This is a genomic window from Kineosporiaceae bacterium, assembly GCA_016713225.1.
In the GTDB taxonomy this organism is placed as follows: domain Bacteria; phylum Actinomycetota; class Actinomycetes; order Actinomycetales; family Kineosporiaceae; genus JADJPO01.
This window is the reverse complement of sequence record JADJPO010000003.1, coordinates 1-115,343: the sequence shown is the minus strand read 5'-3', so window position 1 is coordinate 115,343 and position 115,343 is coordinate 1. Positions and strand designations below refer to the sequence as shown.

At 70.2% G+C, this 115,343-nt stretch carries 95 protein-coding genes and 6 pseudogenes; 46 read left to right on the top strand and 55 right to left on the bottom strand.

The genetic code is table 11. The features are described from left to right. The first annotated feature begins 160 nt into the window (after window positions 1–160). Window positions 161–1,408 carry an FIST C-terminal domain-containing protein gene (locus IPK24_11575; GenBank protein MBK8076179.1) on the top strand — a complete coding sequence of 416 codons (1,248 nt, stop codon included), beginning with the start codon at window positions 161–163 and terminating at the stop codon, window positions 1,406–1,408. Further along, entirely contained in the window at window positions 1,405–3,042 is a 1,638-nt protein-coding gene (locus IPK24_11570) for a sensor domain-containing diguanylate cyclase (GenBank protein ID MBK8076178.1), read from the top strand. The genes IPK24_11575 and IPK24_11570 overlap by 4 nt, the downstream gene beginning before the upstream one ends. A 19-nt stretch (window positions 3,043–3,061) precedes the next feature. Here the strand turns inward: IPK24_11570 and gatB are convergent, their stop codons facing one another. The 7 genes from gatB to IPK24_11535 all read right to left on the bottom strand — a co-directional run bounded on the left by gatB (window position 3,062) and on the right by IPK24_11535 (window position 10,839). Further along, complete coding sequence (gatB, locus tag IPK24_11565) at window positions 3,062–4,597, bottom strand: Asp-tRNA(Asn)/Glu-tRNA(Gln) amidotransferase subunit GatB (protein MBK8076177.1); 1,536 nt, start codon at window positions 4,595–4,597, stop codon at window positions 3,062–3,064. A gap of 29 nt (window positions 4,598–4,626) precedes the next feature. Beyond that, window positions 4,627–6,153 (bottom strand): Asp-tRNA(Asn)/Glu-tRNA(Gln) amidotransferase subunit GatA, encoded by a 1,527-nt coding sequence (gene gatA, locus IPK24_11560; GenBank protein ID MBK8076176.1) that lies wholly within the window; start codon window positions 6,151–6,153, stop codon window positions 4,627–4,629. Window positions 6,154–6,155: 2 nt separating this feature from the next. Then, window positions 6,156–6,452, bottom strand: a complete 297-nt coding sequence (gene gatC / locus IPK24_11555) for an Asp-tRNA(Asn)/Glu-tRNA(Gln) amidotransferase subunit GatC (GenBank protein MBK8076175.1) — start codon at window positions 6,450–6,452, stop codon at window positions 6,156–6,158. Window positions 6,453–6,602: 150 nt separating this feature from the next. Beyond that, window positions 6,603–7,520, bottom strand: a complete 918-nt coding sequence (locus IPK24_11550; protein ID MBK8076174.1) for a carbohydrate ABC transporter permease — start codon at window positions 7,518–7,520, stop codon at window positions 6,603–6,605. After that, a complete protein-coding gene (locus IPK24_11545; protein ID MBK8076173.1) occupies window positions 7,520–8,395 on the bottom strand; it encodes a sugar ABC transporter permease in 876 nt (291 codons plus the stop codon). Before IPK24_11545 ends, IPK24_11550 begins: the two co-directional genes overlap by 1 nt. 18 nt (window positions 8,396–8,413) lie before the next feature. Beyond that, window positions 8,414–9,742: an ABC transporter substrate-binding protein gene (locus IPK24_11540; protein MBK8076172.1), complete on the bottom strand. Its 1,329-nt coding sequence runs from the start codon at window positions 9,740–9,742 to the stop codon at window positions 8,414–8,416. Window positions 9,743–9,855: 113 nt separating this feature from the next. After that, window positions 9,856–10,839 carry an SIS domain-containing protein gene (locus IPK24_11535; GenBank protein MBK8076171.1) on the bottom strand — a complete coding sequence of 328 codons (984 nt, stop codon included), beginning with the start codon at window positions 10,837–10,839 and terminating at the stop codon, window positions 9,856–9,858. 120 nt (window positions 10,840–10,959) lie between these two features. Here IPK24_11535 and IPK24_11530 point away from each other — a divergent pair, with 120 nt between their 5' ends. Further along, window positions 10,960–12,033, top strand: a complete 1,074-nt coding sequence (locus IPK24_11530; GenBank protein MBK8076170.1) for an amidohydrolase family protein — start codon at window positions 10,960–10,962, stop codon at window positions 12,031–12,033. 122 nt (window positions 12,034–12,155) lie between these two features. Here IPK24_11530 and IPK24_11525 read toward each other — a convergent pair whose 3' ends face one another. Then, window positions 12,156–13,481, bottom strand: coding sequence for an alpha-glucosidase/alpha-galactosidase (locus IPK24_11525; protein ID MBK8076169.1), 1,326 nt, complete (start codon window positions 13,479–13,481; stop codon window positions 12,156–12,158). A gap of 63 nt (window positions 13,482–13,544) precedes the next feature. On the opposite strand from IPK24_11525, the gene IPK24_11520 reads away from it, so the two are divergent. The 3 genes from IPK24_11520 to IPK24_11510 all read left to right on the top strand — a co-directional run bounded on the left by IPK24_11520 (window position 13,545) and on the right by IPK24_11510 (window position 16,833). Then, window positions 13,545–14,429 carry a DeoR/GlpR transcriptional regulator gene (locus IPK24_11520; GenBank protein MBK8076168.1) on the top strand — a complete coding sequence of 295 codons (885 nt, stop codon included), beginning with the start codon at window positions 13,545–13,547 and terminating at the stop codon, window positions 14,427–14,429. Window position 14,430: 1 nt separating this feature from the next. Next, entirely contained in the window at window positions 14,431–15,384 is a 954-nt protein-coding gene (locus IPK24_11515; GenBank protein MBK8076167.1) for a carbohydrate kinase family protein, read from the top strand. 231 nt (window positions 15,385–15,615) lie between these two features. Continuing rightward, window positions 15,616–16,833: a hypothetical protein gene (locus tag IPK24_11510; protein MBK8076166.1), complete on the top strand. Its 1,218-nt coding sequence runs from the start codon at window positions 15,616–15,618 to the stop codon at window positions 16,831–16,833. A 45-nt stretch (window positions 16,834–16,878) separates the two neighbouring features. Here the strand turns inward: IPK24_11510 and IPK24_11505 are convergent, their stop codons facing one another. Further along, window positions 16,879–18,651 carry a hypothetical protein gene (locus IPK24_11505; GenBank protein ID MBK8076165.1) on the bottom strand — a complete coding sequence of 591 codons (1,773 nt, stop codon included), beginning with the start codon at window positions 18,649–18,651 and terminating at the stop codon, window positions 16,879–16,881. A gap of 291 nt (window positions 18,652–18,942) precedes the next feature. Between IPK24_11505 and IPK24_11500 the strand changes: the two genes are divergently transcribed. The 3 genes from IPK24_11500 to IPK24_11490 are packed head-to-tail and all read left to right on the top strand — an operon-like array spanning window position 18,943 to window position 22,548. Beyond that, entirely contained in the window at window positions 18,943–20,964 is a 2,022-nt protein-coding gene (locus IPK24_11500) for a polysaccharide deacetylase family protein (GenBank protein ID MBK8076164.1), read from the top strand. A 55-nt stretch (window positions 20,965–21,019) separates the two neighbouring features. Next, window positions 21,020–21,259 carry a hypothetical protein gene (locus IPK24_11495; protein MBK8076163.1) on the top strand — a complete coding sequence of 80 codons (240 nt, stop codon included), beginning with the start codon at window positions 21,020–21,022 and terminating at the stop codon, window positions 21,257–21,259. After that, the gene (locus tag IPK24_11490; protein MBK8076162.1) at window positions 21,256–22,548 is read left to right on the top strand and encodes a glycosyltransferase; all 1,293 of its coding nucleotides are present in this window, start codon (window positions 21,256–21,258) and stop codon (window positions 22,546–22,548) included. Before IPK24_11495 ends, IPK24_11490 begins: the two co-directional genes overlap by 4 nt. Here the strand turns inward: IPK24_11490 and ligA are convergent. Continuing rightward, on the bottom strand, window positions 22,514–24,595 hold the full coding sequence (ligA, locus tag IPK24_11485; GenBank protein ID MBK8076161.1) for an NAD-dependent DNA ligase LigA: 2,082 nt from the start codon (window positions 24,593–24,595) through the stop codon (window positions 22,514–22,516). The two genes, IPK24_11490 and ligA, sit on opposite strands and share 35 nt — an antisense overlap. Window positions 24,596–24,760: 165 nt before the next feature. On the opposite strand from ligA, the gene IPK24_11480 reads away from it, so the two are divergent. From IPK24_11480 to IPK24_11470, 3 genes are all read left to right on the top strand, one after another. After that, window positions 24,761–25,741, top strand: coding sequence for a DUF559 domain-containing protein (locus IPK24_11480; GenBank protein MBK8076160.1), 981 nt, complete (start codon window positions 24,761–24,763; stop codon window positions 25,739–25,741). Window positions 25,742–25,873: 132 nt separating this feature from the next. Then, window positions 25,874–26,494 (top strand): DUF2975 domain-containing protein, encoded by a 621-nt coding sequence (locus IPK24_11475; GenBank protein ID MBK8076159.1) that lies wholly within the window; start codon window positions 25,874–25,876, stop codon window positions 26,492–26,494. After that, entirely contained in the window at window positions 26,494–26,730 is a 237-nt protein-coding gene (locus IPK24_11470) for a helix-turn-helix transcriptional regulator (protein ID MBK8076158.1), read from the top strand. Before IPK24_11475 ends, IPK24_11470 begins: the two co-directional genes overlap by 1 nt. A gap of 41 nt (window positions 26,731–26,771) precedes the next feature. Here IPK24_11470 and IPK24_11465 read toward each other — a convergent pair whose 3' ends face one another. Together IPK24_11465 and IPK24_11460 are read right to left on the bottom strand one after the other, a co-directional pair. Continuing rightward, window positions 26,772–27,212, bottom strand: a complete 441-nt coding sequence (locus tag IPK24_11465; GenBank protein MBK8076157.1) for a VOC family protein — start codon at window positions 27,210–27,212, stop codon at window positions 26,772–26,774. Continuing rightward, on the bottom strand, window positions 27,199–28,119 hold the full coding sequence (locus IPK24_11460) for an AraC family transcriptional regulator (protein MBK8076156.1): 921 nt from the start codon (window positions 28,117–28,119) through the stop codon (window positions 27,199–27,201). The genes IPK24_11465 and IPK24_11460 overlap by 14 nt, the downstream gene beginning before the upstream one ends. Before the next feature lie 144 nt (window positions 28,120–28,263). Here IPK24_11460 and IPK24_11455 point away from each other — a divergent pair, with 144 nt between their 5' ends. The 5 genes from IPK24_11455 (at window position 28,264) to rocF (ending at window position 33,611) form a co-directional block, all read left to right on the top strand. Next, window positions 28,264–29,736 carry a sensor histidine kinase gene (locus IPK24_11455; GenBank protein ID MBK8076155.1) on the top strand — a complete coding sequence of 491 codons (1,473 nt, stop codon included), beginning with the start codon at window positions 28,264–28,266 and terminating at the stop codon, window positions 29,734–29,736. A gap of 50 nt (window positions 29,737–29,786) precedes the next feature. Next, complete coding sequence (locus IPK24_11450; GenBank protein MBK8076154.1) at window positions 29,787–30,476, top strand: response regulator transcription factor; 690 nt, start codon at window positions 29,787–29,789, stop codon at window positions 30,474–30,476. Window positions 30,477–30,544: 68 nt separating this feature from the next. After that, window positions 30,545–31,426, top strand: coding sequence for an ATP-binding cassette domain-containing protein (locus IPK24_11445; GenBank protein MBK8076153.1), 882 nt, complete (start codon window positions 30,545–30,547; stop codon window positions 31,424–31,426). Then, window positions 31,423–32,616: an ABC transporter permease gene (locus tag IPK24_11440; protein MBK8076152.1), complete on the top strand. Its 1,194-nt coding sequence runs from the start codon at window positions 31,423–31,425 to the stop codon at window positions 32,614–32,616. The genes IPK24_11445 and IPK24_11440 overlap by 4 nt, the downstream gene beginning before the upstream one ends. 56 nt (window positions 32,617–32,672) lie before the next feature. Next, window positions 32,673–33,611 (top strand): arginase, encoded by a 939-nt coding sequence (gene rocF / locus IPK24_11435; GenBank protein ID MBK8076151.1) that lies wholly within the window; start codon window positions 32,673–32,675, stop codon window positions 33,609–33,611. A 43-nt stretch (window positions 33,612–33,654) separates the two neighbouring features. Here the strand turns inward: rocF and IPK24_11430 are convergent, their stop codons facing one another. The 8 genes from IPK24_11430 to IPK24_11395 form a co-directional block, all read right to left on the bottom strand. Next, window positions 33,655–34,662, bottom strand: a complete 1,008-nt coding sequence (locus IPK24_11430; protein MBK8076150.1) for a methionine synthase — start codon at window positions 34,660–34,662, stop codon at window positions 33,655–33,657. 122 nt (window positions 34,663–34,784) lie between these two features. Then, on the bottom strand, window positions 34,785–36,020 hold the full coding sequence (locus IPK24_11425; GenBank protein MBK8076149.1) for a fibronectin type III domain-containing protein: 1,236 nt from the start codon (window positions 36,018–36,020) through the stop codon (window positions 34,785–34,787). Window positions 36,021–36,212: 192 nt separating this feature from the next. Next, the gene (mnmA, locus tag IPK24_11420) at window positions 36,213–37,289 is read right to left on the bottom strand and encodes a tRNA 2-thiouridine(34) synthase MnmA (protein MBK8076148.1); all 1,077 of its coding nucleotides are present in this window, start codon (window positions 37,287–37,289) and stop codon (window positions 36,213–36,215) included. A 20-nt stretch (window positions 37,290–37,309) separates the two neighbouring features. Further along, entirely contained in the window at window positions 37,310–38,644 is a 1,335-nt protein-coding gene (locus IPK24_11415; GenBank protein ID MBK8076147.1) for a cysteine desulfurase, read from the bottom strand. Between the two features lie 43 nt (window positions 38,645–38,687). Further along, complete coding sequence (locus IPK24_11410; protein MBK8076146.1) at window positions 38,688–39,653, bottom strand: electron transfer flavoprotein subunit alpha/FixB family protein; 966 nt, start codon at window positions 39,651–39,653, stop codon at window positions 38,688–38,690. A 36-nt stretch (window positions 39,654–39,689) separates the two neighbouring features. Continuing rightward, the gene (locus IPK24_11405) at window positions 39,690–40,466 is read right to left on the bottom strand and encodes an electron transfer flavoprotein subunit beta/FixA family protein (GenBank protein MBK8076145.1); all 777 of its coding nucleotides are present in this window, start codon (window positions 40,464–40,466) and stop codon (window positions 39,690–39,692) included. 318 nt (window positions 40,467–40,784) lie between these two features. Next, complete coding sequence (locus IPK24_11400) at window positions 40,785–41,564, bottom strand: enoyl-CoA hydratase/isomerase family protein (protein MBK8076144.1); 780 nt, start codon at window positions 41,562–41,564, stop codon at window positions 40,785–40,787. A gap of 133 nt (window positions 41,565–41,697) precedes the next feature. Then, window positions 41,698–42,225 (bottom strand): hypothetical protein, encoded by a 528-nt coding sequence (locus IPK24_11395; GenBank protein ID MBK8076143.1) that lies wholly within the window; start codon window positions 42,223–42,225, stop codon window positions 41,698–41,700. An 87-nt stretch (window positions 42,226–42,312) separates the two neighbouring features. Between IPK24_11395 and glgX the strand changes: the two are divergent. Further along, window positions 42,313–44,497, top strand: a pseudogene (glgX, locus tag IPK24_11390) (glycogen debranching protein GlgX). 425 nt (window positions 44,498–44,922) lie between these two features. Here the strand turns inward: glgX and glgP are convergent. Next, window positions 44,923–47,502 (bottom strand): alpha-glucan family phosphorylase, encoded by a 2,580-nt coding sequence (gene glgP, locus IPK24_11385; GenBank protein ID MBK8076142.1) that lies wholly within the window; start codon window positions 47,500–47,502, stop codon window positions 44,923–44,925. 270 nt (window positions 47,503–47,772) lie between these two features. On the opposite strand from glgP, the gene IPK24_11380 reads away from it, so the two are divergent. The 5 genes from IPK24_11380 to IPK24_11360 all read left to right on the top strand — a co-directional run bounded on the left by IPK24_11380 (window position 47,773) and on the right by IPK24_11360 (window position 57,442). Then, window positions 47,773–49,959, top strand: coding sequence for an alpha-1,4-glucan--maltose-1-phosphate maltosyltransferase (locus tag IPK24_11380; GenBank protein MBK8076141.1), 2,187 nt, complete (start codon window positions 47,773–47,775; stop codon window positions 49,957–49,959). A gap of 28 nt (window positions 49,960–49,987) precedes the next feature. Next, complete coding sequence (gene treS / locus IPK24_11375; protein ID MBK8076140.1) at window positions 49,988–51,748, top strand: maltose alpha-D-glucosyltransferase; 1,761 nt, start codon at window positions 49,988–49,990, stop codon at window positions 51,746–51,748. Window position 51,749: 1 nt separating this feature from the next. Further along, window positions 51,750–53,171: a phosphotransferase gene (locus IPK24_11370; protein MBK8076139.1), complete on the top strand. Its 1,422-nt coding sequence runs from the start codon at window positions 51,750–51,752 to the stop codon at window positions 53,169–53,171. A gap of 222 nt (window positions 53,172–53,393) precedes the next feature. Further along, window positions 53,394–54,794, top strand: a complete 1,401-nt coding sequence (locus tag IPK24_11365; protein ID MBK8076138.1) for a glycosyltransferase — start codon at window positions 53,394–53,396, stop codon at window positions 54,792–54,794. A 209-nt stretch (window positions 54,795–55,003) separates the two neighbouring features. Continuing rightward, window positions 55,004–57,442 (top strand): glycosyltransferase, encoded by a 2,439-nt coding sequence (locus IPK24_11360; GenBank protein MBK8076137.1) that lies wholly within the window; start codon window positions 55,004–55,006, stop codon window positions 57,440–57,442. 41 nt (window positions 57,443–57,483) lie between these two features. Here IPK24_11360 and IPK24_11355 read toward each other — a convergent pair whose 3' ends face one another. The 4 genes from IPK24_11355 to IPK24_11340 form a co-directional block, all read right to left on the bottom strand. Then, window positions 57,484–58,194: a hypothetical protein gene (locus IPK24_11355; GenBank protein MBK8076136.1), complete on the bottom strand. Its 711-nt coding sequence runs from the start codon at window positions 58,192–58,194 to the stop codon at window positions 57,484–57,486. 241 nt (window positions 58,195–58,435) lie between these two features. Beyond that, the gene (locus IPK24_11350; GenBank protein ID MBK8076135.1) at window positions 58,436–59,224 is read right to left on the bottom strand and encodes a matrixin family metalloprotease; all 789 of its coding nucleotides are present in this window, start codon (window positions 59,222–59,224) and stop codon (window positions 58,436–58,438) included. Between the two features lie 1,042 nt (window positions 59,225–60,266). Then, window positions 60,267–61,295 (bottom strand): hypothetical protein, encoded by a 1,029-nt coding sequence (locus IPK24_11345; protein MBK8076134.1) that lies wholly within the window; start codon window positions 61,293–61,295, stop codon window positions 60,267–60,269. 155 nt (window positions 61,296–61,450) lie between these two features. Further along, window positions 61,451–62,155 (bottom strand): FMN-binding negative transcriptional regulator, encoded by a 705-nt coding sequence (locus IPK24_11340; protein MBK8076133.1) that lies wholly within the window; start codon window positions 62,153–62,155, stop codon window positions 61,451–61,453. Window positions 62,156–62,229: 74 nt separating this feature from the next. Here IPK24_11340 and IPK24_11335 point away from each other — a divergent pair, with 74 nt between their 5' ends. From IPK24_11335 to IPK24_11315, 5 genes are all read left to right on the top strand, one after another. Next, complete coding sequence (locus IPK24_11335; GenBank protein ID MBK8076132.1) at window positions 62,230–62,853, top strand: helix-turn-helix transcriptional regulator; 624 nt, start codon at window positions 62,230–62,232, stop codon at window positions 62,851–62,853. Between the two features lie 4 nt (window positions 62,854–62,857). After that, window positions 62,858–63,679, top strand: a complete 822-nt coding sequence (locus tag IPK24_11330; GenBank protein MBK8076131.1) for an SRPBCC domain-containing protein — start codon at window positions 62,858–62,860, stop codon at window positions 63,677–63,679. 181 nt (window positions 63,680–63,860) lie between these two features. Then, entirely contained in the window at window positions 63,861–65,408 is a 1,548-nt protein-coding gene (locus IPK24_11325) for a CapA family protein (GenBank protein MBK8076130.1), read from the top strand. Continuing rightward, window positions 65,405–67,627, top strand: a complete 2,223-nt coding sequence (locus tag IPK24_11320; GenBank protein ID MBK8076129.1) for a DUF3160 domain-containing protein — start codon at window positions 65,405–65,407, stop codon at window positions 67,625–67,627. Before IPK24_11325 ends, IPK24_11320 begins: the two co-directional genes overlap by 4 nt. Before the next feature lie 37 nt (window positions 67,628–67,664). Next, entirely contained in the window at window positions 67,665–68,129 is a 465-nt protein-coding gene (locus IPK24_11315; protein ID MBK8076128.1) for a hypothetical protein, read from the top strand. 32 nt (window positions 68,130–68,161) lie between these two features. Here IPK24_11315 and IPK24_11310 read toward each other — a convergent pair whose 3' ends face one another. The 3 genes from IPK24_11310 to IPK24_11300 form a co-directional block, all read right to left on the bottom strand. Then, window positions 68,162–69,964: an ABC transporter ATP-binding protein gene (locus IPK24_11310; GenBank protein MBK8076127.1), complete on the bottom strand. Its 1,803-nt coding sequence runs from the start codon at window positions 69,962–69,964 to the stop codon at window positions 68,162–68,164. 115 nt (window positions 69,965–70,079) lie between these two features. Continuing rightward, complete coding sequence (locus tag IPK24_11305; GenBank protein ID MBK8076126.1) at window positions 70,080–70,493, bottom strand: type II toxin-antitoxin system VapC family toxin; 414 nt, start codon at window positions 70,491–70,493, stop codon at window positions 70,080–70,082. After that, window positions 70,490–70,750 (bottom strand): type II toxin-antitoxin system prevent-host-death family antitoxin, encoded by a 261-nt coding sequence (locus tag IPK24_11300; protein MBK8076125.1) that lies wholly within the window; start codon window positions 70,748–70,750, stop codon window positions 70,490–70,492. Before IPK24_11300 ends, IPK24_11305 begins: the two co-directional genes overlap by 4 nt. Window positions 70,751–70,857: 107 nt before the next feature. Here IPK24_11300 and IPK24_11295 point away from each other — a divergent pair, with 107 nt between their 5' ends. Continuing rightward, window positions 70,858–71,232 carry a MarR family transcriptional regulator gene (locus tag IPK24_11295; protein ID MBK8076124.1) on the top strand — a complete coding sequence of 125 codons (375 nt, stop codon included), beginning with the start codon at window positions 70,858–70,860 and terminating at the stop codon, window positions 71,230–71,232. A gap of 53 nt (window positions 71,233–71,285) precedes the next feature. After that, window positions 71,286–71,969 (top strand): ankyrin repeat domain-containing protein, encoded by a 684-nt coding sequence (locus IPK24_11290; protein ID MBK8076123.1) that lies wholly within the window; start codon window positions 71,286–71,288, stop codon window positions 71,967–71,969. Window positions 71,970–71,973: 4 nt separating this feature from the next. Here the strand turns inward: IPK24_11290 and IPK24_11285 are convergent, their stop codons facing one another. Both IPK24_11285 and IPK24_11280 read right to left on the bottom strand, forming a co-directional pair. Continuing rightward, complete coding sequence (locus tag IPK24_11285; GenBank protein ID MBK8076122.1) at window positions 71,974–73,095, bottom strand: epoxide hydrolase; 1,122 nt, start codon at window positions 73,093–73,095, stop codon at window positions 71,974–71,976. A gap of 40 nt (window positions 73,096–73,135) precedes the next feature. Next, window positions 73,136–73,717, bottom strand: coding sequence for a hypothetical protein (locus tag IPK24_11280; protein MBK8076121.1), 582 nt, complete (start codon window positions 73,715–73,717; stop codon window positions 73,136–73,138). 335 nt (window positions 73,718–74,052) lie between these two features. On the opposite strand from IPK24_11280, the gene IPK24_11275 reads away from it, so the two are divergent. The 5 genes and pseudogenes from IPK24_11275 (at window position 74,053) to IPK24_11255 (ending at window position 78,710) form a co-directional block, all read left to right on the top strand. Further along, window positions 74,053–74,415 carry a hypothetical protein gene (locus IPK24_11275; protein ID MBK8076120.1) on the top strand — a complete coding sequence of 121 codons (363 nt, stop codon included), beginning with the start codon at window positions 74,053–74,055 and terminating at the stop codon, window positions 74,413–74,415. A gap of 54 nt (window positions 74,416–74,469) precedes the next feature. Next, window positions 74,470–76,227 (top strand): hypothetical protein, encoded by a 1,758-nt coding sequence (locus tag IPK24_11270; GenBank protein ID MBK8076119.1) that lies wholly within the window; start codon window positions 74,470–74,472, stop codon window positions 76,225–76,227. A gap of 34 nt (window positions 76,228–76,261) precedes the next feature. After that, window positions 76,262–76,509: pseudogene (locus tag IPK24_11265) on the top strand (hypothetical protein). Between the two features lie 4 nt (window positions 76,510–76,513). Further along, the gene (locus tag IPK24_11260) at window positions 76,514–77,101 is read left to right on the top strand and encodes a hypothetical protein (GenBank protein MBK8076118.1); all 588 of its coding nucleotides are present in this window, start codon (window positions 76,514–76,516) and stop codon (window positions 77,099–77,101) included. Window positions 77,102–77,144: 43 nt separating this feature from the next. Beyond that, a pseudogene (locus IPK24_11255) lies at window positions 77,145–78,710 on the top strand (AAA family ATPase). 27 nt (window positions 78,711–78,737) lie between these two features. Here IPK24_11255 and IPK24_11250 read toward each other — a convergent pair. The 8 genes from IPK24_11250 to IPK24_11215 all read right to left on the bottom strand — a co-directional run bounded on the left by IPK24_11250 (window position 78,738) and on the right by IPK24_11215 (window position 86,896). Then, on the bottom strand, window positions 78,738–79,634 hold the full coding sequence (locus tag IPK24_11250) for a CHAT domain-containing protein (protein ID MBK8076117.1): 897 nt from the start codon (window positions 79,632–79,634) through the stop codon (window positions 78,738–78,740). Window positions 79,635–81,007: 1,373 nt separating this feature from the next. After that, window positions 81,008–81,298, bottom strand: a complete 291-nt coding sequence (locus tag IPK24_11245) for a hypothetical protein (protein ID MBK8076116.1) — start codon at window positions 81,296–81,298, stop codon at window positions 81,008–81,010. Window positions 81,299–81,584: 286 nt separating this feature from the next. Further along, complete coding sequence (locus IPK24_11240; protein MBK8076115.1) at window positions 81,585–81,896, bottom strand: hypothetical protein; 312 nt, start codon at window positions 81,894–81,896, stop codon at window positions 81,585–81,587. Next, complete coding sequence (locus tag IPK24_11235; GenBank protein MBK8076114.1) at window positions 81,854–83,017, bottom strand: hypothetical protein; 1,164 nt, start codon at window positions 83,015–83,017, stop codon at window positions 81,854–81,856. Before IPK24_11235 ends, IPK24_11240 begins: the two co-directional genes overlap by 43 nt. A 3-nt stretch (window positions 83,018–83,020) precedes the next feature. Continuing rightward, window positions 83,021–83,755 carry an RES family NAD+ phosphorylase gene (locus IPK24_11230; GenBank protein MBK8076113.1) on the bottom strand — a complete coding sequence of 245 codons (735 nt, stop codon included), beginning with the start codon at window positions 83,753–83,755 and terminating at the stop codon, window positions 83,021–83,023. 100 nt (window positions 83,756–83,855) lie between these two features. Continuing rightward, a complete protein-coding gene (locus IPK24_11225; protein ID MBK8076112.1) occupies window positions 83,856–84,452 on the bottom strand; it encodes a hypothetical protein in 597 nt (198 codons plus the stop codon). A gap of 289 nt (window positions 84,453–84,741) precedes the next feature. After that, entirely contained in the window at window positions 84,742–85,560 is an 819-nt protein-coding gene (locus tag IPK24_11220; GenBank protein MBK8076111.1) for a hypothetical protein, read from the bottom strand. Between the two features lie 328 nt (window positions 85,561–85,888). Further along, complete coding sequence (locus IPK24_11215; GenBank protein MBK8076110.1) at window positions 85,889–86,896, bottom strand: hypothetical protein; 1,008 nt, start codon at window positions 86,894–86,896, stop codon at window positions 85,889–85,891. A gap of 496 nt (window positions 86,897–87,392) precedes the next feature. Between IPK24_11215 and IPK24_11210 the strand changes: the two are divergent. Continuing rightward, window positions 87,393–89,378, top strand: a pseudogene (locus tag IPK24_11210) (FAD-dependent oxidoreductase). Between the two features lie 42 nt (window positions 89,379–89,420). On the opposite strand, the gene IPK24_11205 reads toward IPK24_11210, so the two are convergent. From IPK24_11205 to IPK24_11195, 3 genes are all read right to left on the bottom strand, one after another. Continuing rightward, window positions 89,421–89,942 (bottom strand): DUF4143 domain-containing protein, encoded by a 522-nt coding sequence (locus IPK24_11205; protein MBK8076109.1) that lies wholly within the window; start codon window positions 89,940–89,942, stop codon window positions 89,421–89,423. A gap of 619 nt (window positions 89,943–90,561) precedes the next feature. After that, complete coding sequence (locus IPK24_11200) at window positions 90,562–90,747, bottom strand: hypothetical protein (protein MBK8076108.1); 186 nt, start codon at window positions 90,745–90,747, stop codon at window positions 90,562–90,564. An 823-nt stretch (window positions 90,748–91,570) separates the two neighbouring features. Beyond that, on the bottom strand, window positions 91,571–91,816 hold the full coding sequence (locus tag IPK24_11195; GenBank protein MBK8076107.1) for a hypothetical protein: 246 nt from the start codon (window positions 91,814–91,816) through the stop codon (window positions 91,571–91,573). Between the two features lie 760 nt (window positions 91,817–92,576). Between IPK24_11195 and IPK24_11190 the strand changes: the two genes are divergently transcribed. Continuing rightward, the gene (locus IPK24_11190) at window positions 92,577–92,828 is read left to right on the top strand and encodes a hypothetical protein (GenBank protein ID MBK8076106.1); all 252 of its coding nucleotides are present in this window, start codon (window positions 92,577–92,579) and stop codon (window positions 92,826–92,828) included. Window positions 92,829–93,554: 726 nt separating this feature from the next. Here IPK24_11190 and IPK24_11185 read toward each other — a convergent pair. Then, entirely contained in the window at window positions 93,555–94,448 is an 894-nt protein-coding gene (locus IPK24_11185; protein ID MBK8076105.1) for a hypothetical protein, read from the bottom strand. 357 nt (window positions 94,449–94,805) lie between these two features. Then, on the bottom strand, window positions 94,806–95,600 hold the full coding sequence (locus IPK24_11180; GenBank protein ID MBK8076104.1) for a hypothetical protein: 795 nt from the start codon (window positions 95,598–95,600) through the stop codon (window positions 94,806–94,808). Between the two features lie 1,323 nt (window positions 95,601–96,923). Here IPK24_11180 and gmd point away from each other — a divergent pair. Next, window positions 96,924–97,948: pseudogene (gene gmd, locus IPK24_11175) on the top strand (GDP-mannose 4,6-dehydratase). 1,078 nt (window positions 97,949–99,026) lie between these two features. On the opposite strand, the gene IPK24_11170 reads toward gmd, so the two are convergent. From IPK24_11170 to IPK24_11155, 4 genes and pseudogenes are all read right to left on the bottom strand, one after another. After that, window positions 99,027–99,470, bottom strand: coding sequence for an EpsG family protein (locus tag IPK24_11170; protein MBK8076103.1), 444 nt, complete (start codon window positions 99,468–99,470; stop codon window positions 99,027–99,029). Beyond that, window positions 99,382–99,768 (bottom strand): EpsG family protein, encoded by a 387-nt coding sequence (locus IPK24_11165; GenBank protein MBK8076102.1) that lies wholly within the window; start codon window positions 99,766–99,768, stop codon window positions 99,382–99,384. Before IPK24_11165 ends, IPK24_11170 begins: the two co-directional genes overlap by 89 nt. Window positions 99,769–100,153: 385 nt before the next feature. Next, window positions 100,154–100,696 carry a polysaccharide biosynthesis C-terminal domain-containing protein gene (locus IPK24_11160; protein MBK8076101.1) on the bottom strand — a complete coding sequence of 181 codons (543 nt, stop codon included), beginning with the start codon at window positions 100,694–100,696 and terminating at the stop codon, window positions 100,154–100,156. An 88-nt stretch (window positions 100,697–100,784) separates the two neighbouring features. Beyond that, window positions 100,785–101,561 (bottom strand): annotated as a pseudogene (locus IPK24_11155) (oligosaccharide flippase family protein). A 649-nt stretch (window positions 101,562–102,210) separates the two neighbouring features. Between IPK24_11155 and IPK24_11150 the strand changes: the two are divergent. Further along, on the top strand, window positions 102,211–102,627 hold the full coding sequence (locus tag IPK24_11150) for a hypothetical protein (protein ID MBK8076100.1): 417 nt from the start codon (window positions 102,211–102,213) through the stop codon (window positions 102,625–102,627). A gap of 51 nt (window positions 102,628–102,678) precedes the next feature. Here the strand turns inward: IPK24_11150 and IPK24_11145 are convergent, their stop codons facing one another. Both IPK24_11145 and IPK24_11140 read right to left on the bottom strand, forming a co-directional pair. Next, on the bottom strand, window positions 102,679–103,269 hold the full coding sequence (locus tag IPK24_11145; protein ID MBK8076099.1) for a glycosyltransferase: 591 nt from the start codon (window positions 103,267–103,269) through the stop codon (window positions 102,679–102,681). Between the two features lie 52 nt (window positions 103,270–103,321). Next, entirely contained in the window at window positions 103,322–103,831 is a 510-nt protein-coding gene (locus IPK24_11140) for a glycosyltransferase (GenBank protein ID MBK8076098.1), read from the bottom strand. Window positions 103,832–104,386: 555 nt separating this feature from the next. On the opposite strand from IPK24_11140, the gene IPK24_11135 reads away from it, so the two are divergent. The 3 genes from IPK24_11135 (at window position 104,387) to IPK24_11125 (ending at window position 106,639) form a co-directional block, all read left to right on the top strand. Further along, window positions 104,387–104,758, top strand: a complete 372-nt coding sequence (locus IPK24_11135; protein ID MBK8076097.1) for a hypothetical protein — start codon at window positions 104,387–104,389, stop codon at window positions 104,756–104,758. Between the two features lie 587 nt (window positions 104,759–105,345). Next, entirely contained in the window at window positions 105,346–106,017 is a 672-nt protein-coding gene (locus IPK24_11130; GenBank protein MBK8076096.1) for a hypothetical protein, read from the top strand. Further along, on the top strand, window positions 105,923–106,639 hold the full coding sequence (locus IPK24_11125; protein MBK8076095.1) for a hypothetical protein: 717 nt from the start codon (window positions 105,923–105,925) through the stop codon (window positions 106,637–106,639). The genes IPK24_11130 and IPK24_11125 overlap by 95 nt, the downstream gene beginning before the upstream one ends. Window positions 106,640–106,857: 218 nt before the next feature. Here the strand turns inward: IPK24_11125 and IPK24_11120 are convergent, their stop codons facing one another. From IPK24_11120 to IPK24_11095, 6 genes are all read right to left on the bottom strand, one after another. Next, a complete protein-coding gene (locus tag IPK24_11120) occupies window positions 106,858–107,565 on the bottom strand; it encodes a DUF2306 domain-containing protein (GenBank protein MBK8076094.1) in 708 nt (235 codons plus the stop codon). After that, on the bottom strand, window positions 107,565–108,116 hold the full coding sequence (locus tag IPK24_11115) for a hypothetical protein (protein ID MBK8076093.1): 552 nt from the start codon (window positions 108,114–108,116) through the stop codon (window positions 107,565–107,567). Before IPK24_11115 ends, IPK24_11120 begins: the two co-directional genes overlap by 1 nt. Further along, complete coding sequence (locus IPK24_11110) at window positions 108,101–108,247, bottom strand: hypothetical protein (GenBank protein MBK8076092.1); 147 nt, start codon at window positions 108,245–108,247, stop codon at window positions 108,101–108,103. Before IPK24_11110 ends, IPK24_11115 begins: the two co-directional genes overlap by 16 nt. A gap of 137 nt (window positions 108,248–108,384) precedes the next feature. Beyond that, on the bottom strand, window positions 108,385–108,699 hold the full coding sequence (locus IPK24_11105; protein ID MBK8076091.1) for a response regulator transcription factor: 315 nt from the start codon (window positions 108,697–108,699) through the stop codon (window positions 108,385–108,387). A gap of 136 nt (window positions 108,700–108,835) precedes the next feature. Beyond that, window positions 108,836–109,675 carry a tetratricopeptide repeat protein gene (locus IPK24_11100; GenBank protein MBK8076090.1) on the bottom strand — a complete coding sequence of 280 codons (840 nt, stop codon included), beginning with the start codon at window positions 109,673–109,675 and terminating at the stop codon, window positions 108,836–108,838. 844 nt (window positions 109,676–110,519) lie between these two features. Continuing rightward, window positions 110,520–111,263: an AAA family ATPase gene (locus IPK24_11095; protein ID MBK8076089.1), complete on the bottom strand. Its 744-nt coding sequence runs from the start codon at window positions 111,261–111,263 to the stop codon at window positions 110,520–110,522. Between the two features lie 243 nt (window positions 111,264–111,506). Between IPK24_11095 and IPK24_11090 the strand changes: the two genes are divergently transcribed. The 4 genes from IPK24_11090 to IPK24_11075 all read left to right on the top strand — a co-directional run. Next, window positions 111,507–112,571, top strand: coding sequence for an AAA family ATPase (locus IPK24_11090; protein MBK8076088.1), 1,065 nt, complete (start codon window positions 111,507–111,509; stop codon window positions 112,569–112,571). A gap of 13 nt (window positions 112,572–112,584) precedes the next feature. Further along, window positions 112,585–113,016 (top strand): hypothetical protein, encoded by a 432-nt coding sequence (locus IPK24_11085; GenBank protein MBK8076087.1) that lies wholly within the window; start codon window positions 112,585–112,587, stop codon window positions 113,014–113,016. Continuing rightward, complete coding sequence (locus IPK24_11080) at window positions 113,013–114,770, top strand: hypothetical protein (GenBank protein MBK8076086.1); 1,758 nt, start codon at window positions 113,013–113,015, stop codon at window positions 114,768–114,770. The genes IPK24_11085 and IPK24_11080 overlap by 4 nt, the downstream gene beginning before the upstream one ends. Beyond that, window positions 114,755–115,343: hypothetical protein (locus IPK24_11075; GenBank protein ID MBK8076085.1), on the top strand; the 589-nt coding region annotated here is incomplete at its 3' end. The genes IPK24_11080 and IPK24_11075, both read left to right, overlap by 16 nt.

Genomic DNA, 115,343 nt, shown 5'->3' with positions numbered 1-115,343 from the left:
ACAGGTCGAGCCACCGTTCGTCCGGCACGGTGACGACCGGCCTCGCCGTGGCGGGCCAAACCTCGGGAACCACGACGAAACGGTCCAGATCGGGAGGCTGATTCATGCCAAGACCTTAGGCGTCATCAAGATCGAATGCTGGGAAGCCGAAGCAGACCTCGTGACGACCTCCACCTCGCGTCGATGGTGCACGATCGGCCATTCCAGCCTGTCCGGCGCCGCCGAGGCCACGCGCAGGGCGGCTCACCAGGCACTGTCCGGTCGGACACCATCGGACGACGACCCAGCCCTGGTGATCGTCTTCGCCACGGCCGCGCACGACCTGACCACGGTGGCCGAGGTCCTGCGTGAGCTGCTACCGCCCGCCACCCGGCTGGCCGGCTGCACCACGGCTGGTGAGATCACGGCCGAGGGCAGCCACAACGCCACCGTGGCTCTCATGATGCTCGGTGGCAACGGATTCGCGATCGACCTCGCCTATGCCCAGGGCTTGAGCGCGGACTCCGCCGGCACCGGCCAGGCCGTTGCCGAGCACCTGTTCCCCCTCGCGCCGGAGGCCTCCGAGACGGCAGAGTCGGCGGCGCCCGAGGACGCAGACGCGCGCGCACACGAGATCGTGATCTTGCTCTCCGACGGTCTGTCGGGCGACCAGCAGGCCATGGTCACCGGTGTCTATCGGGTCACCGGCGCCGCGATCCGGCTCGTCGGCGGCTGCGCCGGCGACGACCTGGCCATGCAGTCGACCACTCAGCTGGTCTCGACCCCGCAGGGCGACCTCGTGCTCACCGACAGCGTGGTCGGCGTCCGACTGCGCAGCGACGCGCCGCTCGGGGTCGGGGTACGCCATGGCTGGACGCGCACCGGCGAGGCGCTCGTGGTCACCGGCTCGAGCGGTCCCACCGTGCACACCCTGGACGACGAACCAGCCCTGGACGCCTATCTGCGCGCGATCAACGCCCCGGCAGAGGTCCGCGAGTCACCTGCCGCCTTCACCCGATTCGCGCTGCACCATCCGCTCGGCATCCCCGGACGAGGTCACGACCTGGTGCGGTTCGTGACCGGCGCCGACTTCGAGACCCGATGCCTCAACCTGGTCGCCCCGGTGCCCCAGGGTGGGCTGACCTGGATCATGGAAGGCGGTACCCACGAGGTGCTCGATGCCTCCGGCGAGGCCTGCCGGATTGCCGTCGAGCAGTTGGACGGCCAGCCGGCCAAGGGAGTGATCGCCTTCGACTGCATCGCTCGTCGTGCGGCCCTCGGCGAGGCCGTGACCGACGAGGTCGACGAGATCGTGCGACACACCGATGCAGCTCCGATGATCGGCTTCTACACCTACGGCGAGATCGCCCGAACCCACGGGCTCAACGGGTTCCACAACCAGACCCTCGTCGTCCTGGCGTTCGCATGACCGGCCCGCTCACCCAGACCCGCATCCCCCAGGCGCGCCGTCCGGGGCAGGGGAGTTCACACCTCTCCCCGACGTCCTGGACCACCCAGCACCTGGTGGCCTTCCTCGGCACGGTCTCGGCCTGCCGCGACGAGGCCACAGCCCTGCAGACCGCCGCCGAGGCCGCGGCCGCGGCCACCGACTCGGAGGTCGGCGCCGTCGTGATCGGCGGCCGGGTGCGCAGCTGCATCGGCTTCGGCCGCCGACCAGTCCCGATGGCGCAACTGCTGGCCGCGTGCACCGACCCCACCACGCGGATCGACATCCCGGGTTGCGGCCCGGGCGACGTGGCCTGCGCCGAGATGGGCCGGATCGACGGTGCCCATCTGCTGGTGGCCCGCGGCAGCGGCTCGTTCGGTCCCGGGGAACGGGGCATGATCGCCGCCATGGCCAACGTGCTGGGCTTGACGCTCGACGTGCTGTCGACCCTCGAGGCCGAGCGCACGGCTCGCGAGAGCAGCGAACTGACCACCCGACAGGTGACCGACCTGTTGATCCGAGTACGGGAGCAACGGCAGCTCACCCTCGAGCGGTTCTCACGCATCCAGCGGGCCATCGCCGCCCGCAGCCACCTCACCCAGGTACTCGACGCGATCACGACCACCGCGTGCGAACTGCTGGAGTGCGACGTCGCCCTGCTGCGCGTGCAGGCGGACGTCGACTCTCAGTCCCACGCCCCCGCCTCGCTGGTGTCCGCCTCGGGGCTCGACCCCGCCTCGCGCGATCGCATGACCCCTTCACACGACCCCCTGGGCATCGGACGACATGCCGAGGAGGCCGGTGAACCGCTGGTGGACAACGCTTTCGGGGATCGGCCCGAGGCTGCCCAGCTCGGCGAGCCCAGAGTGTGCGCCGTGGTCGCCGTCCCCGTACGCCAGGGCGCCCTGACGATCGGCCACCTGGTGCTCGGGTCACGTACCCCGGGGCATCGCTTCGCCGAGCTCGACACGGCCCTGGCCGTCACGCTGGCCGAGCACGCCGGCCTGGCCGTGCAGGACGCACGCACCGTGAACAGGCTGCATGCCGCCTTGGCCCAGGCCCGGCATCAGGCCTCCCACGATGCCCTCACCGGCCTGGCGAACCGAGCGGCCTTCCTGACCGCCTTGGACCACAACCTGGCCGTGGCCGCACTGCACGGGTACGACCGCACCCACGAGCATGCCCATGACGCGTCGGCCGGCTACGGCTGCCTGCTCTACGTCGATCTCGACCACTTCAAGTCGACGAACGACACTCATGGGCACCTGGCCGGCGATGACCTGCTGGTGGCCACCGCCGCCCGACTGCGGGAGGCCGCAGGCAGCGAGAGCCTGGTGGCCCGCCTGGGTGGCGACGAGTTCGTCGTCCTGGCCGTGCCGTCGGACCACGACCAGATCGTCGATGTCGCCACCCGGGTGCTGAACGCGATCCGACGCCCGATCCGCCTCGCCGGCACCTCGATCACGCCTTCGGCGAGCATCGGCGTGACCAGGATCCGGCCCGGCGAGAGCACGACAGAGGCGCTCACCCATGCCGATCTGGCCCTCTACGAGGCCAAACGACTCGGGCGAGGACAGTTCGTGCTCTACCGACCCGACCTGGCGGCCCAGGGCTGACCGACCAGACTGACAGACGTCAGCTCGTCAGCCGCTCCACCAGCAACTCCCGCACCCGAGCCGCATCGGCCTGGCCGCGCATCTGCTTCATGACCGCACCCACCAGCGCCCCGACCGCGGCCACCTTGCCGCCGCGCACCTTGTCGGCGACCTCGGCGTTGGCCGCGATGGCCGCCTCGACCGCAGCGATCAGCGCACCCTCGTCCGAGACCATCTCGAGCCCACGGGCGGCGACCACCTCGGCCGGCGAACCCTCGCCGGCCAGGACGCCGTCCAGCACCTGCCGGGCGAGCGCGTCGTTGAGCGTGCCGGCGTCCACCAACCCCTGCAGCTCGCCGACCTGGGCCGGCGTGATCGCCAACTCACTCAGCTCGACGCCCCGGGTGTTGGCCTGGCGGGCCAGCTCACCCATCCACCACTTGCGCGCCGCCACGGCGCTCGCGCCCGCCGCCACCGTGGCCTCGATGGCCTCGGTCGCCCCGGCATTGACCACATCGCGCATCTCGAGGTCGCTGAAGCCCCAGTCGGCCTGCAGCCGGCGCCGGCGCTGCACGGGGGGCTCGGGCAACGTGGCCCGAAGCCGCTCGATCCACGCGGCATCCGGCGCGATCGGCACCAGATCGGGCTCGGGGAAGTAGCGGTAGTCCTCGGCGTCGGACTTCTCCCGCCCCGAGGTGGTCACCCCGGTGTCCTCGTGCCAGTGACGGGTCTCCTGGACGACGCGCTCCCCCGCCGTCAGCCGCGCCGCCTGCCGCGTGATCTCGTAGCGCACCGCCCGCTCGACGCTGCGCAGCGAGTTGACGTTCTTGGTCTCGCTGCGGGTGCCGAACGGCACCGCGTTCTGCTCGGCGCTCCTCGGGTCGTCTCCGACGCGTGGACGCAGCGACAGGTTGGCGTCACACCGCAGCGACCCCTGCTCCATCTTGACGTCGCTGACGCCCAATGCGCGCAACAGGTCCCGCAGCGCCGCCACGTAGGCCCGCGCCACCTCGGGCGCCCGAACCCCCGCCCCCACCAGGGGCTTGGTGACGATCTCGATCAGCGGGATACCGGCCCGGTTGTAGTCGACCAGCGAGTACTCGGCGCCGTGGATCCGCCCGGTCGCGCCGCCGACGTGCGAGGACTTGCCGGTGTCCTCCTCCATGTGAGCGCGCTCGATGTCGACCCGGAACGTCGATCCATCGTCCAGTTCGACGTCCAGATACCCGTTGAACGCGATCGGCTCGTCGTACTGGGACGTCTGGAAGTTCTTCGGCATGTCCGGGTAGAAGTAGTTCTTGCGCGCGAACCGGCACCAGCTCGCGATCGAGCAGTTCAGCGCCAGCCCGATCCGGATCGCGCTCTCGAGCCCCTGGGCGTTGAGCACCGGCAACGCGCCGGGTAACCCGAGACAGACCGGGCACACCTGACTGTTCGGCTCGGCACCGAACCCGGTCGGACAGCCGCAGAACATCTTGGTCGCGGTGTTCAGCTCGACGTGCACCTCGAGGCCCATCACGGGGTCGAAGGCCGCCATCGCCTCGTCGTAGGACAGCACGGCCTCGGCGCCGGACATCGCGTTGGTGGTCGTCACGCTCACCGGGCTCACACACCCTCTCGGTCGAGGGACGGCGCGCGGTCGAGCAGCGACCCGCCCCAGCGGGCGGTCAGGGCGGCCTCCACGGCGGCACCGACCAGGTAGAGCCGGTCATCGCAGGTGGCGGGCGCCAGGATCTGCAACCCCACGGGCAGCCCGTCCTCGGCGGCCAACCCGGCCGGCACCGACATGCCCGGCACCCCGGCCAGGTTCGCCGGGATCGTCGCGACGTCCTGCAGGTACATCGACAGCGGGTCGTCGAGCTTGTCGCCCAACGGGAACGCCGTGGTCGGCGAGGTCGGCGACACCAGCACATCGGCCACCTCGAACGCCGCCGCGAAGTCGCGCTGGATCAGCGTGCGCACCTTCTGGGCGCTGCCGTAGTAGGCGTCGTAGTACCCCGACGACAGGGCATAGGTGCCCAGGATGATCCGGCGCTTGACCTCGTCGCCGAACCCGACCTCACGGGTGGCGGCCATGACCTGCTCGGCGGTCGGGTCGTCGACACCCTGGGGGTAGACCCGCAGGCCGTACCGCATGGCGTCGAACTTGGCCAGGTTGCTGCTCGCCTCGCTCGGCAGGATCAGGTAGTACGCCCCGAGGGCGGCGGTGAAGCTCGGGCAGCTCACCTCGACCACCTTGGCCCCGGCGGCGGTCAGCAGCTCGACCGCCTCGTCGAAGCGCTGCCGCACCCCGGCCTGGTAGCCCTCACCACCCAGTTCGCGGACGACGCCGACGGTGACCCCGCCCAGATCGCCCAGCGCCCCGCGCCGGGCCGCGGCCACGACGTCCGGGTACTCGCCGGTCAGGCTGGTGGAGTCCATCGGGTCGTGCCCGGCCATCACCTCGTGCAGCAGCGCGGCGTCCAGCACGGTGCGGGCGCACGGGCCCGCCTGGTCGAGGCTGGAGGCCAGCGCCACCAGGCCGTAGCGGCTGACCGCACCGTAGGTGGGCTTCACCCCGACGGTGCCGGTGACGGCGGCCGGCTGACGGATCGACCCACCGGTGTCGGTGCCGGTGGCCAGCGGCGCGGTGAACGCGGCCAGCGAGGCCGCCGAGCCGCCGCCCGACCCGCCCGGGATGCGGGAGAGATCCCACGGGTTGTGCGTCGGGCCGTACGCGGAGTGCTCGGTGCTCGACCCCATGGCGAATTCGTCCATGTTGGTCTTGCCCAGGATCGGCATCCGGGCGTCCTTGATCCGCCGGACGACGGTCGCGTCGTACGGCGGTACCCAGCCCTTCAGGATCGCGCTGCCGCAGGTCGTGGGTACCCCCTGGGTGGCCATCACGTCCTTGACCGCGATCGGCACCCCGGCGAGGGCCGGCAGCTGCTCGCCGGCGGCCAGCGCGGCGTCCACCTCACGAGCGGTGGCCAGCGCCGTGTTGCCGGCGATGTGCAGAAAGGCGTGGACGTCGCCGTCCACGTCGGCGATCCGGTTCAGGTGGGCCTTGGTGACCTCGACGGCGCTGTACTGCTTGGTGCGCAGACCCTCGGCGAGCTGTGCAGCGGTGTGGTGGGTGAGCTCGGTGGCCATGGTCAGTCCTCCTCCAGGATCCGCGGCACCCGGAAGCGCTGCTGTTCCGCCTCCGGCGCGCCGGCGAGCGCCTGCTCGGGCGTCAGGCTCGGGCGCACCTCGTCGGGGCGGGTCACGTTGGTCAGCGGCATCGGGTGGCTGGTCGCCGGGACGTCCTCGCCGGCCACCTCGCGCACGGTGGCCACCGCGTCGAGGATGACGTCGAGCTGACCGGCCATGCGGTCGAGCTCGTCGGGGGTGAGGTCGATCCGGGCGAGCATCGCGAGGTGGGAGACCTCCTCGCGGGAGATCGCGGACATGCACCGACTCCTGAATGGTTGGTAACGGGTCGTAACGGGCGGTAACGGGTGGTTCGAGACGACGTGATGCCCGAGTGTCACGGGGGCACGCGCGCCGACTCTGTCCGGAGTCTAGGCCGACCGGGTGACAAGGGTGTTACCCGGCGGCGATCAGCCCTTCAGCCCACTGAACGTCATGGTCGCGATGAAGTGCTTCTGGGCCACCAGGAAGAACGTGATCAACGGCAGCGTCGCCACCACGTTGCCGGCCATCAGCATCTGCCACTCGGTGCGCCGGGTGCCCTGGAAATTGGCCAGCCCGAGCTGCAACGTGAACCAGCGGTCGTCCGAGATCGAGATCAGCGGCCAGATCAGGTCGTTCCACGACCCGAGCAACGTGAAGATCGCCAGTGTCGCGAGCGCAGGCCGGGCCAACGGCAGGATGATCCGCCAGAACACCCCCAGGGCGCTGCAGCCGTCGAGCCGGGCGGCCTCCTCGAGTTCGACCGGTAGCGACAGGAAGAACTGGCGCATCAGGAACACCCCGAACGCCGACGACAGCCACGGCACGATGATCGAGGGCAGCGTGTTCACGATGCCGATCTTGCTGAACATGATGTACGTCGGGATCATCAGCAGCTGGGTCGGGATCATGATCGTGGCGATCACCAGGACGAAGGCGGCGTTACGCCCGGCGAACCGCATCCGCGAGAACCCGTACCCGGCCAACGAGCAGAGCACCATGTGGGCCAGCACCGCGCTGGATGCCACGATCACGGAGTTGGCGATCCAGCGCAGCACGTCGGAATCGGTGAACAGGGCGATGAACCCGTGCAGCGTGGGGTGGTGCGGCAGCAGACTCGGTGGGAACCGGCGGATCTCGGCGTCCGTCTTCAGCGCCGTCAGCACCATCTGCACCAGGGGCGTGGCGAACAACAGCGCCAGCGGCATCAGGAACAGGTGCCACGGGCTGAACGGCAGCCATCCTCGCCGCCGGGGCTGACCGAGAACCGGTGCGCCGGACGAGGCGGCAGCGGTCGATCCGGTCGATCCGGTGGATTCGGCGGATGCGCTCTCGGAGCTGCTCATCAGAAGGCCCGCACCTTCGCGAAGCGCGAGTAGACCACCATCATCAGCGTGATCACCAGGGTCAGCGCGAACAGGCCGTAGGCCACGGCCGAGCCGTAGCCGAAGCGCAGCTGGATGAACGCCTGGTCCCACAGGAAGTAGACGATGGTCTGGGTCGCATCCAGCGGCCCGCCGCGGGTGGTCGTGTAGACGACGTCGAACAGCTGCAGCGCCCCGATCAGTTGCCAGATGCCGGTGAACACCGTCACCGGCGTCAGCTCGGGCCAGACCACGAAGCGGAACACCTGCAGCTTCGACGCGCCGTCGACCACCGCCGCCTCGATCAGGTCCTTCTGAATGTCCTGCAGCGCAGCCAGATACACCACGACGGTGAACCCGAGCCCGGACCACAGCGTCATCGCCGCGATCACCAACATCGCCTGGCGGGGATCCTCGAGGAACTTCTGCACCGGCAGCCCCAGGCTGCGGATCACCGTGTTCGCGAAGCCGAACTGCGGGTCGAAGATGTAGTTCGCCAGGATGCCGATCGCCGTCGAGGACGCCACGAACGGCACGAACACACAGGTGCGGTAGAAGCCGATGAACCGGATCTGCCGGTTCAGCGCGATGGCGATGAACAACCCGGCCAGCACCGAGGCGGGCACGAACAGTGCGGTGTAGAAGGCGGTGTGCAGGACGGCGGCGCGCAGCGACTCGTCGTCCAGCATCGCCTGGTAGTTGCGCCAGCCGATGTTGCGGGGCTTGCTGAACCCGTTCCACCGTTGCTGGGACAGGATCCAGGCCCAGCCCGCCGGGAAGATCGACAGCCCGAGGATGACCAGCGTCGACGGCCCGATGAAGGCCCACCCGGTACCGGCTCTGCGCAGCCCGCTCACCGTCCGATCACAGCCCGCTCAGGAGTCGGCGAGCGCCGTGTCGGCGGCTGCCGCGGCCTTGTCGAGTTCGGCCTTCACCTCGCCCTGCCCCTGCAGCAGCCGCGAGACCGCCGTTCCGAAGGCGTCGGACAACCCGATGTACCCCGGCACGGTCGGGCGCTTGTTGGTGGCGTTGGCCAGGTTCTCGGCGAACACCTCGTATCCCGGGTACTCGGCGACGGCCTTGGCGAAGGCCGGGGTGGTCTTGGCGGCCGAGCGCAGCGGCAGGTTGCCGATCGCCATGCTCCACCGCTCGTCCTGCTCGGCAGCGGTGAGCCAGAGCAGGAACTGGTAGGACCAGTAGGCGCGGTTGGCGTCCTGGTGATCGAACAGCACCCACAGGTCCGGCCCCGAGACGGTCTGGTGGTCACCATTGGTCCCGGGCAACCGGACGACGCCGTACTTGGTCTTACCGGTCACCACGTCGTAGAGATGCCAGGGCCCGCTGATCATCATGCCGATGTTGTTCGAGGCGAACAGTGGGGCGTACTTCTCACCGGTCTGGTCGAGGTAGACCGACTTGTCGACCTGCGCCAGGTCACGCCAGAAGCTCACCGTCTTCACGCCGGCCTCGGAGTTGAACGCCGACTTCTTCTCGTCCGCCGACAGGATCTGGCCGCCGTTCTGCCACAGCTGCGGCCACATGTGCCAGGTGATGTCCTCCCCCGGGTTGACCGCCATGGCGGTGCCGTAGACGTTCTTCGCCGGGTTGGTCAGCTTCTTCGCCGCCGCCCGGAAGTCGTCCCAGCTCCAGTCCGCGGTGGGGTAGGCGACCCCGGCGGCGTCGAAGACGGTCTTGTTGTAGAACAGGCCCAGGTTGTCGACCACCGCCGGGAACCCGATGGTGTGGCCCTCGGGCGAAGCGGTCTTGCGGGCCGACTCGGGGAACTCGTCCCACTTCGCGGCCGGCTGCGCGACGTCCGCGGTGATGTCGAGGGTCTTGCCCGAGCGGCCGAGCTGGCTGGCCCACGACCCGAAGGCGTACGAGATGTCGGGCTGGGTGTCGGCCGCGAACGCGGACAGCATCTTCGGCAGCAACGCGTCGGTGGTCGAGGCCCCCGGCGAGGTCTTGATGGTCACGTTGGGGTGAGCCTTGGTGAAGTCGGCGGCCAGGCCGTCGAGGATCTTCTGCGCCTCGGCCTCCTGCCCGGTCCACCAGGTCAACGTCACCGGTGCCGCGGCGTCGGACGGCGCGAGCGTGGCGGCCGCTGCCCCGGACGACGCAGCGCCCGATCCGGACGCCGCCGACGAACCCGGCTCGGGATCGGCCGAGACGCACGCGGTGAGCAGGAGTGGCAACGCGGCCATCAGAACGAGAACACGGCGCACCCTGCGGCTGCCGGCCGAGATCGTGGTCATCGGGACTCCTTCACGAGGGGCCAGACGCGCGGGCCTGGTACAGCTGGTGTGCAGTGATCGGTTCAGTGACTCCCCGGCCCCGCTGAGCCGACGCCCAGCACCACGGAGCGGGTCAGGTTGCGGGGACGATCCGGGTCGAGCCCGCGGGCCCGAGCCAGGTCCAGGGCCAACCGATGGATCGAGACCAGGTCGACCAGGGGGTCGGCTCCGGTCGAGATCGTGGTGGCGCCGGTGGCCTCGATCTGGTTGATCAGCCCGGGCGGCGGTGTCCCCAGGATCCAGACCAGGCTGTGCGGCGAGGCGATCGCGATCGGGCCGTGACGGTAGTCCAGCGCCGGGTAGGCCTCCGACCACGCCTGCGCTGATTCCCGGATCTTCAGCGCCGCCTCGTCGGCCAGTCCGACGGCCCAGCCCCGCCCGAGGAAGGCGAACTGCTGGTAGCGGCTCGGATCGGCCACCACAACCGGAGCGGCCAGCGCTGCGGCGGCCGCCGCGATCACAGGCTGAGCGTCCTCGCCGAGTGCCGCCCGAACCAGCAGCAGCGTCGTGGTCGGGAACCGGGTCTGCACCACCGAGGTCTCGTCGGCCACGTCGATCACCAGCGTGTCGTCCACCAGCGGTTCGACGGGAGAGCCGTGGACGGCGCACAGCGCCACCCGCCGGGTCGCCGACGGCACGGCGGCCAGGGCCTCGAGCACCTCGGTGGTGGTGCCCGATCGGGTCAGGGCCACGACGCGGTCGTAGTCTCGTGCGCCGGCGCCGGTCAGCACCGGCAGCTCCGAGGCGTAGGCCCAGTGACTCTCGCCCGCCCCGGTTTGTTCACGCAGCACGGCCACTGCCCGAGCGACGAACGCCGACGTGCCACAGCCGAGGAACAACACCCGCTCGCCCGGCGCGACCACCAGGCGCCGGACGTCGTCCCGGTGAGCCGTGAGGGCCTGCTGCCACACCTGCGGTTGGCTGCGGATCTCGGCCTCGGTCAACGCGCCGAGCACGACACCGGGGACAACTCCGGGCGGGCCGGGAGGCTCGGGGATCACAGACATGCAGCGAAGGTCGCGCGAAACCTGCACGCCTGACAAGACAATCGCGCGAAACGCTCAATCCAGCTGCGCAGATGGCCGACAGCCGCACGGCGACCAGCCGGGTCGGCCACGATCGGTGCCATGGCAGCTGACCCCTGGCAGCGGGTGCGTGACCTGCCGCTGCGCTCCTACCGGCCCCGGCCCCGCGTCGTCCTGCCCGAGCACGTGCCGCAGCGGGCCTGCGTGCCGGTGGTGGATGCCCACAACCACCTCGGCCGCTGGCTGAGCCCCGACTGGATGACGCCGGATCTGCCGGCCCTGCTCACCCTGCTGGACGACTGCGGGGTCGAGCACGTGGTCAACCTCGACGGCCTGTGGGGTGAGCAGCTCGAGGCCAACCTGGCCCGCTACGACCGGGCCCACCCGCGGCGGTTCACCACCTTCTGCCACGTCGAATGGCCCCGCCTCGGCCAGGGGGACGCCGGCGAGTCGGTACCGGCGCTGATCGCCCAGCTCGAGGACTCCGCCCGACGCGGCGCCCGCGGCGTGAAGGTCTGGAAGGACCTGGGCCTGCACGTGCGCGACGAGCGGGGCGAACTGGTGCTGCCGGACGACGAGCGCGTCGCCGCGGTGCTGCGCCGCGCGGGCGAACTCGGGCTGGTGGTGCTGATCCACACCGCCGACCCGGTCGCGTTCTTCGACCCGCTGGACGAGACCAACGAACGACTCGACGAACTCGCCGGCATGCCGGAGTGGTGGTTCGGCGACGCGGAGCGTTACCCCCGTTTCGAGACGCTGATGGGCTCGCTCGATCGGCTGCTGGCCCAGATCCCCCGGACCACGGTGATCGGGGCCCACGTCGGCTGCCACGCCGAGAACCTGGCGGCGGTGTCCGCGATGCTGCACCGCCACCCGCACTTCCACGTCGATCTGGGCGGCCGCTTCGCCGAGATCGGCCGCCAGCCGCGGGCTTTCGCCGACCTGGTGGCCGAGCACCCGACCCGGGTGCTGTTCGGCACCGACGCCTTCCCGGCGACCGAGTCGGCCTACCGCACCGCCTACCGGTTCCTCGAGACCACCGACGAGCACTTCGCCTACTCCCCCGAGGACGACATCCCGCCGCAGGGCCGCTGGGCGATCAGTGGTGCCGGCCTGCCCCCAGACCTGCTGCGTGCCATCTACCGAGACAACGCCACCCGCCTCCTCACCCTCTAGCCCCTCGGTGATCATGTAATCCGTGCACATTTGCCCCGTGATCATGCAATTCGTGCACGCTCGTGAATTGCTTCACGAGCGTGCACGGATTGCATGATCACGGCGGGTGGGGGCGCTGGGGGTCAGTGGACCCAGGCGGGCAGCAGGTCACCGTGCGCGACGGCCAGCTCGTCGCACATCGCGGCGATCTGCGGCAACGTGAGGGTGGCCGCGGCGTTCGGGTCGAGCATCACGGCCTGGCGCACCAGGTCGCGGTTCTCGGTCAGCGCCGCACGCACGGTCAGCTCGGCCACGTTGAGGAAGCTGCGGTTCAGCGCGGCGCACTGCGGTGGCAAGGCCCCCATGGCCTGCGGGTGCAGCCCCAGTCGATCGACGGTGGCGGGCACCTCGACCCCCGCGCCGTCCGGCAGGTTGGTGATCAGGCCACGGTTGGCCACGTTGGCGTGCACCGTGACCGGGCGGCCTGTGGTCATCGCGTGGATGATCTGCGGCGCGTACTCGGCGACCTCCTCGTCCTCGCCCAGGTCGAGCAGGGTGCCCGCAGCGAGGTCGGCACGCGCCTGCTCGTACTCGGCGACATTCTGCTCGCTGATCCCGACGTAGTCGCCCACCGGGATCCGCAGCCGCTCGATCTCGCTGTCGTGGTGCAGGAAGTAGGGCACGTACTCACTCGAGTGCTCACTGGTCTCGGTCGGGTAGTACCCGAACCGGGTGAACAGCTCCACCCGCACCCGCCGCTGCAGGTCGGGATCGGCCGCGATCCGTTGCCGCAGTAAGGGATACAGATCCTCGCCGCGATGGCGCCACTGCAACAGCCAGGCCTGGTGGTTGACCCCGGCGGCGCGGTAGTCGACCTCAGCCAACGGCACCCCGACGATCTCGCACAGGTCGTGCACGGTCCAGAACACGCTGTGGCACAACCCGACCGACCGGACGGCGGGCGCCACCTCGGCCAGCCACCAGACGTTCATCGCCATCGGGTTGGTGTAGTTCAACAGCCAGGCGTCCGGGGCCAGCTCGGCGATGTCGCCGGCCAGATCGCGCAGCAGCCCGAACGTCCGCAAGGCCCGGAACACCCCGCCCACGCCCAGAGTGTCGGCAATCGTCTGGCGCAACCCGTAGCGGGCCGGGATGTCGAAGTCCCGCCGGGTGGCCTCGAGGCCGCCGACCTGCACCATGTTGACCACGAAGTCCGAGCCCGCCACGGCGGTACGCCGATCGGGTGAATCGCTGATCCGCACCCGGCCGGACGCCGCGGCGGCCGGGGCCAGCCGGGCGACGACCTGATCGGCGGTGGCCCGGGCCACCGCCAGCCGCTGCGGATCGATGTCGTGCAGCGCGATCTCGAGCACACCGGCGTCCAGCAGATCGGGCATCCGCATCAGGTCGCGCAGTAGTTGGCGGGTGAACACGACGCTGCCGGCACCGACGAAGCAGATCCTGGGCATGCGCGTCATCCTGCGCAGATGATCGGCTCGCGGCAAGAACTGCCCGCCAAGCACGCAGTTCAGATGCGCGATCACGCGACAACTCGCGCAGGCTGCGGGCACCATCGGAGGGTGCACCTGGACTCAGCCGCCCCACGCACCTCCTCGCGCCGCACCGTGCGGCTGAGCGCGATCCTCGACCTGCTGTCCGAGGGTGGCCAGGTGAGCGTGGCGGGCCTGGCCGAGCGACTGGGGGTTTCGCAGGCCACGCTGCGGCGTGATCTGGCGCTGCTCGAGGCCCAGAACCTGCTCGCCCGCACGCACGGCGGCGCCCACCTGGCCGATTCCTCCCCCGAACTCCCGGTACACCTGCGCGAGCTGCCGGTGCGGTTCCGCGACGCCCGGCACCGGCAGGCCAAGCGCCGCATCGCGCTCGCGGCCGCCGCGACGATCGCCCGCCGACCCCAGGCGATCGCGCTCAGCGGGGGGAGCACGACCACCGAGGTCGCCCGCTATCTGGCCGACCGATCCGAACTGACGATCATCACCAATGCGATCAACATCGCCATGGAGCTCACCATGCGGCCCCGGCTGCGGGTGTTCGTCACCGGCGGCGTGATGCGTTCGGAGTCCTACGAACTGGTCGGCGCCTGGAGCGAACGGTTCCTGGAATCGCTCAACATCGGGGTGGCCATCATGGGCGTCGACGGCATCTCGGCGCAGGGCGGGCTGACCACCCACGACGCGATCGAGGCCCGCACCAACCAGCGCATGATCGAGCGGGCACAACGAGTGGTGGTGGTGGCCGATGCCAGCAAACTCGGTCAGGTGAACCTGGCCAAGATCGCCGATCTGCGCGACGTCCACCTGTTGATCACCGACTCGGAGGCCCCGCCCGATCAGGTGCAGGCTCTGCGGGCGGCCGGGCTCGACGTCCAGCTGGTGCAGGTCACGGGAAAGGCGCCCTGAGATGACCCTCGACGTCCTGGTGCTGGGTGACCTCAATCCCGACCTGCTGCTGACCGGCGATGTGGTGCCGCGGTTCGGTCAGGCCGAGCAACTGCTCACCGGCGCCGACCTGCTGATCGGTGGGTCGGGCGCCATCGCCGCGCACGGCTTGGCTCGGCTCGGGGTGTCCGTGGCGCTGATCGCCGAGGTCGGTGAGGACGGCTTCGGCCGCGAGATGCTCGCGCGCATCGCGGCCGCGGGGGTCGAGGTCAGCCGAGTGCGGCGCCGTCCGGATCGGGGCACCGGGCTGTCGGTGGTGCTGTCCGACGGACCTGCCCGCAGCACGATGACCTATCTGGGCACCATCGACGCCGATCCGCCCGACTGGCGGCACCCGGACGACGTGCCCGCGGCGCAGTGGCTGCACGTCAGTTCGGTCTACCTGCAGCGACGCCTGGCACCTGAGCTACCACGGCTGCTCACCCTGGCCCGCAGCGCGGGGCTGCGGGTGTCGATGGACACCAACCTCGATCCGTCGGGCCGCTTCGCCGGCCTGGCCGAGCTGCTGCCGTTGGTCGACCTGGTACTGCCCAACGCGAGTGAAGCGCTGGCGATGGCCGCCGCGCTGGGTGCCCTGACCGACGACCCGGCGCAGGCGGCGCTCGGGCTGGCGGCGCACGGCCCGGTGGCGGTGGTCAAGAACGGGGCGGACGGCGCGCTGTTGGCTCGCCCCGACGGGTCGGTGGTGACCCGGACCGGGCGGGCGATCCACCCGGTCGACACCACCGGCGCCGGGGACACCTTCGACGCCGCCTTCCTGGCCGCGCTGCTGGCCGGTCAGGACGACGCGACCGCCCTGGCCTGGGGGGACGCCGCCGGCCGACTCGCCACGCGCGCACTCGGTGGGACGGCGGCCCAGCCCACCCGCGCCGAGTTGCTCGCCGAACTGGCCGATCACGCCGCTCGCGGCGGCTGACCGGCCGACGCTTGTGCTGCTCGCGGAATCTGATCCCATCAGCGCGGCGCTGGAGGTGACCAGAGAACCCGGCGAGCTCTTTCGCGCGAGAGATCGGCGAACCGCAGTCACGACACCCGATCAGCGTTCAGTCGCGACCCACCCCACACATTCCTCCCAACCACCGAGCGAATGATCCTCGACGAACAAGGTCCCGCGTGCACTTCGGGCCTCCGGTGCTACCGTCCCGCCATGTCTTCGGCGCGAGAAGGCCCCACGAGTGAGTGCTTTGTGGTGTCACCCATAGGCGAGGATGGCTCGGATACACGCCGCACCGCTGACACGGTATTCGCGCAACTCATTTCGCCAATTGCAGACAATCACGAACTCAGCTGCGTGCGCGCCGACCACATCCGCTCCCCCGGCCTCATCACCGCCCAGGTATTGAAACATCTCAATGAGGCTGCGCTGGTGATAGCCGATCTCACCGGCCTGAACGCCAACGTCTTCTACGAGCTGGCATTCCGTCACACCACGGGGAAGCCGGTCATCATCCTGAGTCCCAGGGGGCAGCGTCTGCCGTTCGACCTCGCAGACTCGCGCGCTGTCATCTACGACCTGGCGGATTGGACCTCCCTCGAAGCGGCGCGTCGTGAACTCGGCGAGCAGATCTCCGTTGCGCTCGGTGGTAGCCCTGAAGGCACCCAAAACCCCATCGCTGCCTTCCTGTCGCTCGAGAACATCGCTGCCGATACCGACCCGATGGCGCAACTGGTCGTGAGGGTGAACACCTTTCTCGAACGCCTGGACGCTCGGCTCGAGGCGATGGAGGTACTCCCCGATGCCGAGTGGCGAACCAATGCCGAGTACATCGACGGACAGGACGACGCATTCGAGGAGCTCACGAGGGCCACTCACCAGGCGAAGTTCTCGATTCGCTCATCCCGCTATTTTCCCGCGTCCATCATGCGTCGCCCCGAATATCTCCAGGCGATAGAAGAGAGGGTGAGGGGATCATCTCATCAGCCTCCGGTACAGGAATACCGTCGGATCATCTCGTTGAACAATATCGAGAAGAAGCAGGACGTCATTCAGCACTTGGTCGACTTCATGGGTCGGCCGTTCACGCTGTTCCTCACGAGCCACGAGAACACTTTTGAACTCGTCGTGATCGACGACACTGACGTCTTCATTCACTTCGCCAAGGAGGAATTGGTGATCGCCTCCAGCCTGCACCTCCGGGGGCGGCGCATTGCCGAGCGGTTCACCGAGGTCTTCGACAAACTGACCTCCAGGGACCAACTGGCGGTCTTCGACTGTCGCACGATCACCCCCAACAACCTGACGAAACACCTGGGCAAGGTCGAGGCACTCTTCGCCGAGGCATCGGACCGGCTCCTGGCGAGGAAGGCCATCGACGGCTCGGACGTCGAGCTCGCCCCAGCGCCGACGTCCATCGAACTGACCTGAACTGCGCGTCATCTCGATACGAAACCCCCACCAGAGTGGTCGGCTTCAGCGCGGACCCAGCTTCACCAGCCGCACGAACCACACCGTCACGTCCTTCCCGCCGCGGGTCTGCGCGGCCTGTACGGCCAGGTCGGTGCCGCCGGTCAGGCCGTTGCGCAAGGCCTCGGGTGACACCCGGAAGATCGCCGTCCGCCATCGGGGCGTGCCGCCGGGAGTCACGAGCGCACTCGAGCCCAGGGCCGTGACCAGGCGGAACGCGCCTCCGGCGTCCCAATAGGTGACCTGCACCTGCAGCGGGTCGTGGGTAACCCCCGGGAACCGGTCGTCGACATCCAGGTGGATCGCCGTGTCGCCCGCGGCCACATCGGTCGACAGCCCCTCGTAGGCGGTGCCGTTCTCGGGTGCCAGTACCGCCCGGTGGACGTCGACACTCGCCCGGTGAGCCCGGCCACCGGGGACGTCGCGCTGCACCAGCCAGCGTTCGAGGTTGCGCACCCACGGCTTGCCGGGCCAGGTGGCGGGCGCGGTGAACGGGGCCTCGTCGTTACCCCGCCAGTACTCGTCGGACGCCTCGCGCAGCTGCGCCCAGACATCCGGCGTGGTCTGCACGGTGCGACCCAGCGACAGGCGCACCCACCGCCAGTGCTCGGGCAGCGCGTCGAGCCCGGAGTCGGCCGGCACCACGTAGATCCAGTTGGCCCGCAGCTGCAGGCTCTTCAGGTTGGTCTGGGTCACGGCATAGGCGAGGTCGTCGGTGTGGAACCCGCAGTCGGTGAAGCACTCGTTCTCCATACCGATCACGTGGCGACCGTCGTGGATCGCCAGCGACTCGTCGATCGTCAGGTGGCCGTCGACCCCGATCCGACTGCCGTAGGCCGGAGCCTGCGACAGGTGGAAGTTCGACAGCTCCGGGATGCCGTTGCGAATGCCCATGCCGGCCGCGGTGGCCTGCTGGGCCAGCCCGCCCCGCTGGGCCGGGGCCAGCTCGGTGAACGGGTAGTCCTCGCCGGTGAACACCAGTTTGGTGGCATACGGCCCGAAGATCTCGACCAGGTCCTTCCAGGCGTGGGCGTGCCAGGCCAGGTACCGCCGGGTGTCGAGGTCGCCGGCCCGGACGGCGGCGTTCATGGTCTCGAAGTCGTACTCGGCCCACGTGTAACCGCCGGGCACGTAGACGAGACGCAGCCGGGGGTCAGCCCGTAATCCCTTGCGCACGAACACCTCTCGGTAGGTGTCGAGCAGGTGGGACCAGACACACTCGTGCCACAGCGGCAGATGTCGCATGCCGTCGTCGTCCGGGCCGTAGTCGGGCACCCGGCAGGTCTCGGCCACCCAGGCCGGGGCCCAGTCACGGCCGCTGGCGAAGATGCGCATCCAGAACGGGCCGTCGTCCCGCAGTTGAGTGTCGAGCGGATCGAAGGTCATGCCCTGCGCCGCACCGGTCTCGTGCGCGGTGTCGAGCACCCCGGCGCGCGGGGCCAGCTGGCGCCAGGTGAGGTCGATCGAGCGCACCGTGATCTGGTCGGCGGGCGAGGCGTCCTCGGAGTAGAACCCCGAGTTCGGCGCCGGTTCGAGGCCCTCGGGCAGCGACCAGTCGATGCCGTCCACCTGGCCCACCACCCGGGGCGAGGTGACCTCACCGGACGGCGCGACCTCGGACGGCGCGACCCCAGAGGACGCGTTCCCGGACGAGGCTGCCCCGGAGGAGGCCGAACCCCCGGACGGCGTCCCGGTGCAGCCGGTGACGGCGAGCAGGACGACCCCGGCCGCGGCGGTGACCAGCACGCGTGCACCCCGCCCCGCGGCACGACCCATCATGTCGGTCAGTGTGGATCCCCTGCACCCCCGACCGGAACCGACTCCGGGTGATCGACCCGAAGGGACGACCAAACGGTCGAGTGAACTGTTCACGGTGACGATCACCTGGTGGACCGCTCAGAACAACGTGGCGCCGGCCGCCGGGTGGGTCACCCCTTGCTGCTCGCCGGGCCGATCAGCGCAGGTGAGGGGTGTTGGTTTCGGAGGGCTCACGGGGGCGACGCGGCGTGTGAAGGGACTAGAACCTCCGTCCGATGGAGAGCAGAACCAGCGTCGGCGGACCGTGAGGGCATGACCTCCCGACGAAGAGTCCTCGGCGGCGCCCTGACCGCCACCGGCCTGCTGGCCGCGTTCCTGGTGGCCGCCGGCCGTGTGGCGCCGGTACCGCTGGCCGCCACGCCCGCCGGCGCCACCGGCCCCGCCGTCACGAGCGCGACCGGCGGCGTCCCCCAGGCACCGACCGGGTACGTCGTCCGGACGGCGCCCCAGCTGGACGCCGCCACCTCACCCGCTGCGGCCGCCACGGCGGCGTCCGGGCTCGCCGACCGGTTGCGCGCCCAGGGCGCGCAGCGCGCCTGGGTGCAGGTCAAGCAGGACGAGGACGAGGAGCACCCCTCGGGCACGCTGTTCTACCCCTCGACACTCGCACCGGTGGCCGCCGGCTACGCCGACAACCGGCTCGGCACCCTGATCGACACCCTCGCGCAGCGCCAGGTCACCCCGCTGGCCTGGCTGCCGGTGCTGCACGACACCCAGGCAGCCACCGCCCATCCGCAGTGGCGCTCGCAACGCATCACCGAGGACGGCACGCTGGAGGCCGAATCGGACTGGCTGTGCCCGTTCGACCCGCAGGTCCGTCGCCACCAGGCCGCCATCGCAGCCGAGATCGTCACCCGGTTCGGCAACCTCGGCGGCATCTACCTCGACTTCGTCCGCTACGACGACGACTTCGCCGGGGCCTGCCCGATCGCCCTGGCCGAGCTCGACCGGCGCAGTGGCTGGAGCCGCACGACCGGCCAGGCCCTCACCCCGCTGGACCTGCGCCGGGCCGCCGCACCGGATGCGTCGGCTGCGCTGCGCCGCCTCTGGGACACCTGGCAGACGCTGCGCGCCGAGCAGATCACCGCGACGGTGACCGAGATCCGTCACGCGGTTCAACTGGCACGGCCCGGCACGCCGGTGGGCGCCTTCCTGCTGCCGTTCTCGGCCGGTGGCTACCGCGAGAACACCCAGGCGGGTCAGGACCTCGACCGGCTGGCCGGCGCCGGACTCGCCGAGATCGTGCTGATGGACTACTGGGACGACTGGGATCACAGCCCCACGTGGGCTCGCGAGCGGCTGGACTCGGCCGCCCGCCTCGTCGCCGGCCGGGTGCCGATCACCGCCGTGCTGGACGGCGACATGTCGGTGCGCACCACCCGCCTCACCCTCGAGGCCCTGGGGCCGTGGCAGAACGCCGTCAGTTGGTTCCTGTTCGACGCCTGGACCGAGGCCGAGCTGACCCGGATCGGGACGGCTCTCGAGGGTCATCGGGCCGGGCCGATGCCGCGGCCCGACCACGTCTCCGTCGTGATCCGGATCGACACCGAACCGGACGACACCCCCAGCTACGACACCGTGCACCCGCAGATGATCGACACCCTGCTCGACCTGTTCGCCGCCGAGGGTGTCAAGGCCACCTTCCTGACCGTGGGGCGCCTGGCCGAACTGCAGCCGGACGCCGTCCGCCGGGCTGCGGCCGCCGGACACGAGATCGGTTCGCACTCCTACGACCACGAACAGATCGACTCGCTGACCGCGGCGCAGCAACTGGTCTCGGTCAACCGGGGTCTGAGTTCGCTCGAACAGCTCGGGTTCGCGGTGCACGGTTTCGGCGCCCCCCGCAACAGCATCACCGACCTGGCGCGCGACCAGCTGATCCGAGCCGGGCTGGAGTACGACGGCTCGGCCGCCTACGACCCGCTGACCTCGCTGATCCCCGTCCGCTACGCCACCCGATCGGACGGCGGCCCGGGGCGCATCGTCGTGGTGCCGTTCGTGATCCCGAACGACTGGGACGCCCGAGTGATCAACGAGTTGAGCGCCGAGGAGATGTCGGCGGCCTGGCAGCAGCGGCTCGATGCCGTGGTGGCCTCGGGTGAGCCGGTGTTCGTGCTCGACATCCACCAGTGGTCGGCCAGCACGCCGGACAACCTGGCCGCGGTCCGTGAGTTCATCCGCTACGCCAAGGCCTGCGACCAGTGCCGCGTCGAAACCCTGCGGGACGCCGCGAGCCACGCCCGCGCCGTCCTCGATCGGTACGAAACCCCCTGATCGCTGCCGGTTTCCCTGCCCACCACGCACACGATCTCGACCGAGAGGACTCGTCATGACCCCCCAACCCGGCACCCGTGCACTCGACCCGGTGCGCACCCTGGCCGTCAACGCCCTGTTCACCACCGGCTTCCTGACCGGCGCCTACGCGGTCTGGAGTGCCCTGGCCACGCTGGTGCTCGGCCGGGAACGCGGGTGGCCCGCCGTGTGGTCGCTGACCACCGGGTTGGCCATCTGGGTCGTCCTGGCCCAGATCGCGACCCGTCGCGCCGCGCGGCAGGGGGCACGGTCATGACCGGGCTGAGCCTGGCCGGGCTGAACGGGCTGAACGGGCTGAACGCGCTGGACGCCGTGGTGCTCGAGTACGTCACGTTGTTCCCCGCCGTCCTGGCGATCGCCTGGAGCGTGCTCGGCCTGACCCAGGTGATCCGCCACGAGTGGCGGCTGCCGATGAACGACGCCTGGTTGCCGACGGTGGCGGTCGTCGTCCCGGCCCACAACGAGGAGTTGCTGATCGCCGGCACCATCGAGGCCCTGCTGGCCCAGGACTACCCGGCGATGCAGCTGCACGTGGTGTGTGACGGCAGCACCGACGGCACCGCCCGGATCGCGGCGGACTACCGCGACCGCGGCGTGGTCGTGCACGATCTCGAGGTCAACGGCGGCAAGAGCGCGGCGCTGCAATACGTCCTCGATCGCGTCGACACCGACCTGTTCCTGGTGGTGGACGCCGACACCTGGTGCCACCCGGGCGCGATCCGCTCGATGGTGCAGCAGTTCGCCGACCCGGCCGTGGGGGCCGTGACCGGCAACGCCCGGGTCGGCAACGTGCAGAACCCGCTCACCGCGATCCAGGCGATGGAGTACACCGTCATCGTCGGCATGGCCAAGCGTGCCGAGCAGTTCTGGGGTGGGCTCTACACCGTCAGCGGGGCGGCGGCCTGCCTGCGCACCGAAGCGTTGCGGGCGATCGGCGGCTGGACGGTCGAGACCGCCACCGAGGACATCGAGGCGAGCTGGCGGCTACAGCGGGCCGGCTGGCAGTTGCGCTACGAACCTCGGGCGGTGTTCGAGGTGCAGGCTCCGACCCGGCTGAGGCCGTTGTGGCGTCAGCGCCGGCGCTGGGCGCGCGGCATGGTCGAGGTGATGGTCATGCACGCCGGGTTCGCCCGCTCCGCCAATCGGGCGCTGATCCCGATCGGTGCGCAGGTGGTGGGCGCGGGGGTGTGGATGTTGCTGGCCACGGGCATGCTGGCGCGCATCGCGATCGAGAGCCTCACCGGCACGGTCGTGGGGTCCACGACCCTGCTGCCCACCGGGCAGGAGTGGGTGGGTGTGCTGCTGTGGACGCTGGGGCTGTTCGGGGTGCAGACCGCGATCGCCACGATGCTCGACGGCCCCTACGCGCCGGGCGGGTGGCGACTGGTCCCGCTGTTCGTGATCTTCCCGATCTACTTCTGGGTGGTCAGTTACCCGAGCTTCGTGACCGGGGCCTGGCAGGCGCTGCGGTCCTCGCGCAGCGCAGTGTGGGAGCGCACCGAACGCGTGGTCAGCCTGCGTCCGGACCGTGTTCCAGCAGCCTGACGAACCCGGCCTCGTCCAGGACCGGTACCCCGAGCTTGGTCGCGGTGTCGGCCTTGCTGCCGGGGCTGGCCCCGACCACGACGAAGCTGGTCTTCTTCGAGACACTGCCCGAGGCCTTGCCGCCCCGGGTCAGGATCGCCTCCTTGGCGCCGTCGCGGGTGAAACCGTCGAGTGAGCCGGTGACCACGATGGTCAACCCCGCGAGGGTCTTGGGGGTGGACTCGTCGACCTCGTCGGCCATCCGCACCCCGGCCGCGGCCCAGCGCTCGACGATCGAGACGTGCCAGTCGACGGCGAACCACTCCAGCACCGACTCGGCGATCACCCCACCGACCCCGTCGACGGCACTCAGCTGCTCGACCGAGGCCGCCCGGATCGCCTCGATCGACCCGAGCGCCTGGGCCAGCGAGCGCGCCGCGGTCGGGCCGACGTGCCGGATGGACAGCGCGACCAGGACGCGCCACAACGGTTGGGACCTCACCCGTTCGAGGTTCTCGAGCAGTCGCTCACCGTTCGCCGAGAGCTGGCCGTCGAGCTTGGTGTAGAGCGGCACCTGGTTCAGCTTGTCGGCGGTGAGCGCGAACAGGTCACCCTCGTCGACGAGCACCTCGGCCGGTGCGTCGAGCAGCGCCTGGGCGCCCTCCCAGCCGAGCGCCTCGATGTCGAAGGCACCGCGCCCGGCGACGTGGAACAGGCGCTCGCGCAGTTGACTCGGGCAGGTACGGGCATTCGGGCAGCGGATGTCGGCGTCGCCCTCTTTCTCGTAGGCCAGCTCGGTGCCACAGGCCGGGCAGTGCGTCGGCATCACGAACTCGCCCTCGGTGCCATCGCGCGCCTCGACCACGGGACCGACGATCTCGGGGATCACGTCGCCGGCTTTGCGCAACACCACGGTGTCGCCGATCAGCACACCCTTACGCCGCACCTCGAACGCGTTGTGCAGCGTCGCCATCGCCACCGTCGAGCCCGATACCAGCACCGGCTCCATCACGCCGAACGGGGTCACCCGGCCGGTGCGTCCGACGTTCACCCGGATGTCGAGCAGCTTCGTGTTCACCTCTTCGGGCGGGTACTTGAACGCCACCGCCCAGCGGGGTGCCCGGCTGGTCGAGCCGAGGCGCCGCTGCTGGCCAACGTCGTCCACCTTGACCACGACGCCGTCGATCTCGTGCACCTGGTCGTGGCGGTGTTCACCGGTGTGCAGGATGAACGTACGCACGTCCGCGACGTCGTCCACCACCCGGTAGCTGTCGGGAACCGGCAGCCCCCAGGCGGCGAGCAGCGCGTAGGCCTGGGACTGGCTGGCGATGTCGAAGCCGGTGCGGGCGCCGATGCCGTGCACCAGCAACCGCAACGGCCGCGAGGCGCTGACCCGGGGGTCCTTCTGGCGCAGCGATCCGGCGGCCGCGTTGCGGGGGTTGGCGAACGGTGCCTTGCCGGCCTCGACCAGGGCAGCGTTCAGCTCCGCGAAGCCGGCCACCGGGAAGAACACCTCGCCGCGCACCTCGACCCGCTGCGGCACCGCGACGTCGTCGGTCGCGGTGAGCCGGTGCGGCACCCCGGCGATGGTGCGGACGTTGAGCGTGACGTCCTCACCGGTGCGGCCGTCACCGCGGGTGGCGGCGCGCGTCAGGATGCCGTTCTCGTACAACAGGTTGATGGCCAAGCCGTCGATCTTGAGCTCGCACAGGAACTGCACCGGTTCGTCGCCCGCGTCGCGCTGCACCCGCTCGGCCCAGGCCGTCAGCTCGTCGGTGTCGAACACGTTGTCGAGGCTGAGCATGCGCTCGAGGTGGTCGACGGGGGCGAAGTCGGTCGACCAGGTGCCGCCCACCACCTGGGTGGGTGAGTCCGGGGTGCGCAGTTCGGGATGATCGTTCTCGAGCTGCTCGAGCTCACGCAACAGCACGTCGAACTCGGCGTCCGAGATCGTCGGGGCGTCCCTGACGTAGTAGGCGAACCGGTGGCCGCGGATCTGCTCGGCCAGGTCGGTCCAGCGGTGACGCAGGTCGACGGGGATCTCGGTGGCAGGCGGCTGCTCGGTCACGTCTCACATCCTGCCGCACCCCACCGACAGCGCCTCGATGAGTCGGGCCGGGTTTGCCCGCGTCTGGCAGGGCAAACCCGGCCCGACTCCCCGGGCCGGGCTGGAGTTGTCCACAGATCCGGGCTGGCTCTGCCATGGCGGAGTCGTCGTGTCGATACTCGGCGTGTGCACGCCCGTCGCGATCTTCCTGATGCCGCCCTGAGCCTGGCCCGCTGCCAGGCAGGCGTGCTCTCGCGGGCTCAGCTGGTGGGCCTGGGTCTGCCGAGGGCGTCGGTCGAGCGGCTCTCGGTCGGCTGGGCTCGGTTGGCACGCGGTATCTACCTGGTCGGCGCCGATGTCGGGCAACGACCCTGGCCGGCGCTGGTCTGGGCAGGCCTGCTCCTGGGTGGCCACGGCGCGCGGGCCGCCGGTTTGACCGCGGCCGCCCTCGATGGACTGGCCGGGCCCGAGGAGGACCTCACCGGGCGCCGTACGGGAGCATCCCAACCGGTGCACATCCTCGTGCCGGGCCGCCACATCGGGCCGCACGAGGGTTTCGTGTTCACGCGAGAGCGTCCTGAGCTGCGCCTGCCCTCCGCCGCCCGCGAGCCGGCTCGGACGCGGATCGAGGACACCACCCTCGACCTGTGCGCCGCCGGCGACGAAGAGAGCGTGCTCACCTGGCTGACCCGTGCCTGTCAGCGCCGGCTGACCACGCCCGAGCGGTTGCGCCGGCGCGCGCAGGCTCGGCCCACACTGCGTCACAGGCCGTTGGTGCTGGACATCCTGCAGGACGTGGCCTCGGGGGCCACCAGCCACCTGGAGTACCGCGCACTGCACGACGTGTTCAGGCCTCACGGACTGCCCGAGGTCGAGATGCAGCATCGGATCGGGCACCGGGTCGCCGACGCCGTGATCCTTCGCTATCGGGTCGTGATCGAGTTCGACGGCCGCGTGGGTCACGTGGCCGAGGGGGCGTTTCGGGACCTACGTCGGGACAATGCACACCTGCTCGAGGGATGGGTGACCCTGCGTTTCGGCTGGGCTGACGTGACCGGCGACCCGTGCGGGGTGGCTCGTCAGATCGCCCAGCTGTTGTCGGCCCTGGGCTGGCCCGAGGTGATGACGCGATGCCCTCGCTGCCCGCCGGAATGGGCTGTGCGCTGAGTCGGGCCGGGTTTGCCCGCGTCTGCGGAGGCAAACCCGGCCCTACCCATCGATGCCCTCTGCGGTTGACAACGAATATCGATATGCATAACGTTATTCGTTGTAACGATAATCGCTATCTCGGAGGAACTCGTGAAGACTCCCCAGTCGACCTCGACGCCCAAAGACCGGCTCACCTTCGACCGCTGGGACCGGCTCGGGCTCGCGGCGCTCCTCGCTCTGGTCGCCCTCGCCGCGATCGCCCGCAGCGTGGTCCAGCCCCTGGCGGCTTGGGCTCGGGGCCAGGAGCTGACCGTGCCCTACGTCAGCTCGATCACCGTGCCGCCCCTGGACGCCGTCGGCACCCGGTATGGCGAGGGGCGCTACGACCTGCGCCTCGACGACCCCACCACGACCCAGCGGCTGATCGACCTGGCGCCGGGACTGCTGCTGCTCGTCCTGATCCTCACCGCCTGCTGGCTGGTGTTCCGCCTGATGCGTGACATCGGTCGCGGCGAACCGTTCGCGCCGCGGAACGTGGCCCGATTGCGCCTGCTGGCCGCCGTGCTGGCCCTCGGTGTCCCGGTCGAGTTCGTGGCCCGGGGCATGTCCACCATGGCGATGCTGAGCAATGCCGATCTGGGCTCGCTGAACCCGGCAGGACAGGTCGAACTGCCCTGGCTGTCGGTGCTGGCCGGCATGTGCCTTGCCCTGCTCGCCGAGGCGTTCAAGGCCGGCTCCCGGTTGCGCGACGACGTCGAGGGGCTCGTCTGATGCCGGTCGAGGAGCCCCACCGGGTGCGCTGCCGCCTCGACCACCTGCTCGACGAGCGCGGCATGACGCTCGCAGCGCTCGCCGAGGCCGTGGGGGTCAGCGTGGTCAACCTGTCGATCCTGAAGAACAACCGTGCCAAGGCGGTCCGGTTCAGCACCCTGACCGCCATCTGCGAGGCGCTCGATTGCCGGATCGGCGACCTGTTCGAGCTCGCCGAGGTTCCCACGCCCCGATGACCGCACGCACCGGCCACCTACACCGGGCTGGGCGTAGCCGATCAGTGCGGCGCCGGACGCGGCTCGCCACGGTAGGTCCCGAAGTACCAGTGGTTGCCCTCGGGGTCGGCGAACCCCACGTCCCGCGAGCCGTGGTCGGTGTCGGTCAGCTCGGCCACCACCTCGGCCCCGGCGGCCGTGGCGCGCCGGTGGAGCGCATCGGGGTCGTCGCAGACCACGTAGCAGCTGAACTGCCCCGGCCCGGTGACCGGCTGGCCGTCGTCACGTTCCGACCCCAGCATCACCCCGCCACCCGGCGGCCAGGCGAGCTGAGCGTGATCGACTCGATCACCCTCCCCGTAGCTCGCGACCTCGAGGAAGCCGAACGCCTGCACCAGGAAGGCGATCATCGCCCGGGCGTCCCGGGCTCGGAAGGTCGGCCACACCGTGGGCGGCGGCACGAGGCTCGCCACCGGGGCGGAGCCGGCATCAGAGGTCGACATGATCTTCTCTCCAGACGTCGAGGGCATGCCCCGATGCTGCGCCGTCCGACCCGGTCCCGGATTGAAGGTTTCGGAACTCGGCCGCCCACCAGGCCCGCGGCGCCAACCCGGCGAACTCCCGGAAGTCCCGGGTCAGGTGCGCCTGATCGGCATATCCCGACGCACAGGCCAGCTCGGCGACGCCACCACCGGTCGCCACCGTGTGCGGCAGCCGCCGCCGGGCGGCATCGAAGCGCACCACCCGCGCCGCGGTCTTCGGCGACAACCCGAGTTCACGCCGGAACTGCTCGCCCAGATGGCGGCTGCTCCACCCGGCCGCTCGCGCCAGCTCGTCGATCCGCACCACACCACGCTGCGCGATCACGCGGCTCCAGACCCCGCGCACCTCCCGCCGGACCGACCCACCGGCCGCGGCGCCCGCCCCTGCACCACCGGCGATCCGGTCGCGCAGGAACCCTTCGACGATCGCGAACCGCTCGGGCCAGCCAGCCGCCGCCCCCAGCTGCTCGCGCAACCGGTGCGCGGCCGCTCCGATCAGCTGGTCGAGGTGCAGGTCGCGCATCACCAATTCCCCCGCGGGCACCCCCAGGACGGCGCGCGCGGCCAGCGGATTCAGCGCCACCTGGACGCCGGACTGTGCGCCGTCGTGTGTGACCAGAGCGGGCCGCACGTGCAGCCCGCCGACCAGCGCGGGGTAGCTGTCACCCGGTTGCCCGGGATCGGGGTGGATCGCGACGGTGCACGGTTCGTCCAACGTGATGATCAGGGTGAGGTAGGGCGAGGGCAGCCCCCGGTGCACCCCCGGTGCGAGCCCGAGCTCGCGATAGCCGCAGATCATGGGAGCCACGCCGGCCAGCGCCCCGGACGGGCGATGGACCGCGAACTCCTCGACCTGCTCTGGTGGCACCCCTCGATGGTGGCCCACCCCGGCGCATCCTGCATCGCCTGCATCACCCGGCCGCCCCCCCCCCCCCGCCCGCCGGCCCCCCCCGCCACCCATCCCCCCCACGCGACGGAGGACAAGCAGCGGCTGCGCTCCTAGGGTGATCGGATGGCCGACTCGGTGAGGTCCGCACGAGCGAGCAGTGCGCCCGGCCCCACTGCGTCGCAGCTCAGCAGCACGGCGTCCCAGCCCGGCCGGCTGGCCCGGTTCTTCGCGCTGGACGACGACTGGGTGCGGCCCGCCGTCCTCGGCCGCAGCGATGTCGTGGTCGGCCTGGTCACTCTGCTGTTCTGCGGTGCCACCCTCGAGCTCTACCGCAGCAGTGGCGGCCTGGAGGAAACGGACGCTGCTGTCTGGCTGCAGTGGCTCGCGGTCACGGCGGGGGCGCTGATCCTGATCGGACGGCGGCGCTGGCCGTTGACCGTGGCCAGCCTCGCCGCGGCTCACCTGTTCGTGGTCGGGGTGAGCATGCCGCCGGTGATGGGCCTGATCACCTCACAGGTGGTCTACTTCATGGCCCTCTTCTCCGGCGTGGCCTGGGCGCGCAGCCGCCGCGAGATGGCGCTGGTGATCGGGGCACTGATCACGTTCATGTTCGCCTGGCTGGCCTGGCAGTTCGCCCTCGGCAGCAGCCTCGATGACGCGCGACGCGAGATGGGCGCGGACGCCGGCCGCAGCTTCGGCCTGGTCTCGCCGATCGCCGCCATCGTGCTGATCACCGCGCTGATCAACGTGCTCTACTTCGGCGGCGCCGTCCTGGCGGGCCAGATCACGTGGCGCGGTGCCCGGCAGCAGGCCCGGCTGGCCGAACAGGCCGAACTGCTCGCCGTCCAGGGTGCCGAGCTGCGCCGGCGCGCCGTGGTGAGCGAGCGGCTGCGGATCGCCCGCGAACTGCACGACGTCGTCGCGCACCACGTGTCCGTGATCGGGGTGCAGGCGGGCGCCGCCCGCCGGGTGCTCGAGCGGGACCCCAGCCGGCTGGACGACGCGCGCGCGGCACTGGGCGAGATCGAGACGTCCTCGCGTGAGGCGGTGGGCCAGATGCGGGGCTTGTTGGGCGCCTTGCGCACCGGAGCGGACGGGGCACTGGAACAGGAGCAGGCTCCCCGTTCGGATCAGCCACGCGACCCTGCTCTGTCGCCCGTCGAGACCGACTCGCGCACCTCCTCTCCGGGCGTCGAGGAGCTGGCCGAGCTGGTGACCGCCTCGGCCTCGGCGAGCCTGACCACGACCTACACCCTGGTGGAATCCCCCTCCGCCGCCGTCGAACACCTGCCCACAGCGGTCTCACGTTCGCTGTACCGCGTGGCCCAGGAATCGCTGGCCAACGTGCGCCGCCACTCCACGGCCACCAAGGTCACCGTGGTGCTGCGGGTCGACCAGGTGGCGACCGGCGGCTACGCCGAACTCGAGGTCACCGACGACGGCCGCCCCCGCAGCGGCACCTCGGGGAGCGGACTGGGCCAGCTCGGCATCCGCGAACGCGTGGCCATGCACCGCGGTGAGGCCGATATCGGTCCCCGGGTCGCCGGCGGGTATCGGGTCCGGGTACGCCTGCCCCTGACCGCGGCGGCATCGTGACGGCGTCGCCGCCTCCGGTGCGGGTGCTCCTGGTCGACGACCAGCGCCTGATGCGGGCCGGGTTCGCCCTGATGCTCTCGACCGAGGACGACCTCGAGGTCGTGGGCGAGGCCGCCGACGGGGCGGCCGCCCTGCAGCAGGCCCGCAGCCTGCGGCCCGACGTGACGCTGATGGACGTGCAGATGCCGGTCATGGACGGCATCGAGGCCACCCGCCGGATCGTCGCCGAACACCTGGGCCGGGTCGTCATCCTGACCACCTTCGATCGTGACGACTACCTGTTCGACGCGTTGCGGGCCGGCGCCAGCGGCTTCCTGCTGAAGAACGCCGAGCCCGAGGACGTGATCGACGCCGTCCGGGCAGCGGCCCACGGCCAGGCGTTGCTCGCCCCGGAGGTGACGCTGCGGGTCATCGAGCAGATGACCCGCCAGCCGAACCCCACCGGCAGGTCACCCTCGACCAGCTCAGGCCCGACCAACTCAGGCCCGACCAGCTCGGCCCCGGCGCAGCGGGCGGTGATCCCGCACCCCGAGATCGACCGACTCACCGAGCGCGAGCACGAGGTCTTCCTGTTGCTGGGTGGCGGGCTGTCCAACGCCGAGATCGCCGCCCGGCTCTACCTCGGCGAGGCCACGATCAAGACCCACGTCTCCAACGTGCTGGCCAAACTCGGTGTGCGCGATCGGATCCGGGCGGTCGTGGTGGCCCACGAGGCCGGCCTCCTCCCCGCGGCGGAGTAGCGCGGGCGAGCAGGTCTCCGTCGCGCGGCCGATCCGTGGGTGCACCCGCGCTACCTACGGTGGGTCTCATGTTGCAGACCATCGATCTCACCCGACGTTTCGGTGACCTGACCGCAGTCGATCAGGTGAGCCTCGACGTCCCGGATGGCACGCTCACCGGCTTCGTCGGTGCCAACGGCGCCGGCAAGACCACCACCATGCGCCTGATCACCGGGGTGCTCGGCAGCCATGCCGGCCAGGTGCTCTGGCAGGGCAGACCGATCACCGCCGCCGACCGGCGCCGGTTCGGCTACATGCCGGAGGAACGCGGTCTCTACCCCAAGCAGCCGGTGCTCGATCAGCTGATCTACCTCGGCCGGCTCACCGGGCTCAGTGCCACCGCGGCCCGCAGCCGCGCCGGCGCCCTGCTGGAGCGTTTCGGCCTGGCCGACCGCACCCGCGAGCGGGTCGAGAAGCTGTCGCTGGGCAACCAGCAGCGGGTGCAGATCATCGCTGCGGTCATCGCCTCGCCGGTCGCGCTGATCCTGGACGAGCCGTTCTCGGGCCTGGACCCGGTGGCCGTCGAACAGATGGCCGACATCGTGCGCGAGCACGCGGCGAACGGGCTGCCGGTGCTGTTCTCGTCCCACCAGCTCGACCTGGTGGAGCGGCTGTGCGACCGGGTGGCCATCATGTCCCGGGGGCGCCTGATCACCCAGGGTCGCGTCGAGGATCTGCGCCGCACCACCACGCCGCGGTATCGCCTGGCTCTCGACGTCGACGCCGGCTGGGTGCGTGACGCCCCCGGGGTGAGCACCCTGGACGTCGACGGCAGCAGTGCCCTGATCGAGCTGGACGACCCCGAGGCGAGCCGACACCTGTTGCGCGAGGCCCTGAGCCGGGGGCAGATTCGCGAGTTCTCCCCCGTGGTCCCGTCGCTGACCGAGCTCTACAAGGAGGTGGCGGCATGACCATCACGGCCGCCGAACACGTCGAACCACGCCACACCTGGCGCTTGGTCGCCGTCCGCGAGGTCATGGTCAAACTCACCGACAAGACCTTCGTGTTCAGCACACTGGGCACGGTGGCCCTGATCACGGCCCTCACCGTCGCCCAGGGTCTGCTGGCCGCGCGCACCGAGACCTTCACGGTGGTGTCCACCCCCTCGGCGACAGCCATGCTGGATGCCGTGCGCGCCGGCGCCCACGATCTGGACGACAAGGTCGTCGTCCAGCCCGAGGCGGTGCCGGACGACGAGGCAGCCCGCGCCGCGGTCCTGGCCGGGACGGCGGATGCCTGGTTGGCCCGTACCGGGGACACCTGGGCACTGACCACCAAGTCGGACACCGAGGATGCTCTGGAGTCCGTGGTGCGCCAGGTGGTCCGAACCCAGGCGCTGCAACGCAACGCCGCGAGCGCCGACGTCTCGGTGGCCGAGCTGGAACGCGGCTCGACCGTGACCACCACCCTGCTCGAGGGCGACGCCCAGCGGGCCGGACTGGGCAGGGTGGTGGGCGCCGCCTTCGCCTTCCTCTTCTACATGGCCTCGCTCATCTTCGGCATCACGCTGGCCTCGAGCGTGCTGGAGGAGAAGCAGTCGCGGATCGTCGAGATCATCGCCACCGCGATCCCGTTGCGCCAACTGTTGGCCGGCAAGGTGGTCGGCAACACCGCGATCGCGGTCGGGCAGCTGGTGATCTACCTGGCAGTCGGCATGATCGGACTGAGCTTCACCGAGTACAGCTCGCTGGTGCCGACCCTGACCAGCGCTGCCGCCTGGTTCGTGCTGTTCTTCCTGGCCGGGTTCGTCATGCTGGCCTGTCTGTGGGCGGTCGCCGGGTCATTGGCGAGCCGGCAGGAGGACCTGCAGTCGACGTCCGGCCCGGTGACCATCACCGTCATGGCGGTGACCTTCGGCTCGCTGTTCTTCGAGGGTCGCTGGCAGGAGATCGCCTCGTTCGTGCCGCCGTTCTCGGCGGTGGTGATGCCGATCCGTCTGGTGCAGCAGGACGTGCCGTGGTGGCAGGTGGGGCTCGCCCTCGCAGGGCTGCTGGTGGTGGCCGCCGGAACCATCCGACTCGGTGAGCGGATCTACCGGCGTTCGCTGCTGCAGACCGGCAGCCGGGTGAGCCTGCGCCAGGCCTGGCGCGCCGACATCTGAGGGACGCCGGGGGCAGGTCGGGCTGCCCCGGGCCGCCGTCGGGGTATAACAGCGCCATGACTGCTCCGACGGCGGCCACCACCGTCTCGCTCATCGGCGTCCCCACCGACATCGGCGCCGGCGCCCGCGGCGCCTCGATGGGGCCGGAGGCGATGCGCGTCGCCGGCCTCGTCGACGCGCTGGCCCGGCACGATCTGGTGATCGACGATCGCGGCAACCTGTCCGGGCCGGCCAACCCCTGGCTGCCCCCGGTGAACGGTTACCGCCACCTCGACGAGGTGGTGGCCTGGAACGAGGCGGTCCACGAGGCGGTCCACACCGCCCTGACCGACGGCACCCTGCCGATCATGCTGGGCGGCGACCACTGCCTGGCGATCGGCTCGATCAGCGCGGTGGCCCGGCACTGCCGTGAGCAGGGCAAGCGGCTGCGCGTGGTCTGGCTCGACGCCCACGCGGACTTCAACACCCACGAACTGACCCCGAGCGGCAACATCCACGGCATGCCGGTGGCCTGCCTGTGCGGCATCGGCCCCGAACGACTGACCGGCATCGGCGGGCGCACCCCCGCGATCGATGCCGAGTGGGTGCGCCAGATCGGCATCCGCAGCGTGGACGACGGCGAGCGCAAGCTGGTGCATCAGGCCGGGCTGGACGTGTTCGACATGCGTTTCATCGACGAACACACCATGCGCCGCACCATGGACATGGCGCTACGCGGCCTGGACGAGGGCACTCACCTGCACGTCAGCTTCGACGTCGACTTCCTCGACCCCGAGATCGCCCCGGGCGTCGGGACGACGGTGCGCGGCGGGCCGACCTACCGCGAGGCCCAGCTGTGCATGGAGATGATCGCCGACACCGGTCTGCTGGCGAGCCTGGACGTCACCGAGCTCAACCCGAGCTACGACGTCCACAACGCCACCGCGAAGGTAGCCGTCGACCTGATCGAGTCGCTGTTCGGCAAGTCGACCCTGATGCGCAAGAACGGCCGCTGACCCTCGCTCGCGCCACCCGCGCCACCCGAGCCGCCCAGTCGGGTCATTCGGCCCGTTCGGCCAACGCGCCGGCGGCCTCGCGTACCCGGGTGAGCCGGGCGCGGGCATCGACCGGGGACGCCGCCCCCGCCAGCCCACAGGCCGGCGTCAGGATGACGCCCCGCAGCAGGGCGACATCCAGCCCGAGTTCGCGCCAGGGCCGCCACACGGCGTCCACCGCCTCACCGGTCGCCGGGAGCGCACCGGTGGTGGGCACCACCCCGGCCCACAAACCCATCCCGTTCTCGATCGGCGCGGCGAGTGCCTCCCAGCCGGCGCGCCCGATGGCGGCGACGTCCACCGACAGCCCCGTCGCGCCGGCTTTCGCCAGGGCCGCGACCGGGACGGCCCTGTCGCAGCAGTGCACGATCCGCTCGCTCGCCCCGGCCCGCTGCGCGGCGTCCAGAACGGCCGAAACCCCTTCGATGACAACGGGTCCCGCGACTGCACGAAGCCGCCCGAAGCCACTGGAGGTGGGCAGGCGCCCCGCCGCGACGGCGGGCAGCGACGGTTCGTCGAGCTGCACCACCACCTGAGCGCCCGGCACCAACCGGCGCACCTCGGCGACGTGGCGATACACCCCCTCGGCCAGCGAGGCGATCAGGTCGCGGCACGCCCCGGCATCGACCACAGCGCGTTCGAGCCGGGGCAGCAGCAACGAGGCGGCCAGTGTCCAGGGGCCACAGACGGCCACCTTGAGCGGGCCGGCATACCCGTCGGCGAGCTCGGCCAGCGCGTCGAGGTCGCGGCGCAGGAACGACTGCGCCCGAGCCAGATCGCGCCCGGGGTGATCGACCAGACGCCAGCCCGAGGGCTGCAGGTCGACCGGCAGGTCCACCAGGAACACCGCGCCGCGTCCGATCAGGTCCGCTCCGGGGCCGCGCCCGGGCAGCTCGGGCAGGTAGGGCACGTGGGGCTCGACCAGTTCGCCGAACGTGATGCGTCCGGCATCGGGCACGTCCTCGCCGGGCCAACTCCCGATGCCGCTGGCTCGACCGGGCACGTTCAGCAGGTCTCGGCTGGTCACGACCCCACCGTAGAGGGCCTGGGTGCCCGGGGCCGCTGCCACCGACGGCACCGGGGTGCCGGACGCCTCGACTGGGCGTTCGGCACCCCGGACCGCAGGAGGTCAGGTCAGAGCGTGCGCGCCGCCACCACGGTGGAGTACGGCGAGGTGCCCGCGGCGTTCACCGACCGGATCCGATAGGTGTAGGTGGTCTTGCCGCTCAGCCCGGTGTTGCTGTAGCTCACCGCCGTGCCCGACACGGTCGCGACTCGGGTGAAGCTGGTGCAGCCGACGCCCTTGCAGCGCTCGATCTGGACCGAGGTCTGGTTGGTGGTGGTGTTGGTCCAGTTCAACCGGATCGCCGACCTGGACGTCGCCGTGGCCGTCAGGTTCGAGGGGGCGCTCGGCGCAGCACTGGCGACGTTCACGGTGAGGGATCCCGCGGTGAAGGTACCGTCCTCGTCGGTCACGTCGACAGACACGGTCTTGGCGCCTGCTGAGGTGTACGTGTGGGTGAAGGTCCCGACCGCCGCGGCCTGGGTGGAACCGTCGCCCCAGCGCAGAACCCCGCCGGTGCGCGTGTCGGGGCCCGGGTCGACGGCCGAGCCGAGGGTCACGGAGTAGGTCGTTCCGACGGTGGTCGTGGCCGCACCGGTGATCGGCATCACCGGAGCCACGTTGTTGACCGCCACGCTGTTGGTCACGACGGTGATCGCCTCGCCATCGCTCACGGACAACGTGAGGGTGTGCGGCGTGGAGTTCACGGGGCCGTCCGCGTCGTCGAGGTAGTAGTGCTGCACCAGCCCGGTACCGATCGGGATGAACCACTGCACCTGCAGTCCGTCGTTCCAGTGCAGGAAGTACGTCAGCGGGTCGGTGCCCGGATCGGTGGCGGTGACCTGCCCCACGTAGGGGGTCATCTCGTTCACGGCGGCCGGGCCGGTCAGGCTCGCGGTCGGCGGCACGTTGGCCACGGTCACCACCACGGTGTCCATCGCCGACTCGGAGCCGTCCATGACCACGACCGACACCGTGCGTTGGGCCGTGCCGTTGGTGTAGACGTGGCTCAGGGTGATGCTCGGAACCGTGGTGGTCTGCTCACCTCCCAGGGTCCCGTCACCGTAGTCGACCGAGTAGGTCCATCCCGGCGAGAGATCGTCCACCTCGTCGGTGATCGCGATCGTCCGGGTGAAGGCCGACCCCTCGCTGATCGTGGTGTCGGGACCGGCCTCGATGGCCAGCGGCACGGCGGCGGACGCCGTCTGCGCAGGCAGCGCGATCGCGACAGCGGTGGCGACCACCGCACCGGCGGTGACCAGGAACCGGCGACCCGCGGAGGCCGAGGACGAGCGACGAACCATCATGGGTGGATCACTTTCTCTCGCGGACCGGCGACGCAGCCGGTGCTTGCACAGTACGTGTAATCCTGACGCGTCACCCACTCTGTTCGGTGAGAGAAATCCTCCGACCGTGAGATCCAGATCACATCGCAGGCGTCCCGTGCCTGCTCCTGCCCACTGTGCCCACTCCTGCCGATACCACCCGCTCGTCAGCGGTCAGGAGCGTGCCGACGTGATCGTCGCCGAGCCGATCACCTGCGTCCCCTCGTACAGCACCAGCGCTTGACCGGGCGCGATCCCCCGCACTGCGGCCGCCAGCCGAACCCGAACCCGGGACGGCGCCCCATCGTCGTCCGGCGCAACGTCGACCACCTCGGCGGGCACCTCCTCGCCGTGAGCGCGCACCTGCACCCCGACCCGCGCCCCGACCGAAGGGGCCGTGCCACACCAGGTGGCCCGCTCCCCCGCGATCTCGCCGACGTCCAGCGCCTCGGCAGTGCCCACCCGGACGGTGTTGCTCAACGGTTCGATCGCCACCACGTAGCGGCGCCGGCCACCCGGCGCCGGCTCCCCCAGCGCCAGGCCCCGACGCTGCCCGACGGTGAAGGCGTACGACCCCTCGTGGTGACCCACCGTCGTCCCGTCGGCGTCGACGATCTCACCCGGACGCCGCCCGAGCCGATCGGCCAGGAAGCCCGCGGTGTCGCCGTCCGGGATGAAGCAGATGTCGTGCGAATCGGGCTTGTCCGCCACCCGCAACCCCCGGGCCGCAGCCTCGGCCCGGATCTCGGGCTTGGTCGAGTCCCCCAGCGGGAACAGGGCGTGGGCCAGCTGCCCGGGGGTGAGCACCGCCAGCACGTAGGACTGGTCCTTGGCCGAATCGACGGCACGATGCAACTGCACCCCACCGTCGGCCTCGACGAGGCGGGCGTAGTGGCCGGTGGCCACGGCGTCGAAGCCGAGCGCCAGCGCCTTGTCGAGCAGCGCCGAGAACTTGATCTTCTCATTGCACCGCAGGCACGGATTGGGGGTACGCCCGGCCTCGTACTCGGCGACGAAGTCCTCGATCACCTCCTGCGCGAACCGCTCGGCCATGTCCCAGACGTAGAACGGGATGTCGAGCCGGTCGGCCACCCGGCGGGCATCACCGGCGTCCTCGATGGTGCAGCAACCGCGCGCGGAGGTGCGCTCGGTGGCGGGCTTGCGCGACAGGGCCAGGTGCACCCCGACGACCTCGTGCCCCGCCTCGAGCACCCGAGCCGCCGCAACGGCCGAGTCCACCCCGCCGCTCATCGCCGCCAGCACCCGCACGGCTAGCTCGCCTCGTGCACAGTCGACGCGCCCGACGCGCCCGGGACCCCCGGCGCACCCTGGGCTCCGTTGAGCGCGGTGGCTCCGTTGGCTCCGCTGGCACCGCTGGCTCCGGTGGCTCCGTTGCCCACCACGCCGGTCAGTCCCGCTCGCCGCGCCCGCGCCACCGCCGGACCGATGGCCCCGACCAGAGCCGCCACGTCGTCCTCGGTGGAGTTCCAGCCCAGGGTGAACCGCAACGCCCCGCGGCTCTGCACCGACGGCACGCCCATGGCCAGCAGCACGTGGCTGGGTTGGGGCACCCCGGCCTGGCACGCCGACCCGGTCGAACACTCCACACCCCGGGCGTCGAGCAGGTAGAGCAGCGAGTCACCCTCACACCCGGCGAAGGTGAAGTGGGCGTTGCCGGGCAACCGCCCGTACCCGCCCTCGGCCGTCGGCTCGATCGGCGCTCCGCGCAACACGGCGTCCGGCACCTCGGCCAGCACCGCCTCGACCAGCCCGTCGCGCAACCGGGCCAGGCGCAACGCCTCGCCGTCCGCCAGGCTCTCGGCCGACAGTCGGGCCGCGGTCGCCATTCCCGTGATCGCCGCGGCATCCAGTGTGCCGGAACGGATCTGACGCTCCTGCCCGCCACCGTGCAGCACCGGCGTCAGCTGCAACCCGCGCCGGGCCAGCAGCGCCCCGACCCCGACCGGGCCACCGAGTTTGTGCCCGCTCACGGTCATCGCGTCCACCCCGGACGCCGCGAAGCTCACCGGCAGCGAGCCGACGGCCTGCACCGCGTCGGTGTGTACCGGCACGCCGTACTCCCGGGCCACGGCGGCGATCTCGGCGATCGGCTGCACCGTGCCGACCTCGTTGTTGGCCCACATCACGCTGACCAGCGCCACGCCGTCCGGGCCGTGGTCGCCGTCCAGGATCGCGGCCCGCACGGCCTCGGGATCGACGCGACCGAACTCATCCACCGCGAGCCAGACCACGTCGGCGCCTTCGCGCTCGGCCAACCACTCGACCGGGTCGAGCACCGCGTGATGCTCGACGGCCGAGGCGATCACCCGGGTGCGTCGAGGATCGGCGGCACGCCGCGACCAGAACAACCCCTTGACCGCGAGGTTGTCGGCCTCGGTACCGCCACCGGTGAAGATCACTTCGCTGGGACCTGCCCCGAGGACGGCCGCCAGCTGCTCGCGAGCCTCCTCCACGACCCGGCGCATCCGCCGACCCGAGGTGTGCAACGACGAGGCGTTGCCGACCCGTGCCATCACCTCGCACATCGCCGCCACGGCCTGCGGCCGCATGGGCGTGGTCGCGGCGTGGTCGAGGTAGACACTCACCCGCGGAGTCTAAGCGGCGCCCCTGACACTCGGCGCGCCCGGCTCAGCCCTTGCGCTTGGTCACCTCGGCCGTGGCCTGCGGCAGGACGGCGAACAGGTCGCCCACCACGCCGAAGTCGGCCAGCTCGAAGATGGGGGCCTCGGGGTCCTTGTTGACGGCCACGATGGTCTTGGAGGTCTGCATCCCGGCCCGGTGCTGGATCGCCCCGGAGATGCCGCACGCCACGTACAACTGCGGGCTGACCTGCTTACCCGTCTGGCCGACCTGGTTCGAGTGCGGGTACCACCCGGCGTCCACCGCGGCGCGCGAGGCCCCGACGGCGGCACCCACCGCGTCGGCGAAGGCCTCGACCGGCGCGAAGTCGCCGCCCGTGCCGCGCCCGCCCGAGACCACGATCGCCGCCTCGGTCAGGTCGGGACGGCCCGACTTGGCCTTCGGCTTGCGCTCGACGATCCGCGCCGACGTGGCCAGATCGGACACGCTGACCTCGACCGGCACCACGGTGGGCGGTTCGGCGCCCACGACCGGGGCCGGCTCGACGCTGTTCGGCTTGACGGTGATGATCGGGATGCCATGGGTCACCCGGGCGGTCACCGAGAACCCGGCGGCGAAGACCGACTGCGTGGTGACGGGACCGCCCTCACCGACCTGGACGTCGACCGCGTCGGTGATCAGCCCCGAGTCGAGGGTGACCGCCAGCCGCGCGGCGACCTCCTTGCCCTCGGGCGTCGAGGAGATCAGCACCCCACCGACCTCGCCGGCGGCGGCGACCACGGCCGCCAGCGCCTCGGCCTTGGGGGCGACCAGGTAGTCGCCCAGAGCGCCTGCCGCCACCGTGTAGACGGTGCCGGCGCCGAACTCGGTCAGGACGCCGAGCGCGGCGTCCGGGGTGTCACCGATGAACACGGCGGACGGCGTGCCCAGCCGGGCCGCCAGCGTGAGCAACTCGGTGGTGGTCTTGCGGACGGTGCCGTCGACGTGGTCGACCAGGACGAGGATCTGTGCCATGGGGGGTGCCTCCTGCGGTGAACTCTGGTCGGTCGGTCAGACGAGCTTGGCGCCGGCGAGGTACTCGACCAGGCGGGTGCCGCCGTCCCCGTCGTCGGTGATCCGCTGACCGGCGGCGCGCGGCGGCCGGGCGGCGACCGCGTCGACCACGGTCCAGGCGGCGCTCAGGCCCACGTCGGCCGGGCTCAGCCCGAGGTCGGCCAGCGACACGGTGGTCACCGGCTTCTTCTTGGCGGCCATGATCCCCTTGAACGAGGGGTAACGCGGTTCGTTGATCTGGTCGGTGACGCTGATCAGCGCGGGCATCGAGGCCTCGATCACCTCGGTGGCGACGTCACCGTCGCGCTCGATGCGCACCGTGCGTCCGTCGACCTCGACCTTGCCGGCCAGGGTCACCTGCGGCAGTCCGAGGCGCTGCGCCAGCATGGCCGGCACCACGCCCATCAGGCCGTCGGTCGAGGACATGCCGGTGAGCACCAGGTCGTATTCCAGGGTGGAGATCGCGGCGGCGAGCACCTTGGACGTGGCCAGGGCGTCCGAACCGGCCAGGGCGTCGTCCAGGATGTGCACCCCGGCGTCGGCACCCATCTGCAGGGCCTTGCGGATGGCGTCCGCAGCCCCCTCGGGACCCATGCACACCACGGTGACCGTCGAGGCCGTGGCGCCCTCGATGGTCAGGGCCTCTTCGACTGCGTACTCGTCCAGCTCGGAGAGCAGCCCGTCGACTCCCTCGCGATCCACCGTGTGGTCAGCGGCGAAATGGCGGTCGCCGGTGGCGTCCGGGACGTGCTTCACGCACACGACGATCTTCATGCTGGGCGACCTCTCTGCAGTCGATGCGGGTTGCTGGCGCCAGGGTGTCACACCCCGGCGCAGTGTGCCCGAGCGTCATAGCGGCCTTGCTCACATCCAGGGCGGCTCATGTTACCCACGAGTAGCTTGACTCCGCACGACGGCGCCCCTGTGACCCACCCCACCCAACCCGCTCATGCTCCGCCGGTGACCGCTCATGCTCCGCCACGGACGGTCATTCCACCCATATCGGACGACGAAACCGTCACCAGCGGAGCATGGCCGGGTTGGCCCCCCGGGGCGTGACCGGGTTGGTCACCGGGCTGGGCACCAGATGGGTCAGCGGCCCTCGAAGGCGGCCTTGCCCGGCCCGGACTCGACGAAGGAGTTCATGCCGATGGAGCGGTCGGCGGTGGCGAACAGGCCGCTGAAGGCCATCCGCTCGATCTCGAGCCCGGTGGCCAGGTCGACCTCGCCGCCCCGGTCGATCGACTCCTTGGCCGCCCGTAGGGCATAGGACGCCGCGCCGACGTAGCGCTTCATCATGGCCACGGCCGCGGTGTAGACCTCCGCATCCGGGACGACGGCGTCGACCAGGCCGATCGAGAGCGCCTCGGCGGCATCGACGAACCGGCCGGAGAAGATCAGGTCCTTGGCCTTGGCCGGCCCGATCAGCCGGGGCAGCCGCTGCGTGCCACCGGCGCCGGGGATGATGCCGAGCAGGATCTCGGGCTGGCCGAGCTTGGCGCTCTCACCGGCGATGCGGAAGTCGGTGCACAGCGACAGCTCGCAGCCGCCACCCAGGGCGTACCCGGTGATCGCCGAGACGGTCGGCTTCGGGATCGCCGCCACCGCCGAGAACGAGGACTGCAGCGCGCCGGAGCGGTCGACCATCTCGGTATAGCTCATGGCCGCCATCTCCTTGACGTCGGCCCCGGCGGCGAACACCTTCTCGCCGCCGTAGACGATCACTGCCGAGACGTCGCTGCGCTCGGCCGCCTCGATCGCCGCGGAGCGGATCTCCTCCTGCATCGCGGCATCCAGGGCGTTCATCTTCGGCCGGTCCAAGCGGATGGTGCCGATCCCGCCGTCCACCTCGAGCCGCACGAACTGACCCATCACGACCTCCACGCTCGCACCCGGTTCCGAGCCCGAGAGCCCGGACGACGAGCGCGAGCCTAGGCGGTCGGCGTCCGTGTCGTCAGCCACCATCGCGAGGCGCAGGTCACCCCGCGAGGCCGCCGGCGCCGACTCAGATGCCGGCTTCCTGCTCCTCGAGCAGTTGCACCAGCGTGCCGTGCCAACTGGTCACGCCGTCACGCACCGCTTCGAGGGTCGCGGTCAGCAGCGTGCGCAGGTCCATCGCGGGGTGCACCGTCAGGTCGACGGCGACCACGAGCCGGTCGGTCATCAGGGTGACCTTGATCAGATTGAGCACCGCGGTCATCGCGTTGGCGGCCCGCAACCGCATCAGCTCATCGCCGGGCACCGCGTCGTCGAGCATCCACTGCGACCAGACCCGCATCATCGGCGGCGCGGTCTCGAAACAGCGCAGGAACATCGGCTGCCCCGAGACCCGGACGACCACATCGCCGTCCTCGTCGATCTCGGGCCGAAAGCCCTCGCTGCTCAACGCCTCGACCACCAGATCACGCAACGCGACGGTGGCAGCCACCGGCTGCGGGGTCGGTTCTGGCTGGCTCATTGGCTGGCTCAGGGGCTGGCTCATCGGCTGGCCGGCGGTGGGTACGAAGGCCGGTAGGGCGGTCGGGTCCGTCACGCAGGTGAGCGTAACCGTCCGCCCGCTCGACAGGCCGCGCCCGTTGGCCTCTGTGCCACTGTCGGTGGCGTCAGGCAGACTGCGGCCGTGTCCACCCACAGATCGCGTCCGCATCCCCTCGGCGTCCACCCCCGGGCGGGCGGGGTCGATGTCGCGATCTTCGCCGCCCACGCCGAGCAGGTCGACCTGTGCCTGTTCGACCCGGTCGGCAGTGACTGGTCCGAGCGGCGGATCACGCTGCCCGATCAGACGTACGGGGTCTGGCACGCCCACGTGCCGGACGTTCCGGTGGGGCAGCGATACGGCCTGCGGGTGCACGGCCCGTGGGACCCGAGCCGAACCCAGTGGCACAACCCGGCCAAGTTGTTGCTCGACCCCTATGCCCGGGCGATCGCGCTGCCCACGTCGGGGGCCTACCCGGGCGAACGGCTGACCATGGTGCCCGAGCTGTTCGGCTACGCCGTGGACGGCGGGCTGCGCGGCGACGTCTCCGTGCCGGACGAGCGCGACTCGGCGCTGGTCGCCCCTCACGGCGTGGTCGAGGCCTCCACCTTCGACTGGGAGGGCGACGCCCCGCCGTTCGTGCCGTGGACCGACACCGTGGTCTACGAGGTGCACGTCAAGGGCTTCACCCGGCTGATGCCCGGCGTGCCGGAACACCTGCGGGGCACCTACGCCGGCCTGGGTCATCCGGCGGCGATCGCCCATCTGAACCGGCTCGGCGTCACCACCGTCGAACTGTTGCCGATCCACGCGATGGGCGATGAAGATCACCTGGCCCGGGGCAGCCGGGTCAACTACTGGGGCTACAGCACCTTGGGCTTCTTCGCCCCCCACCCCGGGTACGCCGCCAGCCACGACCCGATCGGGGTGGTGACCGAGTTCAAGGCCATGGTCAAGGCGTTGCACGCCGCAGGCATCGAGGTCGTGCTCGACGTGGTCTACAACCACACGTGCGAGGCGGGCATCGATGGGCCGACCCTGTCGTGGCGGGGTCTGGACGCCGCGAGCTACTACCGCACCGATGCGCACGGCTCCTACGTCGACACCACCGGGTGTGGCAACAGCCTCGACTTCACCGAGGCCCGCGTCGTCCAGCTCACCCTGGACTCGTTGCGCTACTGGGTCGGCGAGATGCACGTCGACGGGTTCCGCTTCGACCTGGCAACCACCTTGGCGCGCGGGCGCGACGGCTACGACGCCGACCATCCGTTCCTGGTGGCGGCGCGCACCGACCCGGTGCTGGCCGGGGTGAAGCTGATCGCCGAGCCCTGGGACGTCGCACCGCACGGCTGGCGCACCGGCCAGTTCCCGATGCCCTTCGGGGAGTGGAACGACCACTTCCGCGACGACGTCCGGGAGTTCTGGCTGCCCGGCGGGGCGCGCGCGGCGGCCGGTGAGCCGTCCGGTGGGATCCGCGATCTGGCCACCCGGCTGGCGGGTTCGGCCGACACCTTCACCCCCGCCCGCGGTCCCTTGGCGTCGGTGAACTTCGTGACCGCGCACGACGGGTTCACCGTGGCCGACCTGACCGCCTACAACCACAAGCACAACGAGGCCAACGGCGAGAACAACCGCGACGGCACCAACGACAACCTCGTGGAACCACGGCGTGGAGGGACCGACCGACGATCCGGCGATCCTGGCGGCGCGACGGCTGGCGATGCGCAACCTGCTGGGTTCGCTGTTGTTGGCGACCGGGGTGCCGATGCTGGTGGCCGGTGACGAGGTCGGTCGCAGCCAGGGCGGCAACAACAATCCCTATTGCCTGGACGACGAGACGTCGTGGTTCAACTGGGATCTCGATCCCTGGCAGAACGACCTCCTGGCCACCACGCGCTACCTGTTGCGGCTACGACGCGAACACCCGGTGCTGCGTCAGGACCGGTTCTTCGCCGGCCGCCCGGTGCACGCCGACGGCACCAAGGACCTGGCCTGGTTCGGCCCCGACGGCACCGAGATGGACCACGACCGGTGGCACGACAGCGGTTTGCGGGTGCTGCAGATGTACCTGCACGCCGTCGTCCGAGGGCGCCACGATCACCACGTCGACGGATCGTTGCTGATCGTGGTGCAGGGCTACCCCCGCGAGGTCGAGGTCCGCCTGCCCGGCCGGCCCTGGGCACAGACCTATGAGCTGGCCTGGGACAGCGCCTTCGAAGCCCCACCCGGCCAACCCCACGGCCCCCGCCTGGACAGCGTCCCGCCCCACACCACCCTCACCGTCCCCGGCCCCTCCATGCGCGTCTACCGCGTCCCCCCACGCACCTGACCCCTCCCTCCCCCCCCCCCCGCCCCCTCCCCACGAGCGCAATGTCACGTTGCACTCGTCCAGCGAGCGTGACGTGACATTGCGCTCGTCGGGGATGAGCGCGATGACGTCGACACCGAGCCCGGACGTGACGGATTGTGGATGGCCGCATCGCCCGCTGAGGCGTCGCGCTCAGGTGATGGCGACGGCTCCACCGCGGTCGAACGCGTCCGGGGGATCAGGCGATGCAGGGTCGGATCTACTCAGGAACGGGCCGCTCTCGAGCCGGCCGCTCCGGAACCGGCCCCGCCTCGAGGGGGTGGCCGACAAGCCAGGAGCCGTCCGACCCATCCGTGCCCGATGGCTGCCCGGGTGACGGGACTGTCCGACAGCGTGCACGGATTACATGATCACCGGGGGGTGGCGCCACGCCGGGACGCTTGCGCTCAGGCGTTGGTGACCAGACCCAACTCGGCCGGCGAGGCCAGGCCCGAGCCGGCCGGGAGCACCCGCACCGTGTACCCGAACGGACCGGTCCGCCGCAGCCGCACCGAACCCTCGAAGCAGTGCCGGCCGGTCTCGTAGACCTCCACGTGCCGCAACGACTCGGTCTGGACGTCGATCAGCGAGTCCTCGGGAGTGACCTTGCCGTACACCAGCTCGACGGCGACATCGCCCGGGGTGAGCTCCCCCAGGGTGATGAACGCCCGCACCGAGACCTCGTCACCGACCTGTGGCGAGTCGCTGACCCCCACGGATTCGACATGCTCGACCCGGACGCCGCTCCACGCGGCGCGCAGACGAGCCTTGGCCTGCGCCTGCACCGCCGCCACCTGGGGCGTCGTCGCCGCGGCCGCCTTGGCCGCCGGGACGTAGAGCTGGTTGACGTAGTCGGCCACCATCCGCGAGGCGACCACCTTCGGCCCGAGCGAGCTCAGGGTGTGGCGCACCATCTCGAGCCAGCGCAGCGGCAGTCCCCGTTCGTCACGGTCGTAGAACCGCTGCGCGACCGAGTTCTCGATCAGGTCGTACAGGGCTGCCGCCTCGAGGTCATCGCGGTGCTCGGGGTCCTCGATGCCGTCGGCGGTCGGGATCGCCCAGCCGTTCTCGCCGTCGAACCACTCGTCCCACCAGCCGTCCAGGATCGACAGGTTCAAGCCGCCGTTGAGCGCCGACTTCATGCCCGACGTGCCACACGCCTCGAACGGACGCAACGGGTTGTTCAACCACACGTCGCAGCCCGGGTACAGGGTGGACGCCATGGCGATGTCGTAGTTCGGCAGGAACACGATCCGGTGGCGCACCGCCGGGTCGTCGGCGAACTTGACCACCTGCTGGATCAGCCGCTTGCCCTGGTCGTCGGCCGGGTGGGACTTGCCGGCGATGACCAGCTGCATCGGACGGGTCGGGTGCAGCAACAACCGGGTCAACCGATCCGGGTCGCGCAGCATCAGGGTGAGCCGCTTGTAGGTCGGCACCCGCCGGGCGAAGCCGAGGGTCAGCACGTCCGGGTCGAGGACGCCGTCCACCCAGCCCAGCTCCGCCGGACTCGCGCCCCGCTTGAGCCAGGAGGCACGCACCCGTCGGCGGGCGTCGTCCACCAGACCGGCGCGCATCGCGCGGCGCGCCGACCAGAGCTCCTCGTCGGGAATCTGATCGACGCCCTCGAAGCCCTGGACGTCGTCCGTCAGCGAGGCCCCGATGTACTTCTCGGCCAACTCGATGACGCGTCGGTCGACCCAGGTCGGGGCGTGCACGCCGTTGGTGATCGAGGTGATCGGCACCTCCGCGGGGTCGAAGCCCGGCCACAACCCGTCGAACATCTCTCGGCTGACCACGCCGTGCAGCTGGGAGACGCCGTTGGCCCGCTGAGCCAGGCGCAACCCCATGACCGCCATGTTGAAGATCGCCGGGTCACCGCCGGCGTAGTCCTCGGCGCCCAAGGCCATGATCCGCTCGACCGGCACCCCCGGCACGGCGTTGTCGCCGCCGAAGAAGATGCCGATCTGCTCGCGGCTGAACCGGTCGATGCCGGCGGGCACCGGCGTGTGCGTGGTGAACACCGTGCCCGCGCGCACCTGCTCGAGCGCCGCGTCGAAGCTGAGCCCTTCGCCGACCAGTTCGCGGATCCGCTCCAGGCCGAGGAATCCGGCGTGGCCCTCGTTGGTGTGGTAGACCTCCGGCGCCGGTGAACCGGTCACCCGCGAGAAGATCCGCAGTGCCCGGACGCCGCCGATGCCGAGCAGCATCTCCTGCTGCAGCCGGTGCTCACCGCCCCCGCCGTACAACCGGTCGGTGATCACCCGGGCGGCGTCGTCGTTGGCCTCGACGTTCGAGTCGAGCAGCAGCAGCGGCACCCGGCCGACCTGCGCCTTCCAGATGTGCGCCGACAGCACCCGCCCACCGGGTAGGCCGATCTCGACCAGACACGGCGTGCCGTCGGACTCGCGCAGCAGGGCGATCGGCAGCTCGTTGGGGTCGAGCACCGGGTAGGACTCCTGCTGCCAACCCTCCCGCGAGAGCGACTGTTTGAAGTACCCGTGCTGGTAGAGCAGGCCGACCCCCACGATCGGCGCGGCCAGGTCGCTGGCCGACTTCAGGTGGTCACCGGCGAGGATTCCGAGCCCACCGGAGTACTGCGGCAGCACGGCCGCGATGCCGAACTCGGGTGAGAAGTAGGCGATCGCCCGCGGCACGCTGCCCGTGCCCTCGTCCCGGACGGCGGCCTCGAGCCCTTGGTACCAGCGGGGTTCGGTGAGGTAGGCCTCGAGATCGGCGGACGCCGCGCGCACCCGTTCGACGAACACCGGATCGCCGGCGAGGACGTCGAGTTCCTCGGGCGAGAGCGCCCCGAGCATGGCCACCGGGTCGTGACGCGTCGACTCCCACCGGGCGGGGTCGAGCGAGGCGAACAGGTCCTGTGTCGGCGGGTGCCACGACCAACGCAGGTTGCTCGCGAGGTCGCCCAGAGCGGCGATCGGCTCCGGCAGAACGGTGCGGACGGTGAAGCGGCGGATGGCTCTCACGACTGGTGAGAGTACGACAAGTGACCGTTCGACACACCCCTGTAGCGGTAAGCGTTTGCAGCTCTGACGAAGGGTGCGCACGGGTGGCGAACGACCCCAGTGAAAAGGGTTACAGAATGCTCAATTCCCGGTAGGTTTCGGCCGATCGAGTGACTGCACGCACCACCGGGCGCACCAGACGGCCAACCGGGGAAAGACCCTCCCCTAATGGACGTCGCTCTGGTCTGTTTGGGGTGATGCGTCCCCATCGGTTCGTGGTGAGGTGGAGTCATGACACAGTCCGAGCGGAACAGTGCCCGCGACACAGCGGTTGCAGACAGTGAGGTACCCCCCATCGGCCCAACGGCCGAGGCCTCGGACGGTCACACCTCGGGCCTGCCGGCCCCCCGGCCCACACCTCCGGCAGATCCCCGGCTCGGCCCGGACGCCCCGCGCGTCGGACGCATCCCGGTGCTCAGCGTCGGCCCGGTGGTCGACGGCGGACGCTGGCCCGCCAAGGCCGTGGTCGGCGAGCAGGTGCCGTTCACCGCGACGGTGTTCCGCGAGGGCCACGACGCGGTGGCCGCGACCGCCGTCCTGATCGACCCGGACGGCGCCGAGTACGCCCGCGCCCGACTGCACTCCCTCGGCCCCGGCCTCGACCGGTTCGGCACCGACCTGAGCCCCGACCGCGAGGGCGCCTGGAGCTTCCGGATCGAGGGCTGGAGCGATGTCTACGGCACCTGGGAGCACGACGCCACGATCAAGATCGAGGCCGGCGTCGATGTCGACCTCATGCTCGAAGAGGGTGCCCGGGTGCTCGAGCGAGCCCAGGGTCACGCCGCGGTGACCGGCGCCCACCCTCAGGACCTGCAGGTGCTCACCGACGCCGTCCACGCCCTGCGCGACGGTTCGCGCCCGGCCCAGGCGCGCCTGGCGGCCGGCACCGCCCCGGCCGTGCACGACGTCCTGGCTCGCTACCCGCTGCGCGACATGGTCAGCCCGTCGGCCACCTACCCGCTCACGGTGCAGCGACAGCGCGCCCTGTTCAGCGCCTGGTACGAGCTGTTCCCCCGCTCCGAGGGCGCTCACCAGGTCACCCAGGACGACGGGTCGCAACGGTGGGTGTCCGGCACCTTCCGCCAGGCCGCCGAGCGGTTGCCCGCCGTCGCCGAGATGGGCTTCGACATCGTCTATCTGCCCCCGATCCACCCGGTGGGCCGGGTCAACCGCAAGGGGCCGAACAACACCCTCACCCCCGGCCCGGACGACCCCGGCTCGCCGTGGGCGATCGGCGCCGAGGAGGGCGGGCACGACACCGTGCACCCCGACCTGGGCACCATCGACGACTTCGACCACTTCGTGGCCCGCGCCCGCGAACTGGGTCTCGAGGTCGCCATCGACCTGGCGCTGCAGTGCGCCCCCGACCACCCCTGGGCACGCGAGCACCCGCAGTGGTTCACCACCCGCGCCGACGGCACCATCGCCTACGCCGAGAACCCGCCCAAGAAGTACCAGGACATCTACCCGATGAACTTCGACAACGACCCGGCCGGGTTGTACGCCGAGGTGCTGCGGGTGTGCGAGCACTGGATCGCCCACGGCGTGACGGTGTTCCGGGTCGACAACCCGCACACCAAGCCGGTCGAGTTCTGGGAGTGGCTGATCGGGCGGGTCAACGCCGCCCACCCGGAGGTGCTGTTCCTGGCCGAGGCGTTCACCCGCCCGGCGATGATGCACACCCTGGGCAAGGTCGGCTTCCACCAGTCGTACACCTACTTCACCTGGCGCACCGGCAAGGGCGAGATCACCGACTACCTCACCGAGCTGTCGGGTGAGGCCGCCAACTACATGCGGCCCAACTTCTGGCCCAACACCCCCGACATCCTGCACGAGTTCCTGCAGTACGGCGGGCCCGCGGCGTTCAAGCTGCGCGCCGTCCTGGCCGCCACGGCCTCACCGTGCTGGGGGATGTACTCCGGCTACGAGCTGTGCGAGCACGTCGCCGTCCGGCACGGCAGCGAGGAGTACCTGGACAGCGAGAAGTACCAGTACCGCCCTCGCGACTGGGCCTCCTTCGGTCCCGGCGGCATCCACGAGCAGCGCTCGATCGCGCCGTACATCGCCCGGCTGAACCACATCCGCAAGGCCCACCCGGCGCTGCACTCGTTGCGCAACATCGCCTTCCACCGGGTCGAGGACGACTCGATCATCTGCTACTCGCGCCGTCTGGACGCCGCGCAGTCGCCCACCGGCACCGAGGACACCCTGCTCGTGCTGATCAACCTCGACCCGCACGGCACCCGCGAGACGATGGTCCACCTCGACATGCCGGCGCTGGGAATGTCCTGGCACGACGAGTTCACGGTGCAGGATCTGCTGACCGATGACACATTCCGGTGGAGCGAGCACAACTATGTGAGGCTCGACCCCCACCACCAGCCCGCTCACATCCTGTACGTGCGGAGGGTGCCATGACGACCGGTTCCACCACCGGGAGGATGTCGTGAAGGGTCTCGACCTGGGTGGCCCAGGCCTGCGCAACGACCCGAACTGGTACCGCAAGGCGGTGTTCTACGAAGTCCTGGTGCGGGCCTTCGCCGACTCCAAGGGCTCGGGTTCGGGCGACTTCAACGGGCTGATGTCCAAGCTCGACTACATCCAGTGGCTCGGCGTGGACGTGATCTGGCTGCCACCGTTCTATGCCTCGCCGCTGCGCGACGGCGGCTACGACATCAGCGACTACAACGCCGTGCTGCCCGAGTACGGCACGCTGCCGGACTTCGCCGAGTTCGTCACCCAGGCCCACGCCCGGGGCCTGCGGGTGATCACCGACCTGGCGTTCAACCACACCAGCGACGCCCACCCCTGGTTCCAGGCCAGCCGCTCCGACCCCGACGGCCCCTACGGGGACTTCTACGTCTGGAGCGACGACGACACGAAGTACGCCGACGCGCGGATCATCTTCGTCGACACCGAGACCAGCAACTGGACCTTCGACCCGGTGCGCCGCCAGTACTTCTGGCACCGGTTCTTCAGTCACCAGCCCGACCTGAACTTCGAGAACCCCAAGGTTCAGGAGGCGATGATCGACGTCATCCGCTTCTGGCTCGACATGGGCATCGACGGCATCCGGCTGGACGCCATCCCGTACCTGTTCGAGGCCGAGGGCACCAACTGCGAGAACCTGCCGGCCACCCATGACTTCATCCGGCGGGTGCGACGCATCGTCGACGAGGCCTACCCGGGGCGCATCCTGTTGGCCGAGGCCAACCAGTGGCCCAAGGAGGTCGTGCAGTACTTCGGCAGCGAGTCCGAACCCGAGTGCCACATGGCGTTCCACTTCCCCGTGATGCCGCGGATCTACTACGCGCTGCGCGAGGAACGCGCCGCGCCCATCGCCGACATCATGCGCGAGACCCCCGACATTCCCGGCGGCGCGCAGTGGGGCACCTTCCTGCGCAACCACGACGAGCTGACCCTCGAGATGGTCACCACCGAGGAACGCGCCGCGATGTACGGCTGGTACGCACCCGACTCGCGGATGCGCGCCAACATCGGCATCCGGCGCCGGCTGGCGACCCTGCTGGACAACAACCGCGCCGAGATCGAGCTGATCAACGCCCTGCTGTTGTCACTGCCGGGCAGCCCGTACCTCTACTACGGCGACGAGATCGGCATGGGCGACAACATCTGGCTCACCGACCGGGACGCCGTGCGCACCCCGATGCAATGGACGCCGGACCGCAACGCGGGGTTCTCGACCGCCGACCCCGGCAAGCTCTACCTACCCGTGGTGCAGTCGCTGACCAACCACTACGCCGCCGTCAACGTCGAGGCGCAGATGGCCTCCTCGTCGTCCCTGTTGCACTGGACCCGCGCCATGCTCAACGTGCGTCGCCGTCACCCGGTGTTCGGGCTGGGCCGCTTCATCGCGCTGGACTGCGACAACCCGCACATCCTGGCGTTCCTGCGGGTCCTGACCCCGCAGGAGGCCCCGGGTGAAGAGGGCGAGACCGTGCTGTGCATCAACAACCTGTCGTCGGTGCCGCAGGCCGGCACCGTGGTGTTGCCCCAGCACGGCGGTCAGCAGCTGGCCGACCTGTTCGGCGGAGCCGGCTTTCCCCGGGTACCCGACAGCGGCGACCTCGAGGTCACCATCGGCTCGCGGGACTTCTTCTGGCTGCGGTTGTCCGCCCCGGTCACGGCAGAGCCGGAGGAGGCGGAGCGTCCCAAGCTGGGTCTGACCCTGCGGCGACGAGGCTGAGATGACCGAGACGGCTGCCCGCGACGACGCGGGGTCGGCCTCCACCGCGTGGGCCGAGGTGCTCGGCGCCTGGATGCCTCACCAACGCTGGTTCGCCGGCAAGGGCGCCAGCTCGGACGGCGTCCACCCGCTCGCGGCCATCGATCTGCCGGTGCCCCCGGCCGCCGGCGGCGAGGGTCCGGACGACGTGCAGATCCGGCTGCACCTGATCCGGTTGGCCGGAGCGCTCTACCAGGTGCCGCTGACCTATCGCCGACAACCGGCGCCCGAGCTGGCCCACGCCCTGGTCGGCACCCTCGACGGGTGGTGGGTTCACGATGGCCCCCACGACCCGCTCTTCGTCCGGGCGCTGGCCCGTGCCATCGCCCACGATGAGCACCTCGGCGACTCGCCGGCCCTGCTGGTGCGCGGCGTCCGGCAGGACGGCGGGTACCCGATCAGCGAGACCGCCCCCGCCGCGGTGCTGCGCGGTGAGCAGTCGAACACCTCGATCATCCTGGGAGCCGGCACCCCGTATGCGGTGATCATCAAGTTGTTCCGGGTGATCCACCCGGGTGAGAACCCGGACGTCGTCGTGCAGTCCGCGCTCGCCGGGGTGGGCTGCACCCGGGTGCCCCGGCCCGCCGGCCGCCTCGAGGGCGAGTGGCTCGACGGCGGCGCGACCTCGCATCGGGGCCACCTCGCCTTCGCCTCCGAGTTCCTGGACGGCGGCCGCGACGGCTGGCGGCTGGCGCTGGATGCCCTGGCCACCGGCACCCCCTTCGACGAGCCGGCCCGCGAGCTCGGCCGTGCCACCGCCGAGGTCCACCGGCTGATGGCCGCCACCCTGGCGACCCGCGCCGTCACCGGCGACGAGCTCACCCGGCTGGCCGAGGACCTGCATGGTCGGGCGGCCTGGGCCTGCACCCAGGTGCCGGCGATGGCCGCGCTGGCCGAGCCCGCCCGGGCGGCCATCGACCGGATGATCGAGGCCATCTCCCCCGAGCACCTTCAGCTGCAACGCGTGCACGGCGACTATCACCTGGGTCAGGTGCTGTACGCCCCCGGCCGAGGCTGGGTGCTGCTGGACTTCGAGGGCGAGCCGCTGCGGCCGTTGGCCGAGCGCCTCGAGCCCGACCTGGCCCTGCGCGACGTCGCGGGCATGCTGCGCTCGTTCGACTACGCCGCCGGACACGCCCGGCTCACCGCCGATCCCCCGGCCGACGAGGTCACCAACACCCGGCTGCGCGCCTGGGCCGACGCCGCCCGCGCGGCATTCCTGGCGGGCTACGCCGAGGGCCACGGCGGCACCGCCGAGGCGACCGATGCCCTGCGCGGCGTCCTCGAACTGGACAAGGCCCTGTACGAGGTGGTCTACGAGACCCGCAACCGTCCCGACTGGGTACCCATCCCGATGGACGCCGTCCACCACCTGCTCGGCTGACACGCCGAGGTGTCGGCCGACCGACCCCCTCGAGTCCATACGGTCAGGGGATTGATCTGCGGCGGTTCGTGATCGTAGAGTCGCGATGCGTCGGGCGCACACTGAACACCTTGGGGCGCAACGGCTTTCAATGCTCCCTCGAGGTCACGAGCCAGGCTGCGGGCAGCACACGACCCGACAGCCGGGGCTCACCCCAGGCACCCCAGCCGCAGGAGACGTGTCATGCCCCGAGCCTCCGCGCAGCTCCTCCGGACCGGCCTCACCGCGGTGCCGGCCCAGGGCGGCCCGGCCACGTCGACCCGGGGCGCCCACATCCTGATCGTGGCGATCGGACCTCAGCTGGCCACCGGCGGCCTGGCGGCTCAGACCCTGGGTATCGCCGAGCACCTGGCCGGCCGGTCGGCCACGATCACCCTGTTCACCGGTGTCGGCCCCCGCTCGGACCGACGATCCGGACGACGCCCCGGCCGCTCCCCCCGCCTCGAACTGGCCGAGATCGCCGCCGGCTCGTTGACCCGGGTCCACGTCGATCACCTGCTCCCGCGGCGTGCCTCCAGCGGGGTCGCCGGCGCCAGCCCGGTCAGCCGCACCGTCCTCGAGGCCAACCGGCTGATCGCGATCGCGACCGCGCACGCCGACCGTCACCCGGGGCCGCTGCCCGACCTGGTTCTCGCGGTGACCCCGGGCCTGAGCGGCGCGGTGGCCGGCGCCCGGCTGGCTCAGCGGTGCCGGGTGCCGTTGATCGTGGTGGCCCACGATCTGCTCGCGACGGTCAGCAGGTCACTCCCACGAGAGCAGTCCGCCGGCGACACCTCGCTCGTCACCCCGATCGAGGCGCACCTGCTGCTCAACGCCGACGCGGTGGCCCTGACCGACGAGCGCCTGCGTGCCCCGACGCTGGCCTACGGCGTGCCGGACGACCGCATCCGACTGCTGCCCTCCTGGACTCGGGCGCACCAGTCGCTGCTGGGCCGGCGGCAGGCTCGCCGCATGCTGGGGTGGCCCGAGGACGGGCTCATCGTGGTCTGCTGCGACCTCGACGGCGAACAGCACCTCGACACCGTGCTGAGCGCCGCCGGGCACCTGCTGCTCACCCCCACTCCCCACGCCGGCTCCATCAGCTCCACCGGCTCCTGCTCGCCGACGCCACGCCCCGACATCCACGTGATGGTCATCGGTCACCATCCGGCCGGTCGTCGTCCGCTGTGGGGCCGGCGCACCGGTGCCGTCCGGTTCGTCGGGCCGCTCGACCCCCTGAGCGCCGCCGACGCATTGGCGGCGGCCGATCTGCTGGTGATCAGCGAGCCACCAGGGGCCTCCCTCGCCGGGTGGGCGAAGCTGCTCGACAGCCATCTCTCGGCCGGACGCGCGGTGATCGCTGCGGCCGACCGCAGCGGCGAGCTGGCCCGACGGATCGCCCGCAGCTCCGGCGCGGGTGTGGTGGTGGCCCCCGGGGACGCCGAGCACCTGGCCGCGACGATCGACCGCCTCGGCGCCCACGCGGACCTGCGCGCGGTGATGGGACGGCGCGCGGTGCAGTTCACCCGCAACACGTTGGGCCACGCTGCTGCGATGGCCGTCGTCGACGATCTGGTGAACGCGGCTCTTGCCCGCAACCGGTAACTTTCCGCGTTCGTATTGATTCGTAGCGTGATCGTCAGTAGGGTCACCAGCGTTCCAAAGTGTCACGCATTGCTTTTATTCGATGAACGCTCCGCTACCGTCTGGCCGGACGGTTGGGTGGCGGTGGGGGGTCTGGCCGGCACGGCCGTCGTGGCAGACGCTCCCCACCGCCCCTCCGGCGGAGTGTTCCCGTCAGCAGGAGATGTCGGGTGCGCATACTCCACGTGGTCTCGCTCGTCGATGACCAGATGGGTAGCGGCGGTCCGCTCACGATCGCCCTCAACCAGTGCGCCGAGTTGCGCCGCCGGGGCCACGACGCGCGCCTGGTGGCCGGCTGGCGCGGGCGCGGCGAGCCGCCGGAGTCGTTGGACGGCGTGCCCGCCCACCTGTTCCGGGTCGGCGGCCGACCCGGAACGCCGCTCGGCCCGCGCCTGTCCGCTCGACTGACCACCTGGTTGCGCCGTGCCCTGCCCACCACGGATCTGGTCCACCTGCATCTCACCCGGGACGCCGTCCCGATCCTGACCGCCTCGCAGATCGAGCGCGCCGGGGTGCCCTATGTGATCCAGACCCACGGCCGGTTCAGCCCGGCCGAGAGCGGCTGGCAGCGCTTTGCCGACCATGCCCTGATCGTGCCCGCGCTGCGCGGAGCCGCCTACCGGCTGGCGGTCGACCCTGCCGAGCGATCGTCGGTGGCCCAGGTGGTGGGCAGCGATCTCGACATCGCCCTGATCGGGGACGGGGTGTGGCTGCAGGCACCGCGGCGCCCCGAGTCCCGGACCTCGATCGACCTCACTCAACCAACCCCACCGACCCCACCGAACGAGCCGGGCGAGACAGCGACCCACCGCCCGCTCGACGTGGTCGCCGTCGGACGGCTGGCGCCGGGCAAGCAGATGCTGGACGTGGCCCGCGCCGCCGTCGGGGCGCTCGAACTCGGCATCGACGCGACGTTCACCCTGATCGGGCCGGACGAGGGCGAGTTGCCCGCGCTGCAGCAGATCATCGACACCGAGGACCACCTCGACGGACGGCTGCGCTACGAGGGTGCGCTGAGCCACCCCGACCTGCTCGATCGGCTGGCCCGGGCGGACGTGTTCGTCCTGCCGGCCACGGACGGCACCCGTTCGGTCGCCCTGCTCGAAGCCCTCAGTGCCGGGCTGGCGTGCATCTGCACCGACGAGACCCGCCACGCCCTGACCCTGCGAGCTCACCAGGCCGCCCTGGTCACCCGGGCCGGCGAGTTCGCCCTGGCCCAGGCGATCGTGCGGCTCGCGGACGACGCCGCGTTGCGTGGCGAGCTGGGCCGCCGAGGCCGGGCCACCGTGGGCAACCTGTTCGACATCGCCGATGTCGTCGACGATCTCGAGGACTGTTACCGCGAGGTGCTGCGCGGCCACCTGCCGATCGAGGACGGCGAGCCCCTCCCGATCCAGCCCGACGCCGACGGAGCAGCCGACTCGGCCGGGCCCGATGACGAGTCGGCCCCGGGCGGGGTGATCGACCTGGCCGCGCAACGCCGTCCGGCTCATCGTGGCGAGCCCGCGCCGACCACGCCGCTGGCCGATTCGTTGCTGTGGATCACCACCACGGCCACGCCACACCGGTTGGCGATGTGGCGCGAGATGGCCGCCGCCAGCGACCTGACCGTGGCCGTCCTGGCCGGCAATCTGGCCAACCGCCGACTCGTGCTGGACGGCGCCGCCGAGCCGTTCCACGTCGTCCACCTGCGCTCCCGGGCGAGCCTGACCACCCACGGGGTGCGCATCTACGAACCGACGCGGGCGCTGCGTTCGTTGATCCGGCGCCGTCCCGACGCGGTGGTCCTGGACGGCTGGGAGTCGCCGGCGTTCCACGCGGCAGCCCGCTGGGCGCGCAAGGAGGAGATCCCCGTGGTCGCCTCGTACCGGGTCAGTGGCTCGACGGGCACGGCCGGCAACGCCCAGCGGCGGCTGCTGCGACGGGCCGACGCCGTGTTGGCCGCAGGGAGCGGGTCGCTCGAGGCGGCGATCGAGCTCGGGGTTCCCCGCGAACGGATCGCTCTGGCCCCCGACCCGTTCGCCCGCAGCATCCCGACGGCCGACGGCGATCCGGCCACCGGCCACGGCGTGGTCGACGTGCGCGAGGGCCACCGGTTCGCCTTCGTCGGGCCGTTGATCCCACGGACGAATGCGGCCGGACTGGTACGTGCCTTCCACCTGGGGCGACGGCTCGGTGATGTGCTGACGATCGCCGGGGACGGGCCGATGTGGCAGTCCCTGGTGGTGCTGTGCGACGACCTCGGCCTGGGTGACAGCGTGGTCTTCGTGCCGGGCGAGGACGCCGAGCTGCGCACCCCCGTGCTGGCCGGGGCCCACACCGTGGTGGTCCCCAGCAGCGATGAGATCTGGACGCCGACGGTCAGCGAGGCCCTCGACCACGGCCGGCACCTGGTGGTGAGCACTGCCTGTGCCCTGGCCGGGTCCGTGACCGATCGATCGAGTGTGTTCGTCGCCGACCCCGACCCGGCCTCGCTGGCCCGGGCGATGATGGCCAGCCGGGAGCGCTGGAACCTGGTGCAGGGTGATCGCCGTCCGGTCACGCCGGTCTCGGTCACCATGCCGGAGGCGCCTCGACTCGCCCGCGCAGGTGCGCTGCCGCCGTCCTGATCGGCCGCCGAACGGCGTCGTCAGGGATCGTCAGGGAGTCGTCAGGGGGTCGACGGCTCAGGGGCCGCGGCCGCGGGGCTGGCCTCGGGGGACGGGCTGGGTGCCGGCGAACTGGGCGGGGGCGGCGCAGGGCTCGACGGGCTGGGCGGCGGCGGGCTGGTGGCCGTGGTGGGTGGCGGGCTCGTCGCCGTCCCGGTCGGGGTCGGCGACCGCGTCGCATGGGTGTGCCCCGGCTGGCTCGTCTGAGTGGCCGAGGTCTGCGTCTGGGTCGGCTGCGAGGTCTGGGTGGCCGACGTCTGTGTGGGCTCGGAGGCCTGGGTCGGCTGCGAGGAGTGGCCGGTGTCGGCGCCCTGCGCGGTCTGGCCCGTCGTGGTGGTCCCGGCGGTCGACGCGCCCGCGGCGCTGGTTGCCGGTGACGATGGCCGCGCGGTGCCCGGGCCCCCGTTCTCACTGAGGGACGGACTGGTCGAGGCGGACTGTGGCGCACCCGTGGTGGTGTCGTCGGGGGCGGTGTCGCCGGGCGAGGCGGCGACCGAGGGCGCGATACCCGGGTCGACGTAGCCATCGGACATCGTGTCGGGAGCCACGGCGGCAGCACCGAGTTGCAGGGTCTGCGCGGAGGTGGTCTCACCGCCGTCCAGCCAGGTGTTCACCGCGAGCTGCCAGCCCCCGATGAGTACCGCGGGAACGGTCACGGCTGCCGCAGCGCCGATCATGGTGCGGCGGATCCGGTTCTCCTGACGTTGGCGCATGCGCACGGTGGTGCGCGCTCCAGCTCCCACGTGCAGGCCCATTTCGCCCCCTCGGCAGGTGATGTCGTCGTGGACGCTACGCCACCCCTTCTGCACCATTCAACGCGACACAGCCCACATTGAGTGACTCTGTGTCATGAGTGCAGCTCGAGCAGTTGGCGTCGTCCGTCACGTACGGACATTTATCGAAAGCATGACGAAGAGCCATCGTGAAATCAGGCGAACGGCGGACTCCGCGGAATCAGCGCAGATCGCGGATCACCGAGGAAGGCACCGCCTGGCAGCCGGCCTTGCGACCGACGACCTGCAATCCGGCCTTGTCGCCGGCGGCGAATCCGTTGGGCGCCGTTGCCGTGAGCGTGGGGTAGAGCAGTTGCCGATGGTCCTTGACGTGATCGAGGCCGACGGTGTGGGCCAATTCGTGCAGGACGACGTTGCCCTGCGTGGCACCGCGCCCGAAACCGGGCTTCATCGCGAGCAACCCGGCCGCGTCCAGGACCACCCAGGCGCGGGCGATGGCGGCACCCCCGACCTTGCGTCCGGTGGACGTGGTGGTGGTCCACTGCCAGTAGCGGTAGCCGCCGTACCCCAGGACGCCCTTGCCGATCGCGAAATCGGTCGCGGCCGGGGTGGTCACGGCGATGATGAGCTCAGCGGACTGGCGGGCGATCGATGACGTCCGAGGCACGGCGGTGGTCGTGCCCTCATAGGAGTAGGTCAGGCCACTGGCGGCGGTGAGCCGGGTCACCGCGGCGCGAATCTGCGTGATCATGGCGGCCCGCTGCCGGCTCGGAACGGCGGACACGTTGATCCGGTAGGTGATCATCTGGCACGGGTTCCACCGCAGCACGACCCGGCGGCCGTCGGTCAGCTTGACCGCGGTGGTGGCATATGCCGCAGGGGTGACCGCGGCCGCGGCGGGGGCCAGCAGGCCCGAGGTCACACTCACGGCGATCGTGGCGAGAGCTGCCTGCACGCGACGTCCACGGCGACTGCGCCGCAGCGTCGGCCATCGTCGCCAGAAGGTCACCCGTTCACTCTAGGGCCACAGCACCTCGCTCCTGGATCGGACCTCCGGGGTGTCCGGCGCTGCTCGAGGACCATCCCTCGAGCCGAGTGCGGGATCGGCCGAACGGCCGATGACGCGCACCTGGATGCGCCCGGGGCGTCGCCGGGGTGCCCGACAAAGGGTGCGGGGCACGCCCTGAAGCGTGCCCCGCGTCTGCGCCGGCGATCCGACGTCCGGAGTGCTCCGGAACGCCTCTCCCCCAGTCCCCTACCACCGGCACAGCCCCCCGTTGGGGGAACTGCCAACGTCGGATTGCGTGGGCCGGGCACCGACGCGGGCAGCCCCGACGGTGATCGTCACCCTCCCTCCAGGGATCAGATCACCGCGCCTGCTCGGAGTTCATCGACGCCACTGGCCGTGCCTGCCTCAGATCTCCTGACCAGAGTCAATCAACGCGGCGGCGGCCGATGCAGCCGCCGGTGCCCCAAACGCGCCATCTGATCGTGCCGAGGTCGTCCTCGCTCCAACGCCACGGGTTTCGGACAGGACTTAAGTCATCGGCCATGACCGGGTCGGTGTGAACGCACCCTTCGAGGGGGTTTCGACGCTAAGCCACGTTTGCAGCGTTTTATGGCAGCAAAGGCCTGGTTTCAGGTCCATTAACCGGGAAGGTTAGACCATGACCCCACCCCATCGGGTCATCAGATCGTGGGATGTCGTCGCAACTCAAAGCATGACCCATACCCCCGGCTGTTTGCGGTCACTTCCGAGAGGGTGCGGTCATTTCCAGCCGAGCGCGGTCACTTCCAGCCGAGCGCGGTCACCCCCCCCCTTCCAGCCGAGCGCGGTCACTTCCGAGAAGGTGCGGTCACTATCGACCGATCTGCGGTCGCTTCCAGTGGTCGACAACGCTGTCAGGCCACCGGAAGTGACCGCACTCCGGACCGGGGCCGCGACGGGACGGAGATCGGGAAGGGGATCAGGAAGGGGATCAGGAAGGGGATCAGGAAGGGGATCAGAACTGGAATCAGAACAGGGATCGGAACAGGGATCAGGAGTGAGATCAAGACTGAGACCGCGACCCGGACCAGGACCCACCTGACCGAGCCCAGGAGGGCGGGTCCCCGATCACCCAGTGGTCGCGCGATCGGTCACGCATCATGCCGGCCGCATGCGCAGCGTGCAGTCGAGCCACCGCCGTCGGACGCCGGGGACCGATGTCGACCCCGGTGAACTGCAGCACGATCAACCCGCCGCCCTGCATGTCCTCCCGTCGCTGATGGTCCTTCGAACGCCGCGCGGCCGTGGCGTGATGCCCGCCGTCGTATTCACCGATCAGTGCTGCGCCCTCATCCATCAGATCCGCTCGACCCAGCAGACGGCCGTCTCGGGAGTAGACCCAGGGATTCACCAGTGGCGGCGGCAATCGGGCCTCCACCACCCAGATCAGGCGCAGCCGCGATTCGGGCAGCGATTCCACCCCGGCCCGCGCGAACGCCAAGACCCGCCGGGCTTGCGCCACGCCCCGGCGCCTCGGATGGCGCCCGAGCCACTCACCCATCTCGGCCGCCAAGCCCCCTGCGGCCTCGCCGTCGCGCATCATCGCGTCGACCCGCACCACGGCCTCGACGAAGGACGTGGTCAGCCGTGCCAGGTCGACGGCCGTGCGCAGCCGCGACGTGACCTGCACGCCGTCGATCACGACGATGTCGTCGTCCGACAGGTCGCTGCGCACCAGCTCGATTCCCTGCGTCCGCCGGCAGCGCGAGGCCCGGGGCCGGCAGAGCATCACCGGCAGCTCCCGACGATCCGGTCCCAGACCGTCCAGATCGAGGACGCCGTGCGCGTGGGCAGCGGCCCATCCCCCGATGGCGCCGTGCTCACCGGTCAGCGGCGCCGCCTGCCGAATCCGGTCCCAGGGACCCCGAGGGATCACCCCATCGGGGGTGTGCACCCACAGCCCTCGATTGGTGCGTCGCCAGGCACTGCCGCGCAGGTCATGCGTCGACACCCCGCCGCGCACCAGGTCCGCGCGGGCGTGAGCGCCACCGTCCAGTAGACCGCTCAGCGGCTGGTGCAGTTCGGTCGTCATGCCGGCCAGACTGCGATGACGCTGGGCACCGGGGCGACCTGGCCACCGCCGGTTGTGGACGGTGTGACGCCCGCTCTCGACTGGGGACGCAACGAGCCGGACGTCGCGAGCCCCAGCCCCGCGAGCCCAAGCCCCGCGAGCCTCAGCCCGCAAACTCAGCGCCGCGCACCCCGCCGGGCGACATCGGCCAGCAGGTCGGCCCGTCGACGAGCGGCGGCCGTGGAGTACTCGTCCATCCAGGCGGCGGTGTCCGCGGCGAGGGCTCCCCCGCCCTCGGCGCGCAGGCCCGTGACGATGCCGGCGACGTCCGCGGGGGTCTTGTTCTGACTCATCTTCGCCTTGGCCACGATCCGGGTGATCCGCAGCTCGAGCCCGACGATGGCGCGCAGCTGGCGGGCGAGGTGGTCGGCGGGTACGTCGTCCACCCGGTACCCACCGGCCCCGCCGTCCGCACCCGGCGACTCGTGGACGGCCGTCAGCCGGCGCACGACATCCTCGGTCCACGCGGGGTCGTCGTGGGCGATCAAGGTGCCGTAGACGTGGGCGGTCAGGTAGTTCCACGTCGGCACGACCTGGCCGGTCTCGGCGAAGGACGGCATCCAGCGGGGCGAGATGTAGTGGTCGGCGCCGCGCACGATCACCAGGGCCTCACCGATCACCGGCTCGCTGCACTGAGGATTGTTGCGGGCGACATGGGTCAGCAGCGCGCCGTGCTCGCCGGCGCCCGGATCGAAGACGAAGGGCAGCAAGGTGGCGACCACACCATGGTCGTGGGCGGTGACCAGGTCGGCCGCCCCGAGGCGGGTGAGCAGGGCGTGCACCTGATCGGCGGGCAGGGCGAAGTGGTCGGCGACGTACATGCCGCCATTGTGTCCCGGGGCTCTGGTCGGCCGTTCCATTTGACAGGATCTCTTTTCGATATCAGGCTCCTGCCATGCGAGACCTACAGGTCATCGACGAGCCGGCGGCGGCGATCGCCGTGCTCGACCCGGTACGCGCCCGCATCCTGGCCCTGCTCGGCGAACCCGGCTCGGCCACCACGGTGGCGCACACGCTCGGTCTGCCTCGGCAACGGGTCAACTACCACTTGCGCCAACTCGAGTCCCACGGCCTGCTGCGCCTGGTCGAGGAGCGGCCCCGGCGAGGGCTGACCGAACGCGTGGTGGTGGCCTCGGCGTCCGGCTATGTCGTCTCGCCCGCCGCCGTCGGCCGGACCGCCACGGACCCCGAGCGTCTCGACCGGCTCTCGGCGCGCTACCTGATCGCCCTGGCGGCCCGCCTGGTCCGTGAGGTGGCCGACCTGTCCCGGCGGGCCGAGCAGGCCCGAAAGTCGTTGCCCACACTGGCGATCGACACCGAGATCAGATTCGCCTCACCCGCCGACCAGGCAGCGTTCACGCGTGACCTGGCCCAGGCCGTGACCACGCTGGTCGCCCGATATCACGACGAGACCACGGACGACGGGCGCTGGCATCGCGTGATCGTCGCCGCCCATCCCCGACCAGTGCCCGAACCCGAACCGGACCCGAACCGAAGCCGAGCCCCCGAGAAGGACTGATCCCATGAGCGAGCAGCACGAGCCGAGCAGCCCGGCCGACCCGACCAGCCAGACCCGGTCCATCGAACTCGAGGTCGAGGTCGTCGGCACCCCCGAGCAGGTGTGGCAGGCCATCGCCACCGGCCCGGGCATCAGTTCCTGGTATGTGCCCCACACGGTCGAGGAGCGCGAGGGCGGCGCCGCCACGGCGTCCTTCGGCCCCGGTCCCGAGATGCAGATCTCCGGACGCGTCGCGGCGTGGGATCCGCCGCACCGGATCATGTTCGACAAGGGCGACGGGGCCGGTGGTCTCGCCTTCGAGTGGCTGGTCGAGGCCCGCGACGGTGGCAGCTGCGTCGTCCGGTTGGTCAACTCCGGTTTCGGCACCGGCCAGCCGTGGGACGACCAGTACGACCAGATGACCGAGGGTTGGCGGGTCTTCCTGCGCAATCTGCAGCTGCACCTCGAGCACTTCGCCGGCCGGCAGGCCACGGCCGCGCTCCCGATGGCCGTCTGGCCGGGCGATCGTTTCTCGGTCTGGCCACAGCTGCTCCGCGAGCTGAACCTGCCGGCCGAACCCGTTGTGGGACAACACATCACCATCGCCACGGACGATGTACCGAGGCTGGCCGGCACGGTGGTCGAGGCCGCCCCCGGCAAGCTGGTGCTGCTGCTCGACGCACCCGCCCCCGGGACGGGTTTCCTGCTCGCCGAGACCTTCGGCCAGGCCAGCGGGGTGTCGATCTGGAGCTACCTCTACGGCCCGGACGGCGCCGCCGCCGCCGAGCGGGACGAGCCGGCGTGGCGGGCCTGGCTGGACGCGAGAGCCGTACCGGCCCAGGGCTGATCACGACGCCACCGACATCACGAGCGACCGGCCGGCCGGGCCGCCAACCGTCCCGGTCCGGCCGGCGTCCTGAGGACTAGCGTCGAAGAGTCCGAGGGGCGAGAGCATGGGTGGCCACAGGAACCGGTGCACCGCGTCGCTCCTGGCGCATGCGGTGGCGGGAGTCTCGGCGGGTGTACTGGTGGGTGCCCTGGCCCTGACCGCCTGCGCCGCGACACCGGCCCGCACCACCCCACGATCGCCCGCCTCATCGCCCGCCGCCACACCCACCCCCACCCTCACGCCCACCCCCGACACCACCCTCGACACCACTCCCACCCCACGGACCGGCCCGACGATCCGGGTACTGCTGGCCGGCGACGTCATGCTCGGCCGCGGCGTCGCCCGGAGCACTGCCGGGCAGCCGTCCTCGGCCCTGGCCGGCGTCCGCGACCAGGTGCGCGCCGCGGACATCGCCGCGGCCAACCTCGAATCCCCGCTGACCATCCGGCCGCACCGGCCCACCGCCGGTCCCTACGCCCTCGAGGCGTCGCCGGCGGCGGCCGGGCTGCTCGCCGAGGCCGGATTCGACGTCCTCGGGGTGGCCAACAACCACGCGGGTGACGCCGGGCCCGCCACCGTGACCGACACCCTGGCCGCCCTCGACCGCGCCGGGCTGGGCCAGAGCGGCGGCGGCACGGATGCCACCGACGCCTTCACGGCGCGCCTGATCACCACCCGCGGCCTCACCGTCGCCTTCCTCTCGGTCGACGCCACGGGTGCCGGTCCCCGGGCAGGCACCAGCACCCCGGGCATCGCCTGGTGGGACGAGGCCCGGCTGCGCAACGCCGTCCAGCAGGCCCGAGCTCGGGCCGACCTGGTCGTGGTCGGGCTGCACGGCGGCACCGAATACCTCACCGCGACCGATCGCGCGCAGTCCCGCCACGCCACCCTGCTCGCGAGCTGGGGGGTCGACGTGATCTGGGGCCACCACCCCCACGTCGTGCAGCCGGTGACCACCATCGACCCGGACGGCGACGGGCGGGTGAGCGTGGTGGCCACCAGCCTGGGCAACCTGCTGTTCGACCAACACGACCCCGCCGCCCGGCGCGGCGCCCTGCTCGAGGTGCTGGCCGGCCCCGAGGGGGTGCGCGCGGTGCGGCTCGCCGACACGACGATGGCGCAGGGCCGTGCCGCCTTCACCGGGTGGCGAGCCCCGACCCGGCCGGCCGATGCGGCCTACCTCGACGGCACCTGGTGGCAGCTCGTGAGCGCCGCGCCGCCCCCGGCTCAGCCGCTCGACGCCACCCGCCGGACCGCGCTGGAGGCCAGACTGCACCCGGGTGAGCTGATCGCCGCGACGCTCGGCGACGTCGATCGGGACGGCGCACCGGACGTCGCGGCGGTGTTCCGCCGCCCCTACCGCGTCACCGAGGTCAACACTGCCCTGGACGCCGCGCGGCTGGTCGATGCCCGCGGCTGGAGCCTGCACGTCGGTCTCTACCGAGCCGACGACCTGTCAGCACGCTGGGTCGCGGGCACGGTGCTGCGCCCGGTCACCGCGGTGGCGGCCTGCGACGGCTGGCTGGCCCTGGCCACGAGCACACCGGCCGCGGTGGCCGCATGGCGGTGGGGCGGCTTCGGTTTCGTCAGCTCCGAGGATCTACCCGGTGCCGGCCGACCGGCCTGCGCCGACATCGACGGCGACGGCGTCCGTGACCCGCTCGCCGTGGACAGGAGTGCGTCATGACCACTCACCGGACCACTCATCCGACCAGTCACCCGACCAGTCACCACACCCGTAACTGGACCACACACCGGATCCGTCATCGCCTGATCGCCTGGTCGGTGGCCGCCACCGTGGTGGCGGCCGGGTGCTCCGCCACCGGTGACTCCCCCGCCGCCTCGCCGTCCGGCACGCCCACCGGCAGCGTGAGCCTCGCACCGTCCCCGGCCTCGTCGCCGTCGACCACGATCGTGGCGCTCCCCGCCGCGTTGGTGCAGTTCGGCGCCTACACCGCGGTGCCCATGGGCGACCCCGACTCCCCCGCCTACGAGGGGCCGGCCCGGCCGACCTCACTGACCGGGGTCCAGGTCGCTCCCAGTGTGCGAGAGGCGTTGGCGGCCAACGGTGTCGGCACCACCCTGACCCGGCAGGGCTTCGTCGTGGTGCCCGCCGACCTGCGGCAACTGCACTTCGCCTACACCGAGAGCGCCTATGGCGGCTGGCCGGTGTACGTGACCACTGATGCGGCGTATCACGTCTGGCACCTGACCTTCGACAAGATCCTGCGCGACATCGAGACCTCGGCCCTGTCACCGAGGCTGCGCACCCTGGTGAGCCAGAGCCTCACCGCGGCGCACACCCAGACCGGGCAGCTGTCGGGGACGGCGCTGGCCGATGCGGCGGCCCGCGCCGAGCAGCTCTACCAGGTGGCCGCTGCCGAACTCGGGCTGCCGGTCACCCTGGGACCGTTGGCCCGGCAGGAGAAGGCGCTGGTCGACGCGCACGCCGGCCCGGCGACGTCCCCCCTGCTCGGGACGCGGATCGACTACTCGCTGATGACCCCCCGTGGGCACTACACCCGCTCGGCGACGCTGAGCCGCTACTTCGTCGCGATGTCGGTGTTGGGTCAGTCGGCGTTCTGTCTGCCGGGCACCCAGGGCTGTTCGTCGAGCGATCCGGTCCGCCCGGTGCGGGTCGGGCTGCTGGCCACCCGGGCGATGCTCGGGTCGAGCAGTCTCACGGCGCAGTGGCGTTCGATCTACGAGACCACCGCCTTCCTGGTCGGGCTCGCCGACGACTACACCCCGGCCGAGATGCTCGCCGCCGCGACCTCCGTTGCGCCCCAGTGGATGTCGAATCCCGGGCCATTGGCGGACGACGCGATCGTGCGTCGGGTGATCGCGTCGCTGACCACGACCCGGGCCGTGCGCATCGACCCGGAGAAGGCCTCCCTGCGCCTCATGGGCACCCGCTTCACCCTCGACTCGTACGTGATGGACCAGCTCATCGCGCCCTCGGTCGGCACGAACTCCGCAGGTCAACAGCGCCTGCTGCCGTCCGCACTGGACGTGGCCGCGGCGCTCGGTTCGACCACCGCCCGCACGGTGCTGACCACGTCCGGAGCGATGGACCACCAGGGCTACCGCGAGCAGCTCGCGGCGCTGACGAGCCTGGTGCAGAACCGCCCGGCGGCCGAGTGGGGCGGCACGGTGTACGACGCCTGGTTGGCTGCGCTGCAGCCGGTGTGGGCCGACCACGGCCGGGCCTTCCCCGACCTGATGCGCACTCCGGCCTGGGCGGCCAAGGATCTGCAGAGCGGTCTCGGCTCCTACGCCCAGTTGAAGCACGACACGATCCTCTACACCAAGCAGGCCGTGGCCGAGGGCGGCGGTGACGAGCCGGCGACGACGCCCCGCAACTGGGTCGAACCCGAGCCGGTCGCCTTCGCGCGGCTGGCCGCCGCGGTCGCGTTGCTGCGCAGCGGTGCGTCCGCGCGCCACCTGCTCACCGCCTCGCAGGTCACGCTGCTGACCGACGTGGGCGACGTGTTCGACCTGTTCGCGCGCACGGCCGCGGGCGAATTGGCGGGACAGAAGGTCTCGGCCGCCGACAATCAGGCGTTGCGGTTCATCGGTGAACGGCTCGAGGCGCTGTGGTTCCGCACCTCCGACGGCTCGAGCTCGGGTGAACCCGAGGCGGACACCGATTCCGCGGTCATCGCCGACATCGCCTCCGGCCCCGCCTCCGTCCTCGAGGTGGGCACCGGCCGGTTCGACCGGATCTACGTTCTGGTGCCGGACGACGCGGGCCGGTTCCAGGTGGCGGTCGGTGGGACGTACGCCTACTACGAGTTCGCCGTGGCCGCCGGTGAGCGGCTGACCGACACCACGTGGCGGGCGAAGCTGGACGGCGGCACGGCCCCGGCGCGCCCGTCGTGGCAGTCGGTGATGATGGCTCACTGACCTCCCGAATAGATACCCCCACGGGTATGCTGACGAGATGTCGAACACCCCGAGCACGATCGAACCACCGTCGGCGGGCCCGATCCAGATCCTCGAGCCCACCCCTGCGGTGCAGCTCGGCCTGCCGGCCATGCCCCCGGCCTGGCGCACTGCCCTGGACCGTCGGCGTGCCGTCGTCGCGGCGATCCTGACGCCGGTGACGGTGATGCTGTTCCTCGACGCACCCTCGGCCGGTTCGGTCGATCAGCCCTGGGAGTGGGGCTCACTCGGCCTGCTCGGCGTCCTGGCCGCCCTGATCTGGGCGACCTTCGTGCCCCGCCAGGACGGCGCCCGCACCGTGGCCGCGACCCCGTGCGGGGCGATGGCCGCCGTCTACCCCGTGCTGGCTCTGATGAGCCTGGGCGGGCAGCCGATGACACCGTTGATGACCGGCTTCTCGGTGTTGATGCTGAGCTATGGCCTCAGCCAGCGCGTGCTGGGCACCGGGGCCTGCCGCGCCTGACCCGGCCGCGACGAGCCCCAGGGGTCAGGGCCTCAGGCGGCCAGGGCGGCGTAGCGTCCCTCGGCCGACAGCAGACTCTCGTGGGTGCCGGTTTCGACCACTCGGCCGTGGTCGAGCACGATGATCTGATCGGCGTCGCGCACGGTCGAGAGGCGGTGCGCGATCGAGATGGTGGTGCGCCCCCGGGCCAGGGCATCGAAGGCCTGCTGGACGGCGCGCTCGGTGCGGGTGTCCAGGGCGCTGGTGGCCTCGTCGAGGATCAGCACCCGCGGGTCGCGCAGCAAGGTGCGGGCGATCGCGATGCGCTGCTTCTCACCGCCGGAGAACCGATGCCCGCGTGAGCCGACCACGGTGTCGTAGCCCTCGGGCAGCGCGACGATCAGGTCGTGGATCTGTGCCGCGCGGGCGGCGTCCTCGATCTGGGCGTCGGTGGCGTCGGGCTTGGCGTAGCGCAGGTTGTCGCGCACGCTCGCGTGCAGCAGGTAGGTCTCTTGACTCACGACACCGACGACATCGGCGAGATCGGCCAGCCGTAGGTCGCGCAGGTCGATGCCGTCCAGGGTGATCCGGCCCGCGGTGGGGTCGTACAGCCGCGCGGTCAGGGCACCCAGGGTGCTCTTGCCCGAGCCGGTGGCACCGACCACGGCCAGGGTGCCGCCCGCCGGGACGTCGAGCGTGACGCCGTCCAGCGCGGGGGTCTGACTGCCGGGGTAGGTGAACGTGACGTTCTCGAACCGCACCTGCCCGCGCACGCGGGCCGGGTCGAGGTCGACCGGATGAGCGGGATCGTCGACCTCGACGGTGAGGTCGAGGTACTCGAAGATGCGGGCGAACAGGGCGAGCGAGGCGATGATCGAGACGCCGACGTTGAGCAGGCCCATCAGCGGGCGGAACAGCCCGTTCTGCAACGAGGTGAACGCGATCAGGGTGCCGATCGTCATGGTGCCGGCGGTCATCGGCAGCCCGGCGCCGAGGTAGATCACGGCGGGGATCGCGGCGAACATCACGCTCATCGAGGCCATCCGCCAGCGACCGGCCAACTGCGAGCGCAGCTCGAGGTCGACCAGGCGGGCCGAGGAGTCGGTGAACCGTTGCACCAGAGCCGGCCCGGCGCCCATGGCCTTGCTGAGCTGGACCCCGCTGATCGACAGGCTCTCGTCGATGGTGACGTTGAGGTCGGCCAGTTCACGCTGCTGTTGCGCGGTGATGGCCCGGCGCATGCGGGCGACCCGGCGGGTCAGGTAGATCGAGGGCGGCAGCACCACGAGCGAGATCAGCGCCAGCCGCCACGACAGCGCGACCATGGCGATCACGGTGGCCACGGCCGTGGTCAGGTTCGCGGCGATGGACGTCGCGGTGGAGGTCACCACGTTCTGCATGCCGCCGATGTCGTTGGTGATCCGCGACTGCACCTCGCCGGTGCGGGTGCGGGTGAAGAAGGTCAGCGATTGACGCTGCAGGTGGGCGAAGACCGAGGTGCGCAGGCCGTGCATCACCTGTTGACCGATGCGGGTGCTGATCCAGGTCTGGACGACGCCCAGGGCGGAGGTGAGCGCGGCGACGCCCACCATGGCCACGGTGAGCCAGATCAGCAGGGGCAGGTTCTGGTCGGGCAGCGCGGTGTCGATCACCGCGCGCAGCAGGAAGGGTGAGGCCAATCCGACGACCGAGGCCGCAACGATGATCGCTGTGACCACCGCGAGCTGCCAGCGGTGTGCGGTGAAGAGCCGGCCGATGCGGCGCAACGAGACCTCGCGGGCCTGCGTCTTCTCGGCGGGGGTGACGGTGACGGAGCTCCCCCGACCTCGGGGACGGTTCTGTGGGTGGTCATCCATGGATGATCCTCTCGACGGTGGCTGAGGGCCGCGTGGTGATACTGAGGTTGCCTCACTATGAGGCTGCAACAGGATCGACCGTCGCCGTATTCCTGCGCCCCGAGCGATCAGCTCGTCACGCCGAGTACCAGCCGGCCGGACGCCCCGGGGCCACAACCGTGAACCCACGCTCGGCCGCCGCCTGTGCTTGCCGGCGGTCGTAGGTCAGAAAGTCGCTCTCGCCCAACTCCATGGCCGCCACGAGATGGATGGCGTCGGCGGTTCGTAGGAAGGTGCCCGGCGGCGACGGCAACCTCCCCGCACGCCAGAGCCCCGCCTCGTCCACCGCCAACAGGTCCAGCTGACGCAGCAACAGGCCGGCAGCGGCCGCATCTGCTCCGGCGCGAGCCACGGTGCGGGTCAACTCGGCGATCGTCAGTTCACTCGACGTCGTCCGGTCGGGCGCCGACGCCAGATACTCGGCCACCGCCGATGTCTCCGCCTCGGCAATCAGCAGTTTGACCAGGGCGGAGGTGTCGGCGTAGGTCACCGCCCGCGGTCCTCGGCGAGCAGTTCCTCACTGGACATGGCAGCGGGCACGGGTGCCGGCAGCTTGCCCAGGTCCAGCCCCGTTCCGACCTTCAGCCGGCCCGATGCCGCCAGCCGCGACTGGACATCCGCTCCGGCCGGCACCAGGACCGCCGCCGGAACGCCGTTGTTGGTGACCAGCACCGATTCCCCTTCGGCGACCCGCCGCAGCAGTTCGCCCGAGTTGTTGCGCATCTCGCGCTGACTGACAACCTCCATGCAGTGAGCGTAGCACGCCGTAGCACGACCGGTGTTAGGGTGTTCGCGTGCCCGACACCTCGCAGCCTCCGAGCCCGCCGGAGCAGAATCTGGCGGAGTCGTTCTGGATGGTCGCCCGGCGACTGCGCCACCTGTCCCGCGATGCCGTCGCCCCGTGGGACATCACCCCCTCGCACGCCCGTGCACTGGCGGTGCTGGCCCGCCATGGCGAGCTACGCTCCGGCGAACTGGCCGACCACCTGCACGTGGTTGCCCGATCGGTCACCGACCTGGTCGACGATCTGGTCGATCGCGGGCTCGTCGAACGCCGGTCCGACCCGCACGACCGCCGCGCCGTCCTGGTGCGCCTGACCGACGAGGGCACCCGGGTCGCCGAGGCCATCGCCCAGGCGCGCGCCGTCCAGGCCGAGACCTTCTTCGCCGTCCTGTCGGCCACCGATCGCGCTCACCTGACCCGCATCCTGGGGCGGCTGCGCGACTGACGGCTACCGTGAGGCTCGTGTCCGAGAAGCCGCCGTCCGCGAAGGAACCGGCCGTGCACGACCCGGCCGAGTCGGCGAGCCGTCGAGGGCCGACCTGGGACGGCGTCCTGAGCCCGAACGAGTACAAGCCCGCCGTCGTCCGCGCGCGGGACGCCCTCGCGGACGCCGCGCGCACCGCTCGCTGGGATCAGGTCCTGGGCCTGTTGCGCGATTCTGCCGGCGTGCTCCAGCCGGACCACTGGCGGGTCGCCGGGCGGTCCTGGTTCACGCCCCTGCACCAAGCGGCCTGGCACGGTGCACCGGCGAGCGTCGTCGACGAGCTGATCGCCCTGGGTGCCTCCCGCACACTGCACACCGCCGACGGACGCACCGCACGCGACATCGCCGCGGCGGCCGGGCACGAGGCGCTGCTGCCGCTGCTGGAACCTGCCCGACGCAACCCCGCCGACGAGGACGTACTCGCCGTCCTCGATCGGCACCTGAACGACCTCGTCGAGCAGCGGATCCGTCCGCAGCTGACGACCGAGCTCCGACCGTTCCCGACCGGGATGCTGACCGAACACGAGTCGGGCACCCGTGCGTGGTTCCCCGTGCCCGGCATGTACGGCGGCTTCTCGATCGCCCTGATGAGGAACTACCTGGACGTCGAGAGCTGGAGCCGCGTCGTCGGCGGATCGGGGCAGGCCCACGTCATCACCGTCGCGGGCACCGTTCTGGTCGACGAGGGATTCGTCTGACCCCTCACCCCTGGCCGGCGAAGAAGGCGGCGATGTCACCAGCGAGCAGGTCCGGCTCCTCGGCAGCCGCGAAATGGCCGCCGCGGGGGAATTCCGTCCACCGCTCGATGCGGTACAGCCGTTCGTACCACGAGCGGGGCGGTTTTCCCTCGGGCACGAATTCGTGGGCGAACACCGCCATCGCGGTCGGCACCTGCACGACATCGGCCGGCCCGAGTGGCGCGGTGTGCCACCGGTTGTCGACGTAATCCCGCATCGAGGTCGTGATCGAACCCGAAGCCCACCAGAGGGTCAGCATCGTCAGCAGGGCATCGCGGCCGAACCGGGCGTCGAGGTCGCCGGCGCTGTCCGACCAGGAACGCCATTTGTCCACCACCCAGGCGGCCAGCCCGGCGGGCGAATCGTTCAGCGCGTACCCCAGGGTCTGCGGTCGCGTGGACTGGACGGCGCTGTAGCCGCGTTCGGTCTCATCCCACCGGGCGACGTGGTCGACATACGCCTGCTCCTCGGGCGACAGCGGTGGCGAACCCGGACCGGTGTACGGCCACATCTCGAACGTACTCAGATGGATGCCGACCATCCGATCAGGGTGCGCCAACGCCATGTGGGTGGCCACGCCGGCGCCGAAGTCCCCGCCGTGCGCGCCGTAGCGCTCGTATCCGAGCCCCTGCATCAGTCCGTGCCACAACCGGGCCACGTACGCCCGGTCGACACCGACCTGCGCCGGGCGCTGCGAGAAGGCATACCCCGGCAGCGACGGGACGACGAGGTCGAACCGGTCACCGAGGCGGTCGATCAGCCCGAGCAGCTCCACGAAGGTGCTCGGCCAGCCGTGAGTGAGCACCAGCGGCGGCCCATCGCCGGATCCGCGATGGTGCACGAAGTGCAGACGGACGCCGTCCACCTCGGCCATCCGGTGCTCGAAGCGGTTGAGCCGGCGCTCGTGCTCCCGCCAGTCATAGCCGTCGGCCCAGTAGGCCAGCAGATCCCGCAGGTAGTCCAGGTCGACGCCCTGGCTCCACGGCTGCCCCGGTGCCGGGTCCGGCCAGCGGGTGCGTCGGATGCGGTCTCGGAGATCGTCCAGAACCTCATCGGGTACCGCCACGGCGAACGGCCGGATGTGCATCGTCCGACCGTACTCAACACTACTCAACACTATTCAAAGGTCATCGCACGCGGTCCTGCGCCAGGCACACCAGCGCCGTTCCGAGCATGACCGCACCGCCCGCGCCGCCGGCCACCGCCGTCCCCACCATCGCGCCGGTGGCCTCGCCCACCATGGCGACCAGCGCCACCACGATCAGGACGGTGCCGCACAGGGCCAGTGGTCGTACCCGGAACAGCCGCGCGAGCGGGAGGAAGTGAACGGCCACGACCAGCAGGATCCACGGGGCGAGCTGCCCCGGCCGGTTCACCCGGGACAGCACGAACGCCCCGACCAGGATCAGCACCACCTCGGTGCCGACCACCAGGCCGTAACGGCGCCGGGTTGCGGCGTCCGCCATCACCGAACCCGACGCTCGGGTGCGGCGCACGCGGACGACGGCCGCCAGCGCCACAGCCACCGAGACGACCGCGGCGACCCCGGCCGCCAGCGGCCATCGCCCGCCCACATCGGCGCTCGACCAGCTGAACCACGCCGCCGCAGCACCGGCCAGCACCAGGGCGGTCGCCGCGACGTCCCGGGGGTAGGCAGCACGGGCCGCCCGCTGCACCGGTGCAGCCGTCATCCGGTCCGGTGTTCCCACGAGTCCTCCCCGATCGGCTCTCGCTCGTCGAGGACCACTCTGCGACATCACCCTCGGGCTGCAAGGTGAGCGGCGCGTACCGGAGCCGAGCAGCCCGATCACCTTCGGCGTCAACGAATCATGCACCGGGTGACATCGGCTGTTTCCCTGATTTCGTCATTGACCCCGCCCGACCCACGGTGGCGAGGTTAATGTTCGGTGGGGCGGTCGGGGATGCAGACCACAGGGGGCGATGCATGGACTTCTCCCAACGGCGACGCGTCGACGTCGGTTTGTCATCTGCGACGCCCTCGGTGCGCACATTCGGTGGGACCGGGACGACATCCCTACGGAATCTGCGTCCGAGTCGGCAGGCGGGGCTTCTGGAAGCGATTCACCGACTCGACGCGGGACTCGATCCGGCGACGCGCGACGAACTCGTTCGGTGGATCCGAAACCAGTACACCGTCGAGTACGGAGACATTCCGCTGGGCCTGGTGTCGAAGTGTTACCTCGGACCGCCCTATGTGGATCACCGCATGGATCTGCTGCACAACATCCTCGACCACTTCTCGCCCACGCAGGCCATGCCCGAGCCGTTCGATGGTGCTCGAATGCTGGTCAGATCAGGGACATACGCGTTTATCGAGGTCTACGGCAGCGGACTGCTGGTACCCATCATGGACGACGGCACTCCGGTCGTCACGACACCTCCCTGACCGGAATTGCCCGATCGTGCCCATCACGGATCCATCAAACCCACGGAGAACACCTTGGCTGAACTCGACGTCAGTTCGCTGAACCGCGTACTCGGGCGAATCCAGAACCAGATCTCCGACCTCAGCAGCGAGATCACCGTTGTCGGTGGCCACGTGATGCACGTGGGCCAAGAGACGGCCTTGACACGCTCTGAGCTGGGACAACTTCGTCTCGACTTCGAGCAATTCGTGGCGCAGGCCGAACGCATCGCGAACATCCAGCGAGCAGAGACCAAGATCGTGGGCCTGCACGACGAGGTGGAGCACAAGTTCGGCCACCACAAGATCGTCCGGCGCAGTGCCATCGGGGTTCTCCAGCAATTCGACACCGGTCTGGTCAGCGAGGACACCGTGCGCGACATCGGTGAACAGCTCATGATCCAGACTCCGCGCTACTGGCTCGCCCCGGTCCTGGTCGCGCTCGCGGCGTGGGCAGCAGACAACCAGGACCTGTGCAACCGAGCGGTCGAGGAGGCCTTTCGGCGCTCGCCGGACAAGGCGTCGTTGTTCTTTGCGCTCGTCCTGCGCCGGCAGGGCCGTCAGGAGGCGGCGGTGCGCTGGCTGCGCCACTACCTCCGGGGCCTCGATCCGACCTCGCTCGGTCGCGACTTCGCCGTCATCCTGGAGTCGATCTCGCAGGGCGCATTCGGTCCGGCGGGCCGCGAGTTGGTCGCCGAGACCCTGGAGGGATGGCGAGCTGCCCTCGCCCACGACGCCGAGGTCAACGACGCCCAGGTCAAGCGCTGGATCGCCGAGTGCGAGGAGCGCACCCCCGTCGTCGAGACGTCGGCCTATCCCCGGCTGGCCAAGATCTCGCCGCAATGGCCGGTGCTGCGCACCGCGCTGAGCGGTGCCCAGGCGCAGCGGGCGCTGCTCGACAAGTACGGCGCCATGGCCTCCGAGGAGATTCCCGTCAACGTTCGGCTCGAGGATGCTGTCGACGACATCCTCGACCGGCTGGTGCAGGAGTACGACACCGACGAGCTGCCGCTGCGCCGCGAGCTCGCCTTCAATCGAGCAGTCATCGATCACGGTGGTGACCTGACCCGGGCCAAGGTGACGGCCGATGCCGAATCCGCAGGCTTGGAGGAGACCCTCGACTACCTCACCATCCAGTCGACGTCGGCACTGCGGCCCGAGCACATCGGGGTGTCGCGGGCCACCCAGCGCATGGCGGTGGGCGCCTGCCAGGAGTGGTTCACCGAAGCTCACAACAGATTCACCTTCGGGTACCGCTCCGCGCTGCCCAGCGATGTCGAGGCACACCTCGACTACCAGCACACCATCGCGTCGAAGGTCTTCAACCTGCCGTTGTGGAAGGGGTCCTTCACGACGCAGATGGACCAGCTCGAACAGGATCTCGGTGCCCACTGGGACCTGCACGCCAAGCCCTACATCGACAGCTTCGCCTTCAACTGGCAACGGGCGGCGATCCTGCCGGCGGCCGTTGCCGGCCTGTTGTTCGTCCTGTTGGTCGGGGCGAGCCCCGGTGCCGCCCTCATCGTCGCGGCGATCGTGGGAGGGGTGTGGGGGTTCATCATCTACCGCCGCCACACCAAGGCCCTCGAGGCTCAGCGGCAGGCCACGAACACCATCATGCAAGCCAAGCAACAATCGGTCGCCGAGCTGCGGGGGGCCGGCGCCGAACTCACCGATTGGTCCTCGCGGTATACCCAGGCCGATTCCTGCGAACCACAGACGCGCCAACTGATCGCCTCGCTCGCGACGTTCGCGCACGGACGGTCCGACTTCGACGGCCGCGTCGTGGCCTGAGCCGCGAACCAGACGAAGGATGCGACGAATGACCATGACCCCCGATACGAACTCCACACCTCCGGCCGGCCCTGAAGCCGCCGCTCCGGCCGCCCCACCGGTCGGCCCCACCACCAGCCCTGCCGCCAGCCCTGCCGTCGAGGCGATCCCTGGGCTCGGCAGACCACCGTGAAGGCCGAACGAGCCACGGCCCGGGTGCGCCAGATGGTGGACAAGTTGCCGAGCTGGGAGCCGTTGCCCCCCGGCGAGTTGGTCGTCCGGCGCCCCGGCACCAGCCGCTGACCCGGTGTGGGGCAACGGTGGGATCTACGGCACCTGGGTGGACCACCTCGAACGGTTCGCGGCCGGCGAGGACGTCGATTCCTCGTCGCTGCCCGCACTGAAGGCGGAGGATCTTCCCCCCGATGGCTGGGAGCGTCTGGGGCGGCGCCTCGGCGAGGCGGTGGGGGCTCGCCTCCGCCTCTGGGGCCAGGGCCTCGACCGAGGTATCTCCGAGGCCCGCGATGAGTTCGAGGTGGGGCGGGCTCTCACCTCCGCCCGCATCGGCCTGCGCACGATCAGGACCCTGGCGACACACCCAGGGCTGCCGACCGAGCTGGGCCACCAGCTGGTGGACTCGGTGGACCGCGAGATTCGTGCGGCGCAGACCCTGCTCGAACAGCAGGTCGACGATGCGCGCCGGGCCGGCGTCGATCCCCGGAGGGCCGAGGCCAGGCTCGCGACCCTGCGCACCAATGCCCTCACCGCCGTCCTCCTGCAGGACCCGTCGGCCACCTCGGCTCCCCCAGCGGCCACCGACGCCTCACCCGTCATCCCCTGGGCCACCGACCCGGGAGCGACATCGCGACGACGACTCACCTTCGACCGAGACTGACCGTTCGTGTCGAACGGCTGCTGCTGCACCGGAAGGACCTCACGTGTCGAACTACGCCGACTCCTTGGCGGACCTGGAGAACTACCTGGCCGCCCGGGTGCCGATCATCTCGCTGCGCTCGATCGAGCCCCGCGCGCGATTCGACTCGTCAAGGAGGCAGCGGCGCAGTCCAAGCGAGCCAATCAGGGCTATTGGACCTACACCCGCGCCACCGGATTGCGTGACCTGCGAACCAACACCCCGGTCACCGACGACCGGTCCTTCACGGGGGCGATGGAGTTCGCGGCCACGCAGTTCTCGAACCGACCACAATCGACGATCGTGTTCGTCGAGCCCGACGACGTCCACGACGACTCCTCGGTGAGCCGTCACATGGCCGAGCTGGCTCGCCTCGCCGACACGAACTCCGGCAGCGTGGTGCTCATCGTCGACGGCCCCTTGTGGTCCGGCCTGCAACGTCTGGGGATGAACATCACCCTCGACCTGCCCGACAGCGCCGAGATGTACGACACGATCTTCAGCTTCCTGGCGGACCACCACGGGGTGATCCCCATCGAGTGGACCGAACAGGATGCTCGCCGGGCCTCGGAGTTCCTCGTCGGTGTCACCGAGGGCACGGCGGTCAACGTGATGGCGACGGTCGCCGCCAAGGGGCACGTCGACAAGGCGGACGTCCAGCACCTGGCCACGGTCAAGGACCGGCACTTCTCCAACCTCGCCGGCCTGGAACGGGTCTCGATCAAGGCCGCCGACCACTCGATCGGGGGGCTGACCAGCCTGCGACTGTGGCTCGCACGCAAGCACCAACTCATGGCCGCCGACCTGCGTGGCACCTCGCTCCGGCCCCCTCGGGGCGTGCTGTTGGCCGGCGTCCCCGGCTGTGGAAAGTCGTTGTCGGCCAAGGCCGTTGCATCGGCCTGGCAGCTGCCGCTCTACCGGCTCGACCTGGCCACCATTCTCGGCCAGTACGTCGGTCAGTCCGAGACCCGATTCCGCGAGGCCCTCGACACCGCCGACCGAGTGGCCCCGTGCATCCTGTGGATCGACGAGATCGAGAAGGGGCTGGCCGGGCAGAACGACAGCACCGGCGTGAGCCGGCGCCTCATCGGGCAGTTCCTGTTCTGGCTGCAGGAGTCGACGACCAGGGTCTTCGTCGTGGCCACCTCCAACGACGTGCGCTCACTGCCCCCGGAACTGCTGCGCAAGGGCCGGTTCGACGAGCTGTTCTTCGTCGACCTGCCGGACGACGAGGACCGCCGCGAGATCATCCAGCTGTACTACGAGCGGTACGTGAGCACGCAGATCCCGAAGGACCTGCTCGACACGCTGGTGGAGCTGTCCGAGGGCGTCGCGGGGGAGCGACATCGAGTCCGCCCTGCACGAGGTCGGCGCCGAGGTGCTCCTCAATCCGACCGGGATCGACGGACTGCGCCCCTCGTTCGTCATCGACACCTTCCGCAACGCGGTTCCGTTGAGCCAGACCAACCCCGAACAGATCGAGGACATCCGGGCATGGGGTCGCGAGCGGGCACTTCCCGCCGGGCGCGGCCCCAAGGCCACCGGCTCGACGATGCCTGCCGGCCGCAGGGTGCTGCGCCTGGACGGGTGAGGCACGAGGGCCGGCGCCCGGGGGCCGTCAGGCCCCTTGATGGGTGTAGCCCGACCACATGTGCGGCGCCGCGAGCAGCGCGGCATCGACGCGACTCAGCGGACCGGCGTCGATCGCGGTCGCGCTGGTGCCCTCCACCAGGTCGAGCTGGGCCTCCCGCAGAGCGAGCGCGGGTGACAGGCCGCGCGACAGGTGGCGGTGCAGGTGCAGGCCCAGCACGGCGGCGCACCCGTCGGGCACCGGCCACCGGGTGCCGATGACGTGCTTGGCTCCGGCGGCGAGCATGCTGGTCGCCACGGTGAGCGCCTCGTCGAGGGCGGGCGCCTCGTCGTCCGCAGAGCGCGAGCCCATCACATCGGTGACGCAGGCGTTCACGATCACCACGCCACCCGGCCGGCCCGGCCGGATGCCACGCGCCTGGTCGAGGATTCGGGACAGCGGCAGCCACCCGTCGGCGGCCTGGATGGCCACCTCGGGGCTGGTCCGGCCGTGCGTGGCCAGGTGCACCAGCGAGGCCCCGGGCCGGGTCGGTGAGGGTAACGCGTCGAGAATCCGCTGTCTGGTGCCTGCATGCCGCGCCACCACCGTGGCCCGAGGGAAGATCGAGGTGACCTCGCGACCGAACGCCCGAGAGAAGGCGAGCCCCGATTGCGCCGGGTCGACCACGACCAGTACGTCCTCATCGATGGGCACGGCATCGACGGCGGCCGCTCGCAGGAAGGCGCGCCCCGAGGGCACGTGGGTGAGCACCAGATCGTGGACGGCGTAGCGCTTGCCGCCGGGCAGCGTGGCATCGGCCCGCCAGGCGGCGGCGAAGGGCAGCGCGGCCCATTCGGCGACCGAGACCAGCCCGAGCCGGGGCTCTCGGCGCAGACCCCAGCCGGCGGTGTGTTCGAGCAGCGGCTCGATGACGTTCTGGTGCAACCACGCGCCGAGTTCGTCCAGGGCGAGCTGCCGTGCCTGATCGGCCCGGTGGTGGACGTCGGCCTGGCGGGGGGTCGGCCTGCAAGAACGCCTGCTGGGCCTGGCGATACCGGGTCATGACCTCGTCGTGGCGCCGCGTGACCAGGGTCAGCGGGACGACGCCGACCCGGTCGTGCGCCGGGCGCAGGATCAGGGCGAAGCCGGTCGCGAGGCCGTCCGGCACGATCGCGTGCTGGTCCAACGCCGATTCCGGGGCCGGCGGCACGAGGTACACCAGGGCGTCGAGATCGGTGGTGGGTAGTGCCATGGCCAGCTGTTCCAGGGAGGGTCCGAGCAGCAGCACCTGACCGTCCGCGGTGGCCGAGACGTCGGCGAACGCCTCCGCCACCGACCGCTCCTGATCCCCCGGGCTGGCCGGGTCCGCCGGGTTCGCCGGGTCCGAGGTCCGCGCCGCGAGGTCGGCGACCTGGCTGCTGAGCAGGACGGCGGCCAGCGCGAGGGTGCGTCCCCTCTCGACGAGCATCAAGGCCTCGTCCGGGCAGTCGTCCGCGATCGCCCAGGCCACGGCTCGTCGCACGATGGGTTCGGCGGCGGCGGCGATGCCGAGGCGCTTCTCGAGCGACTCCTCGGCCATGACCACCCGCCCCAGCTCACGCAGCGCGGCCCGCGCCGCGGCCAGAGCGGCGGGTCCGTGCTCACTGCCCGCGGAGCGCACCCGGCGGCGGCAGCGCGCCAGGACGTCGAGCACGTGCACCCGCTGCAGGCTGGGCTCACGCCCGCGATCGGCCAGCAGATGGTTGAGATCGGCCAGCAGCCCCACCAGGGCGGCGTCACGGAACGGCTCGGCGAACCAGGCCAATCGAGCTCGCCCGAGGGCCAGCACCACCCGGCCCCGGCCCCGCAGCTCGACGTCCGGGACGCCGCCGTCGAGTTCGGTGGCCAACTCGGTCACGGCGGCCTCGAGCGCGGCGCGGTCCGACAGCGGCTCGTTGAGCACCTCGGCGTCCGCCGGCAGCAGGGATCGGGCCCGGGCGATGGCCCGCTCGACCCGGTCGAGCCGGTCGGCATCGGATGTCGCCGTCTGCCGGTGCGGCGCGGGCCGGGCCTGCGGAGGTGCGGACGGTTGCGGGCGGGGCGGCGCGGCGTCCGGCATCTGGTCGGCCAACCGAAGGAACAGGTCGAGCAGCTCGGCCTGCGGGCCGAGCATCACCTCCAGTTGGCGTCGCATGGCCGGGTTGGTCTTCACCATCGCCACCATCTGGCGCACCTGACCGATGTCCGTCCCACTCATCGCCGCCGCCCGATCCCACAACGCGGTCAGGTCCGGTGCCGTACCCGGCCGGCCCGACAGCAGCGCCTCGGCCGTGTCGCGATCACGGTGCGGGGCAGCCGATTCGGCGGCCGGGGCGGCCGGGGCGGGCAGCCTCGGGCGCGGCGGACGACGGTGCACGGCCGGCCAGCAGCTCGAGGCTGCTGCGCAAGGCGCCGAGCGCGGTCCGGAAGCCGGAACCGGACTCGGCCACCCCCATCGTGCTCAGGCTGCCCGGCACCAGCATCGCCTGCGCCTGGGTCGCCAGTTCAGGGTGCTCGACGAGCAGCTGTTCGATCGGGGACAGCAGCCGCAGCGCCGCCGCGGCCACCGGGTCGTTCCACAGGGTCGCCATGCTCGAAAGTGCAGCTGGAAGAGCTGAAAGACGCTGCGCAGCCAGTCCATGGTGGCTGCCCGGCGTGACACCACGAGCCGTTCGGCCGTCTCGAGCCGGGCACGTGCCACGCTCAGCCCCGCGGCGTCGCCGCTGCTGCGCCACTCCAGCAGGCCCGCTGCCCCCGCACCCACGTGCAGCACCACCTGCAGGTCCGGATCCACCTCGAACCCGGCGAGGATGGCCTCACACTGCTCGCGGGCCTGAGCGAACGGTCCGGTGCGCAGGTCCATCGTCGCGGCCATCGTCAGGGCGTTGACCAGCGGGCCGACGGCATACACCGACGGGCCCGGAGGCGTCCCCGCCGAGCTCGCGCGACAGCCTCGCCGCCCGCACCCCCCGCATCGAGCGCCAGGGGCAGGTCCCGGGGCGAGGTCGTCACCGTCACCCGCCGGGTCAGCAATTGACACACCAGGCCCTGCAGTTCGGCTGCGGACGGGTGCCCCGGGGCCAGGTGAACCAGCAGATCCTCCGCCGCCTGCACGGCGTGGGCCAGAGCGGCGAGATCACCAGAGATCAGGGCCTGATTGCCGAGCGCGACGACCTCGGAGTAGGCCATCCCGAGGCTCTCGACGAAGTCGGGATGGATGCCCGCGACCTCGGGGGGAATCGTGACGGCCGTGCCCTCGAAGGTCGAGGCCCGCAGCTGCCGCAGCATCGTCCCGGCCAGCCGCATCCGATCCCCGGCCTCCGCCGGGACCCACTGCACGAACTGCTCGGCGCGCTGCAGCGCCGCCTCTCGAAGTCCTCCGACGAGGCACCGTCGGCGAGAGTCGAAGCCCGTTGGTAATGCAGGAATCCCGCGATCCCGCCCAGCATCGGGACCAACTGGCGGACCTGCTCCGATGGGCCGCCGTCCGGGCCGGTCGCCTCGAAGAGGCGATGGGCCTCGGCCAACCGGTCGAGCTCGGCACACAGCTCCTCGACCTCCCCCGGACGAGGCGTCGTCGCACCGACCGAGGCGGCCAGACACCGCGCCGCCCGCAACGTCAGCACGACGATCCGCTCCAGAACCGTGCCGGGGTCGTCGACCTCGCCGGTCTGCACCACGAGTCGCCAGGCCTCGTCCACCAACTGGTCCTCGCGGTTCGACCAGGTCTGGGTTCCGAGTGCCGTCAACACCGGGTCGAGGGCACCGACCGCCATCAGCCGAGCCCGGCGAGGATCGCCGGGGTCCAAGCCGTCCGCCTGCTGTCGCGCCGACCTCAGGGCGGTGCGCACGGCCACCATGTCCAGCGGCGGACCACCCGAGACCTCGCCCCCGAATCCGACCCACGGCGCCGGCACCGGCACGACGGCGGCCGGCAACAGCTCCCGCGCCCGCTCGACCAGGGCACGCACCTGCAACGGCAGATCCGGAGCGGCGATCGCCTGCTCCACGGCACGCGCCGCGGCGGCCTCACGCCGATCACCGACGCAGGCTCGCCACCGCAGGATCGACCCCACCACCTCCCGGGCATCCTCGGGAACCGCATCCCCGACCTGCTCCAGCGCCAGCAGCCCCTCGTCGGCCAGCGCCGCCGGCCCGGGGTGGTCATCGCCGAGCGAGAGCACCCACGCAGCCAGAGCGTGCGCCAGCATCCAGGCCGGACGACGCCGGTCGCCGTCCGGGGCTCGGGCGAGCGCCGTGCGCAGCGACAGGATGTGCTCGGGCGGACTGGATTGCGCGCTGTGGTCCATCGGTCAGGACCCCATGGCGCGACGCGCGCTCGGCAGGTGCGGGGCGGCGTCCGGTGGGGCGTACGGGTCGTCGACGACGGTGTTCAGGGTCTCGAGCCGGCGATTGAGCCAGGCCAGACCCGTCGAACCGTCCAGGTCACGCTGGAACACCGGGTTCGTGGACAGGGCCGCCGCCGCCCCGCGGTCGCCGAAGAGGATCAGGCAGTGCCCGCCGGGGTTGCGCTTGGACGGCCAGAGGAACCCCTGGGCCTGCGACGAGCACCGGCGCAGCCAGTGGCCCCACCGTCGGGTGAGGGCGTACTCCCCCGGAGCGGCCTGGATCAGCCAGGGATCCTGCCAGGCCCGGGCCAGTTCGGCGGAGGTGGTCAGACTCACGAGTTGCAGTGGCTCGAGCGTCTCGTACACCGCCAGGCATCGGCCGCGCACTTCCTTGTACGGCAAGGCGCGGATGCTCTCGGGGAAGGCGACGTCGCGCAACAGCACCTCGGCGATCGAGGTCAGATCGTCCAATGCCGCGTACAGGAAGTCGTAACCGTCCTCGGCGGTCGCATCGAATCGGCCATAGGGTTCCTCCGGCCGCGCCACCTCGGTCACCACGTCGATCGGCGCCCGCTTCGAGTTGAACAGTGAGCCCTCCTGCAGCTGGGCGGACCGCGTGATCCGCCACAGCAACGAACCGCCCGCCAGCGTGTGGTGGATCAGGTTGGCGGCGTCGGTCGGCGGCTGCCTGCGATCCATCACCAGTCCACCCCCACCCGTCCCGCCAGGATCGGCAGCACCTGCTCGCGCGCACTGCCCAGCAGGTCCACCGGGGCGCCGTCGAGCAGGGCGTGCGGGCTCACCCACCAGGATGTCGCCCCCAGGGGTCGACCGCGGCGTCCAGCAGGCGATTCACCGTCAACACCACCTCACGTGGGCGCCGCGAGTCGGCGCTGAACTGGAACCGCGGCAGGCGCACCGCTCCACCGGGAGCGCGAAGTTGGATCAGCAGATCTCGATGGGCGTCCACCTCCGCAACCTCCTCGGGGCGATAGGCCGGCAGGGCCACCAGGCGACGACGCACCTCGGCGAGGAGGTCACGCGCACCGCCGGGGGTGGGCGGCGGCCCGGGTGGCATCGAGGCGGCCATCGGCCGCCCCAGCAGCGCCTCACCCACCGACCCCAGGTTCCGCGCCAACCACGACAGGTCGGTGGGTTCCGCGGTGGCCTGGAGCATCATGCGGTTCGCCAGGTGCTGCACCAGAGGGTGGTCGCCCGGCACGGCGTCGAGCACCAGGTCCTCGAGATCGGCCAGGGTGTCCAGCGGCTCGTCCTCGGCTCGTGCCATCAGGCCGACCAGCCGGTCGCGCGAGGCCTCGTCGAGATGCGCGAGGACGTCGTCACGATGCTCGACGAGCAGGCGCAGGAATTCATCGGGTGCCGAGCCTTCGTTCACGGCTCACCTCCGGTGGCGTCCACAGCTCCAAACCTGGCGCATCAACCTCACAGGGAACATAACAGGACCGTTAGGAAGGCATCCCCACCCTGACTCCGTCCGGAATTCACCCCGACGCTGATTCCGGGGATCGACCGGGAATCGACCAGCGCAGACCGGATTCCGCCCGGATCGGGCGACAGCTCCATCGGTTGTCTGGCTTCACCGACAACCGATGGAGAGGAGGGGTCATGCTCGGTCTCGTCGTCATCTTGGTCGGACTCATCCAGACCTACCTCTGAGCGATCGGCTACTGCTGACCCTGCCGATCGCGGGGAGTCGCAGCAGCGATCACGGCCAGGACCTCGCGCGTCTGCGCGGGGTCCATGGTCGTGACATGGATCCGCCAGGACGGGTCGTGCTGCAACTCCCGGCGCACCGCCGCCCACAGCCAGGCAATGACCGCGGCGGGGCTCGTCCCCGCGTGACCGGCACCGAACAGCGGGAACGACATGGCCTCGACCCCGGCGCCCTCACGCTCGCGCAGTTGCCGAGCCAACTCGAAACAGCGGGTCACCGCAGCCGAGACGGCCGGTCGCGTCACCTGATAGCCCTGCTGCCCGACCCGGGGAATCGCCACGGCGGCGTGAAACAACGAGATCACTCCACTGCGGCTCAGATTGCCGGCCGAGGTCGGCGCCACGACCCCCGGTTCCACCGGGCCGCCGGCGCGACCGTTGGCGGCCAGCCACGAGGCCAACTCGCGGGCCACGACGTCATCGATCAAGCCGCCATCAGGGCCACGCAGCGCAGAGGCCTTGCGCAGTGCCCCACTCATGCTGTCGCTGAAGGGCCGCGCCGGGAGGAGATACGTGTTCTCGGAGGAGACCACGATCTGGACGTCGGTCAATTCCTCCACCGGCCCCAGATCGACCACGAGGTGGCTTCGGCCGCGGCCGAGGTCGATGCGATAGGGGCCGTAGCGGTGAGCGGCGGCCACCTCGAGTCCCCGGGTCAGCCGCCATTCCAGATCGGCCAGATCCTGATGCACGGGCGCGGCGCCGTCCGGGGAGCGCTGCGGGCGAGGATGCCACGCCACCGATGCCACGCCCTGGAGCGGCAACTGCATCTCATCCGCGATCCGCCCGCAGCAGCGGTTCGTGATGCTTGCGGAAGGTCTCCGGGCGACAGGCCCGCGAAGGTGTTCGCGGCAGCTTCCCGCAGATCCTTCGGACGACGCCCCGCCGTGCCCTGCACCAGGCCGAAGAGGTACTGGGCGGCTCGGCGGGCTCCTCCTCCCCCAGGGCGGCCACCGTCCGCAACAGGTGCTCGACCCCGGCGTTCTAGATTGGGTGCCGTCGCGAATCCGCGCAGCACGGCGACGGTACGCAGCGCCGGTAGGTCGGTCGCGGCACAGCGCAGCAATCCTCTCTGCCGCAACACCTTCAGGTCCAGGATCAGCTCATCGCGCGAGGGGGCGCCGGCTCACCATCCGTGGGCCGGACGCCGGTCACGAGCCACCCACCGACCACCGCAGGCCATAGCTCAGCCCGATGTCGAGTTGCGCCGAACACCGACGTCAACTGGCCGTCGGCATCGACCTCGAGCACCTCGCGATCGGGGTTCAGCTCATCGGCGAAGCGTGCGGGTTCGCCGACGATGCGCCACGCTCGCGTCGGCGTCGGCCCGGCAGCGAAGATGACCCTCACCTCGAAGCGCTCGGTCCGACGGAACGGCGTCACGATGTAGTACGGCTCCATCCGGCCGGTCTGGGTGACGCGGGTGCAGAAATCGTGGCTCTGCCCGGAGGCCAGCGGCGCGGGCAGGTGGACCATTCCGACCCAGGTGCCGTCCTTGATGCGCTCGAGATCGGGCACCAGGTCACCGCCGTCGAGCAACTCCACCCCGAAGGCCGAGTCGTACTCGGCGGTGCGCTCGGTACTCCAGCCGACCGTGATCCGAGCCAGGCCCTCGATCGTGGAGGTGATGCGGCGGCGCTCGGTCAACCGCAACCGGTCGCCGTCGACCTCCAGCGTCGAGCGCAGGGCGTCGAAGTACCAGCCCCCCGGAGCGAACCTCGAGCTCGGGCGTTGGGCGACCGGCGTGGCATCGAGCAGTTCGGCGAGCAGGTGAAAGGCGTCGTCCACCCGACGGACCGCCGTGCGTGGATCGCGGTCGATCGCCGTGGCCAGTGCGGCCATGCGGCCCTTGATGAACCGGGAACGAAACTCGGGGTCGAGGTTCAGGGCCGCTCGGACGGCGCGGGCGTCCTCCGGGGTCAGGCGCCCGATGAGAGCGATGACGACCTCGGACACCTTCGCCCGGATCACGGCATCCGCATCGGCGGGAAGCACCCCGCAGGCCCGGCGCAGCTCGGTGCCGACACGCTCGCGTACCGACGGGGCCTGCAGACCTGCCCCTGCGCGGAGCCGAGTCAGGTCGGCGTGAAGTCGTTCGACGCTCATCGCTGCGCGGCTCGCCCCTCATGTCGTCCCTGCTCAGGGTAGCCGCCAGGAGTGTCGTGGATCTGTCCCGGAAAGCGCTCACGCGCCCGAGGGCAGCTGACCCGCGGGGGCCGGTCGAGGAAAGCGTGACAATTCCTCGACAGATGGTTGCCGACAGTACTGGTCCATATACGCCCCAACTAATATCGCGAGCATTCGCCGACGTGATTTTTCGGCGATGAAGGCCTGGACACCGCCGGGGTGGTGTGGGGTCGATGACGTGCGAAGTGGGAACTGCTCGCGTCGTCGACCCGGGTGCGGACTCAGTGATGCTGCCCGGAGGGAGGGCAGCACGAGGTCACCGAGCCGGCACCGCAGACACCACCGCGGGGGGACGAGGTGGTCGGGCCGCTGCAGCACGTCGTCCGAGTGACTGGTCTGGAGGGACCCGGCCACCTCGGACGACGTGCTGTCATGCGTGGCAGCAGAGCCGACCGGGATGCGATAGGCATGGCCGATGAGCCTGCCCCGCCTGTTCAGCCCCCTGGTGATCGGCCCGGTGACCGCCCGCAATCGCATCGTGTCCTCCGGGCACGACACGGTGATGGGGGTCGACGGGCTGCCGGGCGAGCAGTATCTCGCCTATCAGGAGGCCCGCGCCCGGGGCGGCGTGGGGATGATCGTGGTGCAGGTCGCGGGCGTTCACGCCTCCGCCCGCTACACCAGCCATGTCCTGATGGCGGACGACGACGCGTGCATCCCGCGTTCACCGCGCTCGCCGAACGGGTTCACGAGCACGGCGCGCTGATCGTGCAGCAGCTGTTCCACGACGGCCGCGAACTGATGGAGTCCCGGACGGCACCTTGCCGGTGGCGCTGGCGCCGTCCGCCGTGCCCAACGAGCGGTTCCACGTCATGCCGCGCGCGATGCCGACCTCGCAGGTGCGCGAGATGGTGGCCTGCTACGGCGCCGCCGCCCACCGGATGCGGCGGGCCGGATTCGACGGCGTCGAGATCGTGGCCTCCCACGGGTACCTGCCGGCACAGTTCCTCAACCCACGCACCAACCTGCGCACCGACGCCTATGGCGGTGACCTGGCCGGTCGGGCGCTGTTCCTGCGGGAGGTCCGGGACGCCGTCCGCGCGGCCGTGGGGCCGAGACTCGCTGTCGGCCTGCGGATCTCGGTCGGAGAGGAGTCCGGCGAGGGGGTTGACCGCCGACGAAGCGCTCGCCGCGCTGGCCCACCTCGACACCGACGGCGGGTTCGACTACATCTCGGTGGTCGCCGGCACCTCGGCGACCCTGGCGGGCTCGGACCACATCGTGCCGCCGATGACCCGCACACCCGGCTACACCGCGCCGCTGGCCCGCCGGGTCAAGGCCGTGGTGTCCTGCCCGGTGATCGTGGCGGGACGGATCAACCAACCGCAGGACGCCGAACGCCTGCTCGAGCAGGGCGAGGCCGACGCCTGTGTCATGACCCGCGCCCTGATCTGCGATCCGGACCTGCCCGCCAAGGCCGAAGCCGGTCGCTGGGAGGACATCCGGGCCTGCATCGGCTGCAATCAGGCCTGCATCGGGCACTTCCACGCGGGGTATCCGATCTCGTGCATCCAACACCCCGAGACCGGTCGCGAGCGCCGCTACGGCGTCCGGGTGGCGGCCCGGCAGCCGCGCGACGTGCTCGTGGTGGGCGGCGGACCGGGCGGACTCTGGGCCGCCGCCGTCGCCGCCGAACGGGGTCATCGGGTCAGGTTGTTCAAGCCGGCCGCCGGCTGGGCGGTCAGGTGCTGCTGGCCCAGCAGGTGCCCGGGCGCGCGGAGTTCGGCGGGGCGATCACCAATCTGCAGCGCGAGGCCGAGCGGGCCGGGGTCGACATCACGCTGGCCACCACGGTCGATCGCGCCCTGATCGCCCGGCTCGCCCCCGACGTGGTGGTGATGGCGACCGGCGCCGTCCCGCGTCGTCCCGAGCTCGAGGTCATGGACGAGCCGGTCGTCCTGACCGCCTGGGAACTGTTCGGCGGGGCGCAGGTGCCGTCCGGGCGGGTGGTCGTCGCCGACTGGCGGTGCGACTGGAACGGCCTCGGCGCGGCTCTCGAACTGGCCGGGCGCGGCCTCGAGGTGACCCTCGGCGTGACCGGCTACCACGCCGGACAGCGTCTGCAGCAATACGTGCGCGACGACATGCTCGCCGCAGCCGCCCGGCTCGGCGTGGACGTGATCCCCCTGGTGCGCATCATCGGGGTCGATGCCGACACGGCCTACTTCCAGCACGTGCTGACCGATGCGCCCGTGCTCATCGAGGACGTCGCCGCGCTGGTGCTCGCCCAGGGTCACCTACCGGTCGACGGGCTGCTGCGCGAACTGCAGGACGGCGAACCTGGCGCCGGCGACGGCCCGGACGGCGCGCTCTCGAGGTGCACGCCGTCGGCGACTGCCTGGCACCTCGCACCGTCGAGGAGGCGGTACTGGAAGGACTGCGCGTCGGGTCGCTGATCTGATCTCAGCGGTCCGAGCCCGCAGTGAAAGCCTCTCGGGCGCGGTCAGCGCTTCGACAGCTGGGTATCGAACCGAGGTGGCTGGGTTCCCGTCTGCCAGAGCGCGCTGATGGGCATGGCACGCAGTCGGGGGCCGAAGGGCAAGGTCTGCTGGCCGGTGTACAAGACGATCCCGGACGCCTTGACCTCGACTGCGACCACCTTGCCCGATCGAGACTCGATCACGGCATCGACCTCGACCTGATCACGCGTTCGGTAGTGAAACAGCTCTGCACGTTGCCTGCTCCAGCTGAGTTGGCGTGCCAACTCCATCAGAACAAACCCCTCCAGGAGCGCCCCGAAGGCGCTGTCAGGGCGAAGCAACTGGTCGGCGTCCACGCCTATCGACGCGCACTTTGCCGCTGGTGCCGCGCGCGTTCTGCCGCATGATCGATGCTCTTCTCGCCGCACCGAACAACGGCAGCCGGTTGCGGTAGCCGGGCAGGGTGACGGGGCGGTGGGACACCCGGTGGACCTCCCGTCACCCGGGACGATGCGGCGGTACCCCTCCCGGTCAGGCCCTCGCAGCTGAGGTGCCGAGCGGGAGTCTTTGCCCCCACTCGTCCCGCGAGTGCCCGCTCAGCGCCACGAGCCGCAGCGCGTTGCAGCGCCCTCGGGACCTCACCGGGCGGTTCCTGCTGACCGGTGAAGAGCTGGAACCAGTAGAGGCGACCGCGTCGGCTGGCCCGGGTCGAAGTTCGGGCCGTCGTAGGCGCACACGAAGCTCATCGGTTTCTCGTTGCGCAGCAGGTCGTACCAGGTGGCGAAGTCCTCTTTGCCGCGCGTAGGCGTAGATGGACGACCGTTGAGGTTGGGCTGGTCGACGTTGGTCACCGTCCCGGAGCGGTGGCGTCTCGAAGAAGATAGTACACCGAGGCCCGGTTCCTGATGCCGTGGGCCAGGTCGGGGCTGGTCAGGGAGACACTCGCCACGATCCCGATGACGCGGTGCCGGATTGGCTGGTCACCACGGTGTAGGTCTCGACGGTGAAGGTCACTCGGCTGTGTGGTCCCCATGTCGCTGGAGCTCGCGTCCTGCAACGCGAGCGGTGTCGCGGAGGAGTCCGGCGACGGCGGTGGTGATACACGAGAGGTCGGTGCATGGTCAGAGTCGCCGAGGCCGAACAGTTGGTCCGGCTCGGCGCACCTCACCCCACGCTGCGACGGGACCGATCGGCCAGGGCCGTGGCCTGCGTCTCGTCGAATGCTCCGCTGATCTGCAGCAAACCGGCGTCGATCGCTGCGGCGACGCTCGGCGCGGAGGTCACGACCGAGTCGACCACGATGGCCAGCCGATTGCGGGCACCAGGCAGGGCGACCAGGCGCTGGGTCATCCGGGGCCGAAAACGTCTCCTGACCCGCGGCGGTCGGTGCGGCAGCTTGACCGACCACTGCCCGGACGCACACGCCAGGCCTCGGCTGCATCCGAGGCGTCGGCGATGTCGGACAGGCGCACCGGCCGGCCCGAGGGGTGAAACCGATCGCCCTGCTGGGGAGCAGGCCGCCAGCGGACGCCCGGCAGGCTTTTCTGCGGGCACGGCGTGGTCACTGCACCGCAACGCCTGTCCTTCTTGAGCAAGCAGGTCGGCGTCGATCCAGGCGAGGTCGCGCCGTCGGTCGGTGAGGCGCCGGGGTCGCACCGGACGGGACGCCCGCCGGCGAGCCCGGTGTCGAGGAGATCGGTTGCTCACCGAGCACCGGACGCAGCGCCAGCCAGCTCGAGTCCTGCGCCCCGGACGACGCGACGCGCGGCGCATCGGCACCCTGCGGCGCATCGGCACCCTGCGAACAGGCCGAGGCCAGCAGCAGACACACGAGGTCGTCGACGCGCACCGACCTCGAACCGGTCGACCCGGCGATCGGGGTAGTACTGAAAGGACCTCTCGAACAGGTCCCGTGAAGCCGACACGGATGTGCAGGTCGAGGCTCTCCCCCGGCCTGCAGCGGTGTGGCTTTCACCAACTCTCCTACCGACCCCGGCGCGCGCGTCAGCCGTACTCATCGGGGCTCAGCGTCCCGCCACTCAGCACCTCGACGGACACCTGAGGCGTGTCGTCCTCCGAGGGTGCCACGGCCCACCACGTGAACAACCGATCCAGTCTCGTCGACGGTGGCCACCACCGTGATGAAGTCGTCCACCACGACCAGCTCGTGCACTCACCAGCGCCTCGGCTCCCGAAGTCGGCGATGTACCAACCGGACTTGGCCAGGTCCCCTGCGGTGGGCACGCGGGGCCACGCGCGGCGCGCTCCGGTCGAGCATCTCGGCCAGCAGGTTCAAGGCGTCGTCCACCCGCCGGACGGCGGTGCGCCGCTCGCGATCGATCGCGCGGCCCAGGCTGTCCATCCGCTCCTGGAAGAACCGCGAGGCGTACGGGGACTCCAGGTTCAACGCGACCCGCACCGCGAGTCATCCACGGGAGTCGGGCCCCGAACCAGAGCCTCCAGCCGCGTGGTCACCTTGGCGTGTGTGGTCGCTTGGTTGTCCTCGCCTGGACGCCGCACGCCGCCCACAACTCCGGACCGACTGGCGCAATCGCGGCGCCTGCAGTCCGGCGCCGGCCCGAAGCCGGGCCAATTCGTCACGCAGGTGTGGACCCCGTGTCATCCGCTAGGCGCCGTGCAGGCGGCTCCCGCACTTACCGCGGACGCCGACGCAGCTGGCCTCACCTCACGCCTCCGTGATGCCCGATGGCCGCGGCCAGTGCCACGACTCGTCAGTCCCCGGACAAACCCACAGGACGGGCCATGGTCGACCTCCGTGGTTCTTAGGATCACCGCGCTGGTCGGTGGTGGATCGGGTTGACCGCCTCGGCGCGGTGACTCCGGACGATGCGGCGGCAACCCCTCCCGGTCAGCCCCTCGCAGCCCAGGGTGCCGAGCCGGGCCGACCTCACCTCGTCCCGAGTGCCCATTCCAGCGCCATACGAGCCGCAGCGGACCGCCGGACGGTTCGGGTGACGCGTTGAAGGCGAACCGGCCTCGAGGCCCCCTTGTGTCAGGAGGCCGAGCAGACCCGGCCCGCCCCGTCTGGCCCACGCGATGATTCGAGTGTCGCCGGAGCCTGGACCCGCGAAACTCGACCCAAGGCAGGCACACCATGAAGTCGCTCACCCGCAAGACCATCGCCGCCGGCGCCTCGCTCTGGGCCTGGGCTGGTCGGGATGTCCCCCGCCTCGGCAGCCACGACCATCGGCGACCTGGCACTCGACGCCCAGGGCCAGACCGTGTACATGGGGTCGGTGCAGTGCACCATGACCGCCGGTAACCCCGTCACGGTGACCATCAACGGTGTCCGCAACATCCAGTCCACGAACAGCCTGTCCTGCAACGCACCCGTCACCGTCGCCGGCCTGGCGTCCCTGGCCGCCCGCTACGGCGAGACGGTTCAGACCCCAGGTACCGCAAGGTCGTGACGACGAACTTCTACAACCGGACCAGTGTCAGCGTCACCACCACCGGCCCGTGCATCGGTGGTGGTGAACGCCTCCTGGGCCGGCTTGGGCGAGATGCAGCTGGACATGAACCGGGACGGAGTCATCGACGCACTCGTCAAGGACGCAAGCTTCTTCAACCTGCGCTCCTGCACCGGCTGACACACCGTCGCACCCCCGGGGAGCGCCGATCCACCCCGGATCGCCCGGACGACGGCCGGCCCGCTAGACGGCACGATGCGTTTCTTGACCAGTGTCACGTCGACTGTCGACTTCGCGCCGGTGAAGGGGTTGATCGCGCGGACTCGCACCCTTTCTGACCGCCGAGACGGTGACGCGAACGGGGACGCCCACCGGCAACCGCGCCTCCCGGCGGATGTCGGCAAGGGTCGGGGAGCGCTTGGCTCTGCGCGCCGTCGCCGCCGCACGCGCCGCGATGCCTCGTGCCGCCGTGCGCACGGTGGCCGGCAAGGCGAGCGCCTCCTCGCTCTGGCGAGTTCGCCCCGAGTCACGAGCTGGTCGGCCCGGGGAACGCCGAGGTGCTGCGGCCCGTACGAAATGGATTCCGACCAGAACTGGTCATCGAAATGGTTGTCTGCCAGTACGTGTCCGAGCCGCCCGGCGGGGTCGACCCGGATGGTGTACCGGTAGGGCACACCAGCGTAGGGACTGGTCTCGTAGAGGTCGTAGGTGCGCGAACCGTCCGGATCATCCTGTCGCGTTGCCCTCTCGAAGGACCCGTCCGACGCCACCGAGAAGGTCACGGTGGAGGGACGTTCCGTGTCGACTGCGAGGGCGGCATCTGCCGATGGATCGAGCGTGGCGATGAACGAGCCAGGCCGACGCCCGAGCAGCGCCACCATGGCCGCGGTGACCGTGCGGCCGTCGACGGCGACCGCCCAGTGTCCGACTCCGGTCTTGGTCACGACCGTGGGCGGCAGCCCAGAGGACCGAGCCGTCTCGAGTGACAGCTGCGTGCCCGGGCCAGCGGACTCGACCAAGGCCATCACGTTGCGATCGGTCAACCACGCGGAGCGGTTCACATGCTTCGTCGACACGCACCGCCTCGAACCGGTCGACCCGGCAATCGGGGTAGTAGTGGAAGTTCCTCTCGGGCTGCCCCGTGAAACAGACACGGATGTGCAGGTCGAGGCTCTCCCCGGCCTGCAGCGGGGTGGCGAGCACCAACTCACCCGACCAGACCCCGGCGCGCGTCAGCCGCTCATCGGGGCTCAGCGTCCCGCCACTCAGCACCTCGACGGACACCTGCGACGTGTCGTCCTCCGAGGGTGCCGCGGCCCACCACGTGAACAACCGATCGAGCTCGTCGACGGTGGCCACCACCGTGATGAAGTCGTCCACCACGAGCAGCTCGGCACTCACCAGCGCCTCGGCTCGGAAGTCGGCGATGTAACCCGCCGGACGGCGGTGCGCCGCGCAGTCACCTTGGCGCGCGTCGTGGCCTCGTTGTCGTTCACCTGGACGCCGCAGGCCCGCCGCCCGCAACGCTGTCCCCAGCTTGCGGCGCAATCGCGGCGCCTGCGGTCCGGCGCCGGCCCGAAGCCGGGCCAATTCGTCACGCAGGTCGTGGACCTGGGTCATCCGCGCGGCGCCATCCAGGCGGCGCCCGGCAGACACCGCGGACGCCGACGCAGCTGACCTCTCCTCACGCCTGCATGATGCTCGATGGCCGCGGCCGCGGTGCCAGGACTCATCAGTCCCTGGGCAAACCCGCAGGACGGGCCAGGGGCCGACCTCCCTGGTTCTTGGGATCGCCCGCTGGTCGGTGGTGGGTCGGTGGACGCCGCAGCCGGTGACTCCGCAGGGAAGCACGAGTTTCGTGCCGTCAATTTGGCGTGATATTCCCCGAGTTGTCGATACATCGGTGCGGAAGTCGCCCACCCGCAAAGTTCTTGGCGCGAGGATTCACCGTCACGACGGCATCCTCGGCGAAAATCCTCACGACCTTCTCGTAGCGCACATCAAAAGAGCACGTACGTCGTCTCGGTGCGCCCGAGATCGATCAAACAGTCCGCAGAGAATCGCTCCTTCGCCACCGTCGTATCGGCGGGCGCCGACGCCGCGGTCGTCGACGCCACAGATGGCGCAGGGGTGGGTGAGGCAGTGGCCGAGGTGGCTGTTGACGGTGACGTTGGTGTGGAGGCGGATGAGGGCGAGGTCACCAGGTGCAGATCTTGCCCATCGGGCGCAGTCACTCGCGCAGACAGCGCCTGAACGTCGATGAGGGGGCATGTACAGGCCACTGGACGGATCACTCAAGACCAGGGAGGGCAACACCCGACCCTGCTCGAACACCTCACGACCGAGCCGATTCGATTCCACGACAAGGTATCCATATCCGTACACAGCACTGGCAGCCCAGATCACGATCAGCCCGAGAGCAGCGCCCGCCGGCGCCTCACGAAGGGCTGCGCTGCCCAACCCGTTGCCGACACCTCCGATCGCCGACATCACGGCCAACGCCACCAACAGCAGGAGAGCGGGTTGCCAGTGCACCACCAGCACCCCGAGCGGGAACACGAACGGCCCCAAGAGAGACTCTTGGAGCAGACGCGTGCGATCGAGCCCGACGTCGGCGGGCCGAAGCCCGAAGAACGAGTAGAACTGAAAATATGCGACATAGAGAAGCGAATACGATATCGCCGGAACAAACACGACCAAGAGGCCGATGACTTCTTTGTTCGCGAGATGTCTCCAGACATATCCGAGTAGCTTGCGAAGAATGTTCTCCATGCCCACCACTCTCATCCGGCCCAGCATGCAACACGCACCCTAGTCACTTTCCCGTATGCGATCCGACAGGTAGGGTTCGCGGGATTCAGCGATTCATACGCCAGGGCCGTTCATTCAGATTCACCCGTGCCGTTGACCATTGCGAGACGACATCAGGGAGACGAACACTGTGGACGACATTCCCTCATCGCCTCGGCGGGAGCGGTTGCTCCTGCCCCTCGCTGTCGCCGTTCTGTGCCTGACCGCCTGTGGCGGCTCGCCGGGAACCCCACCCGAGCCCAACCTCACCGCCCTCCCCGGATGGCAGGAGCCGTCACCCGGCGTCGAACCACCCAGCATCGCTCCCAGCCGCAGTCCCAAGCCTCGGCCGACAATCGGGCTGAGCGCCTCCAGCACACCTCGACCCGGCCATCGGCCTACACCGTCACAGGTGCCCCACAGCCCCGAGCCGCACCCCGACAGTTCCCCGTCCCCGAAGAGCACGCCACAGCCGTCGGCGACCCAGGCTTTCCCCCAACCCACATCACCACCAGAGCCCACTCCATGGCACCGCAGCAGGCCCCCCGGCCGCCGGCAGTGCAGTTGACCGAGCGCCTCGACAGTCCCGTGCTGATCGGCAGCGGCTCGACGCTGGAGTTCGACGTGGACGGTCTGCCCGGCGTGGACAACCAGACCTACTTCTTGGTGTGTGAGCTCATGACCGATCGCGATGGTCACCTCGTGCCCGAGGGCGACTACATCGACGTCGTTCAGTTCGGCGCCGACAGGATGACCAAGGTGGCGGTCAGGCCAACGTCGGCAACTTCTTCGCCGAGGGCAACAGTCGCCGACACCATGGGCTGCTTAGTGGTGCGGGCCACGACAAGGAGAGGGCCTCGCGAACCTCCTCCGGCTCGCCGCGGACAAGGGCGCGACCGTTGTCCAGGACCCATCGCCCGACGGAGCCCTACCTCACGGCTGCGAACGGGTATCGACGATTATCCCCATTCATCGCCGCCCCCCGGGCAGCACCGGACAGATCAGCGAAGGGCGACTCGCCGCGAGAAGCGTTGGTCACGCCGGCCCCTGGTGGCGATGGGACTCCCCCGTGGTCATCCGCAACCATCCCACCCGCCCTTCCGCGTCACGACCCTGAAGGGAGGCAGGCGCACCGGGCGAGCACGATGGCTGGACCCACCTGACGGCAAACCGCCAGAACGCCCGAACTTGACCTCGTCCGTTCGGACCACCCGCCCCAATCCTCCCGATTCGTCACTTGGGTTGTGTTTAGATCAACCAGAAGTAGCGATCACGGCCAATCACACGGTGGGGGATGTCAGCACGGTGAAGCGCGCATTGATCACGGGGATCACGGGTCAGGACGGGTCGTACCTGGCGGAGTTGTTGCTGGAGAAGGGCTACGAGGTCCACGGCCTGATCCGTCGGGCGTCCTCGTTCAACACCGGCCGCATCGATCACCTCTTACACCGACCCCCACGACGCCGGCACCCGCCTGTTCCTGCACTACGCCGACCTGACCGACGCCTCCCGGCTGGTCACCCTGCTGGAGAAGATCGGACCCGACGAGGTCTACAACCTCGCCGCCCAATCCCACGTCCGGGTCTCCTTCGACGAACCCGAGTTCACCGGCCTGACCACCGGCATGGGCACCACCCGCCTGCTCGAAGCGATCCGCATGGTCGGCCTGACCTGCCGCTACTACCAGGCCTCCTCCTCGGAGATGTTCGGCGCCACCCCACCACCCCAGAACGAGGACACCCCGTTCTGGCCCCGCTCCCCCTACGGCGCCGCCAAGGTCTACGCCTACTGGATGACCCGCAACTACCGCGAGGCCTACAACCTGTTCGCCGTCAACGGCATCCTGTTCAACCACGAATCCCCCCGCCGCGGCGAAACCTTCGTCACCCGCAAGATCTCCCTCGCCGCCGCCCGCATCGCCCGCGGCCTGCAAGACCACCTCTACATGGGCAACCTCGACGCCGCCCGCGACTGGGGCTACGCCCCCGAATACGTCGACGCCATGTGGCGCATGCTCCAAACCGACACCCCCCGCGACTACGTCGTCGCCACCGGCACCTCCCACACCGTCCGCGACTTCCCTGCAGTACTCCTTCGACCACGTCGGCCTCGACTGGCAACGCCACGTCAAATTCGACGACCGCTACCTACGCCCCACCGAAGTCGACTCCCTCATCGGCGACCCAACCCTCGCCCACACCCACCTGCACTGGACCGCCACCACCCACACCCCCCAACTCGCCCAACTCATGGTCGACGCCGAACTCCAACACCTCCAACCCGGCGACCCCCAGATCCTCACCCTGCGCGACAGCGTCCAACCGGTGTGAGCTGACCGTCAGCGCCAGCGGTCTGTGGGTCTGTTCGAGCTTCGGTGTAACCGGCCTGATGGGTGGACCAGTGTGTCTGCCGGGAAGGTCCGATGATGGATCGAGATGATCCAGGACGTGACTGACCTTGGGACAACGATCGATAAAGACCAGCACTGGCGAGGCCGAACGGGCGGCGATCCGCAGATGAGAAGCTTGCCCACAGCCCAACCCAAACCCCATCGAGCAGGAAAACCCACCCGGCCCACCCCCAAACGGGGGACCGTAAACCAACGCCGAAGAACAACAGCCCGCTACCGGGGGCGCCAGGCTCCCTGCGAGAAAGCGCCCAAAACCGTGTGTGAGCTCACCCGTCAGCACCCGGCCACAGCGGTCAGCCCCAGTCGGTGGTCCCCACCCCCCCCCCACCGCAACACCGCCGGTACCCGTCCCGCCAGCGGTCTGTGCCGTCAGCACCTAGCGTCGACTAGGTCGGCGCACGCTCCGCCGTTTCGATTCGGGGCGTACGAGCTCAGGCGGGTTGACAGAGGAGAATCAGCTATGCGGCACCCGAAGCCTTGAGGGTGCTCCGCCACATGTGAAGCCTGTGGCAGTATCGGGCCGACGGCCGCAGCTTGGCCGAGGGCGGTGCCCCCGTGCAGCCGTCCTGCAGATCTGCCGCGTGACACGCTGGTGCCGGATAGCTTGAGTGCCGTTAGCCAACGACCCTGGGAGCACTCGCGCGATCTACGCCGCCGCTCGTCAGGATTCGCTTCTCTGAAGCTCCGCGAGCAAAGTGCCCACGAGGGCCTGCCGCCGCAGAGCCGCGGACGGCGAACCTTACCTGGAGAGATGAATTCACCACCATGCACCAGGAACGGGCGCGACAGCTACAGGTAAGTCTGATAGGGCAGTAATCCACCATAACGACTGAGATAAAAGACGAAATAGACCGCCGAGGCGGCGACTATTGTCAATCTTTCAAGATCGCTGCGCCCTCGCTCTTTCATCAGGTTCGGCAGAAGAATAGTCAAGTAGATTCCGAAGTATATCTCTAGACGGGAGACAACCACGGATTGCGTCCCGATTGCAAGGAACCCTATGCCGACGGCACAGTACGCGAGCCATTGATTTTTGGACCCTTGGCCAGAAACACCGCGTATCCGACCAGGGCAATCCCTTGAAGCAAGTATGAGATACGTGCCAATTCCGACCTTTCCTCCGAGATGGCGTACGTGGTATACCGGGGATTGAGAGCCGAGAGCCACTTCAAGACAATGGGCAAGTCCAGGATGAAAGCGGCACCCATCCAGGCACACACAATCACCCCGAGCAAATGCCAATGACCGATCTTGAACCTTCGTACCACCCACTGAAGGGCCACGACTAGAATTACCGATGCATGGAACGAAGAGGCGACGATGTTGAGGGTTATCCAGATCGGGCGATTCTTCTCACGAAACGTATCCGCCCAAAACGATAGCGAAACAGCTATGCCTTGTCGAATGATGTTGAACGGCCCGACAAAGAAGGCGAGCAGCACGTACTGTGACTATGGACATAGGCATGTCCGCACTGCGCTTCTTCATCGCCGCGTAGGCGGGGACAACCGTGAGCACCGAAGTTGCCCACAGCAACGCGTAGGGTGATTTGAAATTCTCCCTTAGAACCAGTGACATCAGCGTAAAGCCGAACTCCTGCGGGGAAGTGGCCAGCTGCTCTATCCAGTTTCCAACATAGAGACGCTTGTAGAGAACTAGATAGAGATCGAAATCAGTCCCCACCCTGTAACGCAGGGCGGAGAAGGAAATGAGGACTACAACCGTCAGTGCATCCCACACACCCCAGGTTCGCGCTTGATCGCTTATGCGACCAACATTTCGGCAATAGTACCGATCGAGCAACGAGAAGCCCGACACGGAAGCAGCCAAGGCGATGTATGGAAACACGGACCTTCCGGACTGGAGTAGGCGAAGATAACTACCGTATCGTCGAAAATGCCTCAGACCGCCACCTTCACGTCAGCTCCACCGTTCGGCTGATATCTCTAGGACATCCAGCCCCGTGAAGCCTGGCCTTCAGCTGGCGAGGCTTGACTATTCGAGATGCGAGGCTCCTCAGCGGATCGCAGAGTCGTCGAAAGTACTCGCTCTGAAAGTCAGGACCGACTTCGCCACAGGCTCTGCCTCGGGACCAAGGCTGAGGGCTTCTCGGACCTCGCGCCGATCACGTCGAAGGCCTGCCGAACAGGCCAGTGGTGATGATGACCACGAACAGCGACGCACTCAACGATGCCGCTGCCGCTCCCCGCCAGCCATGGTCGGGCACGAGCCATACCCCGAGAGCGATCAACACCACTCCGCCCAGAGCCTGCGCAAGGCTGCGCGAGCGCTGACGTCCCATACCCATGAGGGCATCTCCGAAGAGATGTCGGAGGCCCTGCAGCAGGATCGCCGGCGACATGATGCGCAGAACATCGGACGCCTCGGCGTAGCCGCGGCCGAGGACCAGGGGAACCACCGGCGCTGCCATCCACATGATGACGCCGGCCGCCAGGCCGTAAAGAATGACCCACCTCAGCACCTTCTCGATCTCTCTGAAGACCGCGCGAGCACCCTCCGCGCCTGCTCTGAAGAACCGCGTGTTGGACGAGTAGACCATCGCTTGGATCGGCATGAACGCCAAGGTGATGATCCGGGCACCAACCGCGTAAACACCGGCATCCGCCAGCATGCCCATCGACGCGAGGATGTACTTGTCGGCATCCACAAGAACCGTCCTCGATGCCATGCCCAAAGAGAAGAACACCCCCAACCCGGCCGGTTCGCCACAACGCAGTTCGATCGAGCTCGAGACCGCCGAACCGCTTCATCGCCACAACGAGGGCCACGAGGCCACAGATGGCCGACGAAGCCGTGTAGAACCACGCCCAGGTGGTGATGTCATGCAGATCCGCGAGAACGAAGGCGAAACAGGCCACCAGCCTGATTCCTGCACTGCAGGAGATGAGGAGTGACGTCGTACGCAGGATCTCGTGTGCCTGGTAGATCTGCATGGCGAGGTCGAGGAGTCTCGAGAACACGAGTTCAGACAGCAGCAGCGGAAGCAGCGCCGAGCTGGCCATACTCGGGTCCCACAGATTGACCGCCACTAACGTGCCGAGCATCAAGGGCAACCCGGTCACGGGTATCAGCGTCAGTGCGGCGCCAAGACACCTCGGATAGGCATCCGCCCCGCGGCTGACCGACAGGACGAGGACGTTGCCGGCTCCGACGCCGGCGAAGTTCCCGGCGAAGACGGACAAGGCGAGCAGGGCAGCGAAAGTGCCGAACTGGGCCGGACCCAGGGCGCGGGCGATCAGAGTGAAGTAGAGCGCCTGAGATGTCAGGCTCACGACGTAGGAGACGAGCAGCGAGGTGCTCCCAGGGGCAACTCCGTGTCCGACGAGGGCACCCGTCCAACGGCGCAAGACCGGCGACATGGCGCTCACTGACCCTGACCGCCCACACGAGCCGCGTCCAGAACGCCTACCTCTGGGTCCAGCACTGCAGGATCCAAGATCATGTTCGGTCGCAGCTCTTCCAACTGCAGCGCGCCATCCAGTTGGTGAATACCCAGACGACCCTGAGACCATCGACGAACGCGCCCCGAGCAACCGGAGATTCCCCAGCGCCTCAGAAGGGAACCGGCGATGACGAGGATCATCGTGAAGATCGTGATATTCATCAGGAACCTCGCTCGGTTCATGCCCCTTGCTCGCGCAAGGTCGAAGCACACGCGGTTCCTGGTCGAGTAGTACAAGCGAGCGTCGGAGTCCGAGAGCACCATCCGCCCGGGGCCAAGAGATTGCAGCCGCCCTTCACCCACCTCTGTCCACTTCCCGTCGGCATCGCTCACGACTGCATCCGGGCACAGGAAGATGCCCGACTGCTCGGCCACCCGTGACGTGAACTCTGTGTCGTCCTCGTAGAGGATGAACTCGGGCCTGGGTAGCCCGACTCGCCGAACCAGGGCTGCTGACAGCAGCAGACCTCCGTACGGGGCGTACGGGATCGAGAGCAGTCGATCGGGCCCCGGTTCCGGACCTGGTCTGCCACGGCCAACCCGCTGGAGCAGGTCGAAGTACATGAACGACCCAGCTGGCGGAACGATCGACCGCGTGCAACGCTCGACCGATGTTGTGGATCTTTGGTCCGCATTCCGCAGACCGAGAAGTCGCCCCCGAGTCGGCTATCGAGGTCCTCCTTGGTCGCGAGCATGGTGTCCAGGAAGCTCGGCTCCACGTGATTGTCGTCATCCAACAGCAATATCAGCCGGGCCTTCTCCGCCGCCCGACCGATTCCAACGTGGTACCCGCCTGCCGACCCGTAGTTGAACGGCAGATCGATGTACTCGGTGGCTGCTCGGTGGTCGCGCAGAAAGCCTTCGAGCGCATCCTTCTGGCTCGGCCCGAGTCCGTTGCCTACGACGACCACGTGTTCCACTCCCGCCGCTACTGCCCGATCCACGGTCTCGCTGCAGAGGTGCACGCGATCGCCGTGGGTGACCGTCACGAGCGTGACGTGGGGATGGACGACGTCATCCATCCAAAGATCCTGACGGTTCAATTGTTCTCAATCTCTCCTCACGCCACCACATCTTTCGCACACGGCGCAGGCTGCCATTCTGTGCCAGCCTCCACGCGGTGTCACATGCCCTGACCTGAGCCGAGCCCATACCGATTGCCCTACCCAACTCGCGTCGACGATGTGTTATCTCCCGCGCTCCGTCTCGACCGACGAATCTCCGTGTTTGCTGGCCATCGGAATTCGGTATCGCACCCATCGCGCATCAGTGTTGATGATGTCCCCGCGGCGAGCCAGGTCGAGCCAGAGGGCGTAGTCCTCGACCCGATCGACCGATGGGTATCCACCCGCCCCAGCAACATGATCCGCCTGAAAGATCACTGTTGGATGCAGCATTTGGTTCCTGACGACCATCGCCCTCCGAAGGTTGAGGCCGTGGCCAGCCCGCAGAACCCCGATCACAGCTCCATCGCTGTCGATGGTTGTGGCGTCGCTACCGGCCACGACACAGCTGGGGTTCTGCCTCATGAGGTCCAGTTGCTGCGTCAATCGGCCCTGAACCCACAGGTCGTCAGCATCCACTCGCGTGATCAATGGTGTCGTGGCGCGGGCGAGACCCCTGTTGAGGACCTCGGCAAGACAGCCCTGCTTAGGCAGCACCATGACGGTCGCCTGCAGGTCGTTCAACAGCTGTTCTTCCTCGCTCTCAGGTTCTGACCCGTCGAAGACCACGATCACGTCGCCTCTTGGGTCGGGGAAGTCCGACGCAGTGGACATCAGCGCCTGCTGTAAGAAGGGTCTGGGAGGCGGCCCACGGGGACCACCACCGTCAGCTCAGCCACGACAGCTTCCCCGCGGCTTCTTCCACACCCTGAGCGAAGGACTCCGCGCTGAAACACTGCGCCATGCGCGAAATCTCCGCCGGAGCCAGGTCATCGCGACGGAACCGCCGTATCGCTTCCGTCAGTTGATCAACCTCGGCACCTGCCACGATGCCGTTGATCTCGTGGTGAAGGTGAGATGCGATGCCCGCGAGAGGAGTGGCTATCACCGGAACGCCCAACGCCAACGCCTCTGCCGCGCTGAGGCCGAAGTCCTCCATGCTCGGCAGAATGAGGGCGCGAGCGTGAGCCACCAGTCGCCTGACGGCTGCAGGGTCCCGCCAACCCACGAACTCGACGTTGTCCGGTGCAAGTCGCCTCGAGTGAGTCGAACTCCGCCCATCGCCGACGATCTTGAGTCGTAAACCGGGTAGTTGCGCGAAGACCTGCAGCAAAGCCGTCAGCCGCTTGATGGGCTCTACCACGCGGCCAACCCAGATGAAATAGTCGCCGGGCATCGATCGGGCGAGGGCGCTCGACGCGAAGCACTCCCGAGGCACCGGCGGCGGGAAGTACGCCGTGAACGGCCACCCCATAGGTCTTGCGCACGAGGTCAGCCACTCTGGCGCTGGGCACGAGCACCAGGTCATTGGGCTGGCTAGCCGCCAGATCGACCGACCTGAGTCGGCCGGCCAGTCGCCGCAGCGCCCAGCCTTCAGGCGACCTTCGTCCAGAATAGGTGTCATAGCCATGCCAAATCTGCCGCATAGGTGAGTGGCAGTAGATCAAGCGGGGCTCAACAGTGGGAACCCAGCGAGCCACTGCATAGGACGAGCAGATTACTCGCCCATCCATGGGGATTCTTCGAGGAATCACCCTCGAAAAGAAGGGAACAGCCATCCGTGCCTGCAAGTTGGTTTCAATCCAGGGAATAGGAGCTTGGTTTCGCGAGTGGCGAACTTAGATGAAACCAACTCCTGCTTCCCTGCTACGAATTCCACCGTTGGGCTCCGAGAGGAGTCTACTAGCGCAGCGAGAACCTGTTCTGCACCCCCCCACTGGAATCCGAAGTCGTGCAGACACGAGTCAGCGAAGGGACGAACCAGAAGAGGCCGATCATCCTGCGACTTGACTTGCGTTGGAACGTCTTTGACCCTACTCAGGTCCAGCGCGCCCTCGTCCGAAGCGGTCCGAGACTGCTGGCTCATGACCTGGCGACCTCATCTCTTTCATTCAGCGGGCCGCTCCTTGGCCATCAAGTTCGTGAAGCCCTAAACAAGGGCTTTTGCTACATGATCCGTCACGTCATCGGTGATACCGCCACAAGTCAAGCCAAGCGTTTCTTTATCGACCGTTCGGTTGATCTTTCATCAGGCAAACAGACGACAGCGACGCTGAATGATCCGACAAATTCGGGCGAGGCGACAGGTTTCAAGGCGTGCTGAGTCTTGCGCTCACCATGCATCAAATGAGAGGCGAGTGGCATCAATTGGCTGAACGGCTGATCTTTCCGTGGACCGTTCTGCCTACGTTCTGCCTCTGGTGAGTGGTGTGGTTCGGGAAGTTGTTAGGCTGCGGAGGCTGGTTGCTCGACGTTTCGCTCTGGTGGACAGGTGCGTCCCGTGCGAACGGGCGTCGTCCGCCACTTGGCTTCGGGAAGCGGGCAATGCTAACTGAGGCCTACGCGCGTGAGGGGAAGACGTGGGAATCGCCGATCTGATTCGGATCGTCAAGCCAACGATGGCTCGTGATGGTGGCGTGCGTGGTGTCCGGCCTGAGTGCTGGCGGGCGCCTACTGGGCAACCGCCACACCGGAATACGAAGCCAAGGGACTGCTGTTCGTTTCGCTCAGCAGTGGCGCCAGCATCAACGATGTCGCTCAGGAAGCGTCTTCGCCCAGGGACGTGTTCGTTCTTACCCAGAACTGGTCACAACGCCCCGGGTTCTATAGTCGGTTATCGACGACCTGCACTTGAATACGACGCCCGAGGAACTGGCTCAGAAGATCACCGTGAACATCCCCATTGACACGGTGCTGCTCGAGATCACCGCGGCTGACCCCAATCCTGTCCGCGCACGGGACATCGCCAACGCCGTCACGAAGTCCTTCCCCAGCGTCATCCAAGAGTGGGAAACACCTCCGGGGCAGGTGATCGCGCCCATTCGCGTCTCCGTCACTGTGCCGCCACGACCCCGAAGCACCCTGTCCGACCTCGGCTGGTCATGGACATCTTCGTGGGGTCGGCTTGGGATGCTCCTCGGTCTGGTCACCGCGATCCTCAGGGAGACGTTGGACAAGTCGGTGAACACGAAGGAAGAGGTGCAAGACATCACCGGAGTACCGGTGGTCGGGCTGGTTGCCGACCTTGACGCCGAGGCAGCCAAGCACCAACTCATCACCCACGACGCGTTCTCCCCACGGGCCGAGGCGTTTCGCCAGTTGCGCACCAACATCCGGTTCCTGTCGGTCGACCACCGCGTGGGCAGCATTGTGGTCACCAGCGCCGTGCCCCATGAGGGCAAGAGCACCACCTCGGCGAACCTGGCCATCGCGCTGGCCCAGGCCGGCGAGTGTCATCCTGATCGATGCCGACCTGCGGCGTCCGACCGTGGCCGACGTCTTCGCGTTGTCCGCCGGAGTGGGTCTGACCTCGGTGCTGCTGGGCGACCTCGACATCGACGAGGCGGTGCAGGTCTGGCGTGAAGACCTGCCGCTGCATGTGCTCACCGCAGGTCCGTTGCCGCCCAACCCGAGTGAGCTGATCGGCTCGGCCCGCATGGCCGCCCTGATCAGTGACCTGGTCGAGCGCGGGGTCACCGTGGTACTCGACTCGCCCCCGCTGTTACCTGTGACGGACGCCGCGTTGCTCGCCTCGAGCCACCGACGGCGCCCTGGTCGTCACCCGTGCCGGCAAGACCCACACCGAGCAACTCGCCGCAGCCTGCGAGGCGCTGCGCATCACCGGGGCCACCGTGCTGGTGTGGTGCTCAACCGGGTCTCGCGCAAGAAGTCCAGCTCGGGCTACTACGGCAGTTACGAGGGCTACCACAGCGATCCGAACAAGAAGGCCAACCGCGCAGCGGCCGCGCCGTCCGCGCCCTCGGCCCTGCCATGGCCCACCGAGGCCACCGAGCCCACTGGCGACGTCGTCCTGGCCGGGCCACCCGCCCTGACACCGACAGCAACAGCGGCACCGGCGCCCGAACCGATGCCGGAGCCGGCGCCGGTCCAGGCCGCCGCCCCGCGTTCATCGAGCTCGACGCGCCGGCCCCGAACAGTTGGCGCCCTACGGCATGTTCCAGGACGCGGACCTCATCGTGAGTGATCCGTTGCCGCCTGCCGTCCGCGAGATCATCGCGCCGGGTGCCACGGCCCCACCCACGATGCACCGCCCACGCGGCTCAGCCTGCCGCGCCGCCCGCGCTGCGGAGCCGCCACTCGCCCTCCCCGACATGGTCATCGACGCCGACAGCGTCACCATCAGCCCGGTGGGGTTGCGCCCGGTGGGGGCAACCCGTCAACTGGCCCAGCGAATGGGGCAACCTACCGGCCCTGATCAACGGGCAGCGCGTGAACGGCGAGGTCAACGGTGCCAACGGCAACGGGCGCCACCGCACCTGATCTCGGACGACGCCGCGCACCACGCCGGATCGCCCACTCCCCCACCGCGAGGTTGATGGCCCACGCGGCGCCCATCAGCAGCGCCGTGGCCACCTCGCCGTGCCCGACGATGCTGCCGCCGAAACCCAGTGTGAACACCTGGGTGCCGGCCACCAGACCGATGGCGTACGACCGGATCATCCACGCCCGGTGTTGCGGGAACTGGCGACGCCGTGCCGCGACGACGCCGAGGCCGAGGGTGGCCAGCATCGCCACCCCGAACACCACCCGCAGCGGGTAGAGCACCTCCCGGGCGGCACCGATCCGGGGGTAGAACTGGTTCAGCCACAACGCCGACAGCGCCACGCCGACCCCGGCGACGACCACGAGGCGCCCGGCTCGGCGGTGCCAGCCGGGTCGCCGTCGCCGCAGGCTCGGCGCGAACTGCAGCGCACCCAGCATCGCGAACACCGTGGCGCAGCAGATGTGCAGCACGACCGGCAGGGGCGATGCGGTGTACCGGGCATCGACGGGCATCCCGGTGGCCCCGCCGGCCAGGTCGACCAGGCGCACCGAGCCGGCGACCACCGGCACGGTGCCGAGCGCCACCAGGGCGATCGGCACCCGCCAGGTCGAGAGTCGGGTCGACATCAGACGACTGCCTGCTCGCGGCGAGCCTCGGCCACCCGACTGGTCGACTCGGCGTCCCGGCCGGCAACCCGCCACAACGAGTACCCCAGGCCGATCATGGCGATCCCGTTCGGGAGGGCGAGCAGCCGGTAGAAGGCGTCCGGCATCATCGACAGCGCGGCACTCACCAGCCCACCGACCGCCAGCAACGCGGCGGCCCATCGGGCCAGCACCCGCGCCCGGTAGAGGGCGATGCCGAACACCGTGCCACCGATCAGATAGCCGACGCCCTGCGCCTGCCACAGCACACCCAACGCCCCGAGATCACCGGTGACCGGTTTGCTGGTGGCGATGGCGATGACGTCCCGCGTGAACGACGGATCGCTGCCGGCGACGTGCGGTAAGACGAACGCGGCCGCGAAGGTGGTGCACAGGATGAGCAGGTAGCCGGCGGCCATCACCAGGTAGCCGATGAGCCCGAGCAGGCCGTTGCGGCGAACCTGGCTCACGTACATGCCGGTGATTCCTGCCAACACCAACGCCGCCATCACCACCTTCAACGAGCCGCGCACGAGCAGTTCCGTCGTGGTGATGGAGGTGACGTCGAGATGGGGTGCTTGATCTGCACGCCGATGAAGATCGCACCGGCGGCGACCGAGGCGACGGCGGCGGCGCGGGTCAGCAGGGTGGGGGTGACGGTCATGGCGAGACTCCCGGGGACGAGGCCGGGCGGGGTGCCCGGCGATGCCCTGACGGTAGGAATCGACCTGGTGAGGCCACATCACCAGGTGATGTGATCGAGGGGTGATTCGACCGCCCTCATCGCTCAGGACAGAGAACTCAGAGCAGGCGCAGCTCCGCGGCCCGCCGCACGGCGGCCCGGCGGGTGTTCACGTCGAGCTTGTCGAAGATGTGCTTGGTGTGGGTGCGCAGCGTGTTCACCGAGACGTAGAGCTGCCGCGCGATCTGCGGCCCGCTGAGCTCGCTCGCCAACAGTCGCAGTACGTCGAGCTCGCGCTCGCTGAGTCCCCGGTCGCCCGCCGGTCCGGTGGGGCAGGGCTGCACGGGCTGCCGCGCCACGGCCAGCAGGCGTTCGGCAGCCCGCCGGACGCCGGGCGCCGCCGTCCGCGCGACCTTCCCGAGCAGTTCGGCCATCGCCGGCCCTCGTCGAGGACGAGGCGGCAGTAGCCGGCCGGCACCCCGACCTCCAGCGCGCCCGCCAGCTCGGCCGTGGCCGCCTGCACCTCACCGCTCGCCCGCAGGGCGAGCGCCCGCACCAGCCGCGCCTCGATCAGGCCACCGCGGCCGCCTGCGCGGCGTCCCGCACCTGGTCGAGCAGGTCGAGTGCCCCGCCGGTATCGCCCTCGGCGACGAGCAGCCGGGCCAGGGTGAGCTGGTCGTACTCGGCCAGATAGGTCGGCGGATCCGTCGGCGCCACCCCGCGCTCGCGCGCCCACTGTCGCGCGTCGGCGAGACGGCCCTGCGTGATCCAGAGCCGAGCCCTGATCGCGGGGATCGGGCACACGTCGGGAAAGTAGCCCGGACGGAACAGCGGCTCGGCCTGGTCGAGCATCGCGATCGCCCCGTCGAGGTCGCCCCGGGCCTGCAGCAGTCCGGCCATCGCGGTGTACCAGCGGTGCCGGTTCTCCATCAGCGAGGCCAGGTCACCGAGCGCGCGGGCGGCGTCCAGGTGCTCGGTGGCGGCGTCGAGTTCACCCTGCTCGCGCAGCACCTCGGCGAGGCCGACGTGCAGGTCACCGGTCGTGGCCAGGCCCGGTCCGGGCCGGCTCTCGGCCACGGCGAGCGCCTTCTCGAGCAATCGGCGCGCCTCGATCGGGCGGCCGCGCGCCACCCACATGTTGGCCAGCACGACGGTTGCGCCGAGCTCGTCGGCGACCATGCCGGCCCCGCGCAGACTGGCGACGGCCTCGGTGAACGTGTCGACCGCGGTGCCGAGGTCGCCGGCGGCCCACGCCGCCAGGCCGAGGAATCCTGCCGCGGCCCCCGCGGGAAGTGGTCCTGCGGCCCGGCCAGCGCGAGCGCCCGACGGGCGTAGCTGATGGTGCCCTGGACGTCGCCCCGCGCCTGGGCGACCGAGGCCTGGTACACCGCGATCATGGCTGGCAGGCAACGAGTCTCGTCGTCTCGGTCTCGAACAGCCTCGGCCAGCAGGCCCGCCGCAGGGACGGTCGACGGCGGCAGCGGGGTGTCGAGAGCGGCCTCGGCGGCAGCGAGCCAGCCCTCCACCCCGTCGATGTCGCCCGCCGAGAGCCGGCTCCACCCCGCGAGGGTGGCGAGCAACGGCCGACGGCGGATGACGGCCTGCGGCAGTGCGCGCAACCACTCGTGCAGCAGGTGATCCTGTCGGCGCCGTCGCAGGTCGGCCAGGGTGAGCTCGACCAGTTCGGCGGTGTGCGTGTGGTCGCCGCTCGCGCTCGACTGCCGTACGGCTTCGATCAGCATGCCGTTCTCGGCGAACCATCGACTCGCCGCCGCGTGCAAGGTGCCGATCCGGTCGGCGTGCTCGGCGGTCAGGCCGGCGCGCAGGGCATCGGCGAACAGGTGGTGGTAGCGGTACCAGCGCCGGGCATCGTCCAGCGGCACGACGAACACGTTCTCGCGCTCAAGCCGCTCGAGCATCTGCCGGCCGTCGGAGCGCCCGGTCAGGGCGTCGCACAGGCCACCGGTCAGCTGGTCGAGCACGCAGGTGTGCAGCAGGAACGCGCTCACGTCGTCCGGCTGACGATCCACCACCTCCTCGATCAGGTAGTCGAGCACGAAGCGATGGCTGCCCGAGAAGGCTTCGACGAACGCGGCGATGTCGCCCGCATCCCCCGGCGTCCCCGACGTGTGGTGCGCGCCGACAGGGCCGCCAGCTGCAACCCTGCCGCCCAGCCTCGGTGCGCGCCTCCGAAGCGGCCACGAGTGAGGGGTCCAGCGCGGGGCCCATCACCTCGTCGAAGAACACCTGCGCCTCACCGGCAGTGAAGCGCAGATCCGCGGCCCGCAGCTCCACCAGCTCGCCCCGCGCCCGCAGCCGCGCCAGCGGCAGCGGCGGGTCGGCCCGGGTCGCCATGGCCAGCGTGATCTGCGGCGGCAGGTTGTCGAGCAGAAAGCTCACCGGCCTCGTGGACGGCGGGTCGGTCGATGACGTGATAATCGTCGAGCGCGACCACCGTGGGGCCGGCGAGCAGGTCGAGATCATTGATCAGACTGACCAGGACGGCGTCCGTCGGCGTGGTGCCGCCGGCCTCGAGCACGGCGAGCGCGTCGCGGCCCACCTCGGGTTCGACGGTCTGGATCGCGGCCACGAGATGGGTCAGGAAGCGGCGCGGGTCGGCGTCGTCCGGGTCGAGCGCCAGCCACGCCACGGTGCCGCGCGCGGGCTCGGCGGCCGGCAGCCACTGCGTCAGCAGGGTGGTCTTGCCGAACCCGGCCGGAGCCGCCACGAGGATCAGCCGCGTCGCGACGCCTGCCTCCGTGCGTAAACGGTCGAGGAGGCGGTCGCGCCCCCCCCCCCCCCCCCCCCCCCCCCCCCCCCCCCCCCCCCCCCCCCCCCCCCCCCCCCCCCCCCCCCCCCCCCCCCCCCCCCCCCCCCCCCCCCCCCCCCCCCCCCCCCCCCCCCCCCCCCCCCCCCCCCCCCCCCCCCCCCCCCCCCCCCCTGTACCCGCCCGGCCGCAAGCGCCAGGGGCGCGCGGTGCCCAACACCGGCATTCGATAACCGGGGGGGGGGGGTGGTCGGGCCGGGCCCCCCCCCCCCCCCCGCCCCCCCAAACCGCCCGCGGCCGGGGAGCGAGCCCTGCCCCGGACCCGGGCCGGCCCGAACCAGCTTCGCCGCCCCCCCACCCCCCTCCCCCCCCCCCCGGCGAGGCCTAAGATCGACCCTCTGTGCCCCGGGGGGACTGCTCACCGCCAGCGCCGCCCAGGTCCGCGAGCTTCTCGCGCACGCCCGAACCGGACTGATCGAACGCGACCTGCTGGTCGAGGCCGTGGCGCTGTGCGCGGTGGCCGGCGAACACCTGCTGGTCGTCGGCCCGCCCGGCACCGCCAAGTCACAGGCCGTCCGTCGGGTGGCTGCCGGCCTGGGCGGGCGCTATTTCGAGTACCTGCTGGGCCGTTTCACCGAGCCGAACGAGGTGTTCGGGCCCGTCGACCTGCAGCGGCTGCGCGAGGGCGTGGTCGAGGTCCAGACCGAGGGCATGCTGCCCGAGGCCGAGGTCGCTTTCCTCGACGAGGTGTTCCTCGGGTCCACCGCGATCCTCAACACGCTGCTGAGCATCCTCAACGAACGCACGTTCCGACGCGGACGCACCACCATCACCTGCCCCCTCCGGGTGTGTGTCGCCGCCACGAACACCCTGCCCGAAGACCCGGCGCTGGCCGCGTTCGCCGACCGGTTCCTGGGGCGGGTCTTCGTCGAGCCGGTGGCCGACGCCCGCCTGGAGGAGATGTTCGAGGCCGGCTGGGCCGGCGATCGAGCCGCTGCCTCACCGGCAGATCGCCACGCGCTGGCCGCGGTCGACCGGTTGGCGAGCGCCGCGACCCAGTGCGAACTGTCGGACGTCCACACCTCGCTCGCCGCCGCCGTCCGACGATTGCGCAGCGCCGGAATCCCGCTCAGCGACCGTCGCGCGGTGCGCTCCCAACGACTGGTGGCCGCCGCAGCGGTCCTGGACGGACGGCATCGGGCACGGACGGATGACCTGTGGGTCCTGCCCCTGATCGCTCCGACCGCCGAGGCACAGGCCCGTGCCCGAGAAATCCTCGCCGACCTCACCGAGTCCGCGCGGAGCGCCACCTTGGTCCACGCTGCCGAAGAGCTGTCCCGCGGCCAACGAGCTCGAGCGACACGCCTCGCCGACACGGGTTCGCGGCTGCTGACCGAACTCCGCCGGCCGCTGGCCCAGGACGATCGGATTCGACTGGAGGCGACGCTGCGCGAGATCGACGCGTGCTTCGCCGCGGAGGATCTCCCCGACGAGCTGGCGAAGGTCCGCACCCAGTTGGCCACGCTCGTCCGCGCATGAACGGCCCACCGCGATGGACCGCACGGCGCTGAGCTGGGGACGGCGCGCGACGCCGCTCCCTGCCGCTGCGGTCGCCGCCCGCTCGGACGACGTCCCGAGGCTGCTCGCGGCCCTCACCGACAGAATCAGCAGCGCCGATGCCGACCTGCGGCTCATGGTCGGCGCGGCCGGGGGCGTCGTCCTCGGCCCCGAGTCGCAGCTGCCGTGGTTCGACGGCGCGCACTACCTGGGCTGGGAGGCCGGCGTCCTGGTGGCCACCCACCGCATTCCGCATCCCCCGATCGATCTGCTCGTGCCCTCGCTCCGCGCGGTCCTTCCCGACTCCTGTGACCTCATCGCCGTCCTCCCCTGGGGTGTCCTGGCGGCACGCATGCCGGCGCGCCCGGTCGACCTGGCCGGCGTAACGCGGCTGACCCTGCAGTGGCACCGCAAGGCCGAGCCGTGACCGGCGGCGGCGAGTCCCTGACGCTGCCGGCGGCGCTGGCGGGGTGGTCGCACGAACTCTCGTCGTTCGAGCACGGCGTGGCGATCGCTCTCGGTCCCCTGATTCACCGGCTCGACGAGTTGGTGGGGCGCCACGCGTCCGCCCGCGCCACCGCCGGGGTTCCGGACGGTTTCGACGGCATCACCGACCGCGGGCACCCGGACCGGCTCCTGATGAGCCAATGGCTTCTGGCGCAAGAGGTTCCGCTGGAGTTCGCCCGGCGGGCCGCTGAGGGCGAACTGCTCTACCTGGCCCCGGCGCGACAGCACGACAGCGAGCGCGGGCAGAGCGTACTGCTGCTCGACTGCGGGCCGCGGCTGCAGGGAGCACCGCGCTTGGTGCAGCTCGCGCTCGCGATCGTCCTGCATCGCCGGGCACGCAGCGCCGAGCGGGGGTTCGGGCTGGGGATCCTCACCGACGAACCGGGTACCTGGCTCGACGGCGACCTGGCGACGCAGCTCGGCCGGTGGCTGCGGTCGCGCACCTCGACGGTGTGCCGACCGCAGCAGGTGACGGACTGGCTCGGCCAGCTGGACCGGCCGCAGGACGCCTGGGTGGTGACCACCGAGTCCGCGCTGCGCGAGGTCGATCCCCCGCCGGGCACGCGGCCCCGATTCGTGACGGTCCACGAGGCCGAGTGGACGTCGTCCGGCCCGACCCGCCTGGTGGTCTCGGTGGCCGGTGAACGCCTGCAGCTGCCCCTGCCCGACGCACGGCCCGCGATTCAGGTCCTGCGCGGGCAGGGGTGGCGACGCTCCACTCCGGCGCGGGTCGTGATCCCGGCACCCGAACTGCGGCACCCCACCCTGCACGGATTCGCCCCGGTGCTGCTGGCCCGTGGCCCGGACGCCCACGAGATCGTGCAGCAACAGATCCCCCTCGACGAGGCACCGGCGCCTCGATCGCGACGGCATCGCGTCGCCGGTCAGGTGGTGGCCGCATCGGTGATCGGCCGACGACTCGTCGTGCTGGCGGTCCGCAATGGCCTGCTCACGGTGCACGTCGTGGGTAAGCACTTGGCTGCGGTGCACCGCATCGCCGTCCCGATCGACGAGCTCGGCCTGGACGACGCCGAGCTGGCCCGAACCGTCGACGACGCGCTCGCGCCGGTGTTCTTCCGCCAGGGCTCCCTGCTGGTGCCCTTGGCCGGCACCTGGTGGGAGGTGTCACCGGACGACGCCCCGCGGCCCCGACCCGACATCGCCGCCGTGCTCGCCTCGCCGGTCACCGATCAGCCCCATCAGGCATCGGTGCTCCATGGTCAGGTGTGGATCGACTCCGTGCGCATCAACACGCCCGCTGCCCCGGCGTGGGACCAGGGCATCGAGACGGGCGTGGTGATGGGGGCAGAGGCCGTTGCCTGGCGCAGCGGGCACGAGGAGTGGCGCCTCACGGACCTGGCCGCCGCCACGGGCACCCCGCCCGGCCGAGCGTTCGGCGATGGTGAGGCGGTCCCGGTTCCGCACGGCACCCAGGTACTGGGCATCGTGCGCACCGACGGCGCCGCACGTCTGGTGCTGCTCAGCCCCGGCGGGCTGCTCGTGCGCCTGGCCACCTCACAGGGCACCACCACCCTCACCCGATGGTCGGGTGGAACCTCGCCACCGGCCGTCCACTCCCGGTACCCGTTCCTTGCGGTCCGGCGCGGTGATGGTGCGGTAGAGGTCGGCAATCTGGAGACCGGGCGGGTCCAGCTGCGATGGGAACCCTCGTGAGGCCCGGGCCGCCGGTTCGAGGTCGCGTCGCGGCGGTCGGATTCGTCATCGACCCCGCGCTGGTCGGTGAGCGTGAGGCCCGTCGCCGGGTCCTGGCCGCGTGGTCGCCGGGCAGCCGGTTGTGCGAGTTGCCGGACGCCGCGTGGTTGCTCGTGCTGCCCGCTCCGGTGAGCATCCGCGCCGAGCACGCCCCGGGACAGGTGGCGACCGAGAGCCGCCCCGGACGCCTCACCGTGTGGCGGCACGGCATGCCGCTCGAACCGGATCTCGATCGGCTCGCGCCGGTCGACATGGCCGGGTGGGTCGACCTGGCCGGGCTGCCCGTGCACGTGCTCGAGCCCGTCGAGGGAGCGCAGGCGACCGTGATGGCGCTGGCCCCCGCTCCGCAGCGGCTCGGCGACCTGCGCCAGGTCACGGGGCTGGCGGCGGTCGAGGGGCCGGCTCGCCGGGCGGGGCTCTTGGGTGGTCTGCTGCCCCAGAGCCGGAGCAGGAGCCAGGGCCAGAGCCGACGCCGGGGTCGGGCGACCCGGACCGTCTCGCGCCCACCAGGTTCCGGATCGGCGCTCGTTCGCG

Bases quoted from the DNA above. Each gene is read 5' to 3' on its own strand.
- IPK24_11235 (MBK8076114.1), bottom strand. From the start codon at position 83,017: ATGGACCACAGCGCGCAATCCAGTCCGCCCGAGCACATCCTGTCGCTG.
- IPK24_11320 (MBK8076129.1), top strand. From the start codon at position 65,405: ATGACCACTCACCGGACCACTCATCCGACCAGTCACCCGACCAGTCAC.
- IPK24_11345 (MBK8076134.1), bottom strand. From the start codon at position 61,295: ATGACGACCGAACTGCACCAGCCGCTGAGCGGTCTACTGGACGGTGGC.
- mnmA (MBK8076148.1), bottom strand. From the start codon at position 37,289: ATGAGCGGCGGGGTGGACTCGGCCGTTGCGGCGGCTCGGGTGCTCGAG.
- IPK24_11490 (MBK8076162.1), top strand. From the start codon at position 21,256: ATGACCGGGCTGAGCCTGGCCGGGCTGAACGGGCTGAACGGGCTGAAC.
- IPK24_11295 (MBK8076124.1), top strand. From the start codon at position 70,858: ATGGTCGCCCGGCGACTGCGCCACCTGTCCCGCGATGCCGTCGCCCCG.
- IPK24_11190 (MBK8076106.1), top strand. From the start codon at position 92,577: ATGTCCCCCGCCTCGGCAGCCACGACCATCGGCGACCTGGCACTCGAC.
- rocF (MBK8076151.1), top strand. From the start codon at position 32,673: ATGACTGCTCCGACGGCGGCCACCACCGTCTCGCTCATCGGCGTCCCC.
- IPK24_11505 (MBK8076165.1), bottom strand. From the start codon at position 18,651: ATGATGGGTCGTGCCGCGGGGCGGGGTGCACGCGTGCTGGTCACCGCC.
- IPK24_11185 (MBK8076105.1), bottom strand. From the start codon at position 94,448: ATGACCCAGGTCCACGACCTGCGTGACGAATTGGCCCGGCTTCGGGCC.
- IPK24_11215 (MBK8076110.1), bottom strand. From the start codon at position 86,896: ATGAGCGTCGAACGACTTCACGCCGACCTGACTCGGCTCCGCGCAGGG.
- IPK24_11315 (MBK8076128.1), top strand. From the start codon at position 67,665: ATGTCGAACACCCCGAGCACGATCGAACCACCGTCGGCGGGCCCGATC.
- IPK24_11310 (MBK8076127.1), bottom strand. From the start codon at position 69,964: ATGGATGACCACCCACAGAACCGTCCCCGAGGTCGGGGGAGCTCCGTC.
- IPK24_11180 (MBK8076104.1), bottom strand. From the start codon at position 95,600: ATGGAGAACATTCTTCGCAAGCTACTCGGATATGTCTGGAGACATCTC.
- IPK24_11450 (MBK8076154.1), top strand. From the start codon at position 29,787: ATGCGGGCCGGGTTCGCCCTGATGCTCTCGACCGAGGACGACCTCGAG.
- IPK24_11400 (MBK8076144.1), bottom strand. From the start codon at position 41,564: ATGGGTCAGTTCGTGCGGCTCGAGGTGGACGGCGGGATCGGCACCATC.
- IPK24_11120 (MBK8076094.1), bottom strand. From the start codon at position 107,565: ATGTCGACCCGACTCTCGACCTGGCGGGTGCCGATCGCCCTGGTGGCG.
- IPK24_11535 (MBK8076171.1), bottom strand. From the start codon at position 10,839: ATGTCTGTGATCCCCGAGCCTCCCGGCCCGCCCGGAGTTGTCCCCGGT.
- gatA (MBK8076176.1), bottom strand. From the start codon at position 6,153: ATGGCCACCGAGCTCACCCACCACACCGCTGCACAGCTCGCCGAGGGT.
- IPK24_11085 (MBK8076087.1), top strand. From the start codon at position 112,585: ATGGACCGCACGGCGCTGAGCTGGGGACGGCGCGCGACGCCGCTCCCT.
- IPK24_11425 (MBK8076149.1), bottom strand. From the start codon at position 36,020: ATGATGGTTCGTCGCTCGTCCTCGGCCTCCGCGGGTCGCCGGTTCCTG.
- IPK24_11510 (MBK8076166.1), top strand. From the start codon at position 15,616: ATGTCTTCGGCGCGAGAAGGCCCCACGAGTGAGTGCTTTGTGGTGTCA.
- IPK24_11365 (MBK8076138.1), top strand. From the start codon at position 53,394: ATGCCCCGAGCCTCCGCGCAGCTCCTCCGGACCGGCCTCACCGCGGTG.
- IPK24_11465 (MBK8076157.1), bottom strand. From the start codon at position 27,212: ATGTCGACCTCTGATGCCGGCTCCGCCCCGGTGGCGAGCCTCGTGCCG.
- IPK24_11145 (MBK8076099.1), bottom strand. From the start codon at position 103,269: ATGTCCACTGCGTCGGACTTCCCCGACCCAAGAGGCGACGTGATCGTG.
- IPK24_11220 (MBK8076111.1), bottom strand. From the start codon at position 85,560: ATGCAGTTGCCGCTCCAGGGCGTGGCATCGGTGGCGTGGCATCCTCGC.
- IPK24_11495 (MBK8076163.1), top strand. From the start codon at position 21,020: ATGACCCCCCAACCCGGCACCCGTGCACTCGACCCGGTGCGCACCCTG.
- IPK24_11550 (MBK8076174.1), bottom strand. From the start codon at position 7,520: ATGAGCAGCTCCGAGAGCGCATCCGCCGAATCCACCGGATCGACCGGA.
- IPK24_11455 (MBK8076155.1), top strand. From the start codon at position 28,264: ATGGCCGACTCGGTGAGGTCCGCACGAGCGAGCAGTGCGCCCGGCCCC.
- IPK24_11370 (MBK8076139.1), top strand. From the start codon at position 51,750: ATGACCGAGACGGCTGCCCGCGACGACGCGGGGTCGGCCTCCACCGCG.
- IPK24_11440 (MBK8076152.1), top strand. From the start codon at position 31,423: ATGACCATCACGGCCGCCGAACACGTCGAACCACGCCACACCTGGCGC.
- IPK24_11300 (MBK8076125.1), bottom strand. From the start codon at position 70,750: ATGGAGGTTGTCAGTCAGCGCGAGATGCGCAACAACTCGGGCGAACTG.
- IPK24_11530 (MBK8076170.1), top strand. From the start codon at position 10,960: ATGGCAGCTGACCCCTGGCAGCGGGTGCGTGACCTGCCGCTGCGCTCC.
- IPK24_11445 (MBK8076153.1), top strand. From the start codon at position 30,545: ATGTTGCAGACCATCGATCTCACCCGACGTTTCGGTGACCTGACCGCA.
- IPK24_11340 (MBK8076133.1), bottom strand. From the start codon at position 62,155: ATGTACGTCGCCGACCACTTCGCCCTGCCCGCCGATCAGGTGCACGCC.
- IPK24_11515 (MBK8076167.1), top strand. From the start codon at position 14,431: ATGACCCTCGACGTCCTGGTGCTGGGTGACCTCAATCCCGACCTGCTG.
- IPK24_11140 (MBK8076098.1), bottom strand. From the start codon at position 103,831: ATGCCCGGCGACTATTTCATCTGGGTTGGCCGCGTGGTAGAGCCCATC.
- IPK24_11355 (MBK8076136.1), bottom strand. From the start codon at position 58,194: ATGCGCCAACGTCAGGAGAACCGGATCCGCCGCACCATGATCGGCGCT.
- IPK24_11500 (MBK8076164.1), top strand. From the start codon at position 18,943: ATGACCTCCCGACGAAGAGTCCTCGGCGGCGCCCTGACCGCCACCGGC.
- IPK24_11230 (MBK8076113.1), bottom strand. From the start codon at position 83,755: ATGGATCGCAGGCAGCCGCCGACCGACGCCGCCAACCTGATCCACCAC.
- IPK24_11330 (MBK8076131.1), top strand. From the start codon at position 62,858: ATGAGCGAGCAGCACGAGCCGAGCAGCCCGGCCGACCCGACCAGCCAG.
- IPK24_11240 (MBK8076115.1), bottom strand. From the start codon at position 81,896: ATGGCCTACTCCGAGGTCGTCGCGCTCGGCAATCAGGCCCTGATCTCT.
- IPK24_11405 (MBK8076145.1), bottom strand. From the start codon at position 40,466: ATGAAGATCGTCGTGTGCGTGAAGCACGTCCCGGACGCCACCGGCGAC.
- IPK24_11335 (MBK8076132.1), top strand. From the start codon at position 62,230: ATGCGAGACCTACAGGTCATCGACGAGCCGGCGGCGGCGATCGCCGTG.
- IPK24_11285 (MBK8076122.1), bottom strand. From the start codon at position 73,095: ATGCACATCCGGCCGTTCGCCGTGGCGGTACCCGATGAGGTTCTGGAC.
- IPK24_11570 (MBK8076178.1), top strand. From the start codon at position 1,405: ATGACCGGCCCGCTCACCCAGACCCGCATCCCCCAGGCGCGCCGTCCG.
- IPK24_11110 (MBK8076092.1), bottom strand. From the start codon at position 108,247: ATGACCGTCACCCCCACCCTGCTGACCCGCGCCGCCGCCGTCGCCTCG.
- gatC (MBK8076175.1), bottom strand. From the start codon at position 6,452: ATGTCCGCGATCTCCCGCGAGGAGGTCTCCCACCTCGCGATGCTCGCC.
- IPK24_11245 (MBK8076116.1), bottom strand. From the start codon at position 81,298: ATGGCGACCCTGTGGAACGACCCGGTGGCCGCGGCGGCGCTGCGGCTG.
- IPK24_11200 (MBK8076108.1), bottom strand. From the start codon at position 90,747: ATGACCCAGCGCCTGGTCGCCCTGCCTGGTGCCCGCAATCGGCTGGCC.
- IPK24_11380 (MBK8076141.1), top strand. From the start codon at position 47,773: ATGACACAGTCCGAGCGGAACAGTGCCCGCGACACAGCGGTTGCAGAC.
- IPK24_11525 (MBK8076169.1), bottom strand. From the start codon at position 13,481: ATGCCCAGGATCTGCTTCGTCGGTGCCGGCAGCGTCGTGTTCACCCGC.
- IPK24_11540 (MBK8076172.1), bottom strand. From the start codon at position 9,742: ATGGCCGCGTTGCCACTCCTGCTCACCGCGTGCGTCTCGGCCGATCCC.
- IPK24_11470 (MBK8076158.1), top strand. From the start codon at position 26,494: ATGCCGGTCGAGGAGCCCCACCGGGTGCGCTGCCGCCTCGACCACCTG.
- IPK24_11410 (MBK8076146.1), bottom strand. From the start codon at position 39,653: ATGGCACAGATCCTCGTCCTGGTCGACCACGTCGACGGCACCGTCCGC.
- IPK24_11520 (MBK8076168.1), top strand. From the start codon at position 13,545: ATGCGCGATCACGCGACAACTCGCGCAGGCTGCGGGCACCATCGGAGG.
- IPK24_11105 (MBK8076091.1), bottom strand. From the start codon at position 108,699: ATGGCCGAACTGCTCGGGAAGGTCGCGCGGACGGCGGCGCCCGGCGTC.
- gatB (MBK8076177.1), bottom strand. From the start codon at position 4,597: ATGTCCGGCGCCGAGGCCGTGCTGTCCTACGACGAGGCGATGGCGGCC.